General features: G+C 51.9%; 95 protein-coding genes, 1 tRNA gene and 6 pseudogenes (2 of these 102 running past the window's edge). 54 read left to right on the plus strand and 48 right to left on the minus strand.

Translation table 11 applies throughout. The features are described 5' to 3' along the window. From fdoI to A6U95_RS03270, 6 genes are all read left to right on the plus strand, one after another. Positions 1-515: the 3' portion of a formate dehydrogenase cytochrome b556 subunit gene (gene fdoI, locus A6U95_RS03245; protein WP_024527318.1), read on the plus strand. The gene continues 124 nt to the left of window position 1, outside the view; the window shows 515 of its 639 coding nt (coding positions 125-639); its start codon lies off the left edge, out of view; it ends in the stop codon at positions 513-515. After that, positions 512-1,441, plus strand: coding sequence for a formate dehydrogenase accessory protein FdhE (gene fdhE / locus A6U95_RS03250; RefSeq protein WP_024527317.1), 930 nt, complete (start codon positions 512-514; stop codon positions 1,439-1,441). The genes fdoI and fdhE overlap by 4 nt, the downstream gene beginning before the upstream one ends. Before the next feature lie 181 nt (positions 1,442-1,622). Continuing rightward, positions 1,623-2,273: a DcrB-related protein gene (locus tag A6U95_RS03255; protein ID WP_065683444.1), complete on the plus strand. Its 651-nt coding sequence runs from the start codon at positions 1,623-1,625 to the stop codon at positions 2,271-2,273. A gap of 71 nt (positions 2,274-2,344) precedes the next feature. After that, a complete protein-coding gene (gene selA / locus A6U95_RS03260; RefSeq protein ID WP_065683445.1) occupies positions 2,345-3,736 on the plus strand; it encodes an L-seryl-tRNA(Sec) selenium transferase in 1,392 nt (463 codons plus the stop codon). Beyond that, positions 3,733-5,574 carry a selenocysteine-specific translation elongation factor gene (gene selB / locus A6U95_RS03265; RefSeq protein ID WP_065683446.1) on the plus strand — a complete coding sequence of 614 codons (1,842 nt, stop codon included), beginning with the start codon at positions 3,733-3,735 and terminating at the stop codon, positions 5,572-5,574. Before selA ends, selB begins: the two co-directional genes overlap by 4 nt. A 219-nt stretch (positions 5,575-5,793) precedes the next feature. Then, entirely contained in the window at positions 5,794-7,332 is a 1,539-nt protein-coding gene (locus A6U95_RS03270) for an aldehyde dehydrogenase family protein (RefSeq protein ID WP_065683447.1), read from the plus strand. A 45-nt stretch (positions 7,333-7,377) separates the two neighbouring features. Here A6U95_RS03270 and A6U95_RS03275 read toward each other — a convergent pair whose 3' ends face one another. Then, a complete protein-coding gene (locus A6U95_RS03275; protein WP_065683537.1) occupies positions 7,378-8,622 on the minus strand; it encodes an MFS transporter in 1,245 nt (414 codons plus the stop codon). A 230-nt stretch (positions 8,623-8,852) separates the two neighbouring features. Here A6U95_RS03275 and A6U95_RS03280 point away from each other — a divergent pair, with 230 nt between their 5' ends. Beyond that, the gene (locus tag A6U95_RS03280) at positions 8,853-9,845 is read left to right on the plus strand and encodes an acyltransferase (protein ID WP_065683448.1); all 993 of its coding nucleotides are present in this window, start codon (positions 8,853-8,855) and stop codon (positions 9,843-9,845) included. Here A6U95_RS03280 and A6U95_RS03285 read toward each other — a convergent pair. Together A6U95_RS03285 and A6U95_RS03290 are read right to left on the minus strand one after the other, a co-directional pair. Beyond that, on the minus strand, positions 9,842-10,759 hold the full coding sequence (locus tag A6U95_RS03285) for a DJ-1/PfpI family protein (RefSeq protein WP_065683449.1): 918 nt from the start codon (positions 10,757-10,759) through the stop codon (positions 9,842-9,844). The two genes, A6U95_RS03280 and A6U95_RS03285, sit on opposite strands and share 4 nt — an antisense overlap. A gap of 2 nt (positions 10,760-10,761) precedes the next feature. Beyond that, entirely contained in the window at positions 10,762-11,313 is a 552-nt protein-coding gene (locus tag A6U95_RS03290; RefSeq protein WP_065683450.1) for an isochorismatase family protein, read from the minus strand. 245 nt (positions 11,314-11,558) lie between these two features. On the opposite strand from A6U95_RS03290, the gene A6U95_RS03295 reads away from it, so the two are divergent. Continuing rightward, on the plus strand, positions 11,559-12,101 hold the full coding sequence (locus A6U95_RS03295) for a CS1 type fimbrial major subunit (protein WP_065683451.1): 543 nt from the start codon (positions 11,559-11,561) through the stop codon (positions 12,099-12,101). A 99-nt stretch (positions 12,102-12,200) separates the two neighbouring features. Here A6U95_RS03295 and xylB read toward each other — a convergent pair whose 3' ends face one another. Both xylB and xylA read right to left on the minus strand, forming a co-directional pair. Further along, on the minus strand, positions 12,201-13,652 hold the full coding sequence (gene xylB / locus A6U95_RS03300) for a xylulokinase (RefSeq protein WP_065683452.1): 1,452 nt from the start codon (positions 13,650-13,652) through the stop codon (positions 12,201-12,203). 51 nt (positions 13,653-13,703) lie between these two features. Beyond that, entirely contained in the window at positions 13,704-15,023 is a 1,320-nt protein-coding gene (gene xylA, locus A6U95_RS03305; protein WP_065683453.1) for a xylose isomerase, read from the minus strand. A gap of 376 nt (positions 15,024-15,399) precedes the next feature. Between xylA and xylF the strand changes: the two genes are divergently transcribed. The 8 genes from xylF to A6U95_RS03345 all read left to right on the plus strand — a co-directional run bounded on the left by xylF (position 15,400) and on the right by A6U95_RS03345 (position 26,664). Then, positions 15,400-16,395: a D-xylose ABC transporter substrate-binding protein gene (gene xylF / locus A6U95_RS03310; protein ID WP_065683454.1), complete on the plus strand. Its 996-nt coding sequence runs from the start codon at positions 15,400-15,402 to the stop codon at positions 16,393-16,395. 28 nt (positions 16,396-16,423) lie between these two features. After that, positions 16,424-17,965: a xylose ABC transporter ATP-binding protein gene (locus A6U95_RS03315; protein ID WP_065683455.1), complete on the plus strand. Its 1,542-nt coding sequence runs from the start codon at positions 16,424-16,426 to the stop codon at positions 17,963-17,965. Further along, a complete protein-coding gene (xylH, locus tag A6U95_RS03320) occupies positions 17,943-19,127 on the plus strand; it encodes a xylose ABC transporter permease XylH (protein ID WP_065683456.1) in 1,185 nt (394 codons plus the stop codon). Before A6U95_RS03315 ends, xylH begins: the two co-directional genes overlap by 23 nt. 51 nt (positions 19,128-19,178) lie before the next feature. After that, positions 19,179-20,357: a D-xylose utilization transcriptional activator XylR gene (gene xylR, locus A6U95_RS03325; RefSeq protein ID WP_065683457.1), complete on the plus strand. Its 1,179-nt coding sequence runs from the start codon at positions 19,179-19,181 to the stop codon at positions 20,355-20,357. Positions 20,358-20,472: 115 nt separating this feature from the next. Further along, complete coding sequence (locus A6U95_RS03330; protein WP_065683458.1) at positions 20,473-21,819, plus strand: esterase-like activity of phytase family protein; 1,347 nt, start codon at positions 20,473-20,475, stop codon at positions 21,817-21,819. Positions 21,820-22,078: 259 nt separating this feature from the next. Next, the gene (locus tag A6U95_RS03335; protein WP_065683459.1) at positions 22,079-22,768 is read left to right on the plus strand and encodes a helix-turn-helix transcriptional regulator; all 690 of its coding nucleotides are present in this window, start codon (positions 22,079-22,081) and stop codon (positions 22,766-22,768) included. A gap of 219 nt (positions 22,769-22,987) precedes the next feature. After that, positions 22,988-25,231 (plus strand): Orn/Lys/Arg decarboxylase N-terminal domain-containing protein, encoded by a 2,244-nt coding sequence (locus A6U95_RS03340; protein WP_198927286.1) that lies wholly within the window; start codon positions 22,988-22,990, stop codon positions 25,229-25,231. A gap of 80 nt (positions 25,232-25,311) precedes the next feature. Then, positions 25,312-26,664, plus strand: coding sequence for an amino acid permease (locus tag A6U95_RS03345; protein WP_065683461.1), 1,353 nt, complete (start codon positions 25,312-25,314; stop codon positions 26,662-26,664). 366 nt (positions 26,665-27,030) lie between these two features. Here the strand turns inward: A6U95_RS03345 and A6U95_RS03350 are convergent, their stop codons facing one another. The 3 genes from A6U95_RS03350 to A6U95_RS03360 all read right to left on the minus strand — a co-directional run bounded on the left by A6U95_RS03350 (position 27,031) and on the right by A6U95_RS03360 (position 29,240). Next, positions 27,031-27,975, minus strand: coding sequence for an Rpn family recombination-promoting nuclease/putative transposase (locus A6U95_RS03350; RefSeq protein ID WP_024527301.1), 945 nt, complete (start codon positions 27,973-27,975; stop codon positions 27,031-27,033). A 10-nt stretch (positions 27,976-27,985) separates the two neighbouring features. After that, positions 27,986-28,150, minus strand: coding sequence for a ClbS/DfsB family four-helix bundle protein (locus A6U95_RS30515; RefSeq protein ID WP_139102313.1), 165 nt, complete (start codon positions 28,148-28,150; stop codon positions 27,986-27,988). A 505-nt stretch (positions 28,151-28,655) separates the two neighbouring features. Next, positions 28,656-29,240, minus strand: coding sequence for a DJ-1/PfpI family protein (locus A6U95_RS03360; protein ID WP_021181316.1), 585 nt, complete (start codon positions 29,238-29,240; stop codon positions 28,656-28,658). A gap of 174 nt (positions 29,241-29,414) precedes the next feature. On the opposite strand from A6U95_RS03360, the gene A6U95_RS30970 reads away from it, so the two are divergent. The 3 genes from A6U95_RS30970 to A6U95_RS03370 all read left to right on the plus strand — a co-directional run bounded on the left by A6U95_RS30970 (position 29,415) and on the right by A6U95_RS03370 (position 39,717). Then, positions 29,415-29,509: transfer RNA gene (locus tag A6U95_RS30970), tRNA-Sec, on the plus strand. Positions 29,510-30,096: 587 nt separating this feature from the next. Beyond that, positions 30,097-33,384, plus strand: a complete 3,288-nt coding sequence (locus tag A6U95_RS03365; protein WP_065683463.1) for an STY4851/ECs_5259 family protein — start codon at positions 30,097-30,099, stop codon at positions 33,382-33,384. Between the two features lie 12 nt (positions 33,385-33,396). Then, positions 33,397-39,717: a DEAD/DEAH box helicase gene (locus tag A6U95_RS03370; protein WP_065683464.1), complete on the plus strand. Its 6,321-nt coding sequence runs from the start codon at positions 33,397-33,399 to the stop codon at positions 39,715-39,717. Positions 39,718-39,788: 71 nt separating this feature from the next. On the opposite strand, the gene A6U95_RS03375 is transcribed toward A6U95_RS03370, so the two are convergent. The 4 genes and pseudogenes from A6U95_RS03375 to A6U95_RS03390 all read right to left on the minus strand — a co-directional run. Then, a complete protein-coding gene (locus A6U95_RS03375) occupies positions 39,789-41,174 on the minus strand; it encodes a restriction endonuclease subunit S (protein WP_065683465.1) in 1,386 nt (461 codons plus the stop codon). Next, positions 41,171-42,760, minus strand: coding sequence for a type I restriction-modification system methyltransferase (hsdM, locus tag A6U95_RS03380; protein ID WP_065683466.1), 1,590 nt, complete (start codon positions 42,758-42,760; stop codon positions 41,171-41,173). Before hsdM ends, A6U95_RS03375 begins: the two co-directional genes overlap by 4 nt. 77 nt (positions 42,761-42,837) lie before the next feature. Next, the gene (gene hsdR / locus A6U95_RS03385) at positions 42,838-46,350 is read right to left on the minus strand and encodes a type I restriction-modification system endonuclease (RefSeq protein ID WP_065683467.1); all 3,513 of its coding nucleotides are present in this window, start codon (positions 46,348-46,350) and stop codon (positions 42,838-42,840) included. A 118-nt stretch (positions 46,351-46,468) separates the two neighbouring features. Then, positions 46,469-46,759, minus strand: a pseudogene (locus A6U95_RS03390) (DNA-binding protein); the annotation flags it as partial. Between the two features lie 139 nt (positions 46,760-46,898). On the opposite strand from A6U95_RS03390, the pseudogene A6U95_RS29520 reads away from it, so the two are divergent. The 4 genes and pseudogenes from A6U95_RS29520 to A6U95_RS03405 all read left to right on the plus strand — a co-directional run bounded on the left by A6U95_RS29520 (position 46,899) and on the right by A6U95_RS03405 (position 49,719). Next, positions 46,899-47,224 (plus strand): annotated as a pseudogene (locus tag A6U95_RS29520) (TA system toxin CbtA family protein). Between the two features lie 76 nt (positions 47,225-47,300). Then, a complete protein-coding gene (locus A6U95_RS03395; protein WP_065683468.1) occupies positions 47,301-47,660 on the plus strand; it encodes a type IV toxin-antitoxin system YeeU family antitoxin in 360 nt (119 codons plus the stop codon). A 149-nt stretch (positions 47,661-47,809) separates the two neighbouring features. Continuing rightward, positions 47,810-48,600: pseudogene (locus A6U95_RS03400) on the plus strand (DUF4942 domain-containing protein). Between the two features lie 348 nt (positions 48,601-48,948). Continuing rightward, positions 48,949-49,719 (plus strand): hypothetical protein, encoded by a 771-nt coding sequence (locus tag A6U95_RS03405; protein WP_065683469.1) that lies wholly within the window; start codon positions 48,949-48,951, stop codon positions 49,717-49,719. A gap of 191 nt (positions 49,720-49,910) precedes the next feature. On the opposite strand, the gene A6U95_RS03410 is transcribed toward A6U95_RS03405, so the two are convergent. From A6U95_RS03410 to A6U95_RS29525, 3 genes are all read right to left on the minus strand, one after another. Continuing rightward, positions 49,911-51,017 (minus strand): GTPase, encoded by a 1,107-nt coding sequence (locus tag A6U95_RS03410; RefSeq protein ID WP_158006192.1) that lies wholly within the window; start codon positions 51,015-51,017, stop codon positions 49,911-49,913. Positions 51,018-51,153: 136 nt separating this feature from the next. Beyond that, positions 51,154-51,330, minus strand: a complete 177-nt coding sequence (locus tag A6U95_RS30975) for a hypothetical protein (protein ID WP_158006193.1) — start codon at positions 51,328-51,330, stop codon at positions 51,154-51,156. Between the two features lie 188 nt (positions 51,331-51,518). Beyond that, positions 51,519-52,070, minus strand: a complete 552-nt coding sequence (locus tag A6U95_RS29525) for an SH3 domain-containing protein (protein WP_074423315.1) — start codon at positions 52,068-52,070, stop codon at positions 51,519-51,521. Between the two features lie 206 nt (positions 52,071-52,276). Here A6U95_RS29525 and A6U95_RS03415 point away from each other — a divergent pair, with 206 nt between their 5' ends. From A6U95_RS03415 to A6U95_RS03435, 5 genes and pseudogenes are all read left to right on the plus strand, one after another. Beyond that, a complete protein-coding gene (locus A6U95_RS03415) occupies positions 52,277-52,711 on the plus strand; it encodes a DUF1795 domain-containing protein (protein ID WP_065683471.1) in 435 nt (144 codons plus the stop codon). A gap of 37 nt (positions 52,712-52,748) precedes the next feature. Further along, positions 52,749-57,044 carry an RHS repeat-associated core domain-containing protein gene (locus tag A6U95_RS03420; RefSeq protein ID WP_083196304.1) on the plus strand — a complete coding sequence of 1,432 codons (4,296 nt, stop codon included), beginning with the start codon at positions 52,749-52,751 and terminating at the stop codon, positions 57,042-57,044. A gap of 15 nt (positions 57,045-57,059) precedes the next feature. Beyond that, the gene (locus A6U95_RS03425; protein WP_241810612.1) at positions 57,060-57,503 is read left to right on the plus strand and encodes a hypothetical protein; all 444 of its coding nucleotides are present in this window, start codon (positions 57,060-57,062) and stop codon (positions 57,501-57,503) included. A 92-nt stretch (positions 57,504-57,595) separates the two neighbouring features. Next, a pseudogene (locus A6U95_RS30290) lies at positions 57,596-58,150 on the plus strand (DUF4942 domain-containing protein); the annotation flags it as partial. Between the two features lie 475 nt (positions 58,151-58,625). Next, positions 58,626-60,485 carry a TOPRIM nucleotidyl transferase/hydrolase domain-containing protein gene (locus tag A6U95_RS03435; protein WP_065683473.1) on the plus strand — a complete coding sequence of 620 codons (1,860 nt, stop codon included), beginning with the start codon at positions 58,626-58,628 and terminating at the stop codon, positions 60,483-60,485. A 365-nt stretch (positions 60,486-60,850) separates the two neighbouring features. Here the strand turns inward: A6U95_RS03435 and A6U95_RS03440 are convergent, their stop codons facing one another. Both A6U95_RS03440 and A6U95_RS03445 read right to left on the minus strand, forming a co-directional pair. Beyond that, entirely contained in the window at positions 60,851-61,891 is a 1,041-nt protein-coding gene (locus A6U95_RS03440; RefSeq protein ID WP_065683474.1) for a hypothetical protein, read from the minus strand. Between the two features lie 271 nt (positions 61,892-62,162). Further along, positions 62,163-62,426, minus strand: a complete 264-nt coding sequence (locus A6U95_RS03445) for a hypothetical protein (RefSeq protein ID WP_065683475.1) — start codon at positions 62,424-62,426, stop codon at positions 62,163-62,165. 101 nt (positions 62,427-62,527) lie between these two features. Here A6U95_RS03445 and A6U95_RS31660 point away from each other — a divergent pair, with 101 nt between their 5' ends. Then, positions 62,528-62,650, plus strand: a complete 123-nt coding sequence (locus A6U95_RS31660) for a hypothetical protein (RefSeq protein WP_256388580.1) — start codon at positions 62,528-62,530, stop codon at positions 62,648-62,650. A 265-nt stretch (positions 62,651-62,915) separates the two neighbouring features. Here the strand turns inward: A6U95_RS31660 and A6U95_RS03450 are convergent, their stop codons facing one another. Further along, on the minus strand, positions 62,916-63,542 hold the full coding sequence (locus A6U95_RS03450) for a DNA-binding protein (protein WP_065683476.1): 627 nt from the start codon (positions 63,540-63,542) through the stop codon (positions 62,916-62,918). 269 nt (positions 63,543-63,811) lie between these two features. Between A6U95_RS03450 and A6U95_RS03455 the strand changes: the two genes are divergently transcribed. Then, positions 63,812-63,994 (plus strand): hypothetical protein, encoded by a 183-nt coding sequence (locus A6U95_RS03455; RefSeq protein ID WP_065683477.1) that lies wholly within the window; start codon positions 63,812-63,814, stop codon positions 63,992-63,994. A gap of 495 nt (positions 63,995-64,489) precedes the next feature. On the opposite strand, the gene A6U95_RS03460 is transcribed toward A6U95_RS03455, so the two are convergent. From A6U95_RS03460 to A6U95_RS03490, 6 genes are all read right to left on the minus strand, one after another. Further along, positions 64,490-64,879 (minus strand): hypothetical protein, encoded by a 390-nt coding sequence (locus A6U95_RS03460; RefSeq protein ID WP_065683478.1) that lies wholly within the window; start codon positions 64,877-64,879, stop codon positions 64,490-64,492. Between the two features lie 134 nt (positions 64,880-65,013). After that, positions 65,014-65,403, minus strand: a complete 390-nt coding sequence (locus A6U95_RS03465) for a hypothetical protein (RefSeq protein WP_065683479.1) — start codon at positions 65,401-65,403, stop codon at positions 65,014-65,016. A 34-nt stretch (positions 65,404-65,437) separates the two neighbouring features. Then, positions 65,438-66,142 (minus strand): RHS repeat-associated core domain-containing protein, encoded by a 705-nt coding sequence (locus A6U95_RS31740; protein ID WP_083196305.1) that lies wholly within the window; start codon positions 66,140-66,142, stop codon positions 65,438-65,440. Positions 66,143-66,790: 648 nt separating this feature from the next. Continuing rightward, positions 66,791-67,096 carry a hypothetical protein gene (locus tag A6U95_RS30520; RefSeq protein WP_139102314.1) on the minus strand — a complete coding sequence of 102 codons (306 nt, stop codon included), beginning with the start codon at positions 67,094-67,096 and terminating at the stop codon, positions 66,791-66,793. A 218-nt stretch (positions 67,097-67,314) separates the two neighbouring features. Next, entirely contained in the window at positions 67,315-69,426 is a 2,112-nt protein-coding gene (locus A6U95_RS03485) for a DUF6531 domain-containing protein (protein WP_065683483.1), read from the minus strand. Positions 69,427-69,435: 9 nt separating this feature from the next. Next, positions 69,436-69,855: a hypothetical protein gene (locus A6U95_RS03490; RefSeq protein WP_065683484.1), complete on the minus strand. Its 420-nt coding sequence runs from the start codon at positions 69,853-69,855 to the stop codon at positions 69,436-69,438. A gap of 365 nt (positions 69,856-70,220) precedes the next feature. Between A6U95_RS03490 and rhuM the strand changes: the two are divergent. Continuing rightward, positions 70,221-71,257 (plus strand): annotated as a pseudogene (rhuM, locus tag A6U95_RS03495) (RhuM family protein). A gap of 161 nt (positions 71,258-71,418) precedes the next feature. Here rhuM and A6U95_RS03500 read toward each other — a convergent pair. Continuing rightward, the gene (locus tag A6U95_RS03500; RefSeq protein ID WP_065683485.1) at positions 71,419-72,012 is read right to left on the minus strand and encodes a LuxR C-terminal-related transcriptional regulator; all 594 of its coding nucleotides are present in this window, start codon (positions 72,010-72,012) and stop codon (positions 71,419-71,421) included. A gap of 15 nt (positions 72,013-72,027) precedes the next feature. After that, entirely contained in the window at positions 72,028-73,614 is a 1,587-nt protein-coding gene (locus tag A6U95_RS03505) for an O-antigen ligase family protein (RefSeq protein WP_083196306.1), read from the minus strand. 692 nt (positions 73,615-74,306) lie between these two features. Here A6U95_RS03505 and A6U95_RS03510 point away from each other — a divergent pair. The 10 genes and pseudogenes from A6U95_RS03510 to A6U95_RS30525 all read left to right on the plus strand — a co-directional run bounded on the left by A6U95_RS03510 (position 74,307) and on the right by A6U95_RS30525 (position 82,595). Continuing rightward, entirely contained in the window at positions 74,307-74,858 is a 552-nt protein-coding gene (locus tag A6U95_RS03510) for a fimbrial protein (RefSeq protein ID WP_065683486.1), read from the plus strand. A gap of 73 nt (positions 74,859-74,931) precedes the next feature. Then, positions 74,932-75,471 (plus strand): fimbrial protein, encoded by a 540-nt coding sequence (locus A6U95_RS03515; RefSeq protein WP_065683487.1) that lies wholly within the window; start codon positions 74,932-74,934, stop codon positions 75,469-75,471. 107 nt (positions 75,472-75,578) lie between these two features. Continuing rightward, positions 75,579-78,110 carry an outer membrane usher protein gene (locus tag A6U95_RS03520; RefSeq protein ID WP_065683488.1) on the plus strand — a complete coding sequence of 844 codons (2,532 nt, stop codon included), beginning with the start codon at positions 75,579-75,581 and terminating at the stop codon, positions 78,108-78,110. A 270-nt stretch (positions 78,111-78,380) separates the two neighbouring features. Further along, positions 78,381-79,130: a fimbria/pilus periplasmic chaperone gene (locus A6U95_RS03525; RefSeq protein ID WP_065683489.1), complete on the plus strand. Its 750-nt coding sequence runs from the start codon at positions 78,381-78,383 to the stop codon at positions 79,128-79,130. Between the two features lie 121 nt (positions 79,131-79,251). Further along, on the plus strand, positions 79,252-79,803 hold the full coding sequence (locus tag A6U95_RS03530; RefSeq protein WP_139102318.1) for a fimbrial protein: 552 nt from the start codon (positions 79,252-79,254) through the stop codon (positions 79,801-79,803). After that, positions 79,796-80,317, plus strand: coding sequence for a fimbrial protein (locus A6U95_RS03535; protein WP_065683491.1), 522 nt, complete (start codon positions 79,796-79,798; stop codon positions 80,315-80,317). The genes A6U95_RS03530 and A6U95_RS03535 overlap by 8 nt, the downstream gene beginning before the upstream one ends. A 13-nt stretch (positions 80,318-80,330) precedes the next feature. Continuing rightward, complete coding sequence (locus A6U95_RS03540; protein ID WP_065683492.1) at positions 80,331-80,819, plus strand: fimbrial protein; 489 nt, start codon at positions 80,331-80,333, stop codon at positions 80,817-80,819. 14 nt (positions 80,820-80,833) lie between these two features. Then, a complete protein-coding gene (locus tag A6U95_RS03545; RefSeq protein WP_065683539.1) occupies positions 80,834-81,382 on the plus strand; it encodes a fimbrial protein in 549 nt (182 codons plus the stop codon). Next, positions 81,375-81,521, plus strand: a pseudogene (locus A6U95_RS31165) (IS6 family transposase); the annotation flags it as partial. The gene A6U95_RS03545 and the pseudogene A6U95_RS31165, both read left to right, overlap by 8 nt. Before the next feature lie 204 nt (positions 81,522-81,725). Next, positions 81,726-82,595 (plus strand): hypothetical protein, encoded by an 870-nt coding sequence (locus A6U95_RS30525; RefSeq protein ID WP_139102315.1) that lies wholly within the window; start codon positions 81,726-81,728, stop codon positions 82,593-82,595. Positions 82,596-82,923: 328 nt separating this feature from the next. Here the strand turns inward: A6U95_RS30525 and A6U95_RS03555 are convergent, their stop codons facing one another. After that, on the minus strand, positions 82,924-83,319 hold the full coding sequence (locus A6U95_RS03555; RefSeq protein ID WP_158006194.1) for a winged helix-turn-helix domain-containing protein: 396 nt from the start codon (positions 83,317-83,319) through the stop codon (positions 82,924-82,926). A gap of 479 nt (positions 83,320-83,798) precedes the next feature. Between A6U95_RS03555 and A6U95_RS03560 the strand changes: the two genes are divergently transcribed. Continuing rightward, on the plus strand, positions 83,799-84,611 hold the full coding sequence (locus A6U95_RS03560) for a winged helix-turn-helix domain-containing protein (protein ID WP_065683495.1): 813 nt from the start codon (positions 83,799-83,801) through the stop codon (positions 84,609-84,611). Further along, the gene (locus A6U95_RS03565) at positions 84,601-85,044 is read left to right on the plus strand and encodes a hypothetical protein (protein ID WP_065683496.1); all 444 of its coding nucleotides are present in this window, start codon (positions 84,601-84,603) and stop codon (positions 85,042-85,044) included. Before A6U95_RS03560 ends, A6U95_RS03565 begins: the two co-directional genes overlap by 11 nt. A gap of 85 nt (positions 85,045-85,129) precedes the next feature. Here A6U95_RS03565 and A6U95_RS03570 read toward each other — a convergent pair whose 3' ends face one another. The 7 genes from A6U95_RS03570 to A6U95_RS03600 all read right to left on the minus strand — a co-directional run bounded on the left by A6U95_RS03570 (position 85,130) and on the right by A6U95_RS03600 (position 92,191). Continuing rightward, positions 85,130-86,008: an adhesin gene (locus tag A6U95_RS03570; protein WP_241810613.1), complete on the minus strand. Its 879-nt coding sequence runs from the start codon at positions 86,006-86,008 to the stop codon at positions 85,130-85,132. Between the two features lie 224 nt (positions 86,009-86,232). Beyond that, complete coding sequence (locus A6U95_RS03575; protein WP_065683497.1) at positions 86,233-88,824, minus strand: fimbria/pilus outer membrane usher protein; 2,592 nt, start codon at positions 88,822-88,824, stop codon at positions 86,233-86,235. Positions 88,825-88,885: 61 nt separating this feature from the next. Further along, positions 88,886-89,614, minus strand: a complete 729-nt coding sequence (locus tag A6U95_RS03580) for a molecular chaperone (protein ID WP_065683498.1) — start codon at positions 89,612-89,614, stop codon at positions 88,886-88,888. Then, positions 89,611-90,330, minus strand: a complete 720-nt coding sequence (locus A6U95_RS03585) for a molecular chaperone (RefSeq protein WP_065683499.1) — start codon at positions 90,328-90,330, stop codon at positions 89,611-89,613. Before A6U95_RS03585 ends, A6U95_RS03580 begins: the two co-directional genes overlap by 4 nt. A 7-nt stretch (positions 90,331-90,337) precedes the next feature. After that, positions 90,338-90,898, minus strand: coding sequence for a fimbrial protein (locus A6U95_RS03590; RefSeq protein WP_065683500.1), 561 nt, complete (start codon positions 90,896-90,898; stop codon positions 90,338-90,340). Next, positions 90,873-91,598, minus strand: a complete 726-nt coding sequence (locus A6U95_RS03595; protein ID WP_065683501.1) for a molecular chaperone — start codon at positions 91,596-91,598, stop codon at positions 90,873-90,875. The genes A6U95_RS03590 and A6U95_RS03595 overlap by 26 nt, the downstream gene beginning before the upstream one ends. 44 nt (positions 91,599-91,642) lie before the next feature. After that, entirely contained in the window at positions 91,643-92,191 is a 549-nt protein-coding gene (locus tag A6U95_RS03600) for a type 1 fimbrial protein (protein WP_065683502.1), read from the minus strand. Positions 92,192-92,963: 772 nt separating this feature from the next. Between A6U95_RS03600 and A6U95_RS29550 the strand changes: the two genes are divergently transcribed. Then, entirely contained in the window at positions 92,964-93,245 is a 282-nt protein-coding gene (locus A6U95_RS29550; RefSeq protein ID WP_083196308.1) for a FaeA/PapI family transcriptional regulator, read from the plus strand. A 56-nt stretch (positions 93,246-93,301) separates the two neighbouring features. Further along, complete coding sequence (locus tag A6U95_RS03610) at positions 93,302-93,898, plus strand: LuxR C-terminal-related transcriptional regulator (RefSeq protein ID WP_065683504.1); 597 nt, start codon at positions 93,302-93,304, stop codon at positions 93,896-93,898. A gap of 101 nt (positions 93,899-93,999) precedes the next feature. Here A6U95_RS03610 and A6U95_RS03615 read toward each other — a convergent pair whose 3' ends face one another. From A6U95_RS03615 to A6U95_RS03670, 12 genes are all read right to left on the minus strand, one after another. Beyond that, entirely contained in the window at positions 94,000-95,499 is a 1,500-nt protein-coding gene (locus A6U95_RS03615; RefSeq protein WP_065683505.1) for a serine/threonine-protein kinase, read from the minus strand. 30 nt (positions 95,500-95,529) lie between these two features. Then, entirely contained in the window at positions 95,530-97,131 is a 1,602-nt protein-coding gene (locus A6U95_RS03620; RefSeq protein WP_065683506.1) for a PP2C family serine/threonine-protein phosphatase, read from the minus strand. Continuing rightward, complete coding sequence (locus A6U95_RS03625; RefSeq protein WP_065683507.1) at positions 97,131-98,171, minus strand: TerY-C metal binding domain-containing protein; 1,041 nt, start codon at positions 98,169-98,171, stop codon at positions 97,131-97,133. Before A6U95_RS03625 ends, A6U95_RS03620 begins: the two co-directional genes overlap by 1 nt. A gap of 94 nt (positions 98,172-98,265) precedes the next feature. Beyond that, the gene (locus A6U95_RS03630) at positions 98,266-98,904 is read right to left on the minus strand and encodes a VWA domain-containing protein (protein WP_065683508.1); all 639 of its coding nucleotides are present in this window, start codon (positions 98,902-98,904) and stop codon (positions 98,266-98,268) included. Beyond that, complete coding sequence (locus A6U95_RS03635; protein ID WP_065683509.1) at positions 98,901-99,545, minus strand: TerD family protein; 645 nt, start codon at positions 99,543-99,545, stop codon at positions 98,901-98,903. Before A6U95_RS03635 ends, A6U95_RS03630 begins: the two co-directional genes overlap by 4 nt. 20 nt (positions 99,546-99,565) lie before the next feature. Then, entirely contained in the window at positions 99,566-100,204 is a 639-nt protein-coding gene (locus A6U95_RS03640) for a VWA domain-containing protein (RefSeq protein WP_021807361.1), read from the minus strand. A gap of 383 nt (positions 100,205-100,587) precedes the next feature. After that, the gene (locus A6U95_RS03645; protein ID WP_065683510.1) at positions 100,588-101,061 is read right to left on the minus strand and encodes an HTH domain-containing protein; all 474 of its coding nucleotides are present in this window, start codon (positions 101,059-101,061) and stop codon (positions 100,588-100,590) included. Positions 101,062-101,063: 2 nt separating this feature from the next. Beyond that, complete coding sequence (locus tag A6U95_RS03650) at positions 101,064-102,020, minus strand: HpcH/HpaI aldolase/citrate lyase family protein (RefSeq protein WP_065683511.1); 957 nt, start codon at positions 102,018-102,020, stop codon at positions 101,064-101,066. Next, the gene (locus A6U95_RS03655; RefSeq protein ID WP_065683512.1) at positions 102,020-103,099 is read right to left on the minus strand and encodes a cysteine protease StiP family protein; all 1,080 of its coding nucleotides are present in this window, start codon (positions 103,097-103,099) and stop codon (positions 102,020-102,022) included. Before A6U95_RS03655 ends, A6U95_RS03650 begins: the two co-directional genes overlap by 1 nt. Position 103,100: 1 nt before the next feature. Then, positions 103,101-103,874 (minus strand): hypothetical protein, encoded by a 774-nt coding sequence (locus tag A6U95_RS03660; RefSeq protein WP_065683513.1) that lies wholly within the window; start codon positions 103,872-103,874, stop codon positions 103,101-103,103. After that, on the minus strand, positions 103,867-104,997 hold the full coding sequence (locus tag A6U95_RS03665) for a phosphoribosyltransferase domain-containing protein (protein WP_065683514.1): 1,131 nt from the start codon (positions 104,995-104,997) through the stop codon (positions 103,867-103,869). The genes A6U95_RS03660 and A6U95_RS03665 overlap by 8 nt, the downstream gene beginning before the upstream one ends. A 3-nt stretch (positions 104,998-105,000) precedes the next feature. Beyond that, positions 105,001-106,065, minus strand: coding sequence for an ATP-grasp domain-containing protein (locus A6U95_RS03670; RefSeq protein ID WP_065683541.1), 1,065 nt, complete (start codon positions 106,063-106,065; stop codon positions 105,001-105,003). A gap of 324 nt (positions 106,066-106,389) precedes the next feature. Between A6U95_RS03670 and A6U95_RS03675 the strand changes: the two genes are divergently transcribed. From A6U95_RS03675 to A6U95_RS03705, 7 genes are all read left to right on the plus strand, one after another. Continuing rightward, positions 106,390-106,977, plus strand: a complete 588-nt coding sequence (locus A6U95_RS03675; RefSeq protein WP_065683515.1) for a TerD family protein — start codon at positions 106,390-106,392, stop codon at positions 106,975-106,977. Then, on the plus strand, positions 106,977-108,143 hold the full coding sequence (locus tag A6U95_RS03680) for a TerD family protein (protein WP_065683516.1): 1,167 nt from the start codon (positions 106,977-106,979) through the stop codon (positions 108,141-108,143). Before A6U95_RS03675 ends, A6U95_RS03680 begins: the two co-directional genes overlap by 1 nt. Before the next feature lie 23 nt (positions 108,144-108,166). Beyond that, complete coding sequence (locus A6U95_RS03685; protein ID WP_065683517.1) at positions 108,167-108,622, plus strand: tellurite resistance TerB family protein; 456 nt, start codon at positions 108,167-108,169, stop codon at positions 108,620-108,622. A gap of 23 nt (positions 108,623-108,645) precedes the next feature. Next, a complete protein-coding gene (locus A6U95_RS03690; protein WP_021807714.1) occupies positions 108,646-109,689 on the plus strand; it encodes a TerC/Alx family metal homeostasis membrane protein in 1,044 nt (347 codons plus the stop codon). Between the two features lie 57 nt (positions 109,690-109,746). Then, positions 109,747-110,325, plus strand: a complete 579-nt coding sequence (terD, locus tag A6U95_RS03695) for a tellurium resistance membrane protein TerD (RefSeq protein ID WP_021807715.1) — start codon at positions 109,747-109,749, stop codon at positions 110,323-110,325. Positions 110,326-110,397: 72 nt separating this feature from the next. Next, positions 110,398-110,973, plus strand: a complete 576-nt coding sequence (locus A6U95_RS03700; protein ID WP_021807716.1) for a TerD family protein — start codon at positions 110,398-110,400, stop codon at positions 110,971-110,973. A 214-nt stretch (positions 110,974-111,187) separates the two neighbouring features. Continuing rightward, positions 111,188-112,432: a VWA domain-containing protein gene (locus A6U95_RS03705; RefSeq protein ID WP_065683518.1), complete on the plus strand. Its 1,245-nt coding sequence runs from the start codon at positions 111,188-111,190 to the stop codon at positions 112,430-112,432. A gap of 231 nt (positions 112,433-112,663) precedes the next feature. Here the strand turns inward: A6U95_RS03705 and A6U95_RS03710 are convergent, their stop codons facing one another. Beyond that, complete coding sequence (locus A6U95_RS03710; protein ID WP_065683519.1) at positions 112,664-113,356, minus strand: HAD family hydrolase; 693 nt, start codon at positions 113,354-113,356, stop codon at positions 112,664-112,666. Positions 113,357-113,619: 263 nt separating this feature from the next. Here A6U95_RS03710 and A6U95_RS03715 point away from each other — a divergent pair, with 263 nt between their 5' ends. Together A6U95_RS03715 and A6U95_RS03720 are read left to right on the plus strand one after the other, a co-directional pair. Next, positions 113,620-114,654, plus strand: coding sequence for a YeeE/YedE family protein (locus A6U95_RS03715; protein WP_065683520.1), 1,035 nt, complete (start codon positions 113,620-113,622; stop codon positions 114,652-114,654). 5 nt (positions 114,655-114,659) lie between these two features. Then, positions 114,660-114,887, plus strand: coding sequence for a sulfurtransferase TusA family protein (locus tag A6U95_RS03720; protein ID WP_024485057.1), 228 nt, complete (start codon positions 114,660-114,662; stop codon positions 114,885-114,887). Positions 114,888-114,974: 87 nt separating this feature from the next. Here A6U95_RS03720 and A6U95_RS03725 read toward each other — a convergent pair whose 3' ends face one another. Next, positions 114,975-115,343: the end of an O-antigen ligase family protein gene (locus A6U95_RS03725; RefSeq protein ID WP_065683521.1), read on the minus strand. Its footprint extends 1,407 nt past the window's final position; the window shows 369 of its 1,776 coding nt (coding positions 1,408-1,776); its start codon lies off the right edge, out of view; the stop codon is at positions 114,975-114,977.

The following is a 115,343-nucleotide window of genomic DNA, read 5'->3' on the forward strand; positions in this document are numbered from 1 at the left end:
GGCTGATGAATATCTTTGGTACGCCACAGTTGGCACGCATCCTTCACCCCTTCACCGGGGTGTTGATGTTCGTCGCGTTCCTGCTGATGTTCCTGCGCTACTGGAAGCACAACCTGATCAACCGGGAAGATATCGTCTGGGCGAAAAACATCCACAAAATCGCCATGAATGAGGAAGTGGGTGACACTGGGCGTTATAATTTCGGTCAGAAGTGCGTATTCTGGGCGGCGATCATCAGTCTGGTGCTGTTGCTGGCCAGTGGTATCGTTATCTGGCGGCCATACTTTGCCCCATCCTTCTCCATTCCGCTGATCCGCATCGCGTTGGTGGTGCATTCGTTGGCAGCGGTGGGGTTGATCATCGTGATTATGGTGCACATTTACGCCGCGTTGTGGGTAAAAGGCACCATTACCGCGATGGTGGAAGGTTGGGTGCCGGCTGCCTGGGCCAAGAAGCATCATCCGCGCTGGTACCGTGAGGTCCGCGAGAAACAACAGGAAGACAAACCCAGATGAGTATCCGCATCGTTCCTAAAGAGCAGTTAGGGGCACAGCGTGAAAAGTCTTCAACGGCGGAAACTATTCCGCCGTTACTTTTCGCCAACTTGAAGAGCCTTTATACCCGCCGAGCCGAACGTCTGCAGCAACTGGCCGTAGACCATCCGCTGGGTGACTATCTCAATTTTGCTGCCAGCATTGCGCAAGCGCAGAACAACGCCTGCCACGATAATCCGCTGGAGCTGGATCTCGGTGAAACTCTGACTCAGAGCGCCGCTAGCGGTAAGCCGCCTTTGGACATCAGCGTCTATCCACGCAGCGAACACTGGCACAAGCTGCTGGCATCGCTGATCGCAGAACTGCGCCCGCAGGCACCGGAACACGTGCTGGCGGTGTTGGATAACCTGGAGAAATCCTCGTCCCATGAGCTGGAGCTGCTGGCCAGCGCCCTGCTGAAAGGCGAGTTTGCCAAAGTAGGCAGCGACAAAGCCCCGTTCCTTTGGGCGGCGCTGTCGTTGTACTGGGCGCAGATGGCCAGCCAGATCCCTGGCAAGGCACGGGCCGAGTACGGCGAGCATCGCCAATTCTGCCCGGTTTGCGGCAGTATCCCGGTTTCCAGCGTGGTGCATCTTGGTACCGTGAACGGCCTGCGCTATCTGCACTGCAACCTGTGCGAGAGCGAATGGCACGTGGTGCGGGTGAAATGCAGCAACTGCGAGCAAACCGGCGATCTCAACTACTGGTCACTGGAAAGTGAGCAGGCGGCCGTGAAAGCGGAAAGCTGTGGCGATTGCGGCACCTACCTGAAGATCCTCTATCAGGAGAAGGACCCGAAGGTCGAGGCGGTGGCTGACGATCTGGCTTCGCTTATCCTCGATGCCAAGATGGAAGAGGAAGGCTTTGCGCGCAGCAGTATCAACCCGTTCCTGTTCCCTGGCGAGTAATTACAGTTGGGCTTATTCGTTCGCCCCTTGCCACTGTAATTGCTCAACTCAAGTCCATCACTTTTGCAGCTCCCTCTCCCTGTGGGAGGGGGCCGCAACGACTTTCGGATTAGACATCTGGCAAACCGGGAAGCGAGTTGCTACCGTTACGTCAAGACGCGTAACGCGAAAGGAAGACATGATGTTGAAGACCCTTGCCAAAGGCGCGGCGCTGGCCGTGCTGCTTACCGGGCTGGTAGCCTGCGATAACCAGGACAGCAAAAAGCCGGAAGTCCCGGCCCCCGCGCCAAAACCGGTTGTGACACAACCCGTAACGCCAGCCCCAGCGCCACCGGTGGAAGAACCCAAGCCCGCCCCCAGCCTGAACGTCTCGCTGCAAAAAGGCCAAATCACCTTTGAACTGCCGCCGGGTTTCAGCGATCAGACCAAGCTGAGCGGCATCATCAACGACGACAAGTCGACCATTCAGCTGTTCCTCGACAGCAAATCGCGCCAGCGCACCGTCGCTTCGGAAGTGATTCCGCCACCAGACATGAAGATCAATACCAGCGATGCGATGCTCAAAGAGCTGACGCAAAGCATCATTACCGAACTGTCTGACCGCTATCAGAACATCAAGAAAACCAAAGAAGAGAATTTCACCGTCGGTAAGCAGAAGTTCCATCGCCTGGATACTGAACAGACGGTCAACGGCCAAAAACTGGTTTCCACCATCGTGTTGACGGTGTTCAATAAACGGGTCGTGACGTTGCAGCTGTTAACGCCAGCTAAAACACCGGATCTACATCATGCCCTGGTACAGCGAATTATTGATACCATGCAGGTTAAATAACCTGACTGGTTTAGCTCGGCACGCCAATAAGCCAGTTTGCCGATAACCGGACACTGAAAAATCGAGTGACCATGAGCACTGAATCCCAGCACCTATACAGCCAGTTACCTGCCATCGACCGCCTGCTGCGCGACCCTGCGATTGAAACCGCCGTCGCCAAACATGGCCAGACGCTCATCAGTGAACTGCTGCGCCAGATGCAGGCGCAGGCGCGTGAAGCCATCAAGACGCAGCAACAGTTGCCCGCCTGGTGTCAGGACTGGCCGCAGGCGCTACATGCCCGCTTGGAGCAGCAACAGCGCCCGGCGTTGCAACCCGTGTTTAACCTCAGCGGCACCGTTTTGCACACTAATCTGGGGCGAGCGCTATTGGCGCAACCGGCAGTTGATGCGGTGGTCAGTGCCATGAGCAGTGCCGTGACGTTGGAATATGATTTGGATGGCGCAGGCCGTGGGCATCGCGATCGGGCCATCGCGGACTTGCTCTGCCAGCTCACCGGGGCGGAAGATGCCTGTATCGTCAACAATAACGCGGCGGCGGTGCTATTGATGCTGGCGGCGGTAGCGCCGGGCCAGCAGGTGGTGGTATCACGTGGCGAGCTGGTGGAGATTGGCGGCGCGTTCCGCATCCCGGACGTCATGCGCCAGGCGGGCTGCCAACTGGTGGAGGTCGGTACCACCAACCGTACACATCTGAAAGATTATCGTGCCGCCTGCAACGAGCAAACCGGCCTGTTGATGAAGGTACACACCAGTAATTACAGTATTCAAGGGTTTACCGCTGCGGTCGATGAAAGCGAACTGGCGGTGTTGGGCCACGAACACGGCATTCCTGTGGCGACCGATTTGGGCAGTGGCTCGCTGATCGACATGGCGCAATACGGCTTGCCCGCCGAACCGATGCCGCAACGCCTAATTGCCGCAGGTGTCGATCTGGTGACCTTCTCCGGTGATAAACTGCTGGGCGGGCCACAGGCCGGGATTATCGTCGGTAAAAAAGATCTCATCGCCCGTTTGCAACAGCACCCACTCAAGCGCGCCCTGCGCGTCGGCAAAATCACGCTGGCGGCGCTGGAAGCCACGCTGCGGTTGTATCAACAGCCTGAGCTACTGGCAGAACACTTGCCTACCTTGCGTTTACTAACCCGTCCACAGCAACAGATGCAGGAAACAGCCGAACGTTTGCAAGGCCAGTTGGCTCCGCTGTTTTCTGGCCGCTTCGAGCTGCGCAGCGAGCCATGCTGGTCACAGATTGGCAGCGGCTCGTTGCCGGTAGATCGTCTGCCGAGCTACGCGTTGACCTTTGCCCCACTTGATGGACGAGGCGCAACGCTAGAAGGTTTGGCTCAGCAGTGGCGCGGTTTGCCGCAGCCGGTCATTGGCCGTATCAACGACGGCAAGCTGTGGCTCGATCTGCGTTGCCTGGAACAGGAGGGCGCACTGGTTGAGGCGCTGAGCGCATGATTATTGCCACCGCTGGCCATGTCGACCACGGCAAAACCACCCTGCTACAGGCGATCACCGGCATCAATGCCGATCGCCTGCCGGAGGAACAACGCCGTGGCATGACCATCGATCTTGGTTATGCCTATTGGCCGCAGCCAGATGGCCGCGTGCTGGGGTTTATCGACGTTCCCGGCCATGAAAAATTCCTCGCTAATATGCTGGCGGGCATTGGCGGCATCGACCATGCGCTGCTGGTGGTGGCCTGCGACGATGGCGTAATGGCACAAACCCGCGAGCACCTGGCGATCCTGCGCCTGAGCGGTAGAGCGCAGTTGACGGTGGCGTTAACCAAAGCCGACCGTGTGGAGTCTGCACGAATCGCCGAAGTGCAAACCCAGGTGTTGGCTGAATTGGCGCAGCAGGGCTGGCATGATGTGCCAGTATTTGTTACTGCGGCGGCCATGGGGGAAGGTATTGATGAGCTGCGCCAGCATCTGTTGATGTTGCAACCCGGTGAGCACTTACTATCACGCCGTTTTCGCTTGGCGGTGGATCGCGCCTTCAGCGTCAAGGGGGCCGGGCTGGTGGTGACAGGGACGGCGCTGGGCGGCAGCGTCGCGGTAGGCGATACGCTATGGCTGACCGGTGCGGATGTGCCGGTACGGGTGCGCGGCTTGCATGCGCAGAATCAGGCGGCAGAACAGGCGGTTGCCGGGCAACGTATTGCGCTGAATATCAGCGGTGACGTCAGCAAAGATCAGCTAACGCGCGGCGACTGGCTGTTGGCGCAACAACCGCCAGCGGCGGCAGAACGTATTCTGGTGGCGATAGAGGCCGACGCGCCGATCCAGCACTGGCAGTCGCTGCATATTCACCATGCTGCCAGCCATATCACCGGGCGCATTGCGTTGCTGGCCGACAACCTGGCGGAGCTGATCCTCGATCGCCCGCTGTGGCTGGTGGAAAACGACCGGCTGGTGCTGCGTGATATCAGCGCACGCCAAACGTTGGGGGCTGCCCGCGTGCTGGGGCTCTCCTCGCCGAAACGGGGCAAGCGTCAGCCGGAGTATCTGGCCTGGCTGGCCGCGCTGTCTCAGGCATCCAGCGATGGGCAGGTGCTGGATTTGCGTTTGCCGGGTGGCGCACTGGATTTGGCCGCGTTTGCCTGGGCGCGACAGCTGACGGATGAGGGCCTACAGGAACTGCTGGCGGGTTATGCCCTGATGATCTCTGGCGAGATGGCGTTGGCCCCGGCCAATGTGCAGGCGCATGAGCAGCGCCTGTTACAGGTGTTGGCCGAATACCATCAGCAACATGCCGATCAGCTAGGCCTGGGGCGCGCTCGTCTGCGCCGTATGGCGTTACCGGCGCTGCATGAGCCGCTGGTATTTATGATGTTCGATCGGCTGCTGGCGGCGGGTTTGCTGCGTAATACGCGCGGCTGGCTGCATCTGCCAGACCACGGTTTGGCATTCAGCAGCGAGCAACAGGCGCTGTGGAGTCACATTGAGCCGCTGTTTGGTGAAGAGCCCTGGTGGGTGCGCGATCTGGCCGCCTCGTTGGGCGAAGAGGAAAACAGCGTTCGCGCCGCGTTGCGCAAAGCGGCACAGCTTGGCTACGTCACCGCCGTGGTGGTCGATCGCTACTACCTCAGCCAGCGTATCGAACAGTTTGCCGCGATGATCCGCGAGTTGGACGCCACGCAAGGCAGCACCAATGCCGGTGATTTCCGCGATCGGCTGGGGGTTGGTCGCAAGCTGGCGATCCAGGTGCTGGAATTTTTCGATCGCAGCGGCTTTACCCGGCGTAAGGGGAACCAGCATCTGCTGCGGGATCGCGGGCTGTTTGGCGGTTGAAATTATGGGTGCATATTGTTGCACCCAGTTTAAAAGATTGTGACACCCCTCATGCGTTTGAGCATTGTTTCGCCATTTCTCCTCATAAACCCCTATCATTCCGGCTAGAGATAGTTCACCGCTTCTTAAGTTTGATCACTGGATCTGCGGCCATGGTGCCGTGAACCTGCTTACCGTCTGCGGGCGGTAAGGTTGCAGCCTCGTTAAAAGGAGATACAAATGGCGAATACCACTACGGCAAGTCACCTCACGCCTGAAAACACCGGGTTTCCTCTCAAACTGAAAAAACGTTACGACAACTTTATCGGTGGTGCCTGGGTGGCGCCGGTACAGGGCGAGTATTACACCAACCTGACGCCGATCACCGGCCAGACGCTGTGCGAAGTAGCCAGCTCCTCCTTCCAGGATATCGAGTTGGCGCTGGATGCGGCCCACGATGCCAAAGGGGCATGGGGGAAAATGTCGGTGCAGGCGCGCGCCAACCTGCTTAACCGGGTCGCCGATCGCATGGAGCAGAATATCGATCTGCTGGCGGCGGCAGAAACCTGGGATAACGGCAAACCGATCCGCGAAACCGTCAATGCCGACGTTCCGTTAGCTATCGACCATTTCCGCTACTTTGCTGCCTGCGTACGAGCGCAAGAGGGCGGCATTAGCGAGATCGACTCCGAAACCGTCGCCTATCACTTCCACGAACCGCTGGGCGTGGTGGCACAAATCATTCCGTGGAACTTCCCGCTGCTGATGGCCTGCTGGAAGATGGCTCCGGCGCTGGCGGCGGGTAACTGCATCGTGTTGAAACCGGCCAAGCTGACGCCACTATCGGTGCTGGTGCTGATGGAACTGATCCAGGACATCCTGCCGCCAGGGGTGATCAACGTGGTCAACGGCGCAGGCGGTGAAATCGGGGAATATCTGGCGACCTCCAAGCGTATCGCCAAAGTGGCCTTTACCGGTTCGACCGAGGTGGGGCGCCAAATCATGGGCTACGCCACCCAGAACATCATTCCGGTGACGCTGGAGCTGGGCGGCAAGTCACCCAACATCTTCTTTGCCGACGTGATGGACAAAGAGGATTCGTTCTTCGACAAGGCGCTGGAAGGCTTTGCGCTGTTTGCCTTTAACCAGGGGGAAGTCTGTACCTGCCCGAGCCGGGCGCTGGTGCAGGAATCGATCTACGAGCGCTTTATGGAGCGGGCGATCAAACGGGTGGAGAGCATCCGTAGCGGCAACCCGCTGGACGCCAGCACCCAAATGGGGGCGCAGGTCTCCGAAGGGCAGATGAAGACCATCCTTAACTACATCGAGATCGGCAAGCAGGAAGGGGCCAAGGTGCTGACCGGTGGCCGACGCAAGGCGCTGGATGGCGGGTTGGCGCAAGGGTACTACATGGAGCCCACCATTCTGTTCGGCAAGAACAGCATGCGGGTATTCCAGGAAGAGATTTTCGGCCCGGTGCTGGCGGTGACCACCTTCAAAGACATGGATGAAGCGCTGGCGCTGGCTAATGATACCGATTTTGGCCTCGGAGCCGGGGTGTGGAGCCGCAACGGTAACATTGCTTACCAGATGGGGCGCAACATTCAGGCGGGCCGCGTCTGGACCAACTGCTACCATGCCTACCCGGCACATGCGGCGTTCGGCGGCTACAAACAGTCGGGGATCGGGCGGGAAACCCATAAGATGATGTTGGAGCACTATCAGCAGACCAAGTGCCTGCTGGTGAGCTACTCTGAGAAACCGATGGGGCTGTTCTAAACCTTCACGCCAGCCCTCATCCAAAGGGAGAGGGCTGGTTAACCATTACACTGTGGCACTCGGTGCGGGAGTGGCGCCACCACGGTGTTTGCTGAGGAACAGCGCCGTCAGCATCAGCCAGCACAGGCCGCTGATCAGATTGAACAGGCTAAACAACCCGTTACCGCCCCAGACATAGGCCACCTTGGCCAGCTCGATCCCGATGGTGAACACCGACATACTCAGCATCCCCATCACGGCCGAAACGGCACCTTTGCTCACGTTGCTGGAAAACAGCGTCAGGCGATACAGACCGGCGTTCGCCAAACCAATGCCGTAGGCATAAAGGCTCAGCCCGGCGGTCATCCACAGATAGGCGTGGGCGGAAAATACCGTGGCCAGCGCGGCGAGCAGCAGGCCCAGTAGCATCGGCCATGCGCCCAGCTTGATCGGGCGTTCAATACTGAGTTTGCCAGTCACGCGGGCCAGCGTCAGGTTGCCCAGGATCAGCGCGCCAAACACCGGGATCTGCAACAGGCCATAGTCCAGCGCCGAGAGCGACTCACCCTTAATCAGGATCACCGGAGACTGGGCAATCCAGGCCAACAGCGGCAGGCTGGCAAAGCCGATAGCCAATGAACCACAGATAAAGCGCCGATTGACCAGCACCTGGCGATAGTCCCGCCACAGGTTGGCCGCCGAGAAGGCTTCCCCTTGCAGCGTGGCGGTTTCAGGCATGGCTTTCCACAGACCAACAAAGGCAATGGCGGCCAGCGCGGCAAACAGCACAAACATGCTCTGCCAGGAGGCAACGTGAACCCAGGCGGCCCCGGCTAGCGGCCCCAGCAGCGGGGCGATCAACGCCACGTTAGCCATCAGCGCGGTGATTTTTATACATGTCGCCTCTTCAAACGACTCCTGAATGGTGGCATAGCCCACCGCGCCGATAAAGCACAGGCCGATCCCTTGCAGGAAGCGCATCACGATAAACTGCTCGATATTGGTGACCAGCAGAATGGCCAGGCAGGTGACGATAAAGAACAGCACCCCGGCCAGCATCACCGGGCGGCGGCCACGGCGATCTGACAGCGGGCCAAGCAGCCACTGCAGGAAAATGCCGCCAGCCAGATAGGCGGTCATTGAGGTGGGCACCCACTCCACGCCGGCGTTGAAGTCGGCCACGACCGCCAGCATACCGGGCTGGATCATATCGTTGGCGATATAGGTCGCAAATTCGAACAGCACCAGACAAAGTGGGAATAAAAGCGCCTGTCGGCCTAAAAGTGCCGCAGGGGGTAATGATGTTTTCATTTTTATATTACTGATAGCAAAGAAGAAATAAGGAACTGTCAGGGCGGGGATGCGCAAACTGAGCGAGTTGTGGCGGCTATTTTGCCGCCAATTGTTCACCTTGGCAATCATAAGGTGATTTTCAGGCTCATTCTTAATAGTGCGTTTAAGCGTTGTGCTGTGCCCCCCTGAGCTATAACCTCTTATTAACATTTCTCTATGACAGAATTATAGGCAACCGACGGGCAGCAATGAGCAATAAAATTGGTTGGATAGATAACTTGCGTGCGCTGGCGTGCATGATGGTGGTGATGATCCACGCGACCACCTACTACGTCGCTAACGGTGTGGCAGTGGGTGAACATAACTGGGATATGGCTAACGTATTGAACTCGATTTCACGGGCTTCGGTGCCGCTATTCTTTATGATTTCCGGCTTTCTATTTTTTGGTGAGCGCAGTGCCAACCAAAAACACTTTATCCGCATTACCTGCTGCATTTTGTTCTACAGCGCCATTGCCCTGATTTATATTGCCTGTTTTACTCGCATCGGCTTTTGGCCCTCGCTGCGTGCCATCTTGCAAAAGCCGGTGTTTTATCACCTGTGGTTCTTTTACGCCATTGCGGTGGTCTACCTGCTTTCGCCGCTGATCAGCGTCAAACCGATCTCTGGCCGCTATCTAGCCGGGGTGATTGTCATTCTGGCGATTATCGCCAACCCTAATACCAGCAAGCTGACCCTGGATAATGTCCAGCTACTGCCGGTGAACCTGTATATCTATGGCGATACCTTCTATTACCTGCTGTATGCCTTGGCAGGGCGAGCGATCGGCATGATGGCTACCCAACGGCGCGGTATGAGCCTGTTGGCAGTGCTGTGCTTTGTCGCTAGCGTGGTACTGATTATCCGTGGCACCAAAAGCCAGATGTTTATCAACGGCAGCTTCGCCGATACGTTTTACATGTATACCGGCCCCTTGGTATTTGTGGCGGCGGTCTCGCTGCTGGTGTGGTGCAAAAACTGCCTGCCGAACCCAATCGGCTGGCTAGGCGTGATCTCCCGCCACTCGCTGGCGATCTACGGTTTTCACGCCCTGATCGTTAACGTGATGCGTAACCGCCACTGGGAGTTTCCGGCCTACCCGCTGCTGGATATCTTCTGGGTGTTTGGCATGGCGCTTGGCGTGAGCCTGCTGCTGTCGATGGGGTTACAGAAAGTGGATACCCGGCGGCTGGTGTCTTAAGCCTGCCAGCGCTGCTGTGCCCGCCGCAGTTGGCGGCCAGAGGAGAAGCCTGCGGTTAGCGCGGCTTTTTCCAGACCGTAGCCCTGTTGCAGCCGTTGCTGTGCGACCGCCAGCCGCAGCTGTTCATGATATTCCCGTACGCTGAGGCCGATATGCAGGCGGAACAGCCGGGCCAGATGGCGGCTGCTGACGTGGGCTTTCTCCGCCACCTGGGGGACCGACCACTCGGCCTCCGGCTCGGCGGCCATGACATCCTGCGCCCGGTGCACGGCAGGATGCAGATGATTGCGGTAGCGTAGCCACGGGGAAAGCTGCGGATCGTCGCCGGAGCGGCGGAAATAAACCACCATCTCACGGGCAATCTCCAACGCGCGGTCAGCCCCACAGTGTTGATTAACCAGGTGCAGGGCCAGATCGATACCGGCGGTGATACCCGCGCTGGTAAACACCCCACGATCCTCAACGAAAATACGGTTTTCCTTCACCTGCGCGGCCGGTGCCTGCTGGCGCAGACGGTCGAGCACGGCGTGGTGAGTGGTGCAGTGATAGCCGTCGAGCAAGCCTGCCTGGGCAGCCAATAGCGCACCGGAACAGACGCAAACCAGATCAATCTGCCGCTGGGCCAAAGCCGGGCGCAAGGCCCGGAGCCAATTGCGTGCCAGAGCCGCTTCTTCGCTAGCAAAGTAATGCGTTGAGTCCGCCACCCCCGGTATCACCAGAATATCCCCTTCGTTCCACTGTTGCGGTAAGGGGGCCAACTGGCCGATCGTCATGCCGATGGAACAGGTAATCTGCGGCACCGGGCTGACATAGTGCAGCCGGAACCGCCCGGTAAGTCGCAATACCTCTGCCGGGCCGCTGACATCCAGTAACAGCACGTTGGGGAGCATCAGAAAGTAAACGGCCTTGAGCATGATTATTCCTGTGAAAGTTGTGTCAATGCTTCATCGACGCTGGCAATGGTGGCAAAGCGGTCGACCAGCACGGTTTCAGTATGCCGCTTTAGCTGCTCAGGGGTAAAGAGGCTGCCGTCCGGGTGATGCATCGGGAAAGTGAGCGTAGCTTCGGTCACAAACGTCACTTTATAGCCCAGATCCGAGGCGACGCGGGTGGTGGTTTCACAGCATTGCTCGGTGCGAATGCCGCTGATAATCAGATGGTCGATCTGGCGTTCACGTAGCCAGGCATCCAGGCCAGATTCGGTCAGCGCATTGTGTACTCGCTTTTGCACCGTAACGTCAGCCTGATGGCTCAGAAACGGCAGGCGTTTCACGTGGCCAGACGCCAAAGAGAACGGCCCCTCAGGCGAGACATGGAACACGTCGACCAGCGGCACCCCTTGCTGCTGGCAACCCGCGATCAGGCGTGTCAGCGCCTGTTGAAACGCAGGCAGATCGTCTTCCTGCCAGAACGGGCGGTGTTGAAAGGATTGTTGAACATCGATGATCAATAGTGCGCTATGTGACATTTTCGGCCCTCCTGAATGTGGTGTAAGACCATATTGCGCTTGCAACAAGACAGAAAGAAGGTCAAAAACGGCCATCATGATGGCAACAACGGACGGGATGAAGTTTGCGGGCGGTTACCGATAATAATCCCGGTGAACGCGGTATTGATTACTATAATTGATTGGCCGTCCTTTGGCTGGAACGAGGAGGGTAATAAGGCAAGGCCAAGACCCCACCGTTAACTTATCTGAATGGGCAATCAAACATGAAAAAACGCCAGTTGGCAGTAATTATCGCGGGTGGACTGCTGTTTTTTTCAGGGATGAGTCAGGCACAAGAACATAACGCATCGGTCACTAAAACCATCACCATCACCGCCACTCTCGGAGACAGTATTTTTGTTTCTCGCCCGCAGGGTGGGGATTGGTATCAGTCGGTGGATTTAGCGGCCACCGATGGTACACAGCAATCGTTCGCCAGCAGTATACCTGTGCAGGTTTGGAGCACGACGCCGCAGTTCAACGTGTCGCTGGTTCATCCACTTGAGATCGCCCGCACCGATTCGGCTTATAAAATGGATGGGGTTAAGGTTAAGTTTGCCGGTGAGGGCAGCAATGGCAAAGATCTTGGTGCTAGTGGCGCCACGCAAACCTTCAATCAGAAAGTGAAGGTGGGCAATGGCTATCAAAGCGTTTATCAGTTGAAGGTGAACGCTAATGCGCCTAAGAGCAATGGCAATGCCGACACTCAAGGTTTGTATACCGGGGAAATGGTGATGCTGTTTGAGATCGCGGCCAGCTCGATTTAGCCCTCAATACTGAGCCATTTAAAGCCCAATGCTAACGGCAACAGCCAAGTACATACATAGATGTTGGATATGTATGTACCTGGCAGAGGCGTTGGTGAATTACATCAGCGGCTGCAGGCAGCGGTAAAGCTCGCGGAAGGTGTTGCGTTGGGCGGTGTAATATTGATGCCGTTTGGCATCCGGCTCATGCACCTGCTCTAACGGCAATTCGGGCAGTAGGGTGCTCAATGACACGCCAGGGTTCAGCGCAATCTGTGCCAGACGCGCGGCACCTAATGCCGGGCCAACGTCACCACCGGTGCGGTATTCCAGCCGCTGGCCGCTGATATCCGCCAGCATCTGGCGCCAGAACGGGCTACGTGCGCCGCCGCCAATCAAGGTGATAGCCGTGGGTTGCAGGCCGCTGGCATGCAGCACGTCCATGCCATCTGCCAGTGCATAACCCACCCCTTCCAGCACCGCTCGTGCGAGATCGTTCGGCCCATGTTGATGAGTGAAGCCCCAGAAGGCCCCTTTGGCATTCGGGTTGTTGTGCGGCGTACGTTCGCCGGAAAGATAGGGCAAGAACCACAGCGGCGTTTCAGCAGGAGCAGCCTGCTCAACGTTACGCAGCAGGGTGGCAACGCTGTCGACATTGGTTAACTGGCAGGCCCAGTCCAGGCAGGACGCAGCGCTGAGCATCACCGACATCAGGTGCCAGGTCTGCGGCAGCGCATGGCAGAAGCTGTGTACCGCGCTGGCCGGGTTACTGAGGAAGCCGTCGCTGACGGCGAAGTAGACGCCAGAGGTTCCCAGCGACAGCATCGCCTGCCCGGCCTGATACAGCCCGACGCCGATCGCTCCGGCGGCATTGTCACCCCCGCCAGCCACCACCGGCACCGGTGCCATCCCCCAGCGTTGGGCCAGCTCGCTATGCACTTGCCCGGTGATCTGGTTGCCCTCAAACAGCGCAGGCATTTGCTCACGCGTCAGCTCGCAGGCATCAAGCATGGCATCGCTCCAGTCACGTTTGGCGACGTTCAGCCACATTGTCCCTGCGGCATCGGACATATCGCTGGCAAACTCGCCGGTGATGCACCAGCGCAGGTAATCCTTCGGCAATAACACCTTATCGATCTGCTGGAAAATCTGTGGTTCGTGCTCCTTGACCCACAATAGCTTGGGGGCGGTGAAGCCGGGCATCATCAGGTTACCGGTGATTTCCCGTGAGCTAGGTACGGTTTGTTCCAGTGCCTGGCATTGCGCAAAGCTGCGGCCATCGTTCCACAGGATGGCGGGGCGCAATACCCGTTGCTGTTTATCCAGTAACGTTGCGCCATGCATTTGCCCGGTCAGGCCAATGGCTTTGACCTGTTGCAGGCTATGCTGTTTAGCTAATGCCAACATGGCGCGGTCGGTGGCTTGCCACCAATCTTGCGGGTCTTGTTCAGACCATAGGGGATGGGGGCGCGAGATGGGCAGCGGTTCGCTCTGGCTGGCCAGCAGTTGGCCTTGCTCGCCTAGCAGAATGACTTTCACGCCGGAAGTACCGAGATCGATTCCAATATACATGAGCACGGATCCTTTGAGGCGCGGTGAGCGGGCCCACCGCGCCGTAGAGAGTTAGCCGAACAGGTAGCGGTTGACCAGGTTCTCCAGCTTTTCCTGATGCCCACTGGCATGTTGTGGTGCCAGCACCTGTTGCTCGGCGTGCTGTGCCAGCGCTTCGAGCGACAGTTTCCCTTGCAGGATCTGTTGGCCCAGCTCACCGTTCCAACCGGCATAGCGTTTGGCAACCTGCTGATGTAGCTGGCCATCTTCGATCATGCGGGCGGCCACTTTCAGCGCCAGCGCCATGGTGTCCATCGCGCCGATATGGCCGTAGAACAGATCATATTTGTCGGTACTTTGGCGGCGCACCTTCGAGTCAAAGTTCAGCCCGCCGGTAGTGAAGCCGCCGGCCTTGAGGATTTCGAACATCACCAGCGCGTTTTCTTCCACGCTGTTCGGGAACTGATCGGTATCCCAACCTAGCTGTGGATCGCCCCGGTTGGCATCGACCGAGCCGAAAATTCCCAGCGCGATGGCGGTGGCGATCTCATGGTGGAACGAATGCCCGGCCAGCGTGGCGTGGTTGGCCTCGATGTTCACCTTGATCTCTTTTTCCAGGCCGAACTGTTTAAGGAAACCGTAAACGGTGGCGACGTCGTAATCGTACTGATGCTTGGTCGGCTCCTGGGGTTTGGGCTCGATCAGCAGCGTACCCTGGAAGCCGATCTTATGTTTGTGCTCAACCACCATCTGCATAAAGCGGCCAATCTGTTCACGCTCCTGACGCAGATCGGTATTGAGCAGGGTTTCATAGCCTTCACGCCCGCCCCACAGCACATAGTTTTCACCGCCCAGCTTGTGGGTGGCATTCATGGCCGTGAACACCTGAGTTGCTGCCCAACTGAAGACTTCCGGATCCGGGTTGGTCGCCGCCCCGGCACCGTAACGCGGATGGGTGAAGCAGTTGGCGGTACCCCACAGCAGCTTCACGCCGCTGCTTTGCTGTTTTTCTGCCAGCACGTCGGTCATGACCGCGAAGTTGTTCAGATACTCTTTTAGCGTGGCCCCTTCCGGCGATACGTCGATATCGTGGAAGCAGTAGTAGGGCACGTTCAGCTTATGGAAAAACTCAAACGCCACATCGGCCTTGCGTTTGGCCAGCGCCAGCGCTTCGCCCGGCTGTTGCCAGGGACGATCGAAAGCCCCGATACCGAACATGTCAGCCCCGTTCCAGCAGAAGGTGTGCCAGTAGCAGGCGGCGAAGCGCAGGTGGTCGGCCATACGCTTGCCGAGGATGATTTCATCGGGGTTGTAGTGGCGGAAAGCCAACGGGTTATTGCTGCTGGTACCTTCGTAACGAACCTGTTCTAGCTGATCAAAATAGGATTGCATGAGTGACTCCTTGGTAGCGGTGCCCGGCGTAAGGGATGCGGGATGCGCTCATCTTCGGAGTAAGTGGTGGAATGCTCAATTACGTTATTTCACTCTTAAATTCACAGAATTATTAAATGTGCGCGGGATCTCATAATTCAACGAAGGGGCGGTTTTACTGGCCGCGGGTTATTTCACAGGTTTAAAACATGACCGCCATCATAAAATCAACATTAAACCAAAAACCGTAATTCACTGGTGAAAATCTGTAATTGCTGAACATCGCATAAGCGACAACAATCCACGGGAAGTTTCGTGCTTTATCTCGTCACCTTTCAATTTTGCCGTTTGAAAGCGTATGGATAACTATTTCCCTACACAACTCAAGGGTTATAAAATGAAATTCAAACCACTCTTGCTTTCTGCTTGCGCACTGCTGCTACTGGCCAGCCAACCGGGCTACAGCCAACAGATTAAAATCGGTATGGCCATCGACGACCTGCGTCTGGAGCGTTGGCAAAAAGACCGCGATATCTTTGTCAAGAAAGCCAACGCCCTGGGGGCCGATGTGTTCGTTCAGTCGGCCAACGGCAATGAAGAAACCCAAATGGCGCAGATCGAGAATATGATCAACCGCGGCGTCGATGTCCTGGTGATCATCCCCTATAACGGCCAAGTGCTGAGCAACGTGATCAGCGAGGCGAAGCGCGAAGGCATCAAGGTCCTGGCTTATGACCGCATGATCAACAATGCCGATATCGATTTCTACATCTCGTTTGATAATGAAAAAGTGGGCGAGATGCAGGCGGAAAGCCTGGTGCAGCGCGTGCCGCAGGGCAACTATTTCCTGATGGGCGGCTCGCCGGTGGATAATAACGCCAAGCTGTTCCGCAAGGGGCAGATGACCGTGCTGCAACCGCTGATCGACAGCGGCAAGATCAAGATAGTGGGCGATCAGTGGGCCGACGGGTGGCTGCCGGAAAACGCGCTGAAGATTATGGAAAACGCCCTGACGGCCAACAATAACCAGATCGATGCGGTAGTGGCCTCCAACGATGCCACAGCGGGTGGAGCCATTCAGGCACTGGCTGCGCAAGGGTTGGCGGGGAAGGTGGCGATCTCTGGCCAGGACGCCGATCTGGCGGCGGTAAAACGTATCGTGGCGGGCACCCAGACCATGACGGTCTATAAACCGATCAGCAAACTGGCCGACGAAGCGGCGGATATCGCCGTGCAACTGGGCAAAGGGGAACAACCCAAGTCCAACGCCAAATTAAATAATGGCAGTAAAGAGGTTTCGGCCTGGCTATTAACCCCGGTACAGGTGGATAAAACGAATATCGAGAGTACGATTATTGCCGATGGTTTCCATAAGCAATCGGACCTTAATTAATGGCAATGCCATCTGGGGGGAGTGAATAATGCCCTGCCTGTTAGAAATGCGAAATATCACTAAACAATTCGGCGCAGTGAAAGCCGTGGATAATGTCAGCCTGCACTTGGAGGCGGGGCAGGTATTATCCTTGTGCGGTGAAAATGGCTCAGGAAAATCCACCTTGATGAAAGTGCTGTGCGGAATATATCCGCACGGCAGTTATCAGGGCGATATTTATTTTTCGGGCGAGATCGTTACGGCGAAAACCATTCGTGATACCGAGCAGAAAGGTATCGCCATCATTCACCAGGAATTGGCCCTGGTGAAGCAGATGACGGTGCTGGAGAACCTGTTTCTCGGCAACGAGTGGGGCCGCTATGGGGTGATGGATTACGACAACATGTACCTGCGCTGCCAGCGCATGCTGGCACAGGTCAAGCTGGAGGTTGACCCCAATACCCGCGTGGGTGAACTGGGGTTGGGCCAACAGCAACTGGTGGAGATCGCCAAGGCCTTGAACAAACAGGTGCGCCTGTTGGTACTTGATGAGCCCACCGCCTCATTGACCGAAAGTGAAACCGCCACGTTGCTGGCGATCATTGCGGATCTGCGCGATCACGGGATCGCCTGTATATACATTTCGCACAAGCTCAACGAGGTGAAAGCGATCTCGGACTTTATCTGCGTGATCCGCGATGGCAAGCACATTGGCACCCGGCCTGCGGCGGAGATGAGCGAGGACGATATCATCGCCATGATGGTTGGTCGTGAGCTGACCGAGCTGTATCCGCAGGAACCCCATACCATCGGCGAGGTGGTCCTGCAGGTGGAAAACCTCACTGCCTGGCATCCGGTCAACCGGCATATCCGCCGGGCCGATAATGTGTCTTTTACCCTGCGGCGTGGGGAGATCCTCGGCGTGGCCGGGCTGGTTGGCTCCGGGCGTACCGAAACCATGCAGTGCCTGTTTGGCGCCTATGCGGGGCGTTGGCAGGGCAATATCACCATTGCAGGGCAGGCGGCCACCATCACCAACTGCCGCGAGGCAATGCGATATGGCATCGCCATGGTGCCAGAAGACCGCAAGCGCGATGGCATTGTGCCGGTGATGGGCGTGGGGGCCAATATGACGTTGGCGGCGCTGGGGGATTTCAGTGGCGCATTGACGGTGCTGGATGATGCGCAGGAGCAGGCAACTATCCAACAATCGCTGGCACGGTTGCGGGTAAAAACGTCTTCTGCGGAGCTGGCTATCGCGCGTCTCAGCGGGGGTAACCAGCAGAAAGCCATCCTGGCGAAGTGCCTGTTGCTGAACCCGCAAATCCTCATTCTGGATGAGCCAACGCGCGGCATTGATATCGGGGCCAAGCAAGAGATTTACAAACTGATCAATCAATTGGCACAACGGGGGCTCGCGGTGATTGTGGTGTCCTCCGAATTGCCGGAGGTGCTGGGGTTAAGCGATCGGGTATTGGTGATGCACCAGGGGCAGATCAAAGCCGATTTGGTGAACCGCGATCTGACCCAGGAACAGGTAATGGAAGCGGCCTTGAGGAGTGAAACACATGTTGAAAAGCACGCAATCTGAAGCCAGCCTGCCGCCGGTGGGGGCAAAAAAGCCGCCGTTCGGGCTGAAAACCGTCAACCTGCAGGTGTTCGTGATGCTGGCGGCGATCGCCGTCATCATGCTGTTCTTTACCTTTACCACCGAAGGGGCCTATCTCAGCGCCCGTAACATCTCCAACCTGCTGCGCCAGACGGCGATCACCGGCATTCTGGCGGTGGGCATGGTGTTCGTGATTATTTCGGCGGAGATCGACCTTTCCGTTGGCTCAATGATGGGGCTGTTGGGGGGCGCGGCGGCGATCTTTGACGTCTGGTTCGGCTGGCCGCTGCCGTTGACCATTGTGGTCACGCTGTTGGCGGGGCTGTTGCTGGGGGCGTGGAATGGCTGGTGGGTAGCCTATCGTAAAGTCCCTTCGTTTATCGTCACTCTGGCGGGGATGTTGGCGTTTCGCGGTATTCTGATCGGCATTACCAATGGCACCACCGTGTCACCCACCAGCAATGCCATGTCACAGATTGGCCAGAGCTACCTGCCCAACGGAGTGGGTTTTGGCATTGGCGCGGTCGGCCTGATGCTGTTTGTGGCCTGGCAGTGGCGGCGGCGTAGTAGACGTACGCAACTGGGCTTGCCGGTAGCGGCAGCGAGCGGCGATGTCACCCGGCAGAGCATCATGGCAATCCTGGTATTAGGGGCGATTTACCTGCTGAACGACTATCGCGGGGTGCCAACGCCGGTGCTGATCCTGACCGCATTGATGCTGGCTGGGATCTTTATGGCGTCGCGTACCGCCTTTGGCCGCCGTATTTATGCCATCGGCGGTAATATTGATGCCGCGCGGCTTTCCGGGGTTAACGTTGAGCGTACCAAGCTGGCGGTGTTTGCCATCAACGGCCTGATGGTGGCGATTGCCGGGCTGATCCTCAGTTCGCGCCTGGGGGCCGGTTCGCCTTCAGCCGGTAACATTGCCGAGCTGGATGCTATCGCCGCCTGCGTGATCGGTGGCACCAGCCTGGCAGGGGGGATCGGTAGCGTGGCGGGAGCGGTGATGGGGGCGTTTATCATGGCCTCATTGGATAACGGCATGAGCATGTTGGACGTGCCGACGTTCTGGCAATATATCGTCAAAGGCGCGATCCTGCTGCTGGCGGTGTGGATGGATTCCGCGACCAAACGCCGGGTCTAGGCGCGGCTTTACACTTGTAGCTGTGACCGTATTTATTGCTGGGGAGCCCCCATGTTTAAGAAGCGCTACCGTATTACGCTGCTGTTCAACGCCAATAAAGTGTATGACCGCCAGGTGGTGGAGGGCGTTGGGGAGTATTTACAGGCGTCGCAAAGCGATTGGGATATCTTTATCGAAGAGGATTTTCGCTGCCGCATCGATAATATCAAGGACTGGTTGGGGGACGGCGTGATCGCCGATTTCGACGACCGGAATATTGAGCAACTGTTGCGTAATGTCCAGGTGCCGCTGGTTGGCGTCGGGGGCTCTTATCATCGGGAGGCGGATTACCCGCCGGTGCATTACATCGCGACCGATAACCATGCGCTGGTGGAAGCGGCGTTTATGCACCTGAAAGAAAAAGGGCTGAACCGCTTTGCGTTCTATGGCCTGCCGGCCGAGGGGGGGAAGCGTTGGGCGCAGGAACGTGAACAGGCTTTCCGCCAGTTGGTAGCGGCGGAACAGTATCAAGGGGTGGTGTATCAGGGGATGGAAACCGCGCCGGAGAACTGGCAATACGCCCAGAATCGCCTGGCGGACTGGGTGCAGACTTTGCCCCAGCAGACCGGGATTATAGCCGTTACCGATGCGCGGGCGCGCCACCTGTTACAGGTGTGCGAGCACCTGGATATTCCCGTGCCGGAAAAACTCTGTGTGATTGGCATCGATAACGAAGAGCTGACGCGCTATCTCTCACGCGTGGCGTTGTCGTCGGTGGTGCAGGGGACACGCCAGATGGGCTATCGTGCCGCCAAGCTGTTACATCAACTGCTTGATCAGCGCGAACTGCCGCTACAGCGTATTCTGGTGCCGCCGGTGAAGGTGATTGAACGGCGGTCTACCGATTTCCGTTCACTGCGGGACCCGGCGGTGATCCAGGCCATGCACTATATCCGTTACCATGCCTGCAAGGGGATCAAGGTGGAGCAGGTACTGGATGCGGTGGGCATGTCCCGTTCCAATCTGGAAAAGCGCTTCAAGGATGAAACCGGCCAGACGATCCATAACGCCATCCACCAAGAAAAGCTCGATCGCGCCCGCAATTTACTCACCGCGACCTCATTACCCATCAATGAAATTTCCCAGATGTGTGGCTACCCATCGTTGCAGTACTTCTATTCGGTGTTCAAGAAAGGCTATGACATGACGCCCAAAGAGTGCCGCGATCGTTTTGGTGAGGCCGGCTATTGAAACCGCAGTACCGGCACTGTTGGTCACGCGGCACATAATATTTCTGTCATTACGGCTCCCTATAGTGGCGTTGCTTTTTACCTTTGGGCAAAACCATTATCAGGGAGTACATAATATGCATAATTTACCATCCCGCCTGGCACTGCTGGCCAGTTGCCTGGCATTCAGCACCACGCTATGGGCGCAGGCTCAGGAAGTCCCCGCCGTGCTGGCCGGACACGCCGTATTACCGGTGAAGTCCAGCGTCACGGCCCCCCAGGATGCACCAACCGATCTGCAACAGAGCGGTAAATACACCAGTGGCAAACGCATCACCGAACTGGGTAGCGTAGCGGGGAAATCGGCCGATCGGCTGACCGGCATCGGGCTACCCATCAATGGCCAGCCGTTGCAGGGGCATTCCGGTATCAAACACATGCCGGATGGCACCTACTGGGTGCTGACCGACAACGGCTTTGGCAGCAAGGCCAACTCGCCGGACGCCATGCTGTATCTCAACCATTACCGTATCGATTTCAAGGAAGGCACGGTAACGCCGCTAAAAACGCTGTTCCTGCACGATCCCGATAAAAAAGTCCCGTTCCATATCGTCAATGAAAGCACCGACAAACGTTACCTGACCGGCAGCGATTTCGACCCGGAAAGCTTCCAGTTTGCCGACGATGCCCTATGGATCGGCGATGAATTCGGCCCTTACCTGATTAAAGCGGATCTGAACGGCAAAGTGCTGGCGGTGTTTGATACCCAGGTTGACGGCAAGGTAGTGAAATCGCCGGATAACCCGACGCTGACGCTGCCAGGTGCGCCGGATGGCAAGCAGAACTTCCAGGTGGCGCGCTCCAAGGGCTTTGAAGGAATGGCGGTATCACCAGACGGTAGTAAGCTGTATCCCCTGCTGGAAGGGGCGCTGTGGGACGGCGAACAGTTTGAGAACGTGGCGGGTAAACGCTACCTGCGGGTACTGGAGTTTGACGTCAAACAGCAGGCATGGACTGGCCGCAGCTGGCAGTACGTGTTGGAAGACAATCAGAACGCCATCGGTGATTTCAATATGATCGACGCCAATCATGGCCTGGTGATCGAACGTGATAATGGTGAAGGCACAGCCGATAAAGCCTGTGCGGCAGGCGCGCCAACGGATAACTGCTTCAGCCAGATCGCAAAATTCAAACGGGTCTACAAAATAGCGTTTTCCGACGCCAACGTCGGCAAACCGGTAGAAAAACTGGCGTATATCGATTTGCTGAACATTCAGGACCCGCAGAAGCTGGCACGCAAGCCGCTGAATAACGGCGTGCTGACCTTCCCGTTCTTCACGATCGAGAATGTCGACGTGGTGGATGGCAGCCATATCATCGTGGGGAACGACAATAACTTCCCGTTCTCTTCCAGCCGCGAACCCAACGTGGCGGATGATAACGAATTTATTTTGCTGGATGTGAAAGCCCTGCTACAACCGTAAAATTTCCTTTATCGCCAAGCCTTCTCCTGATGGGGTGAAGGCTTTTTTATTCCGGTGATAAAGGAATACGTTAAGTAACTCCGTTTGGGTGGGAGCATAGTAGATATAGGACGCAGTCATTTTCAGGTAAGTATATTAATAAAACGTTACTTTCAATCTTGCCGCTTCAGGTTGGCTTTCTGGTAGTCTGCTCTGGGCGTTTTACACTATGTCGCCATTTGTATTGTGAATAATGGCACCAAGGATTGAAGGTGGGAAAATGTCTCGTGTCAGTACCGAAAGTATTATTGCGAAATTAAATTCGTTAGCTATTGCTATTCCTTTGGAGATCTTGATTGCGTGGGAGTCTAGTGATGAGGCTTGGTGTTTAAAGGACGTGCATAAAAAGCCGGTGTATGCCAATGCCAGATATGGCCTGTTACTGAAACCGGAAGGAAATGGGAGACCTTCTGCACTGGCCCCTTTTAAGCCCTTTATCTCAATCCATGACCAACGCGTTATTGATGAGGTGAGGAAGATTGAGGCAGTAGGGATCCTCCCTATTGATAGCAAACGCATATTCAGCGTGTTTTATTGTGAACGCATGCCCTACTACGACAAACAGGCTCATTGCTCCGGTATTATCAGCCATATCAAGCCACTGCACTCCATCACACCGCGTTTTTTTGTCTCTGGTGATGGCATCGGTAAATTAACCGTTGCTTGTCCCTCCGAGATTTTATCCGCTAAGGAATGGGTCGTGGCTTTTCTGCTGTTACAAGGCATGGCGGAGAAGGAGATTGCCAGTATTCTCAACAGAACGCTGAGAACGGTAAAGTTCCATAAAAGTAACATTCTGGCGAAAGTCCATTGTGAAACCACACGGGAGTTTATATTTTTTGCCAGAAAGCAGCAATGGCAATTCTATATCCCACCGTTATTTTCTAAACCCTGTTATATCATCCGCTAATCACCTCACTACAAAACTGTACCTTTGGTACAGTTTATTGTTTGTACTTCAAGAGTATGCTCGCTTTCATCATCTGGCATCCCAGTTGATATCTCAATGACATGGATGAGAAGAGGTCATACAATGAGTTATGCAAGCAATCTTGATTTTCCAATATTAATTGTTTCTGTACGCGATAATAAAATACAGGTCGATGATAGCTATCATGCGATAAAGGAGGTGCTGGCATTAAATAACTACCATTTTATCCACGCGGAAACCAATGAAACGGCCCTGGCGATGGCCAGAAAAGAAGCGGGTATCGGTTGTATCATTATTAATGAGTGTGATGGGGCTAACCTGGGTGAGGGGTCTCCCATTATCAAGGAGATAATTCGCGTGATCCGCGCTAAAAACAGCCGGGTGCCCATCTTCTTTTCGTCAAGTGTGCCTTTGTTAGGGCGTTTATCGACGGAGGTGATTCAAGAGATCCATGAGTACATCAACATCAGCGAAGATACGCCCAAGTTTATTGCTGGCCGCATTCATCTGGCTATACGCCAGTATGTTGAGAACCTGTTGCCGCCTTACTTCGCCGCGCTAAAAAGTTACGCGTTAGACAGCCCTTACTATTGGGATTGCCCGGGGCATCAAGGGGGCGTTGCCTACCTTAAGCACCCGGTAGGCCGTGAGTTTATCAATTACTTTGGCGAAAACCTGATGCGGGCAGACATCGGCATCTCTACGCCGGAAATGGGGGACTGGCTTGAGCATAAGGGAGCGCCGGGCGAATCGGAAACGCGAGCCGCCAAACTGTTTGGCGCGGACAAAACTTTCTATGTGACAGGGGGCTCATCCCAGTCTAACCAGATAGTGGGTCACTCAATTGATTTAAAAGATAAAATCATCCTGGTTGACCGCAATTGCCACAAGTCCGTTAACCATGAGCTGACCATCACCCAGGCTAAACCCGTCTATTTCCAGCCTGCGCGTAATGGGCTCGGCATTATTGGCTTGATCTCTCCCGATCAATTTGAAGCCAGAGCGATCCAGCAAAAAATTGATGACAGCGTGCTGGCTTATCAGGCAGAAGACCGCTGCCCCGCCTATGCCATCATCACTAACTGCACTTACGACGGTCTGATTTATGACGTCACCGCCGTCACCCAAAAACTGGCCAAGTCGGTACCCCGGATCAAATTTGATGAAGCCTGGTATGCCTATGCGAAATTCCACCCCCTCTATCAGGGGAGGTTCGCCATGGATGTCCCCGAAGATAAAGACAACGGCCCAACGCTGTATGCCGTGCAATCGACACACAAGATGCTGGCGGCCTTTTCTTCAGCCTCGATGATACATATCCGCAATTCCAAGCGTGCGCCGGTGGATTACGACATTTTCAACCAGGCTTTTATGATGCACGGCACCACGTCACCGTTCTATCCGATTATTGCCTCGATGGATGTGGCGACCGCCATGATGGAGGGGCAAGCCGGTAAGACATTGGTCGATGAAGCTATTCACGATGCTATCAGCTTCCGCAAGACGCTGGTGACCGTCGCAGACAAGCTCAAAGCGGAAAAAAGTGACAAGGGATGGTTCTTCGATGTCTGGCAGCCGAGCACGTTGCTGCAGGAGGGCAAAAAGGTTCCCTTCACCCAGGTTGCCGACGAGGTGCTAGCCAACGATCCCACCTGCTGGCAGCTGCGAGCGGGAGAGGCATGGCACGGCTTCGGCGATTTGCCGGAAGGTTATGCGATGTTGGATCCCATCAAGGTCACCATTACCTGCCCTGGGTTGAACGCGCAAGGAAAGATGAATGTTTTCGGCATCCCCGCGCCGGTAGTGGCAAAATTCCTGGATACCCAGCGTATTATCCCGGCCCGCAACGGCGACTACACCATTCTGGTGTTATTTGCATTGGGTTCTACCCAGGGCAAATGGAATACCCTGATCGACATGCTGATGATATTTAAACATCACTATGACGAGAATACCCCGCTGGCCTCGGTGCTTCCGCAGGTTGCGGCCAGCTCCCCCGCCTATCGCAACATGGGCATCGGTGATTTATGCCGGTCGATCCATCAGGCCAATATCGAGCTGAAAATTGCCGAGCTTTTGGAGCTTGCCTGTTCTGCAGAGGCCATCCCCGTTCTTACCCCCTCCCAGGCCTATCAATGCCTGATCTCCGACCAAACCGAGCAGGTCAAGGCTGCCGACATAAACAACCGCACGCTGGGCGTGATGATAACCCCTTACCCACCGGGTATTCCGCTCATCATGCCGGGTGAAAAGGTGACGTCAGAATCACGGGCCATCGTCGATTACCTGGTGGCCTTGCAGACCTTCGGCCAGCGCTTCCCCGGCTTTGAACATGAACTGCAGGGGGTGGAAGTGGATGAGAACGGCACTTATTGGGTGCGGTGCATAAAAGAAACGCCTGCCAGCGCTGCCGACAAGGTTCCTGTTTCCACCATGCGTTAATCGGCCTGCGCATTATCCCCATGGGTGCGATCCGCACCCTCTTCAAGATGTGTATCAACGCAATAATGATGGGAAATATCATGGCTTCTGTTAATACTGCCTCCGTAAAAAAAATGGGGTTGGTCGCCCTAACGTTGGTGACCGCCTCTAACATGATGGGATCCGGGGTCTTTATGCTGCCAACCAATCTGGCGGGCATCGGGTCTATCTCTTTATTTGGCTGGGTGATTACCATTGTCGGCGTGATTGCCTTGGCGCTGGTGTTTGCCAAGAACAGCATGGTGACACCGCGTGATGGCGGCATTATTGCCTATGCCAGCGACGCGTTTGGGCCATTTATTGGCTTTCAGACCACCATCTGTTACTGGATCAGCGCCTGGGTGGGTAACGTGGCGCTGCTGGTGGCGGGTGTGGGTTACCTGAGTTATTTCTTCCCCATTCTCAAAGATCCGCTTGTCAGTTCTATCACCGCCATTGTTATCCTCTGGGGGTTTATCGCACTGGCTTCTTTGGGGGCAAGGGTGGCCGGGCGCTCCCAATCATTCACCGCCTGCTGCATGCTGGTGGTGGTATTGGGCATCGGTTTTATTGGCTGGTTCTGGTTCAAACCCGCGTTGTTCACCGAAGTTTATAATGGCACCAAGGGTAGCGACGCTTCGGCAATCCTCTCCGCCGCATCTTTGGCTTTGTGGGGCTTCCTGGGTGTGGAATCCGCAGTGGTGTCCAGCGGACAGGTGGAAAACCCCGAATCCACCGTGCCCAAGGCGACGGTATTGGGGTTGCTGATTGCCGCCGTGTGTTATGTCACCAGCTGTTCGGTGATTATGGGATTGGTACCGCATAGTGAATTGGTGAATTCCGCCGCCCCCTTTGCCGACGCCGCTCGTTATATGTTTGGTGAATTCGCCGGGGAAGTGGTTTCCGCACTGAGCATTATCGCCTGTTTCGGCTCGATCTCTGGCTGGCTGATCTTGCAGTCTGAAGCCCCAAAAGCTGGTGCGAAGCAGGGGCTATTCCCGAAATTCTTTGCCGTGGTGAACAAAAACGATGTACCGATGAAGGGGCTGATTTTCACTGGCGTACTGATGACCGTGGTATTACTGACCACGGCTTCGCCTAATCTGGCAAAACAGTTTCAGGTGATTGTGCTGATGTCGGTGTTCGCCTCTTTACTGCCCTATATCTATGCGCTGGTCGCGCTACCGATCATCATGGTGGCCAAATCCTTGAATAAGGGCGGGGGCTTCATTTTCTACTGCACGTTGGTGGTGATTGGCATTCTCTACAGTCTGTTTGCCCTGTTCGGATCGGGAGGCAATGCCATGTTCTGGGGGGTATTGATGATGATGCTCACCATCCCGTTATATGCACTGGTTGCGGCAAAACGCAGTAAAAGCGGGATCAAAACGTTGTACCTGGATAGCGAGGAGTAGCAGTAAAAAACAGAAAGCGCGGTAACAATGAAGGCGTTACTGCAACAGTGAATGGCTCTTTTATCTCAAAGCCTTCTCCTTGGGGGGTGGCTTTTTATAAAGGTGACAAATAAAATACAGCGAATCGCCCCTTTTCGGGGGGATATAAGACCCTGTCATTATTAGTTGTTCATTTTAATTAAACGCGTTACTTTCAATTTTGCGTAATATCCTAGCGGTGAGGCTACGCGGCAATTCTACATTTCGCCGTTATTTGCCAAACCTTGCTATATCATCAGGTAATAGTCCCACTAAAAATAGTCCCTTTGCGACTATTCAGATATTGGCAAGGTCCGACAATAAGGCTAGAGCATTGTTCTAATAAGATTAGTGGCGGATCTGTGCCAGCTCGTCTTCGGTCAGACCGGTCATTTTCATGACGGTGTTGCGATCGAGACCGTTCTGCAGCATGGTGCGGGCAATTTTCAGCGTAGCATCGCGCTCGCCTTCTGAATGCCCTTCCTGCCGACCAAGCTGAATGCCCTTCTCGATACCCTTCTCAATGCCCTTCTGTTCAAGCTGTTGTGCGATGGTCATCAGTGTGTCCCCATGTTGCGGCACTCGCTGTGCCAGTTGGCGTACAAAGGCTTCGGCGTCTGACGTTTCGCCCGCCTGTACAATATAGTGTACCAGCGATACTACCTGTGATGAAGAGAGATATCCGGCTAGTAAGATGGGAGCGAGCCTATCCACCAGTTCTGCCAGATCCCGATGATGAATGTGCTTCTGCAGTAGTGTCAGAGCCGCCATGCTGCGATGGCCTGCGATTTCATCATCAGGGATGACGGTGACATCGACAAGCGGAAAAGCAGCGCTGTAAAGTTTACCGGCCAGCTCTGGGTTAGCAAACTCATCCAGCCACCGGGTGGAATAGGGGTATGGGCTGCGCTTACCGGTATAGAATAGCATCGGTATTACCAGAGGCAGCTTTTTGTGGCCCGCCTCCAGATGGCGCTGCATGGCCGCTACAGCGTACCTGATGAGCCTGAAAGCCATGTGTTGATCCGGGGTGGACTGGTGTTCGATGAGCACGTGGACATAACCGTCATCCCCAGCAGTGGTTTTCAGGCTGTAGAGCACGTCGCTGAAGTACTGGCGGAGGTTATCTTCCACAAAGGAGCCTGATTCCAGTTTCAGGGTATTAAGGTCGCAGATGGCACGCAGCTCTGCCGGGAGGTGTAGTTCCATGAAATCACGGGCAACCTCTGGCTGGGTCAGGAACTGTCTGAATGTGGCATCGTGGGGTGTTGGCGTGTTGTTTTTCTTTTTCATCATAATTATTTCACTCCGATACTGATTTTAAGCTGACGTTATTATTTTTCGCATGTCTCTCCATTGATTTATCTGAGGCAAGCTCTGGCGAACTTGTATTCAGGTCATTTATTAATTCACCGAAGTTTTTATTAAGATATAAAATTAATTCAGATTTTGCTTGTGGCATTCTCATAAAGAATTCCCTCTCTTTTTTAGCATAGATCCCGTGAAGGCATTGCATGGTGTAATTATGGACTACCGACTATTACAGGGGAAGAGGTATTGGCGACGTCACGTTTCCTTCAACCAAATACACACCTGCGGTCAAATATATTTGCACGAAAAAATTCAGGAACATAGCCATGTTGTCATCAATCTGAATAGTTTCTGCCAAAGATGCAGCCAATTCTCACATTTCTTTTTCGTGGTTAAAAATGATGGGCCGGTTAGGGAGGATTTTTACCAGCGTACTGATGACCGTGGTATTACTGACCACGGCTTCGCCCTAATCTGGCAAAACAGTTACAGGTAAATGTTATGCGTTGGTTGTCGCTAAACGCAGTAAAAGCGGGATCAAAACGTTGTATCTAGATAGCGAGGAATAGCCGTAAAAAACAGAAAGCGCGGTAACAATTTTCGTTCCCGGTCAACAACCGGAAAACGCAAACTGTGCCGCGCCTAGTTAGCAGCAGTAGCGATTAATGCACTGCCTGTGGGGCTTGCCAGTTTTCGTGATAGATATGTACGGCTTGCTCTTGCGTGGTAGTGCGATCGCCGGTCAGGCGGTAGGCCACGGTGAAGGCAAAATCAAACGCGGCCCCCAACCCTTGGCCACTGATCAGATTGCCATCTTCCACAACCCTTTCAGCCACGTAGGTACCATCTTCGATCTCCTGATGCAGATCGCCAGAACAGACATAACGGCGGCCTTGCAGCAGTTTGTTGGCAGCCAGCACGCGAGCGGCGGCAGAACACAGCGGGCAGATCAGCTTGGCAGCACGATCGTGGCGGCGGATAAACTCCACGACCAGCTCGTTTTCCGCCATTGCGGCGGTAGCCTGCGGCCCACCGGGGATCACCACGGCATCGTACAGTTGGTCCATGCGGCGTTCCAACAGAGCATCGGCAAACATACGTATCTGGTGATAGCTGCGCAGCTCCAGCCTATCCTGGCAGGACAGCAGCTCTACCTCTATCTCCATACGACGTAACACGTCGATCACGATAACCGCCTCGGCCTCTTCAAATCCTTCGCTCAGCAGGACGGCAACTTTCTTGGTCATAGCATCTCCAGCAATGTACGGGTTAATAACCCGGGCTCGGCTAGGGTAGCAGATAAAAGGCGGGAGTTTTGTGCGGGAGAGCAAGTGTAAGAAGGGGATCGCGGAAACTTGAATTCCCTCTTAGCAGCTAGGGGGATTCGCGCTATAATCTGCGACTTGCTTCCTGTATCCAGAGGAAGATCCTCGTCCCCGGTGGGGCGGCTGGACTTCAAATCCAGTTGGGGCCGCCAGCGGTCCTGGGCAGGTTCGACTCCTGTGATCTTCCGCCATTCGATGTATTCTGAACTCCACTAAAGTCAATAAATCCCTTATAATAGCAGCATCCGTAGTGCCTACAATCGCGCGAACTATCTGGATGAACGATGGCTGATGCTGCAGTGGTCTTGGATGAAAACAGAGAGAGGCCGGTAAGTTCATTCGATTTTGCGAAACTACACGCCTTGAAATAACTCCATTTGGTCATAGCCCCCTCATTCTAAGTAATAATACGCAAAAAGACATCTAGCCACAAAGATGGCTGGATGTCTTTTTTTATGGCTCGCATGGAACTATATTGATTGCACAGGATACAATGGTAAAAACTCGCTAGACTTGAGCACCTGTTAGCGGATTTCTCCGTACATTCTGATTTAATAGCCTTTGTTACTTAAGTGAAATTTTCTTTCGATAGATAGCTATAAATCACAGCGATGAATAGCATGCGATCAATTAATATTTTATATTATTTAAATAGAAATTATTTGCAATTTTTACCTAAAAATTAGTGATTGCGGTCCAACTGGCATGGGCGTATCCTGATCTGTTTTTTCATGGATAATCTTGGGGTTTTGTTTCGCTTGTCTGTAAGGAGTTTGCTTTGAGTCAATCAGAATGCACTTCTTGGTTAAAATGTACTTCCTGGCTAAGTAATTTTCTTAATCGTAGAGGATTGAGGCAACCGGATGGTCGACCTCTATATGAATATCATGCGACCAACGATGAATACAATAATCTAACTCAGCTGCTTCGTGCGATTGCCCAATCGCAGAGTAATGTTGATGATAAAGGTTATGCTGCCTGTTTTGTCCTTTTTTGCTCTGAATGGTATCGCAGAGATTATGAACACCATTGTGGGTGGACATGGGACCCTATTTATAAAACATTGGGGGTATCATTAACAGCTGCTGAGTTAAGGAATGTTATCCCTAAAGGGATGGAAGGCTACTGGATCCGCCCAATTCGATTTTATGAATCGGAGCGACGTAATTTTCTCGGAACATTGTTCAGTGAAGGAGGGTTACCATTTCGCTTACTGAAGGAATCGGATAGTCATTTTCAGGCTGTATTCTCCCGGATCCTCAATCAATATGAGCAGGCACAACTGGCAGGGTTTTCCGTACTTTCGCTGGTAAGAACCGTCGTAGAAAAGTCAGCATTGCCAACTGTTTTTAGTGAAGACACTTCTGTTGAACTCATCAGCCATATAGCGGAAAAGCTTAGCTCGTTGGTTCTGTTGTACAATCTGAGTAATCATACCGAACCAGTGAAGCAGCTTGATAATGTTCATCCTAAATGGCGGGATGAGTTCCCCATGCCACTGGATGATGAAACAGGCACCCACTTTCTCAATGGGTTATTATGCACAGCTTCTGTAGAAACTAAATCCCGCTTACAAAAAAATAAGGGTACCGGTTGTCAATTCTATTGGTCGGAAAACCATCCGGATCAAATACGAGCGATAGTTTCGCTGCCTGATAAACTCTCTTTCCCGATCATCAGCGAACCCTCAACAACTCGATTCGAACTTGCTATTTATGAAGATGGTGACGAAGTTGCCAGCCTTGGCCCTGTCTATGCCACCCTAGAAAATGCTCATGCCATAGTTCGCCTACGCAAAAGTCAATCGATATTTGCCAGACATGAACCATCTGCGAGTTTATCGTTGGTTGCGCGGGCTGGTGGGATGATTGTTGGTGCAATAAAACTGGATGATAGCGAAATCCCTATTGGCGAGGTACCACTTACTTTTGTTGCTGATGAGGGCCGCTGGTTATTGCAAGGGCAAGCTTCTTGTAGTGTACGTAACAGCGATGTCCTTATTGTTTTACCTCGAGAAAAGACCACTCTTTCGGGATACGAAGCTTCCCTGAGTACAGTGCCAATATTAGGGTTAAAAACACTCATCGTAAAAGGGTGTCAGGAAGTCACTATTTCCGGAGATGAAATATACCGGATACGTACCGGCAGAGAGCAATCTAATCTAGGGGGATTTGATTTTTATGGTAAACGGGTGACCTGGAATTGCCATCCTGATGAAACATTCCTTGGCGTACCTAAAGTTACGGCGAAAAACCTGGATATTGAAGATATACAGCTCAAACGTTACCTGAATGGCATATCGTTAGATGAATGTCAGGTACAAGAGATGATGGGAACGCAATATGTTTCTGTCAGAAATACTAACAATGAAACACTACTACGTCGAAAAATTGGGATATTGCCAGCAGATTTTACTGTTGAAATAAATGGGAGAGAGGAAGCCAATGAAGGCTCTATTGTTATCTCAACACAACATCCCTGTATGTCCGTCTTAAAAAATAAAACACTGGAGGTTGCGCGTAAACGCACGGCGGGACGTACCGAAATATTACTCAAAGCAGAAGGAATGCCTCCTGCGTTTGTCTCTCTGCAAATTTATCCAAATTTAGGAGCAGACCCTATAGAGATGATTCTACCTTTCCCGGCGAAAGGCTGCCTGGTCTTTGATGCAGATGGGAATCCTTTGGATAAAAATATCACTCTGCATGATTTACTTGGCTCCAGAGCCTATTTGTTTGGTAAAAATGGTGAACCGACACGCTTTTCACTGGAATTGCATTTGCGCTCTATAAGTGGGCTACAGGCATGGCATGAATGGCGTTATACGGCGGGAGAACATCCGGTCGAACTTAATTTATATAGCCTGAGAGAGCATGTCGAAAATTTGCTGTCTCTTGAGACGGGAATTGACCAGGTTGTAGAGATGCGGATCAAAGGTGCTGGCGCTGCGATAAGCTGGCAGATCCGCCGCTACAAATACAGTTTGCGTTATGATTACGAAAGAGAACTTCTCATCAGCCAGTCAGCTAATTATCGTGCCAGGCAAATACCTTCTCCTGTCATCATGCTATTGAGCGAGCCGGAGAGGAAAGCTACCCCTTTATCATCAAGAATGAGCGAAGGTGTGTCCGTCGGTGAATATGAGTTGAGTACTATCGTAAACAAAAATGGGCCATGGTTAGTTGTTCCTAAAATGGGTGAGGAAATGTCGTTCCGTCCTTGCTTTATTCGTGGTGAGCCTTCGTTACCTGCAGAGGGAAGTAGCATCCGTTCATTGCAGAAAGCCACCCAACTTTTTAATCCTCAGGCGGAAGTGAATACCATCACGCTAGTGCTCGATCAGATGGCTAACGATCCGGCTCATTCAGGCTGGCAGTTTATGCGTAGCCTGTACGAGCAATTTGGCTATCTACCGCTGGCAACTTTTGAAGTATGGCGTGCACTGGTAAAGCACCCGCCGGCGCTGGCGATGTCGCTCTTCAAATTTGAAATGTTAGCCGATTATCTGAACCGCATAGAGAATGAGTTTCCCATTTTATGGGAGTTCTTTCCCATCTTTGAAATCAAAGCCGCAGCCGAGCGTTTTCAATTGTTTTTGAGTCAAAAAGGTGCGCCGGAAGAAACCCAAACTGCACTAGTGAAGAGTATGTATCAGCGGTTGGGGATCGTATTCCCAACGTATGCCGACGAAATTGAGAAATGGTTAAGCGACAGACAATTACCCCCACCTATTCCAGAGTTCTTAGTTCACGAGTGGTATCTGGAGCTTAGACGTGAGCATAGTGAGGATCACTGGCCAGAGTACGGCTGCAATCGTCTGCATAGCTGGATGATGTCACAAAAAGATCCGGTGATCGACATTTATCCTGAAGCGAATTATCACTGTTCCGTAGCTTGGTTACCCGTCTTTGCGGCGGCTGTTGCAAGCGGTAAAACCTCTTTTGAGACGGTATTTGATCATAAACCTGGTGCCGTGTTTTTCCTAAGGCAGGTCAGGGATTTCGACTCACGCTGGTTTAAGGCCATTTTCCAGTGCAGCCTTCTGCGTTATGTTTCTGAAAAATAAAAAGGAATAAGGATGACTACAGGCTATTTTTCGTCACTGATTGAACAATCGTTGTCTCGTTCAACTGAAGCAACGCTGAGTATCATGGGGGTCACCAACCCACAGTTGCGTGAGCATCTCGCGCAGCAAATGGGCGCCGATTGTGGGCAATCCGGCTCATTCCTTGCTTCCCCAGTATTTCAGCAAATGTTTGGTTGGAAAGAGTCAAACCACACGATGCGTAGCCTGACGGAAGGCAAAGCATTGCTGAGTAAAGCAGTGGTTGATTCATTGGACGATCAGAACAATGGACGCTATCGTTTTGGTGCTGACTGGAAACCCTTTACTCACCAGTTAGCCAGTTGGAAGGCTTTGCTGGAACAGAAACATTCGGTGGTGGTAACCAGTGGTACGGGTTCAGGCAAAACAGAATGTTTTATGGTTCCTGTGCTGGAAGATCTCTACCGGGAGTTGCATGAAAACGGCAACAATCCGCTGGTCGGTGTCAGGGCTCTTTTTCTCTACCCGCTTAACGCCCTGATTAATTCACAGCGTGAGCGTCTGGATGCCTGGACACATGGCTTTGGTAGCGGGATTCGATACTGCCTCTATAACGGCAACACCGAAAATCTACACGCTTCTGTAAAGAGCGAGCAGGCTAAAAGGCCGAATGAAGTCCTGTCACGCGAAAAGATGCGCGAGGTGCCTGCCCCTATTCTGGTGACCAATGGCACGATGCTGGAATATATGATGGTCCGCCAGATCGACGCCCCGATTATCCAGCAATCCAAAGCACAAAAATCACTACGTTGGATCGTATTGGATGAAGCGCATACCTATGTCGGCTCGCAGGCCGCTGAATTGGCACTCCAGTTACGTCGCGTGATGACGGCCTTTGGCGTGACGCCAGATGATGTGCGCTTTGTGGCAACCTCTGCGACCATTGCCGGAAGCGACGCCGAAAAGCAACTGAAAAAATTCCTCTCTGACTTATCCGGCATACCGCAGGAGCGTATTGACGTGCTGGACGGAAGCCGGGTGATCCCGGAACTGGAACCGTGCAAACATGTTTATCACCCGCTGGAAGAAATTGAGCAAATCACCGATACAGAAATTAAAGGCGTAAGTCCGGAACGTTTTTGTTCACTGACACATTCACCTGAAGCGCGTTATTTACGTGAGATGCTGGTCAGCCAACCAAATCCAATGAAGCTGGATGAGATGACGCAGCGGTTGAACTCGCTGACAAAAAAGCATTATAGCCAGCAGGATGTGTTGCGATGGATCGACATTTGCTCTGGTACTCAACCAAATGCAAAGGATCCGGCATTTCTTAAGGTCAGGGCGCATATCTTCCAGCGCAATACCCAGGGAGTATGGGCCTGTGTCGATAAAGAGTGCAGGCTAAAACATAGTACACCGCTGGAAAAAGGTTGGCCTTTTGGCTACGTGTATGTGAACCAAAGACAAAATTGCGACTGTGGAAGCCCGGTTTACGAACTGGCTTTCTGTAATGAATGTAACGAGCCACATCTTCTGGCACGGGACAAAAAAGGCAAACTTGTCCAATGGGAAAATAAAGGCGGCGATGAATTCTCTTTGCAGGATGATGTGCCTGTTGAACATGACGCCACAGACGAAAAAGTTGAGAAAGAGAGTACTTTCCGGTCTCCGCTTATTATTGCCGCAGAAAATACCAGCGTGGTGGGTTATACCCTACAGCGAATGGATCGCCAGACGCGTCGCATTGGGGTTATTAACAATGACAGCATCCCGCTGGTTATTAACGATATTGAACAGGTTTGTAGCGCCAGTGGTTGTGGTTACAGAGGCATGAGCGGGAAACAACCGTTCCGCCGCGCGTTATTGGGCGGGCCATTTTATGTCACCAACATTGTGCCAACCGTTCTGGAGTATTGTCAGGACTTTGTCAGTGGAGAAGGAAAAGAGGGCGTTGGTCCTGATTCGTTACCAGGGCGAGGTCGTCGACTCATCACCTTTACCGATAGTCGACAGGGAACAGCAAGAATGGCGGTGCGCATGCAGCAAGAAGCAGAGCGCAGTCGTTTACGCGGTAGCGTGGTAGAAATCCTGAGCTGGCATCAACGAACACAGACTTCCACAACACCGAATGCCAATGCAGATCTGGAAAAGTTAGCGGCCAGGGCAAAACAGTACCGCGAGCAGGCTGAGGAATATCGAAGCTGGGGAATGCCGGAACAAGCGAAATTGGCAGAAACGCAAGCTGAACAACTTGAACAGGCCATTCAGGCCGCAACCGGTGGTAAAGTTGCGACTATTCTGGTTTCTCGAACCTGGGCGGAAATGGTCAATGAGCTTAAAGATAAAGCCGATATTCGCGGCCCCATTCTGCAATATAACCATTATCTGAAGCCTGAAGTTTTCAATGAAAACGGCGGGCCGCTGAAGCTTTCTGACATGTTGCTTTTCCGGGAATTCATGCGCCGCCCCAAACGGACTAACAGTTTGGAAACGCAAGGATTAGTTCAGGTTGGTTACCAAGGGTTGGAGAAGATACATAAGATCCCGGTGCACTGGCAGGAAAAAGGGCTGACGCTGGATGATTGGCACGATTTTCTCAAGGTTACGCTGGATCTGTACGTTCGTGAAAACAACTTCACACAACTGGACGACGAGTTGAAAAACTGGATTGGTAGCCGTTTTTCATCGAAATTCGTTCGTAACCCGGAATCGAAAGATCCTGTAGATAATCAGAACAAACGCTGGCCACAAATTCGTAACGGCAACCTATCCCATCGTTTAGCGAAGTTGCTCATGTTGGGGGCTGGCTTCAAAACAGCAAATACTGCGACTATTGATATTATCAATACGTGGCTTAAAGAAGCATGGAATCAACTTACAGGGCCACTGGCAGTACTGAAGTCTGATGGCAACCGTTTTTATTTACCGAAAGAACACCTGACATTTTCTTTAATCACGGATGCCTGGATTTGTCCGGTCACCAATAAAATTCTGGATACGGCCTTTAAAGGCTTAACCCCTTATCTGCCAACCCACATTTCGTTTGAACATCTCACCCAGGCGCAATATGACGCTTTTATCGCGCAGAAAGTAACCATGCCGGAAATCTGGAGGCTGGATCGTTCGCAGGAAGACTACGCCCCAGGTCTGGCGAAAGTGCGTGACTGGGTAAGCAAGGAACCGCTGATCATGCAATTACGTTCGGAAAACGTCTGGACGGATATAAACGATCGTGTAGTGGAAGGCGGCTTTTATTACCGCACTGCCGAGCACTCTGCCCAGCAATCGTCAGAACGTCTACAAAGCTACGAAAAGATGTTCAAGAACGGGCAGCTTAATGTTCTCAACTGTTCCACCACCATGGAAATGGGGGTCGATATTGGTGGCATTACCGCAGTGGTGATGAACAACGTACCACCACACCCGGCCAACTATTTACAGCGTGCCGGGCGAGCTGGACGTAGCCAAGAATCGCGCGCGATCTCCTACACGCTATGTAAAGGGAACCCGCACGACCAGCAGGTTTTTGCCAACCCACTCTGGCCGTTTGAGACCATGATCCCGGCACCGATGGTTGCGATGAATTCTGCCCGGTTGGTGCAACGCCATATCAACGCGTTATTGCTGTCTGACTTTTTATGTAACGTCATTGGCGAAACGGATAAAGAGAAAACCAGTCTCGACAGCATCTGGTTTTTCGGTGAAGACGACGGACATTCAAAATGTGAACGCTTTAAAGTCTGGCTTGAACGTCCAGAGCTTGATATCGACCCTGCGCTGGAGCAACTGGTCAAAGGCACTGCGTTACATGGTGCCCGACCCGACCTGCTGCGGGATAAAACATTCAGCGCGATCGATTTCCTGCAACGGCGATGGCTTTCCGTCTATCGTGATCTTGTAGCTCAGGAGTGCGAGTCACAGCCGCAAACGCCTTATCGCAAGCGCATAGAACTTGAGAAAAAACGGCACTGCGGCGAGTATTTGCTACGCGATCTTGCGGCCAGAACTTTCCTGCCAGGATACGGCTTCCCGACAGATGTGGTGACTTTTGATAACTTCACTATGGAAGACTATATCCGTGAAAAATCGTGGAAAAGCCGAGATAAAAAAGATCGCGAAGATAACGTGTCACGCTATAAAGGGCTGCCCTCCCGTAACCTGGGTGTCGCCATCCGTGAATATGCGCCGGGTGCAGAGATTATTCTTGATGGCCGGGTCTTCCGCTCTGCCGGTGTCTCACTGCATTGGCACAATATTAATGCCGACACCAATGAAGCCCAGCGTCTGGATTGTGCTTGGCGCTGTCACAAATGCGGGACCATCGGCTATGAAGAGGGGATGAGCAGTTCCGGGACACTCTATTGTACCAATAGCGCCTGTGGCGAAAAAATCATCATGGATAATCGCCGTCAGGTGCTACAACCTGCCGGGTTTGTGACCGATGCGCATGCGCCAGTGACGAACAATATTGAAAGTATGAAATTCATCCCTGTTGTCCCTGCCTGGGTATTTGTTAAAGCAGAGCCCGTGCCGCTGCCTAATCCGATAATGGGGTATATGGTATCAGGGGCTGATGGGCATGTATTCCAGCAAAGTCTTGGGGAAGGCGGGCATGGTTACGCATTGTGCCTGAGCTGTGGCCGTGCAGAGTCGATGCTGAATGCGAACGATGCACCGAAAAGTATGGAAGCTCACTACCCACCGCGTCCGGGAAAAGCGGATCGCGATAGCCAGAACCACCGTCTGATTTGCCCCGGTTCGACGGCGCTTATGAAGAACGTTACGATGGGAGCATTGGCGCGAACGGACGTCTTTGAAATGGTTCTGCGCAGGCCGCAAAACGGTGAGTATCTCCCGGATAACACGGAAGAGGGGCGAATTGTCGCCATGACCCTGGCGGTTGCACTACGTCAGGCGCTGGCAGGTGTTCTGGGTATCTCCGCCGCAGAACTGGGTTACGCCGTGCGTCCGGTCAGACGGGAAGACGGGCAATCGGTATTAGCCGTTCAGCTTTACGATATGATCAGCGGTGGTGCAGGTTTTGCCTCCAGTGCGCCGTTGCACATCGAGGCTATGTTGCAAGGAATGGTCAAACAATTGGGCTGCCGCCATTGCGATACCTCATGCAGTGAATGCCTGCTCGACTCCCAGACACGCCACGATCACGATTTACTGGATCATAAAGCGGCGCTGGCCTGGCTTGGGGATGACTTCACGTACTACATTGGTTTACCGGCTGAGGAGACATTCTCGCTACCGGATGCCCGTTACTGCCCGGGAGCCATTGGCGATACCATTCGTCGTGCGATTAACGAAGGGGCTGAAAAACTCACGCTGTGGATGAACGGTTCGCTCAATGAGTGGGATCTCTATGCCCGCCAGTTCCGGGCGGCCATTCAGAGCTACCGGGTAAAAGACAACGTCGCTGTCGACCTTGTCATCCCTGCTGGCGTGGATGACCCGGAACTGTTGCATGAACTTTCGCAGTTTACTGCTCTGGGTGTGCGGTTGTGTCATACCGAACAAGAACTGAATTTGCCGATTGTTGCACAAATCGACTTTGCCGATCGCGTGATGACGCTGGCTTCACGCAGCCAGCAAGCAACGATTCCGGGGCCGGGCTGGCATCTGAATGACGAGCTGGTGGTTCGCAGCTTCGGTTATCAACCGGTAGCGCTGAACGAGTTTGTTCTACCAGGCAAAGCCGCGAACTATGTTGAGCGGGTAAAAGACATTCAGATTCACAAACAATTGAATGGCCCGCTTTCGCAGTTCGGACAACGCTTCTGGGACATGCTGTTTAACGGCCATGAAGAAGCGCAGTCTCTGATGAAAAACAAACGAGTAACCCGCGTTCACTATACCGATCGTTATCTGCAAAATCCGGTGGCGTTGGCGCTGCTAGGAACATTACTGAAACCGCTTAAGCCATTACTGACTGATGACGCAGAACTGACGCTTGATACGCTGTTTAAGCCCAAAGCTCGCCTCGGTAACCGACCATCCCATGACTGGATGAGCGAAGCGGATTTTCAGGATTTCGCCGACCAGTGGCTTGCGGCAGCGATGGGAAGAGCAATAGAACTGACGGTGTTCGACTCTTCACGTAATATTCCGCATCATCGTAAGCTGACTGTAACCTTTGAGGATGGTCAGACGTTGAAGATCCGCTTCGATCAAGGAATGGGATACTGGCGTATCGGCTTCCCTTATGTATGGCGTAATTTTGACTTTTCTGATGACGTGACCTTTCAGCTCGGCAAAATGGCGCAAGCCTGCCAGGAGGGGAAGGTGCTTAATAGTGAGGAAAGCTGGGCAACGGATGTACTGGTAGAGGTGATGAAATCTTAATCGATTAGCGCTCCCAACAGTATATTGGGAGCGTTAAAAATGCACGGATCAACGACGTGCAAAAATAACCATTACGCTTTTTTACGTGCGTTTTTTTTACTGCCACTGGCGGCGCGTTCGGCCTTGATTTTTTCTAACAAGGCAGTCGCGCTGTTTTCACCGCTGATGAGATCCGGATTTTCAGCACGCCACTGGGCGGTGAGTTCACCACGGAATGCCTTTGCCAGGATTGACTGAGTCAGGTTGTTGACGCGGGCTAAGGCGTTGTTAACCTGCTTTTCAATGGTGTCGGCGTAGGCGAAGAGCTGTTCGACGCGACGGACGATTTCGGCTTGTTCTGGGAGCGGAGGAAGTAAAAAACTAAGTCCTTTGATTGATGTTTGGTTAATAGTATTTTGTCCTGCACTGGTTGACAAACTATTGCGTAGATAAAATCTACCCTCGCCTTCATTTGCGATATAGGTTAAAAATCTAGATATAATTTTATTCGAATCTAGGCGTAACCGTATAAAATGATCGCAGAACCCTTCAATATCGCCGATTGATTTATATTCAATAAATCTGCCCGCTAGATCTGCACTTCCATTCACTCTTATAACCAAAATATCATTATCGTCTAATGAATATTTACTTTCTTCCTTGGAGTCTAATTTTATTTTTCTTTCATTACCTTTTATTCGCTGAGCATCCTTAAAATCGGCCAATCTCAAGATCGTAATTTCATTACCATCCAAACCTTGCCTCTTAGCTAACCCATTACAGGAGTCGACGATTAAAGCACCCAGATTTGTATTATGCCAGTCAATGAGGCTATGGCTATTTCTAAATGATCTTGTCAGTTTCCCACTCACTGCTGCAGCCAATACCGCCTGACGAAAACGTTTCAGGATTTGTGGAATTTTCTCAAGGCGTGCTTTGGTGCTGCCTACCTGCGCCAGCAGAGTGTCGAGTTTTTCAGCGATGATTTTTTGTTCATTAATAGGAGCACAAGGAAAATCGCAGTCTCTAATTCTAAATAAAGCAAGCTTTGGTTGGCCGCTTGATGTCGTTTTGTCATTAAATTGTTCTATTGTTTTATTAGACGACAAAACAAATTTTAAATATTTTTTGTCAGTACCTAAAATTGAGGATAGCTTTGCTGCGTTTTCTGTTAGGTTAGCATTATCAAGTTGTGAAGGGATCTCGCCGACGAGTCCAATTGTGCCAGCAATGCTAATATATAGGTCATTTTTACTTATGGTATAATTGCTGATAGCAGAAAAAGTTTCTGAATCTAAATACTTAATATTGGATAGGTTTACACTTCCATTTTCGAAGTCAGTAACTCTGATATATGGATATTCTGTCTTTGAATTAAGTAAAGCTTTCCCTTTTGGAAGCCTTTTTCCGCCTTTTACTTCACATATTACGCCGATAGTAGTGTTTACCCACCCCTCCGGCAATTTCCCCGCACTCATTCCTTCACCTCACCAAATTCAGCATTCAGCAACTGGCGCTGCGCATCCGCCTCATCGCCCGCCCCCAGTTCACGCATCAGTGCATCCAGCTCGCCCAACGCCTGCACCAGCTCGCCCATTGCTTCTGCTGCCAGTACGTCCGGTTCAGGCAGGCTGTCGGCGTCGATGCTGTCTTTATCTTTCAGCCAGGAGATATCCAGCGAATCGGATTTGGCGGTACGGATCCACTCGCGACTAAATTTGCGCCAGCGGCTGGTGGCAAGGTGTTGATCGGTGTTTTGGTTCTCTTCGCTGTCGGCAACTTCGCTCTCTTCGGCGTTAAAGCTCCACTCGCCTTCGGTGCGCGGGCTTAAGCCGTGTGGATCCTCGCCATAGACTGTTTCAAACGGCTGCAAGTGCTGTTCGGTAAACGGCGTGCGCTTGCCAAAGCTCGGCATATTGGTACGCAGGTCGTACACCCACACATCGTCGGTGCAGTTCTTATCCTTATTGGGATTCGCCACTGTGCCTTTGGTAAAGAACAGCACGTTGGTCTTCACTCCCTGGGCATAAAAAATACCGGTCGGCAGACGCAGGATGGTGTGCAGATGACACTTATCCATCAGGTCACGACGAATGTCGGTGCCTTTGCCTCCATCAAACAGCACGTTATCCGGCACCACCACCGCCGCGCGGCCGCCGGGGTGCAGGGTTTCGATAATATGCTGCATAAAGCACAGCTGTTTGTTACTGGTCGGGTGCACGAAGGTGCGGGTAATGTTGGTGCCCGCGGCGCTGCCAAACGGTGGGTTGGTGGCGACAATATGCGCCTGCGGCAGGTTTTCGCCGTCGCTACCCAGGGTGTTACCCAGACGGATCGCACCACCGTGGTCGAGGTTACCTTCAATATCGTGCAGCAGGCAGTTCATCAGCGCCAGACGGCGGGTGCCGGGAACCAGTTCTAGACCGATGAATGCACGATGGATCTGGAAATCCTGGGTGTCGCCATCAAGGTCATCGAGATCGTTGGTCTGCGATTTAACGTAGCGGTCGGCTTCAATCAAAAAGCCCGCTGTACCCGCTGCTGGGTCCTGTACCACTTCGCGCGGCTGCGGCTTCAACAGATGGATAATGGTTTTGATCAGCGGACGCGGGGTGAAGTACTGGCCCGCGCCGGATTTTGTTTCGTTAGCGTTTTTCTGCAGCAGTCCTTCGTACATATCACCGAAGTCGTCGCGGGATTTACCGTGGCTGCCGTTGTACCAGTCCAGTGAATCCATATTGCTCACCAACTCGGTCAACTGCTTTGGCTGAGTGATGGTGGTGTTGACGTTCTGGAATACCGCCTGCACCAGCTTTTTCTCGTCTGCGCCCAGATGCACCAGCAGGTTACGGTAGAATTGCAACTGCTCCTGGCCGATGCGGGATTTCAGGTCATCCCAGCGGTAACCCTCTGGCAGGTATTCCGCTTCCTGGCCAGTCTCTTTGCACATTTTCAAAAACAGCAGCGAGGCGAGTTCATTCACGTAGTTTTGATAGGAGACACCGCCATCGCGCAGGTTGTCGCACAGCTTCCACAGCTTGGCGACCAGATCGTTATTGTTCATTGTGGGTTCCGTGAATTAAGCAGCGGCCCCCATTTATCGGGGCCACAGAAGAAGGAATTGTCGGGGATGATACCTTGTCAGGCCAGTTCATCCCATATGTAATCGCTGAATTTATCGAGCAGGGTATCGAGATTATCGTCAAAGGTCCTTTGCAGCATCGCCTTCCCGCCGCGACGGTGGAAGTTGCCGGTTTTGAACACATCGTCGTCAAGCACCACTTTCTCTTTCAGCGCGGTGGCTAAACGGTCGAGCCAGCTAAGCTGTTCGCTGTTCCAGTCGTTTTCGTTATTAATACGCTCCAGCGCGTGATCGACGCGTTGCTCAAACGGCTTCAGCGCATCACCTACCGCCGCACGGCGAATATGTCCAATCAGACGGGCGGCGATATCTTCATTGCGCGTCTCTTTCCACGCTTTGCGCAGGGAAGACTCTTCAAAATGCTGGCGATCAAACCACTCCTGTAACTCGACCAGCCCTTTGCGGGTGAGATCGTGAGGGCGATTGATCACAGCCTGCAATGCAGGCTGTGCGTTGGGGGAACGTTGCACCAGCGAATCAAAGGCTTCGAGGAAATCCTGCGGCGTATCGTAATCACCGTACAGCGATTTAACACACACTACCTCATCGTCGATATCGAGGAAGATCGGCGCATCGTTCAGATTGTTGATGTCTATCTTCAGCTTTTCCAGACGGGCAATAAAGCCAGGCAGTTTGTTAAAGACTTCAGCACTCCAGTGCGGCCCTTTTTCCCGTAGGCGTGAGGCGAAGCTGCTAAAGTTAACGCCCGCCGCGTCCTGGCATAGCTCATCCAGACGACGCACCTGTTTATCTATCGTTTCGCTGCGGTCACGGTTAAACGTTGCCAGGCCGATAATGCGCTGGAGCTTCGCCACCAGTTGTTCATGGCTGTGCTCGGCAAAACTGCGGCCGTCCGCTTCGGTGATTTTATAGGTTTCAGAGTCGGTGATTTCATTCACCAGCGTTTGCAGTTCCACTTTCGGGCGCACCACCACCGGACGCATGGTATCGACACTCTCCAGCGTGCTGTAGATATCGACGCAGTCGAAAATCTTAAAGCTGGTTTTCGCCACCGCCGGACATAGACGCGTAGCACGGCCTTTCATCTGCTCGTACAGAATGCGGCTGCGTACCTTGCGCAGGAAGACAATGTTACAGATCGACGGAATATCAACGCCGGTGGTCAGCAGGTCGACGGTAACCACGATATTGGGCAGCCGCTCTTTGTTAAAGCGGGTGATCATGGTTTGCACTTTCCGCGCGTCTTTATCGGCATCACCGGTGATCTTGATGATCGCGTCGTGCTCCAGTTGCGGATACTTTTTCTTAAACGCGGTACGCAGTTCTTCCACCACCATATCGGCATGGGCATTGGTGACGCAGAACACCAGCGTTTTTTGCTGTCCGGTGGGGTTAAGGTAGTTGGTGAGTTCGTTACAGACGGCGCGGTTAAACGCCGGTATCACCAGGCCACGGTTAAAGTCGGCTACCTCAAAATCCTGATCGTCTTCCAGAGTATCGTTAATCACTTCACCTTGCGGGCTGATGCGCTCAACCTGCTCGCCTTTGGAGAGATAAACGCCATCTTGCGCGTTGCGGGTGGTGATCTGAATCGGCGGATCCTGGTCGTTCAGATAACCGTCGATTACCGCAGTACGGTAGGTGTAGCGGTAAACCGGTTCACCGAAAATCCCCACCGTATGCAGCGCTGGCGTAGCGGTCAGGGCAATTTTTACCGCATCGAAGTGGTCAAGAATACGGCGGTAAGCAGAGACGTAATCAAGTTGGCTGCGGAATTGCAATTCGCCCTCGGTCTGCTCTTTATCGAGAATATAGCCGCGGTGCGCTTCGTCGACGACGATACAGTCGTAACGGGCAACTGGCATCGGTTCATCCGATTGCAAAGTGCGTTTGACCAGCGACTGAACCGTGGCGACGTGAATTTTAGTGCTATCTTCCGGGAATTTATCTGTCAGCCCTTTGATGTCAAAAATGCTGTTGAAGGTGTCCCCGTTAATACGCGTATCTTCAAACGCCCCCAGCGCCTGCTCGCCGAGCGAGCGACGGTCAACCAGGAACAGGATGCGTTTGAAACGCTGGGACTGGATCAGGCGGAACATCAGGCCAATTGCGGTGCGGGTTTTACCCGTACCGGTGGCCATAGCCAGCAGGATCTCTTGCTGGCCATTGACGATAGCCTTTTCCACCGCGCGAACGGCATCTTCCTGATAATAGCGCAGGCCCAGCTCGCTCATCCCGGGGTTATCGGCAAACCACTGATTTTGTTTCTGCGGGTCGCTGCCTAGCATCTCCAGCAGCTCTTCCGGGCGATGCCATTCCGGCAGCGCTTTCGACATGTTACTTGCGTGGCGGACGTCTCGATACCAGATGCCGCTTTTCGTCTTCATCGCCGCACGGTATTCACGCCCGTTGGTGGAGTAGCAGAAGGGGATTTTAAAGCGCTGTTTGCCGCTGGTGTCCTGCCAGCTGATTTCATACACCGGTGCAGCTTCGTGTACTTCGTCTGGGGCGTAGTGCTCCAGCAGTGTGTCGCGTAAGAACACGTTATCGAAGTATTTACTGTAGCGATACGACTCATTGAGTTTGCCGGGAACGTCGATATTTTTACGTTTCGCTTCAACCACCGCGATGGGCTTGAGGCCGACGAACAGAACGTAATCCGCAAAGCCCTGCTTACCGGTTTCATCTTTGCCGGTTGGCCACTCAGCAATTGCTTTATTAACACCCGGCTCCGGGCGTGCACCTTTGGCGAAGCGCAGCGCTTTACTGTCCGCCTGCCAGCCCGCTTTACGCAACTGCGCGTCAATCAGGAAGCGGCTCTCTTCTTCGCTAAGGTTGATCGCACGCTTGATGGCCTGATCGGTGATCTCTTTATGGTATGCCTTACGTTCCTGTTCGGTCTGTTTCGCTAGCTCGGCGTCTTTTGCCGCGAGCTGGGCCTCCAGCGCGGCAACGCGAGCTTTAGTTTGCGCGTCGGTTTCCTGCTGCTTACCTTCGAGAATAGCAATGTAGCCGTTGAGTGCGACTAACCTCTGCTGCTGTGCTTCCAGTTCGGCTTGGCTGTGGGCTTTCTCTTGCGTCTTTTGTTCCAGTTGCTGTTTGAGCGACAGGACTTCGGTGTGATAGCGATCCTCGCCGGGTTCAGGTAAAACAAAAACCGGAACCGGGAAGTCGTAATCTTTGGTCACCAGACGGTAGTACCATATCCCCAAACGGAAACCGAGCCGCAGGCACATCTGGGCGTCGTCAAGATCGTTATGGTACTCGTGTACCGCCTGGTTCCCAATTCGGCGCAATTTGTGGAATACAGAAAGGATGTTGTCATCAACGAAGGCAATTTTGCCCAGTTCACGCAGAAGATCGTGTTGATTCTCACAGAGGGGGATATCTAGCAGCAAGCCAAGATGTTTAGCCGTCGATTCGCCAAACATACGCATTTTAACCAGCGTGGTGTTGGGATCATCCGGGTAGTTATTTTCCGCCGCACAGGCGATGGCATAGGTGAAGTCGTTGACGCCCTTCAGGAACTCAAAATTGGATTTAGTCATCATTAAGTATTGATCCATCGCTGTGCAGGCCTATCCGTACATTTACGCCCGTAACATTTTATCTTAGCTTTCCGCATCTTCCCGGGCAATGACCAACGTCACAGCAACTGGCTAATTCTTAAACGCAAACAAATCGCCTGCCGTTAAACACTGCGCTTTCTTGACTGAATGGCAATTCATCACGCAGATCGGTAATCAGTTGCGAAGCTCGCACCAACAGCAAACGAAAAGGCAGTTCAAAATTTGTGGCGTAATCCACATTCAGCAACGCGATACGCAGACGCTCGGCACCTCCGGCTTTTATCAGACGACATTCTTCGATGACTTCAGCCCACTGCTGAGTAATTCTTGGCATTTCATTAACTTCCGCGAAGCTATATTTTTCGATCTGGTAATCAATACCTTCGACTATGCTGGTTACCCGTCGGTCATTTTATCAATGGCCTACGATAACCGGAAGCCAATTTGATGTTGGTCTTGAGGTGGCGCACTGCGCCAGAGCCACCACTGCAAGCTACCGGTCTCACCACTTTATTACGGTAATTCGTTCAATGAAGGCCATCGACAAAATACCCTGCACTACACCTAACGCTAATAAGGCGTTAGAAGAATACCAGCAACTGCTTACCTGGTTGCTGAACCACTAGAACTCAACGATACGCCGTACCACGATCCGCAAGCTATCACCCAACAGATTGAATACGGAATGACAGTACGGGAAACCATCAACGAGCTGGTGGAGAAATTCGACCTGGTACGCATGGACCGCCCCGGCTTCAGTCTGCTGGCTCAGGACCCGACGCTGAGTGGTGGGGATATGCTACGCGCCCGCAGTGCGCTAGGGCTGCGAAACCCTATAAATCGCCGACTCGCCTGATACTCCTACTCACCTCAATGATCTACCGACGCGCCAGCCTCATTGCTGGCGTTGTGCTATTTAAGGAAAACTCGCAATGAAAAATCTCGAACCTGACACCCCACCCACGGCTCCGATCTGGGGTCTGCAATGTGCTATTACGCCACGTCTGGGAGCCCGATTGGTCCAACAGGGGCGCCGCCTGCATTTTCTCGCTGACCGCGCCGGTTTGATCGGCACGTTCACACCCGAAGCCCTCAAGGCTCTCGATGTGGCTTTTCCGGTGCTGATTGAAAAACTGGAGAACTATCTGTGCTCCGGTGAGCTCGATCCACGTCGCCAACATTGTGTCACTGTTCAGCATGCAGGTTTTACCTGTGAAGCGGATACGCTGGGCAGTTTTGGCTATGTGTATATCGCGGTCTACCAAGCGGCACTGTCGCCCCTTGCAGAGTGATAACCCAGACAGGCACAGAACATCCTATCCCAACCTTTCCCCCAGCCCGCTCAGATGCGGGCATTTTGTTTTTGAGGATCCCGGTTATGTCTCATGCATTAAATATGGTTACTGAGACCCTTGAAGTTATTACTGCTCACACTTAGCCTATTTGCTCGACCGACATTGAACGCTTGGTCACAGGCAGTGAGGTTACTCTGAAACAGATTGAAGCGCTGATGGTTCAACTGCAGGAGATTGGCAATCTGATAATGAGTATCGGTGGCGGTAAGCTGGAAGATTGGGTAGTACAACCTGGTCACCGTTACGGATGCCATCTCACTTTGGAACAAGATAAAGGCCTTGCTGCTATCACTCGCCAGATCGCAAGCTCTGGCAAGACCTGATGAATCGTTCTGGAATGCTTTCGCTGATGGATGCGCAAGCCCGCGACCAGTGGTACAAGAGCCTGGAGAGTAAAGACCTGCCCGCCATCAGTGAAGAAAGCATCTACAGCACGTTTGAGCAGTTGCACCATGATAAAGGGGAGGTGTTCGAGCGTGGGGTGATCAATGTTTTTAAAGCGCTTTCATGGGATTACAAAACCAATAATCCTTGTTGCTTCGGCAAGAAAATCATCGTCAGCAATTTGGTCAACTACAACCAATGGGGATTTACGCTGAACCACGGTTACCGACGTGACCAACTGGCGGATCTGGAGCGGGTGTTACATTTGTTGGATGGCAAACCACTACCTGATAACCGCGGGGATATCACTAGCCGGCTATATGAGCATATCTTTGCCAATAGGCTGGTGGCTAAGAAATATCAAGATGACTACCTGAGCATCCGGTACTTTATGAAAGGACCGGCGCATATCGTATTCAGTAAACCGAAGTTGATTGATAGGATGAACGGGATTATTGCGAAGCATTATCCAGGGATGCTAGCTGAAAAATAGTTTGAGTGTCGTTACGGGTGAAAGCATAACTAAAGGAGAAATGGCAGGACATACACGCCTGTATTCAGCCGAAGCTGAAACGATCAAGACGTCATGCTTTCACCTGTAATGGTCTCAAAATTTTTGTTGTTTACTATCAGTCTGATAGAGCGCTGTGCTAATGATTGTTTAGCACGGGCAACGGTTGTAGTGCAAATTAGGCCTGATAGTTTGCTCAGTACCATAAGCGGACATGGCTAATTCATCACTGCATCAATCATAGGGGCAGATTAGTGGGTACTATAAGTTGTCAATCGACATCACTGTGTATAGCTTATGCACTATAAATTAAGTGATAGGCGTTATGACATGGACATTAATGAATTTCCACCTGGGGTAATCGAACATCTTGGCTGGTATGTATACCGTCTGATTGACCCAAGGGACGGCAGTACGTTCTACGTAGGAAAGGGGAAAGATAATCGTGTATTTGCTCATATGCGCGGTGAGGTCGCAGCAGTTGATGATGAGTTACTTAGTAACAAGCTCAAGCAACTTCGAGAGATCAGATTAGCAGGTCTTGAGGTTATTCATGTTATCCATCGACACGGTATGGCTGACGAAAAGACCGCTTACGAGGTTGAAGCAGCACTCATAGACGCTTACCCCGGTTTGACTAACATCATGAACGGTGCTGGCAGTAATGAATTCGGTGCTGCACACATCAAAGAGTTAATCGCTACGTATCAGCCTGAAACAATTGTTTTCCAACATAAGTCCCTGATGATATCCGTTAACAGGAGTTCAAAGGATATTGATCTCTATGATGCTGTGCGTTTTAGCTGGCGTATCAGCGTTGAACGCGCCCGTAAAGCTGAGGTTATATTGGCTACAGTAAGGGGAATCGTGAGGGGAGTATATGTTGCTGATGAGTGGCTCAAGTCAACCCGTGAGAATTTCCCAGAGATGCCTTCATGGGACGCAGACGATGAGTTTGAAGCTACTCAACGTTCCCGTTTCGGATTCCGAGGTAGGGTGGCATCTCCTAAGATCACTCAGCTTTATCTCGGCAAGAAGATTCCTAATGATCTCAGAAAGAAAGGCGCTATGTCTCCTGTAAGATATTCACCAGGATTTTGATTTCTGAATGAAGCAGGATTTCAGGTCATAGCTCTTTCTCGCTCATGATGCCCCTTGGGTGGCGTCATGATTGGCACCTCAGTGCCATAACCTGACATTGAATATTAAAGTACTATTCTTAGGAAAGAAGAAAATTAATTTAATTTTCATTTTTTAAAAAATACGGCGTAAAAATAAACGCCGTTTCAAAATTAGAATGATACTTTCGATTTTAGCAATTTAGCAGCCAGTTCAAAATCTATTTCTCCTGTTTCTGACTCAGTTGCAAGTGTGTAAAGAACTAAAGTATATGTATCCCCTAGCATCTTAGTGATTGCACTCGCAGTTGTTGCAGATATTGCGCCTCCTACAACACTACCAACACCGGGAATCATCTTAAGTAAACCAGTAACAATAGCCCGTCCAACAAAAACTGCACCGCCAGCACCAACTAATGACGTAACCATTGTAGTAAGAGCGGCTCTGGATACATCCATCCCGAACGTGTAACTAATCTTAGCTATCATCCCCACTTGTATGGGCACTAATGTAAATGCGTCTGAGAATGGTACAGGTATTGCAGCTGCGGTTGCAGCTAGAGCTGTGGCCGCTAATACCTCTTTACTAGCTTGCTCTTTTTTTATATCCAATGCCTTTTTATTTTTAATTGACAAAGCATTGGAGAACGCCTTTTTTTGAGCTTCGGGGATAACCTCGTAAGATACTTGAATCAACTCATCAATGCCTTTAACCTTTCTGATTCCTATTATCTCGTCCGTGTCATCGTCATCATAAATAACTTCTTCTATGGCTCGTGTAGAACAGACTGCATGACTGTAGTTTTTAAATGCTTTTCTAACTTCGTCAGTGAATTCGTTATTTTTAAATGCATTGGTTTTTGTCAGAACGACAATTACTGGTATACCTTTGCTAACAAGATATTTAGCTATATCTATTTCAGCCTCTTCGTATCTTTTTCCTGTGTCATTTATACATAACCATGCAAGGTGAACATAGTTTTCTGATAGTTCACTGCTGTTATTTTCATTAATATATGACTCTATATTAAATCTTGTTTTTTCATAATCAGCGACCTCAAGCCCTTGGGTGTCAATAATTTGCAAAGGAACGCCAGCTTTCTTAATAACTTTAATGTTGTCTGTAACTGGTTTGCCAACACCTGTTTTAGCAAAATTCCCTCTAAACACACCATTTATAAGAGAACTTTTACCAACGCCTGTTTTACCTATCACTATAATGTTAGCTACTGGCATATCTTTGACTGCATCATTCAAGATGGTATTTATATCTATATTCACGATTGTCATCCTTCATCCAAAACTTTCTCAATCTTATCGTGCAACCACCAGATTGTGAAAAGATAAATAGTATTAAGGCGAAAAAATGTACTGCTATGTTAGCGTGATCTGGTAGTGATCAATCATTGTTTAGCTTTTATGTCCGCTCTTCGCTCATAGCCTCCAGTAGGTTGCTGTTGGCAACTCCTGTACCACCTGCAAAACCTTCAGTTATGCCAAGGGATTTTTTATTGAGCTCCATCAAAATGAATTCCACTTTTTCAGTTGCTTTCTTCCTGAGTTCTTCCACATCAATTTTTTCTTTAGTAGCCATAAGTAACCTCTGTAAAATCTGTTGCTAGTGGGATAGGTAAGCTAGCAACTAGCATATTAAATTTAAACACTTTACGATGTATGAATAACCAGTAAATTTTTATGTTTTGTAACCTTTTGAATTTACGCTCATTGAAAATCCCCTCAAAATGTCATGCCTCCTTTTAATTTGGTGCATCAAGTTACACTTCAAACACCATAGCGCTTATTTCCTCCAGATGTAATACAGTAACGTCCGCCTCTGGGGCCTATACATACGTTGCCTGATGAGCAAGAACAGGAAGAGCTATAATTCTGTGGCTGCTGATGCCGAGGCGTTCTTGGCTGTTCAATTCGTTGTTGCTTTGGAATAGGCGTAGGTTGGGATGGGGCCCTTTTTATGTAACATTCTGAGGTTTCACATAAATAGCTAGCAGATACCCAGCGTTCTTCCTCTTGATCTTTGCTTATCCTACTCCATGAAGAAATCTGTTCATACACTCTTACCTGGGCACCTCGCTTTAGAGATTGAATCGTATTTCCGTTAGGAGCATTACGCACTTTCAATGTGTCGGCATTAATATAATATGCTTTCGATTTCTCATCAGTAAGTATATTTGATGTTGAATTGTGGCTGGTAAGAGTTGACGGCGGATTAGGTTTTGAGAGTGGTGTGGCATTGCTTGTTTGTGTTTTATCATTTTTCGCAAAAAGCCAAAATAGAAAAAGAATAACCATGAATCCTACAGTTTTATTTTTCATTCCACACCTATCCCTCGTATGTGAAAAAACAATATACCGCAAACAGGTGTGCTAAAAATGTGTCGTTTGTCATACATTTTGTACATCGGACATCAAGTGAAACCTAAAGGTTTTCTTACGTTTTTTCCTCGTTTGACTATCACTTACCACTAGCATTGTGATAAATGTATGAGTCATTAATCAGGATTTAGCCATGGAGTACAAGGATGACCCAGGTTTCAGAACCCCGCTGTGTTTTCACTGAAGGCAGCGTTACTTTGCCTGCCGGATACCGTGAGCAGACCGTCAATATTCTGATCGCCCCCTCTGGGCCATCCCTTAACATCTCCCGTGACCAATTGCGCCCCGACGAAGACTTTGCCGCTTACCTGGCCCGCCAGCGTGAGGTGTTGCAAAAAGGCTTGCGCAAGTACCAGGCTCTCGACGAACAGCCCGCCGTATTGGGCGATGGCCTGTTCCACGGCATTACGCTGCTTTCCCGCTATCATCCGCAAAAGGGCCAGACGCTGCACCAACGTCAGGCTGTATTCCCTGTCACGGCTTCTAACGTGTTGATTTTCACGCTGGCGAGCTCCCAGGCCTTGACTGAGCAGGATGAAGCTTTCTTCTCAGCCTGCATGAGCAGTTACCAACACCCGTAACCCCCCCACATATCGTACAAGGACAGGAGCGAATACCATGCTGGAAGCTGCACGGGTCGGTGATGCCATCGGCCATTCGGGTGCTCTCGCCGGGTTGATTGGCGGAACGATCCTAGGTGGTCTCATTAACGTTGCCGGGGGTATTCTGGGCGGCTTGTTGATTGGAGCCGGTTGTGCCGCTGCCTGTCTTGGCGTGGGTTTTTTGCTGATTGGGGCGGGAATTGCGGTTGGTATGGCAGCTAATGCTTTGGGTGAAAAGGCGCGGGATGCATGTGTCGAGGCTGGGGTCAGTTCGATGAGCCCCAGCGGGGACATCCGAACCGGGTCGGGCAATGTCTTTATAAATGACAAGCCCGCCGCCGTCGCTACCTTGAGCACCGTAGCCTGTGACAAGGACAAAGTGCAGCAGGTGGCGCAGGGCTCTTCCTCAGTGTTTATCAACGGCCTGCCTGCCGCCCGCAAGGGCGATAAAACCACCTGTGATGCGACCATCATGGCCGGTTCCTCCAACGTGTTTATCGGCGGTGGCACAACGACCACGGAAAATATCAGCCCGGAAATCCCTGAGTGGGCCTACACCGTTTCCGACCTGACGATGTTTATAGCAGGTCTGGTCAGCGCGAAGGGCGCGGTGGGCCGTGGGCCAGGTGCCGTTCAACGGTTGTTGAGCAAGATACCGGGGGCTGACAAGGTGGCTAGAGTGCTCTGTTGGTTAGGGCCGCTGGCGATAGCCGTTCCAGTGATCGGTATTCTGGCCAACCCGGTAGATGTGACTAGCGGGCAAAAATTCCTCAATGATGACGATGACCTAGACTTCACCCTCGATGGTGAATTGCCGTTGTTCTGGCAACGTAGTTATCTCAGCAGCCATGCAGCGGAGAGCGTACTGGGGCTGGGCTGGAGCCTGTTCTGGGAAAGCGAACTGCGGCAGGTGGAAGAGGGCATCTTGTGGCGTAACACCTACGGGGATTTTATCCCGTTCCCTGAGGTACCCGTTGGTCATCGTACCTTCTGCCCCGATCAGCAGTGCTGGCTTACGCATAAGGAAGATGGCACGTGGTGTATCAGCGATGCCGGTGAACTGCGTTATCACTATCCGGCCTTCGACGCCGAGGGCCGAGCTCCCCTGAGTGCCATCAGCGACAACGTTGGCAACCAGCAGTCATTCCACTACAACGAACAACGGCAGATGGATATCATCACCCGTACCGGTGGCCAGGCCCTGCGTTGTGAATATCACCCCGAACTCAACCGTTTGATAGCCGTGTGGCAGCAAACTCTGGCGGGTGAGGTGCAGCGCGTTCGTTACCAGTATAACGACGCAGGCCAACTGGTCGCGGTGCAACACCGAGGTGAAGCAGTGATGCGTCGCTTTGGCTGGGATGAACAGAACGGTTTGCTGCTATGGCATGAGAATGCCACCGGGTTTCGCTGCGACTACCAGTGGCAGGAGATGGAGGGTATCTGGTGCGTCACCGAACACCATACCAGCGAGGGTGATGGCTATCAGCTGGCCTATGATGAAGAACGCAATCTACGCACCGCCACCTACCAGGATGGCAGTCAGGCGGTGTGGGAACTGGACGAACACCGTCGCGTCAGCCGTTACACCGACCGTACCGGCAACCCGCATCAGATGCTGTGGGATGAAGCCGGTCTCCCCGCCGGTTACCGCTCGCCGCTGGGCCATCTGCGCCAATGCCAGTGGGATGAACTGGGCAGGCTGGTGTCCGTCACCGATGCCAACGGAGCCACCACGCGTTGGCAGTACCAACGCAACAGCGATCGGCAGACCTTTGTATTTTGGCCAGATGGTATTGCAGAACGTACCGTCTGGGATGAACAAGGTCGGGTGGTGCAGGAAACCGACCGGTTGCTGCAATCGACGCACTATCATTATCCACACACCCATACGCTGCTGCCAGATCGCGTCACCGATGCGCGGGGTGGCGAGAGCCAGCTAAGCTGGAATAGCCAGGGGCAACTCACAGGCTACATCGACTGTTCCGGACAACCCACTACTTGGCGCTATGATACGCTGGGGCAGATGGTCTCCCGCAGCGATGCATTGCAGCAGGAAACTCGCTACCAGTATAACGACGTAGGCCAACTGGCCACACTGACCCTGCCGGATGGTTCAACGGAGCAGTTTGACTGGTCTGATGCGGGGCTGCTGCTCAGCCATCAGCAGGGGCAAAATCTGCCGCGCCACTGGCATTACAACGCACGCGGGCAAACCCTGAGTGCTACCGACCGCCTGAACCGAACTCTGCGTTACGAGTATGACGTGGAAGGCCGCCTGCTCAGCCTGGATAACGCCAACGGCGGTATCTATCGCTTTACCCGCGATGCGGAAGGTCGCTTGCAGGAAGAGCAGCGCCCGGACGATACTCGCTACGGTTACCGTTTTAATTCCGATGGGCAGGTTGCCGAAGTCGTACAGCGTGGTACCGCAGACACGGAAGGACATCGCCCGGAGAAAGTCAGTCAACTGACCTACGATGCGACGGGCCAGGTTATTGCACGTCAGACGCAGACCGAGCAGGTTATCTATCAATGGAACCTGATGGGTGGTTTGCTCAGCGCCAGCCGTACACCTACGGAGCAGGGGCAGAGGCTAGGTATCCAGCCCAATACCGTGAGCTTTGAACGGGATGCGTTGGGTCGGGTGATTCGAGAGCATAACGGCGTAGAAGCACTGAGCTATCAGTATGATGCGCTGGGTAACCTGACTACACTCGGCCTGCCGAACGATGACCAGTTCCAGTGGCTGCATTATGGCTCTGGGCACGTCACTGCCATCCGTTTCAATGACCAGATAATCAGCGAGTTTGAGCGCGATGCTCTGCACCGTGAGACCAGCCGTACTCAGGGAGCTTTGACGCAACACCGGCGATATGACCGCCTGGGTCGTCGCCAGTGGCAGAGCAGTATCAGCAATCGCCTCACCGATGCACTCACCTCCCCGGAGCAAGGGATTCTTTGGCGAGCTTATCATTATGACGATATGCATGAACTGGCCGCCGTAGAGGACAGCAATCGGGGTATGCTGAGCTATGGCTATGATGTTGAAGGTCGGCTACGTAGCGTCTATTCGGCACAAAGCGATCATACCTCTGTGCATTATGATCAGGCTGATAACGCCTTGCTACTGCCATTACTGACACCGGAAAGTTCACCGTATGTCCGTGGCAGCCAGCCTTATAGCGATAACCGGTTGACCCGCTGGGAAGAATGGCAGTATCAGTATGATGCCTTCGGCAATATGTCGGTCAGGCAGAAAGGTCCTGGCAGCCAGCACTATCGCTATGATGCAGATAACCGTCTGGTGGGGGCGAAAGGTGACGGGCCGAAGGGACTGTTTGAAGCGCAGTACCACTATGATGCTCTGGGACGCCGGTCCAGTAAGGTGGTCACTCTCCGTCAGGAACGGCGTGAGACCCATTTCTTGTGGCAAGGATTGCGGTTGCTGCAAAGCCGTACTGACGATCACCAACAAACCTACTGCTATGACCCGAACGAAGCCTATACACCGCTGGCCTGCATTGAACGGCACTACAGTGGGGATAAACTGTACTGGTATCACACCGACCTGAATGGTTCACCACAGGAAGTGACTAACGCGCAGGGTGAGATGGTGTGGTCGGGGCAGTATGGGGTGTTTGGCCAGGTAACACGACAGACCGATGCGATGTGGCGTAATTTCAGCCAGCCACTGGGAAGGTTCCGCCAACCACTGCGTTATGCCGGGCAATATCTGGATGAGGAGACGGGGCTGCACTACAATACTCATCGGTACTATGCACCGGAAGTCGGCAGGTTTACGTCACCAGACCCGATAGGGCTGGCGGGAGGGTTGAACCTTTACCGATACGGGCCTAATCCACTTGTATGGATAGACCCATTGGGTCTTAGCAGTTTTGATCCATTTATGCATGGTGAAATAACTGATTTCCCTAAAGATCTGCATTTTGGGCAAGATCGAATAGCGCCAAACTTTAGTAACATTGGTAGCCAGGCTCCATCTTCAATAGCTGGGAGATCGATTGCTGATGTGGCAAGTGATATTAGAGTAGGAAAAATCAATCCTGATGTTTTGGTTATTTCTTACACGATCGATCCTGTCAGTGGCAAAGCTGTAACCTTGAACAACCGTGGTTTGGCTGCTTTGGTTGAATCTGGAAAACTTCCGCAAAATGCTATTTATGTACCTTATGAGCATGTCCCTAACCATTTGGTTATGGATATAAAAAATAGAGCGCCATCCAGATCGATAAACGTTACTAGAAATAAAGATGGCTCAGGTGTTATCAGAAGGATAGGTCGTTGTTAACTAAATAGGGGTGTGATGATGGCAATGCAATTAGTTCCTGAGAAAGTTGAGTTTAGAATATCGACCACTGATCTTGAGGCTGTCTATACAGAGTCAAGTGGCGTAAAGCTAAGACTTGATGCGCAAAGAATTGATGATGTGAAAAGTGAAGTGTATAGGGAAGTTGAGTTAACATTTTTTGTTGTAGCAGAACTGAGATGCATTACTTTGAATTTTTTTGATAATCATTACGATAGCGTTGAAATCAAAGGTTACATTGACAACGAAATGGCTTTTTGGGAAGAAAATGGTTATCACCCGAATCCTCAATTTTATCAGGTGGTAAATTCTGATATCCTTGGAAACAAAAATAAGCTATTTGATCCTAATGATCGTCTGGATTTGAAGCATTATCTGATTATAGGCAATGACAGCTACCTAGAGATTATTGCTTCTACGTATGAAGTTAGATATTTATAGCTGGGTTTTTTTGGAGAGGTTTTTATTCGATTAGAAAGCGAATAAATATCGTTCTACTTCATTTATATACGAAGTAGAAGTGCTATTATTAATTAGATCGCAAACTCTGGCAAAACCTGATGCATCGCTCTGGAATGTTGTTGCTGATTGATTTGCAAGCACGCGACAAGTGGTACAAGAGCTTGGAGAGTAAAGATCTGCCCGCTACCAGTGAAGAAAGCATCTACAGCACGTTTGAGTAGTTGCACCATAATAAGGGGGGAGGTTTTCGAGCGTGGGGTGATCAATGTTTTTAAAGCGCTTTCATGGGATTACAAGACCAACAATCCCTGTTGCTTTGGCAAGAAAATTATCATCAGTAATCTGGTTAGCCACAACAAATGGGGGTTTATACTGAACCACAGTTACCGGCGTGACCAACTGGCGGATCTGGAAAGGGTGTTACACTTGTTGGATGGCATATCGCTGTCTGACAGCCGAGGGGATATTACTACTCGTTTATATGAGCACATTTTCGCCAATAGGCAGATGGTATACGTTACTACATGAAAGGATCGGCCCATATTGTATTCAGAAAACCCGAATTGATTGACTGTATGAATGAAATTATCGCTAAAAATTATCCAGAGATGCAAGCCACAAGATAGTTTGAGTGTCGTATGTTTGCTACGGTAAATATCGGAATTTACAGTGTGAATGCAATGCTGATACATTGTTAATTTAATGTGATTGATTGTAATAAGGATGACTATAATAGCCAGCATAATGGCATCTATTTATTGTAAGCATGGCGAGCTATAGAGGTTATTCAATGTATAAGCATCGAATTGTATTCCATGAATGCTTTGCGTTAACTAAACTGTTCAATAAAAAGATGAGCCAGAATGTACTGAATTTTTTACAGTACCACCAATACCGACATACACTACGGAATAAATCTTGTTCTTAACATACACTAAAACCGATATTGTGCTATAAGTCACTGATTTTTTAATTCACCACGATAACATAATAAAATCCTACCGTCATATATAAATCGGTAGTTTAGGTTTGACTTGCGGTACCTAGCCGTAAATCTTGCGTTTTACGCCAATCTGGATTAGGCAAAAATGGAAATTAAATATGATTGAGAAAATTGTTGATATAACTATTCCACTACTATGGGGCGAGCAACGTTTTACTAAAAAACAATGGGGCTCCATAAATTATATTGTTGGTCCTAACGGGACTGGAAAGACTCTTTTTGGTGAGCAGTTAAAAAATAAATTTAGTGATGGTGGGTTTACTGCAAGATACTTAAGTGCAGAGCGGCTTATCGGCCTTGAGAAAAAATATGAAGGAAGATTTGGTGGTGCTACGCTAGCTCAGGGGTTTGATATATCACATTTTGATGACTATAAAAAAAGGGCTGAAGAGCGCGGCTTCTCGTCATCGGGAATTATATTGCTAAAAGAAAGGCTTGATATTCGCATAAAGATCGAGGCATTACTGTCAGATGTATTTGGGAAGACAATACGATTATCAGAACAAGGTGGTTTCCTAAAGCTGATGATGCAAAATAAAGTGTTAGGGGATGAGTATGGTTTAAGTGAAAGTGAATGTCATGGCCTAAAGGAGTTGATTACCTTACTTACTTTTTTGTATGATCCGACAAACAATTGCATTATTTTTGATGAGCCTGAGCTTCATTTACATCCTCAATATCAGTCGTTCTTTCTTGAAGAAATACGCAAGGTTGCTGGGGATCCTCTGAAAGACTCAAGTAAGAAAATTGTTTTCATAATAACGCACTCCCCTTACTTCATAGATGTAAAATCACTTGACGACTTAAAGAGCCTACTGATCTGTGGGCCAGGAAAATCTCCAACATACATTTCTGATTTAGATGATAATGATAAATATATTTTAAATCGATTTCTACCTAGATTTAATACTCATCATAAGCAATTCTTTTTTTCGCCTAACCCAGTTTTCGTAGAGGGTTATACAGACCAGCAGATAATATCTCTTCTTTTTGAAAAAATTGGAATAAACATTGGTGCTTCAGGCTCGTGCGTAATTGATGTTGGAGGTAAAGATGAACTTGGTGTATTTTACAGACTGTGTCAAGCGCTTAAAATTGATTGTAGAATCATTGCTGATTTAGATGCTCTCTTCAGAGGAAGGTTGCGAAGTGTAGTCTGTGAAGATTCTAGGCCTAATCTATATATTCAGAACAATGGAGTTGGTGAAAGTCTCTCTACAGAGATTGGTGATCTAGAAAGTAAGCTCTCCTTGCTTGCTGAGCATATAATTAATAACGATTTTGAGAACGAGAAAGTGATGTCATTGAAAGCTAGGCTCAAAGGCTTTACTGATGATGAGAACCACAAAAAAAGAGTAACAATGCTTCTTGGGATAATTAATATTAAAGATGTTCTGACAAATGTCTTCTCTGGTGATTCTATTGCTAACTTTAATTTTGTATCAGGGCGATTGGAGAAATTACTGGATGCATTCAAATCAGTGAATACATTTGTGTTTCCTAAGGGAGAGATTGAGCATTATTACACTCAATCTGAAGTTGACTATCTAAATATTAACAATAAAGATGCTTGGTTTCATACTGAAAGAGATCACCTTCTCGCAGTACAAGATGCTACGCAACTTCGTCAAGAATATAAAGGGTTATTGGAAATAATGAATCAAGCTGTGCCTATCGTAAACTTAGAGGTGCGAAAGCATGTTAAGTTTGAAGTATTTGAGTGGATACATCAAGTTCAGACAGGAATATCTAAATTAGAAATAAAAAACGAGGGGGATTTAAAAAGAAGTGTTAAAGTAAATTACACTCTTTATCAGCAGATATTAAATCTCGAAAGTTTAAGAATCAATGAAGACCAGACATTTGAGTGTAGTATATCCATTAATAACTCGTTTGTTAATGAAAAAAAACTAATCACTTTTAATCAAGAAACAAACGCCCATTCGTTTGATATATAAAAACATAAAAAATTGAAACACTCGGACGCAGCAATGCTGCGTCGGTGTTTGAGGCATTATGCACCAGAAGATGTTAACGTCCGGCTTCAACGGACTTTAGAATGGTGGTAATATGATACTAAGTGAATTGGGCCTTGCGCATAGCGAGCTCCACAAAGGGACATTAAGTTGATGCTATTATTCTGCGCTTAGACAAATAGGCATAAAAATCAATCTTAACTGACACATTTTGAAATTATTTTTTGTCTACAATAGAGCTGTTTAGCCACCGTTCCTTCAAAACTCCATGACGGTGGATGAAAATTAAAGATGGAAAATTCTTTCTGATGTTTAAATAATTTAAACTTTATCTATAATGACCTGCGTCAGTATAAATTTAATCCAAGCTTCTTAATTTCTTTTCTACGCATGGCAAAAATAATATCAGCATTTTTAGAAATGAAAGAAGCAATTCGCTGATCATAGTCATCTACACCTTCCCAGAAGAATGGAACGTTATTATTTAGAAGGCTCTCTGCAAAGGTTATGTGTGTTAAAGCTAGAAAAATTCTAACAAAGTTAGATGGTTCATTGAAGTCCTTATTTAACAAATGTAGTGTCAAATGCCTATTGAAGCTACCTTCATTAATGCCACCTGTTGGTTTATATATAACATTTTTAAAAAAAGATCTGGTTGAGTTAATAACATCACATTGAGGATTTAAATGTGTGAAGAAATCTATTTCAGTTTCAATATCATAACATTTACCTGGATACCAGTCAAAGTTTTCGATCTGACGTTTTCCCCATGTAAGGATAAGATTTTTTATCTCCTTTTCAAATTTGTCGGCACTGGTATTTGTGCTGTCGCCATCTGCAAATTTTACAAACAAGTTTCTTAGTCCACCTTCAAATACAGGGAAAAGTGACATAATAGCTATGTGGTTATAACCTAAATAGAATGCCTCTATAGCTTCGAAAATAATTGTTTTATATTTTTTGAATGACTCACTTTGGATGAAGTATTTATTAAAATATGTAATTGCGATTTCTAATGAAAAGTTTTCAAACAACCATTTATTTGCGCTTTCAAGTGGTGATTTACAGTTTTCCATTTTATGGATTGCAGAAGAAAAGGTACCTTCTCCAATGTATAGGGGTAATGCAATACCAAACGAATTTGCATGTGTTTGGATGTTCGAGCATCGTCCCCTATATCTGTTCAGATATGATATGGGCCTTTCCGTAAGTAGAAAATTAAAATTATCAACTTTAACTGTAAAAGAACCATGACAGAGTTCATTCCTGGAAATTACTGGTTCATTACTATGATGCCTATTGAATTTATTTAAAATATCATCTTCGGTAAGTTTATCTTGTTTTGATAGCCGTTTCAAAGTTGGCAAGTATTCTTCAAAGTCTGACATATTAACCTCATAAATGTTTCGAGATAATAAAATATATCACCTAACTAGTAGGTTAGAAAGATTCCTCAGTCTTGAAATGTTCCATACGAAGGTAATCCGCCAGAAACTGAAATATTGCATTAATATTCAATTGGTTAGGATGGATGGCTGGCGTGTTTTTAGTAATAAACAATCCTTGAAATTCATTAAATTTTAATTAGTTGCAAAGTAAAAGATATTTACTAATTCTATATTCAGTAGTGCAAGGCCAGGACCTTGTTAAACTTGCCTCTTAACTAATCCGGCGCTGCTGATAGTAGATTCTTGTACCTTCATATTCGAAAACAGCTACATGCTCTGGATCATCCTCGGTAGCACGATTTGCCTCACCACGGAGTTCGATATAACGGGCGGCAACAGCATGTGGGATGCCGTATGCTATCAATGTTTTGTGCCAGCTCAATTCTTTAGTAAGGGGGTGTACGGGGTCTTTGTTCGCGTTTATAACTACAGTCACCCAGCGCTTGTCGCGATCAGGTTTGTCTGAAAATACCATAGTGGCTCTCCCTTTTTGCTTGCCTAGTGCTGGAGGCAGCGCGCAAAACTAAGCTTTTTGCTATGCAGCTCTGCGTTGTCCTCCAGTGTTACGGCGTAGAAATGAACTTCCAGCGTTTCGGGATGGGTAGCCATTTCGCCTATGTCGAACAGCTTATGCAGGTCAGCATGCAGCAGCAAGCCATTTTTGAAGCTAGCATCGCCTTTATGCGCATAGGGAACTAGGTGCGCGGCTTCGTAGCGAGATTGGAAAGAAGTCGAGATAAAAGGATATTGCCGGTTTACTACAGTGGAAAACCACCACCAACAAGTATCCTTACATTCCCCCGCTCCCCACAAGCAAAATCATTTGGGGGCACAATAGGGGGCACCAACCAAAATCCAACACGATAAAACTAAGTAAATTCAATAGCACTAGCTATCAAATGCGACTCCTGTGATCGCCGAAAAAGCACATTAGGAAAAGATAACAACAATGACAATGAGCGCATCAGGCGCCGCGGTATACCGGTATGGGACGGAGGGTAGTGGTGAGACCGTCCCATGCCTGAACCTCTGAGGTCGCAATACGCATCCCCTTTTTTCTGAGTACCGCCACGTCGGCTGCGATTCGCTGCATACCGAACCAAAACAGACCATCCAGTGCCGTTACCGCGAGTCCATTCTCAAGCGCCTTTTTAAGCCGCTCGCGCGGCATTTTTATTTCCCTGGCAATTTCCCGGTAAGGTTCTGCGGTTTCGCCTGACGATACTTCCCTGCGAATGCGGGTTGATAGACGGTATTGAAATTCATCCGGTACTTTACTCAAGTCAGACTTCACGCTGTAAACACAGCCAAAACGCTTGCCATTAAACACGGCACTTTTCTGACTGAGTTGCAGTTCATCACGCAGCTCGGCAATCAGTTGTGGGGCACGCACCAACAGCAAACGAAAAGGTAGTTCAAAGCTGGTGACATAATCCACATTCAGCAATGCGATGCGCAGACGCTCGATACTTCCAGCCCGTACCTGACGGCACTCTTTGAGGACATCTGCCCATTGCAGCGCAATGCGCGGCGTTTCATTTACTTCCGCGAAGCTATATTTTTCAATCTGGTAATCAATACGTTCGACCATGTTAGTTTCCCTTCGCCTACCCGTCGGTCACTTTATCAACGGTCTACGATAATCGGAAGCCAATTTGTTGTTGGTATTGAGGTGGCGCACAGCGCCTGACACATTTCCGGGTTCCAGCCGAAACTAGCAGGAAGCAAAGTCGGCATGTTCGGATTCAGTATCAGGCCCAGCTGCAAATCGCTGCGGTGGATAGTCCTGTCCAGGCCGACCTTTTTCACCAGACGGCAGCAGCGGGTGTCATATTGCCAGGTCTTCTGTAAACTGTCCTGATGGACCACGGTGACAGCTCCGGGTTGCTCATCTCACAGAAAACGCTGGCCAAGGTTCGGCAGGTTGCTCCAGTGGCACACCGTGCAGGCCTGTTTGCCTTCCTCCTGCCATTCCAAGCAAAACTCAACCCCACCGGCCAACTGCCGCAGGCTGAACCCATGGTCGTCGCGATACTGGAATAGTCACTAAAATACCTCTCCCCATAAGAGCAACTCTTCAATGGAGTAAATCAAATTATTTTATTAAAAGACCAGAGGATTCTTGTAGGAACCTCTAATTAAAACGTCTATATACTCATCAGGTACCGTACAAACTACTCCAGTTAATCCTTTTTCTTTACTTCCTACGCAGACTAAACAATTTTTCGGTATCTTGTATATCATTGATAAAATCATCTAAATAATTACTTGCTATAGGTTGCCATTTTCCGCATAGATGGAGATTATCTGGTTGTGGGTCAAGAATCTTACCGACGGGTTCTTTGTTCCAAAAAACTGTAAGTTCACACATTCTTTTGTTCTCATTCTATTAATTATCTCAAATCCTGATTTTCTCTTACCTTTAGCTATAATACATAACCACTTGATTTTAATGTTTTTATGTTTTAATTATCGAGTCGTTTTGCCCCGCTCCATGTGAGTTAGTCATCTTCAAACGGAAGGATATCACTCCTTCTATCAATTTCGATTCACCATGGCCATTATCTCGTCTATTTCTTCTTGTGATTTGACTCTTATCTTTAACCCCATAATACTTATCAAAGTCATAGATTCTTCTTGGAAGAGAAAATGCACCATATAAGAGTTTTCTCTATAAGCGCATATAAGTATGTTCTTATCATTTATTCTCTCAAGATGATCTATCGTTTCAGAAAAACCAAACTTTTCAGCACCTCCCTTAGTTGTATACATGTCATGTATTTTTAGATTAAAAACATGCCTTTCTCTTTCGTAATGCATCATTTTGAAATTAAAATCATTGCAGTCAATAACGCTTTCAACTTTATCTACTAAATGTTTATTACTATAGTTGTTCACTTTCTCCATAATTAATTCTGATGTAATCATGGTTTGAATACCTCCATATTGTTTTGTGGGCCTTGCCGCGCCACTCTACCGGCAGGTTGCCAAAGCGATCGTACTCGAAGTGTCTGTCACCAAAAAATGTCCCCGACCTCAATGTGAAGGTCGGGGGTAATGTATTAAGTCGGATAATCACAACGCCAAGGTGGAACAAACAGTTCTGGGTTTATTCCTTCCTTCTTGAAAATTGAAACTAACTCGTCTTCAGTATCTGCTGTAAAATACTTTAGATTAACTGCATCACCAACATCAAAACCATCATTGAATTCAATGATTCTAATTGGAATCTCAAAATCTACAACGCAGTACATGAAGTCTTTTGATTTTTTTATGAAATCATAAGAATGGACACTGTTTTTCATCTCCTCCGTCATTTTTTGCAAAGCATACAAAGCGATCCAACGTTTTGTATCATCAGATTTTGACTGGACTTCTTGTGCAATTTCAATGTAAGAACCAAACTCAATGCCGTTCCATACTTTTAGCGGAATTCCTAGTTTCTCATTCATTATTTATTGCCTACAATATTTGGTCAGTATATTCTCATTGCTCTTCCGCGAGTAGGATGTAATTGTAAGTGCGGTAAGGTTCCGTGTGCATCGTTAATGTCATGATTTGCCATAAATATTTTTTACTCTGAATGTCTGACATAGGAGTATCATCCAAATGATAATAAGGCTCTTTAGTGGTAAGGTTAACTTTAAAGTAATCCTTCGCTGTTACCGAGTTGAAGCTTTCAGCATTTCTATAACCTTCTCCTACATTTTTACCACGAAAAATCTCTTCCGCTTCACTTCTATTTCTTACTAAAACTGCTAAAGCACCACGGTCAAGTTCATCAGACGCCCTTTTAACCGAAGCACTAGACCACGGAATTTCACGAAGCTGTGGAGTTCCTGTATTAACTGAACTTCTCTCTGCGCCTGTAGCATCGCGTTTAAACAACCCCAGCGGATCTACCCAACCAACCGGATTCCCATCAACATGCTGATAAGAGTTCAACCCACCATCGAGTTTTACCGGATCCGCCGTCAAATACCGCCCAATCCCCGGATCATAATACCGGTTCAGGTTGTAATACAGCCCGCTTTCCGTATCTTCGTACTGCCCCTGAAAACGCAGTGGGTTGTTCACCTTCGGTTGTGGGTGTTCGTCCCGTGCATCTGGCGGTGTCCATTCCTCCGTCAGTTGCCCGTAGGCGCTGTACTGCCCTCGACAGACGGTATTGTTGAGAAAGACTTTCCAAATTCACACCGTGTTTTTTACTTCCTCAGTCGAGAAAATAGTGAGGAAGCACCCCCGACATCAATGTAGCGGTCGGGGTTTATAAGTTAAATTGGATAATCACAACGCCAAGGCGGAACAAATAATGCTGGATTTATTCCTTCCTGTTTAAAAATTAAGCTTAATTCTTCTTCGGTATTCGCTGTTAAACATTTCAGATTGACTGCATTATCAGAATCTAGTCCATCATTAAAATCGATCTATTTCTTTGGTATTTCAAAATCAACCACGCAATACTTGAAGTCCTTTGACTCCGTTATGAATTCATATGTATCTACGCTATTTTTAATTTCATCAGAAATGTTAAATAAAGCATATAAAGCAATCCATCGCCTCATATCAGTTGAATTGGACAAGACTTCTTGGGCTTTTTTTTGAGTAATTACTAAATTCAATTCCATTCCAAACCTTTGACGGCATTCCTAATTTAATATTAATTTATTGTTCTCCATCTTATTAGGTCAGTATATTCTGTTTGCCCAGGCTTTAGCTACTTAATAATATCGTCTTTGGTCATTTTCAACCATCCATTGTTCTATGAATATAGCTTGTTTTATGATTCTGCAGTGAGAAAATAATAAAGAGAGAGTCGGGGGCTGCTCTTTATTTATTCTAATAATGAAGGTTGTTATAAAACTCTTTGGTATCTTCTACAGTATTTATATCTTTGTAAGCGCCTCGGCATCGGATGCTAATTTGGCTATCAGGTACATCGCCTACATTACCTATTACTCCTTGACTATCATCTCCGACACAGACATATACATTGTCATCATCCTGCTCAATTTCTTCAATAAAGCTATCGAGAATGTTGCTTTGTATCGGCAACCACTCACCATATAAATCAAAGTTATCCCTTCTTCCATTCAGGAGGAATCCAATAATTTGTTTTTTCCAATAAATTTTATCTTTACGCATGGTTATTCCGTTTTTTATTTACATCTATCATCTCGAGTTCTGACTTAATTATGTTTTTTTTGAATTTATATCTATTCATCTTTTAATACCCTTTGCCGATTTTCTCTAGGTAGTCCAACTGTTGGTCGTCCGAAGTTACACCCCACCCTTATAACCAAGGGCGGGGGCGTATTTAAACATCGAAAAAAGGCATTGTACTGAGGAGTGCTCTTTACCAGTCAGTCCAGTACATCCAACTGGTAGGTGGTGACCAGCGGCTCCGCATCTGGCTGATTGCCGTACTCTTGCTTTTCAATCAGCCTGTCGTTCAGATCGTATGCATACGCGGTTTTAACCCCGTCAAAGCCGATCTCTTCACTCAGCAGGCCCGTCGCGGTGTAAGCCAGGCGGTAACTTTCCCCTTTCGGATTGAGGATCTCACTGACCTGCAGGTGCGTGTTGTCGTAACGGTACTCCAGCGCACTGCCATCTGGCAGGATTTTGCGCGTCAGCAGATGCAGGGGAGCTGCGTACTCGTAGCGGGTAACCAAACCGGCCGGATCGCGCGATTCGATCACCTTGCCATAGGCATTGTAACGGTATTGCTGGGTGCGGCCGTCCGGCGTGGTCTGCTCCAGCAACCGTTCCAACGCATCCCAGACAAAATGGGTGGTATTACCTGCTTCATCGGTGACGGCGATCGGCTGGGTGCCAAGGGGGGTATAACGGTAACGGCGCACGCTACCGCCACTGGTGGTACTCTCCAGTAAACGCCCTACGTTATCCCAACGATACGTTTGTGTCACCCCGTCAGGATGGGTAACGGCGCGCATCTGCCCGTTCGGGAAATAGTCGTACTCGGTCACCTGTTCCCCTGGTGAGCGCGCCGCGTAGATATCCCCATGTTCATTAATGCTATTGAGCCACACTTGCTCCAGGCGACCACTGCCCTTGGCCACCCGCTTGAGCTGACCGTCCAGATAGGTGTAGCGTGTCATGCTCCCATCCGGGCTCAGTTCGAGCACCAGGTTACCCGCGTCGTCATAAAAATAACGGGTCTGCTGGCCCAACGCATCGGTGGTGCTGACGCGTAACCCCTCTTCGTTGTACGTATGGCGGGTTTCTGCACCGTTCGCTGCCCGCCGGAAAATCAGCCGGGCCTGGCCGTCGTATTGATAGATCTCCTGGCTGCCGTCGCAGCGCCTTAGCGTCACCTGCCGCTGGTTATCGTCCCACAGGTAACGGGTATCTAACTGGGCGAAATTGCCATACTGACGGATACAGCGTGATGCTGGCCCCACGCCTTCCCAGGCCCAGTTAAAACAGGCGCCGCCCGCCAACTGGCGCTGTGTGATGACATGGGCCTCGTTGTACTGGTAGTGCTCTTGCTCCCCACAGGCGTTCAGGGCGCTGGCCAGTTGCCCGTCCGCGTTGTAGGTGTAATGTGCCAGCACTTGCTGCGTCACCCAGACCGCATCACGATAGGCCTCTTCACGGATCAGTGCCTGCAAATGGACCTGCGCGATGTGCGCCGAGTCATCATCCGTGTACTGGAACAACAACCGGCCCTGCGCATGCTGTAGGTGGATCAGGCGCTGCTGGCGATCGTATTCCAGTTGCAGACGGTTGTGATATTTGTCGCTGAGGGCGGTCAACCGCCCCCATTCTCCCTCACGCACAAAGGTATACACCCCTGTGCCACCGCCAAAGGTGAGGAAGTATTCGTTCTCGTGGCTACCGAGGGCCAGCACCGCGCCCCCGAGCACATTGGTCAGGGTAGGGTGTTCGGCATTCGGATAGGGGAAGGGGGTCCGCTGGTTTTCATCGTTATGCCAGACAATGGTGTCGTCGGTAAAATGCAGGCGGTGGGAAAGGCTATGGCTCCAGCCGTACCCCAACCCCAGATCCAACTCACAGGCGCTGGTGCGGTAAAAACGCTGCCAGGTGAAGGGCAACAACCCTGGCAGGCTGCCTTCGCTAATCGTCAACAGTTCTTCGCCGGTGCACAATGATATCGGATCGCCATCCAGATCAGCGTTCTCGCTTCTTGGCGTCGCCTTACCCTGCGGATTCTGACCGCTGCTGTTGGCCTGGGTGATCGGCGATTCAATCTTGATTTCATTAAGATTATTAGAGCGTGCGACCACACTGCTCTGATTTTCCAGCCCCTTGCCCAAGCCAGCGGAGTCGATATTCGCGGTTTTTTTAATATTTAACGGTACTGCTCCTGCCCGGGTAGGGTTCATGGCCACATAGTGGGGGATGTGCTCATTGATCAGGGTAATGATTTCTCTAATCCCCCCCATGATCTCTTTCCCTGCGGTGGCATTGGCACGAAACAACGGTTTCATTGGCTCTCCTTAATTAGTCGCCGGTTTAATACCGGCTAAGCTATCCAACCCGTCCAGGGCTATTTTTGCTACGGAACCGGGTAGCACGATGTAGAGCAACAGCATCATGACCAGCTCACCTGCCGCTCCCCCGGAAAAATTGGCGATCTGTTGCGGTGTCAGCAGGCAAAAGTAGCTGTATAAGGCGTGGGCACAGATAAACATCAGTACCTCATCGGAGAGGATCACTAACGTATCGGCAATCTCTTTTTTGCCGCTTTCATACAGCTCTTTCATTTTATCCACCCCCTTCTGGCCGATATAAGCCAGCATGGCATCCACGTTTTCACTGGTGACCCATTGCACGATCTTTTTGGCGGTCTGGTACAATTCGAGGATTTTGTCACGTAACCCGGCAAAAAAGGCCTTGAACGCCTGGGTAAAGTCCACCTGAGAGCCCTGGGCTGCAAAAGCCTGCCAAGCTGCCCGCTGCTGTGTGCCCCACTGGGTTTCCAGCAGGTTGGTACACTTGACGATCAGCTCGCTGTAGGATTCATCCAGCCGCTGGAGGTTACTTTCACTGCTGGCCTGGGCGTTGACGACAACGTGATAGGTGTAGGTAAAGGGGATCTTTTAGCATCAATCTGGGGGCATTGATAAAGTGTTCATTGCATTGCCTTAACCAGGACGAGGTCGGCGGTTGTGTCTGCGTAACTGCACGCAAAATAAACGCCATTCGTGTAATGAGCTCCAACAGGTATCTCTGGCATACTAATCAGATACAGCATGGTAAGTCGGATTAAAGCGGAGGCGGCATGGCAGATAAACACTTAACTCAATCCCCGGCGGGCGAATTTGTGATGTTTGCCAGTGATGACGGCGAGGTGCGCGTTGAATGCCGCTTTGAGCACGAAACACTGTGGTTGCCTCAAGCGACCATTGCGAACCTTTACCTGGTCACTCCGCAAGCCATTACGCAACACATCAAAGCGATCTACGAAGAAGGTGAACTTGTACAAAACGCAACCTGTAAGTCTTACTTACAAGTTCAACAGGAAGGGAGCCGTAGGGTAAGCCGCAATATGCTTCACTATAGCCTGCCCGTGATCCTTGCGGTCGGTTATCGTGTTCGTTCTTCTCGAGGCACCCAATTCCGTCAGTGGGCCACCCAAACCCTCCAGGAATACCTGATCAAAGGCTTCGTGATGGATGACGAGCGGCTGGAAATCCACCCGTTGGAACATCGGCTGTACCTGACTATTTCGACGAGATGCTGGAACGCATCCGCGATATCCGCGCCAGCGAGCGCCGGGTTTATTTGCGGGTTCGGGAGATCTTTGCGTTAGCCGCCGACTACCAGCCCTCACTCAAAGAGACCACGCTGTTTTTTCAAACCATCCAGAACAAACTGCATTGTGCCTGTACCGGTCATACCGCTGTCGAACTCATCCATCTGCGTGCCGATGCCAGCCAGCCCTATATGGGGTTGAGCAGCTATAAAGGCGAAGAGGTGCGTAAAAGCGATGTGACGGTGGCGAAAAACTACCTCAATCAGGATGAAGTTGGCGAGCTCAACCGCGTGGTCAACATGTGGTTGGATTTTGCTGAAGATCAGGCCCGGCGTCGCCAGCAGGTATTCCTGCGGGACTGGCAGGAAAAACTCGATCAGTTCCTGCAATTTAACGACCGTGATGTATTACAGGGCGCAGGTAGTGTCAGCAAGAAAGAGGCAGATGAAAAAGCACAGGCCGAATACGTCCAGTTTGCCGAGCAGCAGCGCCGCTTAAAAGAGGCCAAAGGGGAAAAGGATATTGCCGGCTTACTACAGTGGAAAATCGACACTAAAAAGTAGCCTTGAACGTCACTGATTTCCATTTTGCCCGCTGAACTGCTTGGGCTGCACCGAACGCAGGGTTTCCCGCTATTTTTGGCTGTGTCCGAGCTGCCTCAAGCTCTGCTTGGTAGGAACCTGTGCCTGTTGTTCGGGAGGCAGTCCATTTACGATGGGGGCAGTCACGCGGTGTAACGTGAGATAGGGTTGTGCAGCAGCCAGTTGTGTAAATCAGAGGTCCGTTTAAGCTGCAATTTGCCCATCGCGGCTCGCTTATGGCCGCTTACCGTTTTTTCATGCAGCTGCATGTTGTTGGCTATCTTGCTGGCCCGCATTCCTTTGGCAACGTAATACATCACTTCTTTCTGGCGCGGTGTCAGTAAGGCCATTGGGTTTTCAATAGCAGCCAGCTCTTCATGGCTATAGGAGGCCTTTTTACTGATGGCCTCATCAACCAGTGCTAGCAAGGCGGCACAAGATTGGTGCCGATTAAACCTACGTTGAATCAGGCGATTGAAAAGGAAGTTTTTCTCCCCGGATGTGACGATGATTAAGCGGGAGGAAAGATATCGTTCAGTCAGCAGGTTGCTAGGTAGGCGATAATGAGTATTGCTTGACGTCCAGAAGATCAAATCGGCCATCGGGTACGACAGTGGGTTATTGGTAAAACGTAACGTAATGCCTTTGGTGAGAAAATGTTCCGTTAAGAGCTTTTCTAGCCCGGCAGAAAAAAATTGATCCAGGTCGTTGATCAGGACTTGCAGTATCGGTGTCATAAAAACAGCTTCCGGTTATTGAGGAATAAAAGGGGTAATAAAACGCGTATCGTCAGGAAACAGGCTATGAGCCTGTTGGCGTAACCTGCTGTGGGTTATCGCATCCTGCTGGTATTGCGCGATGGCCAGCCAGGAAGCGTAAACATTGTTGTCGACTCGTCGGGAAAGGTAGTTTTGTGCCCAGCGTAAATAGCCGTTGAGCAGGGCAGGATCGCGGGTTTGGTTAAAGGCCAGCAGAGCGTGAGTCTGTTGGTCGTAGCGCCAGCGTTCGCTATTCACCCACAGATCATATTTCATCGCCGCGCGGGCCGGTTCAATGTCTGCCAGGTGGTTACGTTCAACGGAAGTTAAAGCCAGGTTGGCATTCAATCCGCTCCCCGCCAGCAGCAGGGTCACTGCGGAAAGTGCCGGGATCATGCCGCTAAGCAAGGCGCTGGTGGGCGCTGAAAGTGAACGGCGTTCTGTTACTCCGCTGGTCAGCCGATCCAACTGTGCCAACAGCAGTAAAAAAATCGCCCAATGTGCGGTGGAAAGGGTAAACGGATATTCGGTTTGGGTGTGCAGCAATATTGGCAGCAGTACGCAGATCAGCGCCCGTGCCAGGGTAACTCGCTGTGGGTTTGCGTGCCTTGCTGGCCGACATACTCGCCACACCAGTTTTGCCCCGGCATAAATCAGTACCAGCATCCCTATTAATGCGAAGACACCGCCTTCTGCCCACCACAACAGCAGCTCATTGTGAGGATGGGTCACGACACCCAGGCCCTGAGTGGAGAATCCCTGTGCCAACCGATAATGCTGGAAGCTATATTCGAAGCCGCCGTATCCCCAGCCCAGCCAGGGTTTCTCGCTAATCATGTCCAGGGTTGTGCTTAGCATTGTCAGCCGGGCGTGGTTTGAGCCTGCATGTACTACATCTGCAATGTTGCCGCTTAGCTGGAAAGCAATGGCCAAAGCGACGCTCAGCATGATGATGCCTACGGCGACGAGAGTCCTTGCCCGGGCAGTTTCCCAGCCCAGTAGCAGTAGCAATACGCTGGAGATTCCGCCGCCAAGCCAGCCGATCCTCGATTGCAGCCAGACCAATAGCGCTGGAAATACCAATAGCAGGAGCCCTAAGGCATATTGCCGGAGGCGCTCAGCTTTTTTGCAGGGTAAAGCAAAGCCCGGCAGCAAAAATAGCAATAACGCCAGTGCCAGGCCGGTAGCGATAAAGCTGGCCAGCACATTTACTTGCTGGAATACGCCATAAGGCCGTCCGATGAGCTGTGGGTACGCAAACCATCCAAGTACGGCATCCGGCGCCACCAATTGCAGTAACGCAATAACGGTCTGGAAAACAGTGGCGGTCAGGATGGCGTACAGTAGCCAAGGTTGCCAGCGGTACAGCGGCGAGCACTGTTGCAAAGAGAGATAAAATACCGCGCCACCGGCCAGCGCAAACCAGCGTGAAAAAGCAATGTCCCGCCATTGGGGGGAGGTATAGAGCAAAGGCACGGCCAAAATGACGATGGCCAGCAGCAGCCAGCGGGTGGTTGCAGTAAGAGAAATGTTTTTCTTAGCCGGCAGCGTTAGCCAAATTGTGGTGACGGCGGCGGCCATCACGCCCCAGGTAATAATATTTTGCGGCAGCTTTAAACCACTCCCCCCATATTAGGTAGATATAGCGGCATGATAAGCAGTAACCACAATAAGGTTATGCCTATTGGCAGTAGCTGTTGGGACTGATGTTTTGCTAATGGCATAAGATACTGCATGCTAATTGATGAACCTCATTAGAACGCTATTCTGCTGCGCTATTCAGCACGGGCAGTTATTGAATAACGCTCTGTTTTTACTTGAATAAATGACCATTTCCGAGAACAATGTCGGCACAACGGGTGGGGTGGCGTTTTTTGTGTATTATCCAACGATTATGTCGCAAATCAACATAAATCAGATCGAAATATCAGTAATGAATTATATAACAGTGTTATGCTCTGTTTTGTGGTGTTTTTTTAGATGCTTTATTTTTGCGCGTGACTTTATTTAAACCACCTTGGGCTTTTATGGCGAAATTGACCTGGATCTATTTTTGCGCTTTTCATCAGACTATTCTGTTTGTAATAATAGGTTCCGACACAAGGGGCTTCTGCATTATCAAACGCGAATGCCAAGTCGACATTTTGTTTTAACTGTTATTGTTCTCTCAATAATAGCGTTAAGCAATAAATAAACGTTGAGAGCTGTGTGACTATATATTCAATATATTCGCATTGGATGCTCTCATCATTAAGCATTTAAAGGAATATAGAATGAAACTGAACAAGATTGTTCTGGGCGTCTCATTGGCCTTCGGGATCGCTTCTTTCGCTCATGCAGCTACTGATCCAGCTTATAAAGACCAGGGGCATGGTACTGTCACCTTCACCGGTTCTATTATTGATGCACCATGCTCTATCGATCCGGACACTATCGACCAAACCGTTAATCTGGGTCAGGTGTCGAACGTGGCACTGGAGGACGATGGCAACACAGGTACTTCTACGCCTAAGTTCTTCGAAATTCGCCTGGAAAAATGCAACATCGGTGCTGCAGGTAAATCAGTTACCGCTAAATTCACCGGCGCCAAAGGCGTTCCAGATGGTTCGCTGGGTATTGCTGGTAGTGCCAAAGGTGCCAGCATCATCATGACAGACGGCGATGGCCAACTGATTAAACTGGGTGATGCGACCGCAGCGCAAACGCTGCAAAATGGCAACAATACCTTATTGTTCTCCGCCTACCTGCAAGGTGACGGTGCTTCTGCAACCATCGTCCCGGGTGACTTCAAGAGCGTAGCTAACTTTACCTTGGCTTATCAGTGATATAGCAATAGGTTGTGCATGTGGGGGCTACCCACATGCATGCCTTCCCGGCAGCCATTTGCGAGTACTGTTTATGTCAAGAAAAGCAGTTGGTTACACTCTATTTTTACTGTTGAGTCTGTGTAGCGCGGGCCAGGGATGGGCCAAGGACCCACAGGGCTGGGGAAGAGTGAATATGGTGGGGGCGATTATTGAAACCGCCTGCGCGATAGACATCAGCAGCCGCGATCAAACCATCAATATGGGCGTGGTGCCAATCGGCCAAATTGCCCGTGATGGTCAGGGAGTCATACGGCCCTTTTCTATTCGCTTGGTGAACTGCATCCTGACGCGTAACGATAAAACATTACCGGACTGGCGCCGCTTTCAAATCACCTTTGATGGGCGTGATGACGCAGGGTTATTTAGCGTATCCGGTGCGGCCAAAGGCGTAGCGTTGCAAATTGCAGACGGTCAGGGAAATATCGCCACGCCGGGCGCACCATTGCCCTTTGGCGAGATTAAGCCCAGTGAAATGTTATTAAATTATTCTTTACGCTTGGTGAGTAATCGCCAGGTATTACGTGCCGGCGAGTACAACTCGACGGTGAAATTTAAAATGGATTATTACTGATCCACCGCCACCGGTTCTCCACTGATGATGGGTAAATTTATTGCGTAGTCATTATTTAAAATAATGGAAATAGCGCTTAATGGAATAATATAAAAGGTCTGAAAATAATGGCGTTATCTTATTTTAAGGCATTGCCTTCGCGTCCGCGTACCCTGGGATTAATCATCAGCACTATCATTGGTGGCGCTACGGTCTCTGCGCAAGCTAATGAATTCAGTTTTAACACCGACGTATTAGACGTTAACGATCGCAGTAATATCGATTTAGACCAGTTTTCCCGTAGTGGTTACATCATGCCGGGCGACTACGTGATGGCCGTGCAGATTAATAAGCAAGAGTTGCTGGAGCAACCCGTGACTTTTTATGCACCGGATAACGATCCGAAAGGCAGTGAAGCCTGCGTTACGCCGGAACTGGTTGAGCAATTGGGTTTAAAGCCAGAGATGAAGAACAAGCTGGCCTGGTGGCATCAGGAGCAATGTCTGGTACCCGAAAGCCTGCCAGGGATGAGTGCCAAAGGGGATTTGGGGGCGGCCAAGCTGTATGTGAGCGTTCCACAGGTCTACCTGGAATACACCGCCGATAACTGGGATCCTCCGTCGCGCTGGGATGAGGGCATCCCCGGGTTGCTGCTGGACTATAACGTCAATGCTCAGACCCAGCGGCAACAGCAGAGCGGCACGCAGAGCTATAACCTCAGCGGCAACGGTACGACGGGCGCCAACCTCGGTGCCTGGCGGTTACGTGCAGACTGGCAGGCTCGCTTCAATCATCAGACCGGTTCCGGGCAAACGTCACAGAATAGCTGGAACTGGAGCCGCTTTTACGCCTACCGGGCGATCCCACGGTTGGGTGCCCAGTTGACGATAGGGGAGAACTACCTTAACTCCGACATTTTTGACAGTTTCCGGTTTAGCGGCGTCAGTTTGACCACCGACGACAACATGCTGCCGCCGAACCTGCGCGGCTATGCGCCGGAAGTTACCGGTATCGCGAAAACCAACGCCAAAGTGGTGATCAGCCAGCAGGGGCGGGTATTGCAAGAGACCCAGGTGGCCGCGGGCCCGTTCCGTATTCAGGACATCAATGGCGCGGTCTCCGGCCAGTTGGATATCCGGGTAGAGGAACAGGATGGCAGCGTGCAGGCGTTCACGATGGATACCGCCAATGTGCCCTATCTGACGCGCCCGGGCACCGTGCGCTACAAGCTCGCCACCGGGCGGCCGAACGACTGGCGTCACCATGTCAATGGCCCGCTGTTTGCTACCGGCGAGTTTTCCTGGGGGGTCAGCAACGGCTGGTCGCTTTACGGCGGCGGGGTAGCTGGGGGTGACTATAACGCTTTGGCGCTGGGGATTGGCCGTGACCTGCTGATGTTTGGTGCGCTGTCGTTTGATGCCACTCAGTCCCGCGCCCGTTTGCCGTTTAGCGATGAAACGCTGAGCGGTGGTTCTTACCGCGTGAGCTATTCCAAACGCTTTGATGATTACGATAGCCAGGTCACCTTCGCCGGTTATCGCTTCTCAGAGCAGAACTACATGAGCATGAGTGAATATCTGGATGCTCGTACCTACGGCACACGCTCGCAGAACAGCAAGGAGATGTACACCATCACCTTTAACCAGCAGTTCCGCAGTTTAGGGCTGAGCGCCTATCTGGACTATCAACACCAGACCTACTGGGATCGGCCGGATAACGATCGCTACAACCTGGCGCTGGAGCGTAATTTCGATATCGGCCGATTCAGGAACCTGAGCGTTTCAGTCAACGCCTACCGTAATAAGTACAACGGGGTGAATGACGATGGCATGTATTTGCGGCTCTCAGTGCCTTGGGGTAATCGTGGCTCCCTTAACTACAACAGCAGTTGGAACCGCAACGACAACAGCCAACAGGTGGGGTACTTCGAACCGGTAAACGATCACGACAGCTATCAACTGAGTGCGGGCACCTCACGCGGCGGGGCGACGGCGAGTGGCTATTACAACCACCAGGGCGATATCGCTCAGATGAGTGCCAATGCCAGCTATCAGGCCGGGCGTTACTCCTCGTTGGGGCTGTCGTTCCAGGGCGGCGCTACCGCGACTGCGAAAGGTGCTGCGTTGCACCGAGCCGGCAGACTGGGCGGTACCCGAATGCTGCTGGACACCGACGGTGTAGCCGGAATTCCGATCCAAGGCTATGGGGCCAGCACTCTGTCCAACCGTTTTGGCAAGGTGGTGGTCTCCGACGTGGGCAGCTATTACCGCAATCGGGTGAGCATCGATTTGAACAACCTGCCGGATACCGCAGAAGCCACCCATTCGGTGGTACAGGCGACCTTAACTGAAGGTGCGATCGGCTACCGGCACTTCGAGGTGATCTCCGGTGAAAAAGCCATGGCGGTGATCCGCTTGGCGGACGGTTCTACCCCACCGTTTGGTGCCACGGTGTTGAACCATAAACAGCAGGAAGTGGGCATCGTCAACGACGGCGGCAGCATTTACCTGAGCGGCATCAACGCCGGAGAGGTGATGACCGTGCACTGGGGCGGGCGGGCGCAGTGTGAGCTGACGCTGCCGGGCACAATCCCCAGCAGCGGCCTGACCGACCTACTGCTGCCATGCCGCCTGCTGGATGTGAGTGAGGATGGAGCCTGACGGAAACTGCCAACGCGTCCTGGCTGAATAGCAGTGATAAACGGCTCTGACAGCGAGCGCCGAGCGTTCCCCCTCCTGGATGTGAGTGAGGATAAAGCCTGACGGTAAATGCTAACACGCTCTTGCCGAATTGAAGTGATAAACGGCTCTGACAGCGAGCTCTGAGCGATCCCCTCTCCCTGTGGGAGAGGGTTAGGGTGAGGGGAAAAACGCCGCTGCTGCATCACGCGAACAATCGAAATTGACCATTTTTTGCATGAGAACCACCAAATGAAACTGACCATAACAGCACCACTGATTACCGGCGTACTGCTTAGCGCCCTGACAGCCCAGTTCGCCCAGGCGGCCATCGCTTTGGACCGTACCCGGGTGATTTATGACGGCAGTCAAAAATCCCTGAGCCTGAATATCAGCAACGAGAATAAGCAGCTGCCATACCTGGCGCAGGGCTGGATTGAAGATGCGCAGGGTAACAAGATCACCACTCCGTTAACCGTTCTGCCGCCGGTGCAACGTGTGGAACCGGGTGCCAATAGCCAGGTAAAAGTGCAGGGGCTGCCAGCTGCCAACCTGTTGGCGCAGGACCGGGAATCACTGTTCTATTTCAACCTGCGTGAGATACCGCCGCGTACCGACAAACCCAATACGCTGCAGATCGCATTGCAAACGCGCATCAAACTGTTCTACCGGCCCAAAGCGTTAATGACCGCTTCTGGCGATACGCCGTGGCAGGAAAAAATCACCCTGAGCAAACAGGGGGATAGCTACGTGGTGCATAACCCGACGCCGTACTTCGTCACCCTGGTGGACGGCAGCAGCAAGGTGAAGGGCGAGTCACTTAAAGACTTTGAACCGTTGATGGTGGAACCAAAGGGCAAAGGCACCCTTAAGGCTAGCGCCAGCGCATTGGGCAATAGCCCGGTGCTGACCTACATCAATGATTACGGCGGTCGCCCGCAGTTGCAGTTCACTTGCAGCGGCGGCAACTGTACCGCCAAGCCGGTAAAAGATAGCCACTGACGGCGTAACACAATGACGTGGGAAGGAGTGAGAGATGCAGCATCAAACAGGGAAAAGCTTTCGCCACCGGCTGTCACGCCATAAACGCCAGTATCTGTTAGCTCGGGTGGTCGTAGTGCTGATGGTGTCGCTGGTGATTGGGGTGGAAGCGCGGGCGGTGGACCACTGGCAGGTGGAGGGGGCCAATGGCGTATTGCGTGTGCACGGAGCCTTAACGGAAAGCGCTTGCCGGTTGGATATGACCTCTGCCTGGCAGGAAATTGAGCTGGGCGATACTGGCACCGGGCGGTTGCGCAACATTGGCGACCACGGTGCCCCAGTGGTGGTGCGGCTCCGCTTACAGGACTGTCTGCCGGGCCCGGCTCGCACTTTGGATGCTCGCACTGGCAACCGGCTGTGGAGCGCCGACCAGCCTGCGGTTACCGTCAGCTTTAGCGCTGTGGCGGATGCAGACAACCCCCAGTTGGTGAAGGTGCAGGGCGCTGGTGGGCTGGGGTTGCGGTTGACCGATGTGTGGGGACGTGATGTGCGTCTGGGCAGCCGTGGCGCACCGCTATTGCTGACGCCGGGGCAGAACGAACTTATCTACAACATTACTCCCGAGCGCACCCGGGCGTCATTACAGGCCGGTGCTTACTGGGCGCAGATGAATTTTGGGCTGAGCTATGACTAGTACTTTGAGTGGTATTGCCCAACGGAGGGGCCTCGCACGGCTGTGCCTGAGTTGTGCTCTGCTGCTACCCGGCACGTTGGCACAGGCGATCACTACGGTAACGGTCACCGTCACGGTAGTGGCGCCGCCGCCCTGCGTAATCAATGGCGGGGGAACCCTTGAAGTAGAGTTTGGCAATGATGTGCTGACCACTCGGGTGGACGGTAACAACTATCGGCGGCCAGTCCCTTACAGCGTGCAGTGCAGCGGCAATACCAACAATGCCATGACCTTGGAACTGCAGGGTTCGGGGGCGGCGTTTGGCGGCTCTAACGTGCTGCGAACTGACAAGGCTGATTTGGGTATCGCGCTGTTTATTACTGATGCCAATGTACCGCTGCCGCTAAATACCAGGATCAGGTTTACTTATCCGGCGATACCGACGTTGAGCGCGGTGCCGACCAAACGCGCTGGCGGCACGCTAACAGCAGGCGCTTTTTCGGCAGGGGCCACCATAAAAGTGGATTACCAATAATAGGAGCACTGCGATGACGTGTGACTTACCCGTAAGGGCATTGTTGCTGCTGGGGGCCTTGTTCGGTTCACCGCTGTGGGCTGCGGATAACCTGTTATTCAGCGGTACTCTGATTGAACCACCGCCCTGCAAGATTAACGACGGCGAGACGGTCGATGTCAATTTTGGTGAGCGGGTCGGGGTGAAAAAGGTCGACGGGGTTAACTACCTTCAGGCCATGGGTTATCGCATCAGCTGTGAGCCGGGGGCCAGCGGGCTGGATATGACCTTGACCCTGAGCGGGCAGCCGACCGGCTATGACACAGCGGCGGTGCGAACCAATCTGGCGGATCTGGGCATTCGGGTGTTGCAAAACGGCAAACCGTTCACCCTGAACCAGCCGATCGGCATTGATCCGAATAGCCCGCCGCTGCTTGAGGCTGTGCCGGTAAAAACACCGGGGGCCACGCTAAAAGAAGGGGCGTTTGTCGCTACGGCAACGTTACAGGCGAATTATCAATGAGGGGGGCGGAACGGATGCAAGGGAATAACGGCCGCCGTCGGTATTGGCTAAATACCGCTTTGGCTGGGGTAGCGCTGCTGCTCAGCCCGCTGGCAATGGGGGAGGACAACGTGCGTTTTCATGGCGCATTAGTGGCTGAGCCCTGCGTGATCCCGCCGGGGGAAGAGAATATTCAGCTGGATTTCGGCACGGTGATCGACAAATACCTGTACCTGAACCAGCGTACCCACGGGCAGCAGTTTACGCTGCATTTGGCGGAGTGCGATCTCAGCCTGGGCACGACGGTACGGGTACGTTTCAGCGGTAATGAGAACCCGAACTTACCCGGGCTGTTGGCACTGGCTGGCGGTAGCCAGGCTTCCGGCATTGCCATCGGTATGGAAACCCCCGAAGGCGAGCCGTTGCCGCTGAACCAGAGCGGGCAGAAATACCCGTTAGCCAAGGACGACAACCTGCTCATCTTCAAAGCCTATGTGCAGGGTGAACCTGAGGCGATAGCCAATGAAACCATTGAGCGCGGGCCGTTCAGTGCGGTAGCGACTTTTAGTTTGGAATATGAATAGGCGGCAGCACTATCCCGTCGATATCATCGCACAATGTGTTCGCTGGTATCTGGCTTATGCTCTCAGCCTAAGCAATCTCAAAGAGATGATGGTGGAGTGCGGCGTTATCGTTGGCCATTGCATCCTGTATTGCTGGATAAGGCTTTTCACCGGCACAAATACGCCACGGGCTTGTGGACAGTATCAGCATCCTGAAGGGATAAATTATCTCAGGGAGAACAATTTTATTTTTTGCCGCCTAAAAAACCTGTAGTTAAGTATCTACTGACTTACCGCCGTTAATGCAATAGAGCCATATAATGAGCGTCTTGTAAAGTGTTATTTTATTGTTTGTGGAGGTAATATGAATGATTCTTTATTATGCAAAATAAAAAATAGAAAATTATTTTTTTTGAGAAAAAGCCTGTTGATGATTATTGCTATTAGTACATGGAGTGCAAATGCGACGTTGGTTTTAACAAATATAGAAGCTAGAGGGGGAAGTGGCACTACAGCGTACTATAGGGATTATAAGGTTACATGGACTAGGGTGGCTGGGCCTTTAGATAATATACAAATTCCTAGGACTGTTAAGTTCTTTGGTCCAATGGAGTTTCATGATCATACCAATTATTGGTGCACGAGCCCTGGTAATGGTTACTATCCTAGTGTTCAGGGAACAACTTGTGTTGCTGCGCAACCTAATGATACATGGAAAACGTTAGAGGAGAGGTGGATTAACAGATATGGAGCAACTGGCCCTGGTATTGTTGGCCATCAAAGTAACAATCCTAATGTATCAGAGTGTGTCATTGTTGCAGGAACCCCAGTAATGGGGGGGGCGATACATAGTCAGTTGATAAATAACGGTGAGTTAGTTTGTACATATGCACCTCCTGTGCCAGATCCTAGGTGTTATATCGCAGGAGATATTCTCCTTGATTTTGGAACTGTAAATAAAGGAAAGCTGATTGAGAATAAAGTGATTAATAATATTGACTTGGTCTGTGATCTGGATGCAAATGTTTCTTTAAATGATGCGACAGGAAAAAAGGGGATTCTTGATTTCAAATGGGGGAAAGCAACAACGAGAGTTAATGGAGGGGGACTCCCGAAACAAGTAAGAGCTACAAAAGGAGTAACAAAACTCTCTATTGAAGCTGAGATAATAGGGGTTCCAAACGTGGCTGGAGTTTTTAGTGATTCGTATCCGTTAATTGTTGGTTATTATTAAGTAATCATGAAATTAACACATGCTATAGAAATAGGGCTTTGAACCAGGTTGGTTTTTACTCTTAGTTTGTTAAGCCTTTTTTACAATCTATCCAAGAATACACATGACTGGGACTGTACGGAAAAATAAAGGGCAGAATCGTCTAGAGTGGCAGGGGGCAATCACCTAGACGATCATTTTCTAGAAGAGAGGTAGGGGCTATTTTCCTGAGGTTTTAATTAAATTTGAGTGACTTCCTGTTTTTAGCTTGTATTGCAATGTGGTGCAAATGTTGTGGTTTTACCGAAGTAAAATGAGATGGTCTTTATTCGATAGGTATTGTAGATCTCTACGTGTTAAAGAACGGGATAATTATTAACTCACTTGCGGATGTTACGCATGGTAATGGCTCTGAATTTGTTAAGTTATTATTGATGCATAATCCATAGTTCTTGATGGTAACAATAGTATCTTCATGAAAGCCGTTTTGTACCAAGATAGTCCGGGTCCGTCGCACCAGTTGACGGTAGTTACTCTCGTTTGCATCGTTTTTATCAATGCCCCAGATATAATTGATGATGGTCTGCTTTTCCTGAATCTCATTGATCAGGCATAATAGCAGTTTCGTCTGGTTCTTACTCAGTTTTACAGCCTTTTGGCTATTGTTTAATTTTAATGTTCTACCCTCAATAATCAGGCTGTAATTTTTAAGTTTACTTCTGTCTTTGATTAACGTTTCCATCATGGCTTTCCTTGGGTGTGCAAAATCCCGCATGAAAATAAAGGGCTTTCATGGCAATAGGCGTAAGGCTTATTTTTTTTCAGGTTATTAGCCTGGTTGTTAAGGCGTGATTTACACCTGCAAAAATAAAGGTTATTGACGCCGTTAGGCTTGTGTTTCGTCAGTCTGCTTGCTCGGCTTTCGATAGGATAAATCTTAACATTCGGTAAATGGCCCTTTCTATATATACTTAATTTGATGGTTTATATAAAATTTTATGCTGAATTTTTTATTTAATTAAGTTTTTATTCCGTTAATGGCGGTGGTGGATTCGTTGGTTTACGCTGAAGGAGGGCTTCACACAGTATGTTGCTGAGATTTTTCCTGTAAGATTGCGCGCTGTTTTTCAAGCCGATGGGGGAGTGAAGAAAGAAGTGAGGAGGGATGAGCCCGTACAGGGGCGGTTGTCACGTAGATAAGTTCAGTTTTTTTGGGGAGAGGATATGGAGTGCATCATTAACGGAATTGTAAAATACAATTCTGATGATGGGACCTTGCTGAGTCCAGATAATGCGATTGATATGATCAAGCTCACCCGGGTAGTCAATGAGCTGTTGCTGTTGTTAATTAACAATAATCATAGCTTGTTAAGCCGGGAGACGTTGCTCAGAGAGTTATGGGAAAAAAGAGGCTTGAACGCTTCCGGTAATAACCTGAGTAACTATGTCTCTATACTCAGGAAGACGTTGGCGAAATGTGGTTGCCCGGGCTTGATCACCACCGTCCCCAAGCACGGTTTTTTGTTTGAGGCCGATATTACCCTGTTGGCGAAAACTGAAGAGCAACGGCCAGCGCCTGCGTTAGCAGAACCACAACCACCTTTGGTGTTACCCGCTCCGGGCGTGGTGGCAGAGCAGCCGCCCGTTGCCCGCTCTTGGCTAAAAGGAAAAATGGCACTGTCGGCGGGCGGGATAATGCTGGTGGCATTTTTGATCCTGCCGAGTGTTTATGACCAATGGAGAATGAAATCATCACGCACGGAGGTGTTTACCCTAGAGCATTGCAAGTTTTATCTCACCGATGATGTCACCCGTGGGTTAGATAAAGCCCGTATCATTGCGAACCTTAAAATGATTGTGAGTAATGAAAAGCTAAACTGCTTACAAAAAGCCAATGTCTATTATTTTGCCGAGAAAAAGGGGGATGCGTCTGGGAGAGTGATGATGAACGACCTGTTAACCTATTGCCCGTACGATGGTAAGGCACCCTGCGATAATTACTATATGTCCAAATATGAAAACGAAAATGAAAACTAAGCTCTTGGTATTGGCCATGGTAATGATGGTGGCTTGGGTCGTATATGCCGTTTGGCAACGCACCCTGCAGGACCGTGTTTTTGAATGTCGGGCTCAGTTGCACACCAAAATCGCTGGCTATAGCTGCGACAGAAACAGCGTTTTTGATGTGTTTATCTCTATGCACGGTAATGGAGAGGGGTATTTGTTGATATCCGGCACCTATGCCTGCCCAAATGCATCGCCAAAGTTGGCGGACGGTATCGTGGATTTTCGCTACAAAAAAGAGGCGGGTTATTACGCTATCCATATGGGAGAACGGGATCCTGAACTTATCAATATTTTCAAGGTGTTAAAATACGATGACATCAAATTGAAAATCAGCAGAGTGAATACTTGGGACTATATCCTTTCTTTGCCCAATCAAACGCTGATGATCTGCACAGAGGATTGAGCGGTGGTGCAGGGTAGGTGGACGTCAACACCAATACGCTGGACGGCTGGAAAACTACCCAACCGTCTGCAGCGCCAAATGCGGCTCAGTTAAACGTTACCAGCATTTCCGTAGAGGCCGTGACCGCACCGATTGGCACGCTGCTGCCTCCCGAACACAGTCGCCAGGTGAGCTGATTGGTCAAGGTTTTGCTGCTTTCCGCATTGGTGATACTGCCCAGTTTTATGAGCGAGTTATCAAAGCGTAGGCCGGTTGTTGCCTTACAGTCGCCACTGCCGGTCACCCCGTTATCAATTTCTCCGGTGATATAGCCTCCCCCCTGATTTAATGCCAGCCGTGAAGCGGTAGTGTTGTACAGACCACTGATGGCGCGGAACTGCAGATTGATATTGGCATTTATCTGGTCAGTAGGCTGCCCGCAGGTGGCAACCAGTTGCACGGGCTTTACCGCCAGTTCTGCATTAACCTGGGTATTGCGAATGGCCGATCCAAAGTTAATGGCTGTCGGGGTATTCACGCTACATTCCAGCGTGGAGATGCGCAGGGAAATATTGGTGGGCAATATAGAGGTAGTTCTATCCCCCGAGCCATTGGTGGAAAAGCTGCCAAAATACATGGGTGGAACCGACCCCTCTCCAGCTTTTTGGCTGCCGTCTGCCACCAGAACCCAAGTGCCTGAGAGCGTTGCCGTACGAGGACCCGAACCCGAGTAAAATGCCGTATTTATCGACATGGCAGGGGGCAGGCACCATGTATAGTTTGGTGGCGAGATAATATTATCTTGTGACGTCGAGGAGCCTCTGGTTTCCGGCTGGCCAATGGTGCCAGTCAACCTCCCCTGTGAATTGTTATTTAGGGTATAAGTGGCGCTACCCGAGGCCCGAGGCATCAATCCGACTCCAGGTACCCCGGTCAGTGGGAAGGCCAAATAGCCACCAATGTTCTTCAATTCATTTGAAGCCATACACCGGGTCGATGATCTAGAGACTGACAAGAGTCCGTATATGGGATTCAGTTGTGGATGATCGAGAGGGCCAGTTAATGTCGCGTTAAACGGCATGCCCTCCCATAGGATCCCCGTACCCTTGCCGATGGTGATGGTTTCCGCCAGAACGGGGGCAGCAAGGGGCATCATTAAGGCGATGCTGGCGATACCGCATGATGCTGTCTTTTTTAAACGCTGTTTCATCACTGTCCTTCCTCACATTGCGCATTCAGCATGCGCACCGGATTGTTTGCTGATACTGCCGCCTTGCTCAGGTTGAAGTGGGCCAGGCACTGCTGTGCAGCCCCACGGCCCCACACCGCGCGCAATTTTCCCTGTTCCGGCAACCCGCTCAGGTACACCTGGCCTGCATCACCCACGATGCCGCTGTTGATCTCCGCTCCTTCGCCGGCCAGTGTCACCAGCGTGCCGAAGGGGACTGTCACGCCAGACTGGGTCAGGGTTATCAGCGCCTGATAGCCGGTGCGTGGCGTAAACGTGGCCGCTACCACCGCCCCTTTGGTGGGGTAGACATTGGTACTGCTCTGCGGCAGGTCGACATCTTCCGGCAGCGTCGACGGGTTCAGGCTCACCGTGTTGTTTTGGTAAGGCGACAGGTACGGCACCACCGCATACCCGCGGCTGTCGGTACGGATCCCGCCGTTCATTACGCTCACCCCGGCAGCGCCCGGTGCGCGAACCACTGCCACCGAGGTGCCCAGTTGCTGGCTCAGCGTCACCCCGTTGGGGTGGACCACCAGACCCCCGTTACCACTCACATTCAGTGAGTTATAGCGGCTGCTGTGGCTGTACCCGGCGCTGACCATGCCCTGGCTCCCCTGCCAACCCAGATTCAGGTTGCTGGTGCTCCCCCCGTTGCCACTCTGGTTGTTGTTACTCCACCCCTGCATCAGGCTGTAGGACAGGCGGTCTTCCGCCGCCGAGCCGCTCACCCCCACCTGTTGCCGCACACGGCCTTCACTGTCGTGCGTCATCTGGTAACTGGCGTAGCTGCGGTTGAGGGCGGGCTGCGCGCTGAACAGGCTGAACGGTACCTGCATATTGAACGCCAACTGGCGATTCTGCGGCCAATCCCCGTCGGATTTTATCCGGTCAACGCTGTAGGCCAGGCCATAGCTTACGCCGTGCCAACTGCCGGTGTAACCCGCCGACAGGGTGTTGTTCACCTGCTCATCGCCCCAGTAATCACTGCGCGCACCCGACAGGTACAGCGATCCAAAATCCCCCAGTTGCTGGGTTACCCGCACCTGGAAATCCGAACGCTGTCGGGCCAGTGCCCAGGGCACCTGGCCTTCACTGAGCTGATAACCGCTGTTGTTGAAGTCGGCAAAGTTGTAATAGTGCCGGGTGGAGTAACGATAAGCCGTCAGATCCACCGAGGTGCCCGTGCTGAGCAGGCTTTTGGCATAACGTACCCGGTATGACTGGCCGCTCTGTCTTTCGTCATACATGCGGGCCGATGAGAGGGTCACGTCCGCCGACATGGCGCCGAAATCCCCCAGCGAAATCCCGCTGCCCGCCACCGCCGAGGCGTATTTCTCCGCTATCAGCCCGCCGCCGTACAGCGTGATGTCATGAGGCAGCCCGTAAATCAGGGTGCCCAACGCAAAATGGGCCTCTCTGGAGCCGGTGGTGATGCCGCCGTTGTAGCGCCCAGCGGTCAGTTCGTACTTCAACCCACCCGGGCGTTGCATCACCGGCAGCGCCGAGAAGGCCTGGGTCCAGGTACGTACGCTGCCATCCGCTTCGGTCACCGTGACCGTCAGGTCTCCCCCTTGTCCGGTCTGGTACAGGTCATTAATCCGAAACGGCCCCGGGGCGACATACGCCTGGTACACCACGTTACCGTTCTGGCTGACGGTAACCCGTGCGTTGCTCTGTGCAATGCCGCTGATCACCGGGGCAAATCCCCGCAGGCTGAGCGGCAGCATGTCTTCGCTGGAGCTCAATTTCACCCCGCGAAACGGAATGCTGTCGAAAACGTCATTGCCGGTGTTGTTTTCCCCAACCAGCACATCCGAACGCCAGGCCTGGATATCGCGTTGCAGATAGGTATTTGAGAAACGGGTTTGCTGGTTGCGTTGCGTGTCTCCATAGCCGCTGCGGCTGTTATTGTGGGTGTAGGTCATGTCACTGCGCAGGCGCCAGGCCTGCCAGTTCAATCCGCTGTGCAGCCCAAGGAACAGGTTGGTCTGTTCGCTGGTGGATTGGCCCCACTGTCCGTCCTGGCGGCTGCGTCCGCCGTTGAGGGTATAGTTGAGTAAAAACGCGGTCATGCCCTGGTCCCATAGCGCAGGGTTAACCACGCTGCTGGCGTCCGGCTTCATCGCCACCTGGGGAATGCTGAGTTCCAGGCGCTGCTGCTGAAAATCAAAGTGCACTCGGGCATCAGGGATCAGGGTGGCCAGATCACTGACGGGCTTGTCGACCGGCAACCCGCCAAAAGCGGGCAATGCGGGGGTATTGACCCCCATCTCCGCCAGGAAGGCTGGGGTCAATTCCGGGCTGACCTGGCCCTTGTCACCCGGGGTGAACACGACGCGGTATTGGCCACGCTCGCTGCGGTTGACCAGCACCGTCACCAGATAGGTGCCCGGCGGGGTCTGTCCGGCGCTTTCAAACGCACTCAGGTCGGTGACGGCTTCCAGGCCACCACCCAGCGACAACAGCGCCGGGTCAAAGTAGTCGCGGCCCCAGGCTGGAGACGTGCCTGCAATCAATGCGCTGCCCACCAGGAGTGGGGAAAGAGCAAGGGCAAGAGGGTGAATTTTCATTGTTATCCTATCCGTCTGAAAGAACGTGGCTCTCCGTAACGAGCCAGGAAGGGCGAAATCGTCAATCCAGTTGGGCAACCGGGGTATCCCAGCCATCTTCATCAATCAGCTGCCAGCTGACTTTCCCGCTCGCGGTGGCGGGCAGGGTGTAAGACTGCTTGCCGAAAGGCGGTACCATCAGGCGCAGAGCCGGTTTGTCCAACGCCACATTCCCCACCGCCAGGCGGGAGAAGGTGAGCCAGTAGGGGGTCGGGTTGGTTGCTGTCAGTTGGTCGCCTGCCCGGCTGAAGGTCAGCTTCGGGGCCATGTCTGCCACGGCGCGTTTCACCAATCCCGCCGGGCGGTAAAACAGTTTGATATTACTCACGACCGTCATCACCATCTGCTCACCGTCGGGCTGCTGGGTGGGCAGCGCCTTCATGGAGATAAAAAACACCGACTCGCGGTCGTTAGGCAGCGGCATATCGTTGCGGCGGATACGCAACGCCAGTTCACCGTTCGCTTCCAGGCGAGCCAGCGGCGGCGTGACAATAAATGGCATCACCGGGGTGCCATGCCAGCTCAGATCGACATCCCCGGTGGCTGGATCGACCGGGCGGATCCATGACTGCATCAGATACGGTGCCGGGCTTTTGTTGTAGGCGGTCAGCGTTACGCCCTGTTTTTCGCCCTCCGGATAAATCACCCGCAGCACGTAAAAGGATATCCCCGGCGAGACGTTGTCCTGTGCCAGGCCCATTTTGTTGACCAACAGGCATAGGCCCATCAGAAGATAAATCGGGTATTTCATGGTGTGGTCTCCGTGGAGGCTGAGCCTGTCTGCTGGCAGGACTGGGAGAGCCCGCCAAAGTCGGTGAGCGTCTGCCAGGCCACCTTATTCACCGGCCCGTTAACGGCCAGGGTGATACTGCTGTGCGGAGGCACCATCGCCGGTTGTTGGTCTAGCGCCACGGTATGCCCGTCAACGGCCAGCATCCCCAGGGTCTGAAAATAGCCGGTGGGATTGATGACCCGCACGCCGTGCGCTTCACGCTTGAACGTCAGCAGGCAAGGGGTGTTGTCCGCGGGTAACGCCAACCCTTGCGGGCGATAAAACAGCTTGATCACGAAACGTATCCCTACCGACAGCCGATCGGCCGCCGTTACGGGTTCAGCCTGTGCAGGAATGGCCGAGATAGAGAGATAAAACAGCGACTCCTGGTCGGTGGGCAGCGTGGCACCCTGCGGCAATAGCCGTAGCAGTTGGCGGCTATTGCCTTGCAGCGAGAACAGCGGTGGCGTAACGATAAACGGCGCAGGGGTCGTATCGTCCAGGCCGTTTTGTACTCGGGCCTGGACCAGATAAGCCTGTTGCCCGCTATTGCTGACGGTGAGGGTTTGCGCTTTATCCGCGGCAGAAAAAATAACGCGTGTCTGTCCCAGGCTGATGCCGCCGCTCCCGGCCTGTGCAGACAGGCTGAAAGTGAGCAGCAGGCTTGATAGCACCTGATGAAATCGCTGTGTCATCGGGCCCTCACTGATAGAGAAACGTAAACATCAGCGTGGCCGTCACGTCACCGGTCGCGACTGCGGCACACCCGGTGCTGCCGCCACAACTGGCACCGGCATAAAAGGTGAACGTCTGGTTGATCGGTATCTGTCCGGGGTTCGCCAGTGAAATCACGCTGTTGTTTTTGACTTCGGGCTGGCTGTAATTTGGCACGGAGGCACTCTGGATCACCAAGATCCCGGTATTCGCCGCCGATCCGGCATTGCGAAACAGCCATTTACTGTCTTGGGTGGTACCGGTGCCCGCGATAGTCACGACAGGCTTGAGGCTGCCGCCCGCAGTACCGGTGCAGTCCTGCACGGACAGGGTAAAGGGCTGTGGAGCAACCAGCTGGTTTGGACGCAACTGGGATTTAGCGATGACACCCAAAGGCAGCGTGCTTTTATCCAGGCTGAGCGTGCAGGTGCCATTGGTCAGCACGGCGGAGAAATCCAGCGTCACGGCCTGCACCGGGGCGGATACCGCTCCACCGCCTGCCAGCACGACAGCCAGCACGGTCTTAAGGTAACGTTGCGCTGAACGCATCGGTGCCTCCGGTATCATTAATGGTCTGCCACTGCACTCGCTTGCCGGTTGCCAACGGCGTTTTAACCGGCCAGATATGGTTGCCGAAAGGGGGGATCATGAGTGCAGCCGGCGTGTCCAAGGCCAGTTGTTGCCCATCTACCTTCAAGTCGGCCAGGCTGACAAAATAGGGAGAGGGATTGGTCACCTTCAGCCCCCCAGCCACGCGGGAGAACTGCAACTCTTTTTGGGCGGCGGCAGAGGAGCCGCCCAGGCTCGCAGGCCGATAGAACAGCTTGATAATGTTGCCCACACCGAAACGCAGTTGGGCTTGCACGTCATTACGCTGCTGAGCCGGATCCCTTTGCGTACTGGCCGGGATCGCGGTGGCATGCAAATAAAACACCGACTCCCGATCGCCGGGTAGCGGCTGGCCGGTAAAGGCGATACGTAACTGATTGGTGCTTTGAGGTTCCAGGCGGAACAGCGGCGGCGTCACGGTGAACGGGGCAGCGGTCTGTGCATCCTGCTTACTGCTGATCGCGGCTTGCACCAGATAAGGCTTATCGCTGAGGGTATTACGGACGGTTACGTTGATACTGCCGGCCCCTTCCGGGTAAATCAGGCGGGTGGCATTAATGCCAAACCCGGCGGACCAGCCAGCCAACGGCGCACCCAGCAGGGCCACTAGCAGCGAAAACAGGGAGATCAAGCGTGTCATATTGCGGCTCCTGAAAAGGCGGGCCATCGGCCCGCTGGAACACATCAGTTGTAGGCAAAGCTGAACAGGATTGGGGCGCTAACCATACCGATATCTGGCGTGAGAGACGTAGAGGCCAAACCAGCCTGCAGGCTCAAGGATTTCGCGTTGAAATCGCCTGCTTCCGGGGTCTCACCTGCTTTGGCTACCAATAATTTTTGGCCGGCGGTAATGTAGGTGGTTGGTGAGGTCACTTCACTTAACATGACGCCGGTATTGGTGCCGGTGCTGTTAAAGATGTTCGGGTTACCCCCCAGCGTCTGGCCGCTTACAATCAGGCTTGCCTGATCGCCTGCTGCTGCAGGGGTTTCACAGTTGTTCAGACCCACGGTGAAGGTTTTCACACTGCTGGCAACCGGGGTTGCCACAGCGGTGAAGGCAGACTTGGAATAGTTACCCAGGTCCAGGCTAGCGTTGGAGAGAGAAACGTCGCAGGTCGCTGCCACAACGTTGGCGGTAATGGTCATCTGGGCGTTAGATGCGGCCTGAGCCACGCCAGATCCTGCCAACAGAGCTGCAACAACCGGGGCCAGAGTAAAAATAGACTTACGCATAATGAATTCCTTATTTACGTATTAAAAAAGTGAATAAAATCATTTCGTAGCGGATTATTAGCCACGAGCCATCATTTATCTGAACAGTCCGAGCAGACAAAGCACCTTCAATAAGATCATCACTACTGATGCCGTCAGTTTTTTTAAGACGTGAGCAAAGCATCCTGATGCTATTTCCATGCGTTTTTTAAGCCAAGACTATGCCCTAATGGATTGAGAGAGGTTGGCTATCCATCAAGCATGAAAGACTTGTTGTGCTGCTGTCTTTCTATCACGGGATACACAGTTTGGCTGAGCTGGAAATGGAGGGTTTTCCGCACTCTATAATTATCTAAATCGAAAACAAAATCTTTCATTTTGATTTTTTATTCAGATTAATCTCTCGGTGGTAATGATATATGTTTAGGATACTTCCCGGCTGATCATTGAGGCCGGGATTATTACGGCCAACCTTATTTTTTTAAAGTTTTTTTTGATGAATAAAGAGATTTTGCAATAATTGCCTTGTCAGGTGGTTTTTATGGCTAAATTGCGAGTTATTATCGTATGTATCATTATGTTTCCGGCATATTATATCGCAAATTTAATTTAACCAGATTTAAAACTCGTTATTGCGCCGTTTATGAATGCTTTCATCCGATGTGGTATTAAATACACTCAGAAAGCCAAGCAAAGGGGACCTGCATGCCGTTTGCCGCTTTGATCAGTGGGCTTTGGCCTGTAACACGGGCTTATTCATCATGAAAGCTCGTAAGAGAAAAGGTTTAACCTAATGAAATATAAGAAACATAATGCAGCCTTCGACAAGGTTCTGACGGCGTTGCAGGTGTTGAGCCGTGTTGATTGCTGCCCTCCCGATACATTGCCACCTAGAGATAAATGGCCCAAGACCCGGGATATTGCCGATTACTGTGATACCAACATTTATGTATCCCGCTACTACCTGATGAAACTGGTAAAGAAAAAGAAGGCGCATGTCTCATCGGTTCCAGACCAAAAGAGCTTACGCTGGTGTATTGCAACACCGACCAGGGGTGGGGATTTATCCCAATGATGTATCACATAATCAACGGTGTCATTTAAAAAGAATCAGGCTGTTAAGGTGTCAATATGAACTCACGCATCGCTATTGCTCTGTGGGGCAAAAATTTCTATTTCTTACAAGGTATTCGCCACCTTTTTGAACGGTACTTTTATCTCCGGGGAGTATCCCCTCTATTTGTCCATGCAGATTGCAATGATATTATTCATCTGAAAGTTGCGGGTCTGATTGTCAGGAGCAACGCCAGCTGGAGGGGAGATGGATATCAACGGTACCAAATCCTCATACGGAAAAAAAATACAGAAGGGGTTACCTATCAACAGGGAGAAATCGGCCTGAATGATAAACCCGAGGCGGTGATGCAACTGCTGGATAGGCTGTTCGACGTGCAGCTCAATAATAATGCCCCCTGCGTACCCGACTACGAAAAGATCACTCGGCGAGAGCGAGAGGTCTTGCAGGCGATAGCGGCAGGCTTATCGCCCACACAGATAGCCAGAAAGTTGCAGATCAGCACCAAGACCGTCAGCGCCCATAAGCAGGCATCCATGCGAAAATTGGGATTCCAGCGCAGTCACGATCTGTACCACTGGTTGTGGCAAGGTAGCCCGGATATCTCGAGGGATACTGTGGGAGAGGATGCTACGCCAAGGGCGAAAGGTTGAATGAAAGCACTCATGGTTGTTTTTTAAGGGGTACAGATGTGGGCCTTCCTTTCCTCCCATAACCCAGTGCGAGGTGGGCCACACCCCGCACACACCAAAGCTTAGTTCTCCACCAACTGCACCACCACGAGCCTGCCGCCTTCCTCGGTGGAGAGCACAAACTGAACCCCATCGTTCAGCGCCAGCTTGTCACCGATCGCCACCGGAGTTTTATCCGGCAAGGAGAGCAACCCGCTGATGCCTTCATTCACCAGCCACCACTGATCGTTATGGAATACGAAATAGCCCACGCGTTTTTTCTGCGCGTCCGGCGTGCGTTCGTTGGGGGCGATCAGGCGGTTAACGTGCCAGGCATAAATCGATTGGCCGCTCCATACCATCAGGCGATGATCGTCGGGGCGGAAGCTCCCGGCTTTACGCGAGGAGTAAAGGTTCAGGATCGGCAGCTTACCCTTGAACGGCGTACCACAATACGGGCAGGCTGGGCGGTTTTTACCGGAAAACACGTACCATTTCTGTTCGCAGGCAGCGTTTTGACACGGTTGGATCAGATCGACCGTTTTTACCAAAGCCGTTTCCCACTCATCCGCCGTTGGCCGCCTGGTGGGTTCGTGCAGACCCTCGATAAACGCCCTTTCAAACAACGGCGTCAGGTAGGGTCCCATAATGGTGTAGGGCACTTTCTGCGGATCGGCCCAAGGTAGCGAAGAAGGGCTGACCTGGTTGAGTTTGACCGCGTTGCTGTGGTCCGTCGGGTGTTCAATAAACAGCGCCTTTTCACCCATGGCCAGCGATTCATCGCGCATCTCATCGTCCATGTCATGGATCTTGCCGCCGCGCAGCGGGTGACGGAAGAACAGGTACATGTAGATAAGGACGGATAATGCATGCCTGTCGGTGGCAATGCTTGGCAGAATGCGCTGCGGATCTTCCTTCGGCAGGTGGCTGGTTTTCACCACTTCCGGGGCAATAAAGTCCGGCGTGCCGACCACGTCTGGGGGATATTTGCCTGGCACCACTAGCCCATCGACGTCAATGATACAGGCGTGGCCCTGTTCGGGGTCGATCAGCACGTTTTTATAGCTCAGATCGCTATGGCACAGGCCAGCGGCGTGCATACGCCGGACGGCCCGGGTCAGCAGCAGGCACACCTTCAGGTAATTCAGGGTGTTGCCGCGTTCACGCGGATCCAGGAACTTGTTCTGGTTATTGGCGCTGGCAAACCATTTGCCTTCCTTCTCGCGGCCTTTAATCCCCAGGAAGTCGTTATTCTTGGAGCCGTACTTAAAAAAGAAGTGGCTCTGGTAGGTGGGCACCACGATGCCGATTTTGCCGTCGTGTTCCACTATGCTGGTGGGCCAACAAAACAGCCCTTGCCAGTAATCCCCACCGGCTTGTTCAAAGATGTTCTGCCGGTAGCGGCCAGTGATCATCTCGATGCGCTCTTTCGCCTGCTCGTTCTGCGGCTTTTTATAGAACGCCACCACGTATGACTTATCCGGCGAAAAGTAGACGTCTTTCATCGAGCCGGAGCCGATGATCTCATCGACGTACTGGATGGTTTCGCCATCCTTGGTGGTACAGGTAACAATATTTGCCATTTCACTCACCCGCTATGTAGTCCAATCCATTCACCACGCCACGATTAGGGTCCGATCGTCGTGATTGCCCGGGGAGAAGAAGTTCAGCCATTCGGCCAGCCGCTCTGCGGGCTGCGCAGGGTCGCTCAGGCAGGGTGTCAGCTCCGCGATCAGATCGTCCCACTTCTGGCTATTTTGCAGGCCATTATCCGTTTCAAACCGGGGATCGGAGACTCCGTCCGTCATCAGTACCAGATGAGAGACCTCGGTCCATTTACCGATGCTGATGCGCTTACTGAAGTTCGTATCGTTCACGGCATCTGCATCCAGGAAGCGCGTTTGGCCCGCATACTCACCGCTGTCTGGCGTGCCCAGTACGCGCACTTTGCCCACCGGCCCGTAGGCCGCAATGGCACCGTCACCCAACCAGAAAGAGGCGGCGAACAGCTCGGCCCCGGTACGCAAGGAAACGGTGACCAGCAGCGTGGTCGAATAGGATTTGGCGCTCTCTTCGGCCCGGATGGATTCATTACTGATATTGTTGACGGCCATGATCGCGGCCTGGCGGAATAGGCGATTAAACGCCTCCCAGACTATACGCTGATCGTCAGTTCCCCAGTTTTCAACGCAGGCTTTGAGTTCCAGCCCTTTGTCGCTATTCAACAGGGTAGTCAGGTAGTCGCCCACGGTTTGAGTCGCGATACGCGAACCCTCGCGCGAGTTTTTAGCGCTACCGGCTCCGTCGGCCACCAGCATGACGTTCCAGCCGGTATCGCTATTGCTGGCGATGTAGAAGTCATCATCCCGGAAGGTGCCCGCATGCTCGTGTGAACGCCCTCTGCGGCTGGCCGCCACGATGTTCACACCAGGCCTTTGGATCTGCTGATGGGCGACATGCGGTTTGAAATAGCGCGAATCGGCAGGCGGCTCGAGGATTTTCCACAGGCTGCGCGGGTCGGGGTTAACGATAAAGGGCACTTGGGTGGTGCATTGCGGCGCAGCAGGGCAAGACCAGGTAACCGTGATGTCAAAGTCGCCGCTTTCGGTGGCGGTTCCTGCCAGTGAATAGGTCGCCTGATCAAAGGTGATGCCGATATCTTTGGAGAACGTGACGGCCAGCACTTCGGCAGTCGTTCCATCATCCAGCACGATATCGATTTCAGAGTGGAAGGGGACGCCGGTACGAGCATTAGCCACGTTGATTTTTGCCTGCGGCTGATTGTTCTGCGGCGTGCTAATCGGGGTAGCGGTGCCGGACGGGATCTGGCCTGGCTTCAGGTTTTCTTTGGCGGTTTCTTCAGGCAATGTGGTATCTCCTTGCACTTCCAGCGGCTCAAACGGTGCTTTCTGCCCGTCGTCTGGTGTTGGCAGAACTGCGGTTTCTGGGGCGACAACAGGGATGTCATCGCTCTTGGTGAGGACCACTTTAGGCTCGTCGGCCAAGGTATCGTCATTGGCAACCAACGGCGAAGCTTCTGTTGTCTCAACCGCTACGGGGGTCTTGGCCGTCACTTTCGTGATGAGGTTGGTCAGCAAGGTGCCGATCTCATCATCGGCTTGCAGGCTGGCAAGCTGGGCGTCATCCGTTGTTGCGCCCGTTTCTGCCAGGATCAGCATGAGTACGTTCTGGCGCAGTTTCTCCACGTCTTGCATCAGCCTTTCCCTCGCGTCACGTCGAAATCAGAGTCGCCGCCGTTTTCCCTGAACGTCAGCCCCTTATCGCACCATGGGCAAATAACGTCATCGGGTCCGTTGACGCACAACAGCTTGCCGCAGGTACACATCGCAAAGGCGCTGGCATTGCCGCAGTACGGGCAACCCGGTACGCCGTGCAGTTCGCTGGTATTGACCTGAATGGCAGACGCCGATTCATCGCTCCAGGCAAAATAATCCTCATCGATCGGGAAGCAGCCGTTGAGGTTGAAGCCGTTGATATTGAGCTTGAAATCCAGCGAGGAGAGGTTGATGGCCGGGCGTTCGTATTTCATCAGATAAGGGCGGCGTGACTTGCTGCAACGGCCCGTCAGGGTGACGCAGTTTTCGTCGTAGGCTCTGGCAATATCGTCTTTGGCCAGCCGCACAATGTGATCGGTGTGGGTGAGCAACGGAGGTGCATCTTCCCCCACACTGCGGCTGTGCGCAGAGACAGAAGCGGTGATCCACTTAATGAACTGGGCGAAATCCCCTTCCTGGCTGTCGGTGAACAGCAAGACGTTGTCGGTCAACTGCCGCAGGATGTTCATATCTGCAGACGGGCCAAGGCCAATGGCGATCAGGTTGACCTTATTGGCGTAGTTTTCTTTCCAGCGCTTGATTTCGGGGGCGGTATCATCCGTTGGGCGGCCATCGGTGAGCAGGTACACCACTGGTTTCCAGTCGCCTTTGCGTTCCTGGGTGGTTTTTCTGACCTGTTGATCCAACTGACGGGTCAGTTCCCGCAATGCCGCGCCCAGGTTGGTGCCACCGCCGATCGGCAGGCGAGGGGGATAAAACGACACCACCTCCACCAGCGGTACGATGGTTTTTGCCACCCCAGCGAAAGCAATCACCGATATCCAGGCGGTCTCAAGCGCGTGGGGGTCTTTTTTCAGGTCGCTGACGATCCTTTGCAGGCCATCATTCATTTTCTTCAGGCTTTCCCCGATCATGGACTCTGAGCAGTCCAAGACCAGGAAGATGGGCAGTCTTCTCATGGTTAAAACCTCGTCAGGCGGATGCTTCTTGCAATGCGCGTCATGGGGCAATGAAAAAACAGGCAAAGCTCCGGGTAGAGGCTTTGCCTGTTGGCTACAGAACCAGCTGTATTTCCGGTGGTGGTGGCGGGAGGTTATCCTGCCCGGCGTTAACACCCGCACTGGAACTGCCTGACGCGACGCTGGCCGACACCCATTTGAAGAAGCCGGAAAAGGCCGTTGAATCCAGAGTTTCGAGGGCCACAACCTGAGAGGTCAGTTGCTTGAGGTGTTCATGCTTGGCCTTCGGCCCGACCGCACAGGCGATAATGGAGCCGAAGGAACGTTTTTTGACTTCTTTGATCGCCTCGCCATAGGTATAACTGTCTGACGGGGTGCCATCGGTCATCAGGAATACCAGTGGCCGCCAATCGCCTTTCTGATCGCCATCGGAGCGGTGGATATCCCGATCCACGCACTGGATCAGGCACTCAAGCGCGGCCCCGGTGAAGGTGCCACCTGCGCTGGGGACAACAATATCGGTGAACTGGAACTCTTCCAATGAGGTTAACGGGATAAACTCCCGGGCTTCGTTATCAAAGGTAATGATGGAGATGTGCACGCTTTCCAGCGCATACGGATCCTGGCGCAGCGCGCTCATCATTGATTGAATGCCCACGTTAACGGCGTGGATAGATTCCCCGCGCATCGACCCGGAGGTATCAATCAGCAGGTAAACGGGTAATCTTCTCATTGCAGGTAGTTCTTCAAGTGGGACACGAAGGAGTCGGACTCGGAAGGTTCGCCAATGGCGTTCAACTTCCAGCCGGTGCTTTCACGCACCAGCTCGGCAAACAGCATGGAACGCTGGCCATCAAAGGCGGCCCCGCCCGAAAGATCGAAACGCGCCATTTCCACGTTTTTGGCATCCACCGCACGGATAAAGGCGTTTTGTACCTTGCCGAAGTGCTGCTTCAGCTCCTGGCCGTTATAAATCTGCACGATGAAAACGATTTTTTCGTACTTGGGATCGAGGGAGTTCAACTGGGCGATAATCTGCTCGTCATCACCATCGCCCGCACCGGTGCGGTTATCGCCGGTCAGCCAGATGTGGCCAGACTTATGGCGCAGGCTGTTGAAGAAAATGATGTCCCCGTTAACCAGCGAAGGCCGGCCGTTTTCCACATCGCCCAGATCGGCGACTTTGCCTTGGGTATTACACAGGAAGGCGATGACGTCGAGATCATACTCCGGCTCTTTCTTGCCAAACAGACCACCCAGCAGGCCTTTCTTCTCTTCATTGATATCCCAGCCGAGCCCAATGGTGACTGAGGAAAGGTCGTGTTCGTTTTTACGCAGGCTGACGCTTTGTCCTTTACGCAAACTGACTGACATAAAATCTCCTTGAATATGTTTTATAGAACAACGTTAACTTCGGGTGGTGGTGGCGGTAAATCGTCCAGGCCAATGACTTCCTTTTTACCTGACTCGACTTTCTGGCTGCCGACGGAAATGCTGGCCGACACCCATTTAAAGAAGGCTTTGATCGAGGTGGAGTCCGCCGTATCCAGCTGGAGCACGATCTCGGTGATTTCCTGGAGTACTTTGGTTTCGGCGCTGTGGCCAGCGGCACAGGCAACGACCACGCCGGTTCTGGCGGCTTTAAAGTCGCTGACGCCTTTACGCCAATCATCCGTTGGTGAGCCATCGGTCATGATGAACACCAGCGGGCGCCAATCGCCTTTGGTCTCGGCGGTGGTTTTCTGCACTTCGTTGCTGATGCTGGTGGCGACCAAGGAGAGGGCCTCACCCAGTGCGGTGGTGCCGCTGGCCACCAGTTCTGGCAGCTTGAAGCTCAGCAGGTCGGTGAGGGGCACCGCTTGGCGTGCGGAAGAATCAAAGGTAATGACGGAAACATAGGCGGTTTCAAGGGCGTAGGGATCTTGTCGCAGGGTGGAGAGCAGCGTTTGCACTCCATTTTTGACCGCTTCAATGGGTTCGCCCGTCATGGAGCCCGAAGTATCAAGTAACAGATAGACCGGAAGTCTTCTCATCGTATTCCCTTATTGAGTGCCGAGTTTTACATAATAAGTGTTCTGGTCGTTATCTCAACAGAAATACCCACGTTTACAGGAGTGGATTTGTTTATTTTGCGATCGCTTTCTCCCCTCACCCCGACCCTCTCCCAAAGGGAGAGGGAGCCAGCGTGGCGTTATGGTCGGGTACTGGAATTGATCTGTAACAGAGCTGATGTAGAGGATGTCGTTGAGTTGTAGCACAGACAGTCCCCTTCATTTTGTATAGGAAGAGGGAGCTGCTAGCCCCTGCTCTTTTGGAAGTAAAGAGGAAACTCGATCGTCCCCTTATCCAAGGTGCGTTTCCGAGTTTTCAGACTTGCTCGATCGGTACCCTCTCCCTGTGGGAGAGGGTGAGGGTATTACGGCTTCTGCTTGCTGGCCTGAATGCTGCGCACCAGGTCGTCGATACAGCGCTCGACAACCATATCCACCGCTTCGCTGCGGGTCGTTTCCGTCACTCTGGATAAGCGATCGATTTTGCGTAGCACCGACATTTTTAATGACAGTGAAACGGCTTTCTTCTTCTCTTTATCCAGATAGACCCTGCTGACGGTCTCGCTGGTTTTCAGCTCCGAGTTAGCCGCCAGCGCATCTTGCATACGGCGAAACGTCTTCTTGTCTAAAAGCCCAGATACAGTCAGCTGATAGGAGTGAGTGGCCTTGCGGTACTTGATCTCCGCCTCGTAGGATTCTCTCAGTTCCTTAAGCACGCGTGTCAGGGTTGGCCCCGAGCAGTCTAACTCAGTGATGATCTTGTCTGCGGATACGGGTTTACCCGCACTGAGTAAAATGGCCAGCTTATAGATCCGTGCCTGTCGCGTATTGAGTTGCATGATTAATGACTGCCTGCGTTGATGCTAAACCGGTGGCTTTCCTGAGATGACTCGTTGGCAATTCCATATACCTGAGCACGCGCCAGGATTTCTGACGCCCAGCGGCGATGGGTTGCAGGTTCGCACATGGTTCCCTGCGATTTAAACACCGCCTGTGAGGAGTTGAGGATCCGCAGCGCATCGGTATGATCGTTTGCCTGCACCATCAACGCCTTTTCGATCTTGCCGATCTGATTCGGGTGGATCGCTGTCTTGCCGACCAGGCCATGGGCGATATCAAGTGCCAATTCCCTATCCATAATCTGATGATCGTCAATATGCTCGCAAACCGGTGCCGTCAGAGCGAAATCGCGTGGGGAAAATACGGCAACCAGCATTTTGATCACATAGCCCATTGGGCCGTCATACAGCGTCAGGTTGCGCGGCCTTCTGAGTGCCACCACGTTCATCAGATCGTTGCCACCGATACGCAGGGCGATGATGCGCCGATAGCACGGATGGTGATGCAGGGTATTGGCTAACTCACGCATTTGCACCACATCAAACACTTCTTCTGTCTCAAGCGTGGGCATCATGCACAGGTGCGAGTCCTGCATCATGTTCCACCAGTAAGGCAGCGAAGCCAGCGTGAATTTAGGCAGCACAAAGCCGTCCACTGCGCTGAAATCCATGCTCGCCAGCAGCTGTTTCCCCATTTCTTTATGACGAGGCCGTACGAATACCAGCGGCCAGTGATCATTGCCCTCTGCGGCCTTGGCTTTGGCCAAGGTTTGGGTCAGTTCGCGCAGGTTTTCCAGCGCCTGGGGAATATCTTCATCGCTGACCGCATCTTCCAGGCAGACGATCAGCGAGCGTAAACCGGCGATCTTGCTATTGAGGATCGTATCGGCGATATCCGTTCTGGTGGCGGGCATATAGAGTGAAGCACCCAGCCGCCAAGGGGAAAGTCGTTGGTTCATTAGAGCACCTTCTTGATAATTGTTACCGCACGGTACTGCCCGATCTCATCACCGACTTCGGTAATGGTCAGCCCCTTTTCGCGTGCCAGATAAACCAGCAGCGCGACGTCGGGATCGTCTACCGCACGGACCAAGACGTGATCCGGTACTCTGCGTAGCACAGCGCGCGTAGCCTCTGCGATCCCTGGTTTAATTCGGTTAATACTGGAAACCTGATATTTTTTGGCGAGGTGGTTAACCACCTTCTCACTTTGTTGTTTCAGGTAAGCCTTTCTCTCCGCATCCTGCGTGCAGGGCTCAAGCGTCTCAGTGTCCAGCGTCGCGCGATACTGTGCAACGGTATCCACCAGCACACGGCTGCATTCAAACTGGGCGAGATGATCGCATTGTACGCAGCCGTGCAGGCCTTCGCTTGACCAGATGGAGCGTGAGATCATGCCGGAAACCGGCGCGCCCATAATGCCAAACGGGATCAGCCAGTCGTCGTCGCTGGCGGCCAGCCACGAACACCCACACGGGTCAGCAAGCACCACCAGGCGGGGCTGGGCAGGATAGCCAGGCCGGTTGTTGAGGGAGCGGATCAGTTCGCCGGTAATGGCTCCCTTACCCGTCCAGCCATCGACAAAGACTATCCCTTCGGTGCCGTGACGCGCCTCGATCCAGTCGAGTGCCACCGAGTCGATGCCCCGGTCGCGGATGATGCTGATGCCGTAGTGATACGATTCTTTGCCCATGGCCCGCAGCGTTTGCTGGAGCATCACCCCCAGCGGAACACCGGCACGCACCAGGCTGGCCAGAACTATCGGCGTATCGCCGAACCGTTCAATCAGCGCAAGGGCCAGCATCGAGACTTCTTTTGCCAGGCGTCCTGCTCCCTGGTCGAGTGCGCGGGCAAACAGGTCGAGGTGTGAAGGGGTCGGCTCCGGTTCCTGGCTCAACATCTCCGAGTAGTGACGGGCACCGGACTGGATAAGCTGTTCTTTCTGATCGACCGGCGTCATTTCCATTTCTACCGGTTGCAGCAGAAAATGAACGTCCTCGGGCAGGTATGAGCCGGAAAAGGGCACAAAATCAGACATATTACTGCTCTCCGAAAATATGGCGGGAGATCGCTTCGGCAAACTGGCTCTGGCGCGGCAGGCCAAACCAGGTACAAAGCTTCATAAAACGATGATCGCTGAGGCTGTCGCCCAACCCGATAACCGGGAACACGCCGCGTTCAAGCCGCAGTTTTTCCAGCAGGAAAGTCACTGCCAGCCCTTTCTCTACCACGGTCGGCAACCAGGCAACGTTGTTGCTGTTACGGTGGACGTAATAGCCGCTGGTAGGGAACAACTGCTCAATTTCATCGGCGATGGCGTAAAGCTCGTCCAGGCGGGTGCTATCGCGGTGCTTCATCACCAGATAGACCGGCGTGTCACCGTATTCATAGTTGATACGCGCCCAACCATTGATGTTGCGTTCGGCCATCAGCTCGGTGATCTTGCGTTGCATTCCCAGCAGGTTAGCAGCATAAGGTTGCAGTTTTTCCAGCATCAGCGCCTGCCATGCCTGATCCGGCTGCCCCTGTGGGTTGAGGATCACTGCACCGTGCGTGGTAACCGCCCATGACTTGAACGGGATACTCACCCGGGCAATCTCTTCGGTGCCACGTGCGGTCACAGGGATAAGCTCCGCATGCTCCAGCATCCAGTCCACCAGCATCGACTGTTCTTCGGTCATAAAGCTGCGTGGTTCCAGGCTACGATCCAGGGCGCCGGTGCGATACGGGGCCAGGTCGAGCTCATCGACCATCTTGCGGCGTGTCTGGAACAGGGTGTCGTCCAGATCGGAGAAAATGACCGGCTTATTCATAGCTTACGACCTCAACGGTTGGGGCGACCTGTTTTAACGCCTCAATTAACGCGGGATCAACGCTTGCCGCAGGGGTTTCGATACACAACAGGATCCGGTCAAACTGCTGGTGGGCCACGTTGTAGACAAAGTTGGGGATGCCCAGCCCATAGTTATCGCCAAAGGCGATGGCGGACTGGATGGCGAACCCGGTGGCTATCGGCGAACGGGTGGTGGAGCTGAATTTAACCTCGGCCCCCTGTTTTTCCAGGCGTTCAGCCAGCAGGAAGGGCTCCCAGACAAATTCGCTGCTGCCCAGCACCAGTAATTTCTCCCCTGGATGCGCCTGAATATCGCGCCCCAGATCCGCACTTGGCGATGAAATGCCCAAGCGGCCCCAGCTTTGTTTACCGGTGATCGGTACGCTGCCGGTGGCGGTTACGTTGACTGCGGGCATCACCGGCACCGGAGCATCGGGATTTTTTTCCCAATGCCAGTCACCTTGAACCAATGACACATACTGAATAGGGATTGGGCTGCGTTGGGCTAGGGCGTCGCCGCTCCAGTCGGTCAGCGTAACGGTGATGGCGCGGGCAATGTTGTGTAACCCGGCATCCTGCTGTAAAGCCTGGAGCAGGTTGATGAAGGTGTTGCCGGTGGTGGCCTCATCGTCGATCAGCACGACGGTTTTGGCTTCCAGTACGCGGCGGCGCAGTTCGGCATCCTGTGGCAGATAAAGCAGGTGGTCGGTGGCGTGACTGTGATTTTCTTTGAATTCGCACAGCAGCTCACCCCCCTCTACCGGGTGACGGGTGGACGTTAGGTACACCGGGTCGCTAACGCTGCCCCGGACTTCGTCAAACACACCTGCACCGAATCCGACGGCGGTTTCCGCCATGCCGATAAACAGCACCGGGCCTTGCTCACAGGCCGGGAACAGCGCGGCCAATTGCTGATAGACGGCGCGCATGACGCTCGGCTTCACCGGAATATGGCGGCCCAGCACCTTGCTGACGAACAGAAACGCGCGTTTCGGGTTGCGCCTTTCGGCTACGTCAAACAGCTCATCCAGCGCGATCGTGCCGCCCGTTGGGGTTACTTTCAGCGTGCCGCAAGACAGCGTGCGGGAATAGGTATTTAGCATGGGTTAGTCCTTCACCAGCAGATTGTCGAGCACGGGGTGATATCTGACGACATCGGTAATAGAGCGGACGATCGCTGGCGAGAATGCGGCTTTGGCCTCATCAATCACTTCCTGCTGGCTCATTACGCCAAGCTTATACAGGGCAAACAGGCCCGGCAGATTGACGCCGCTGAAACGGGTATAACCGATACCGCCAGACGGGCGCAGGTTGATTTCCAGCAGCACCGGACGCCCGCTGGTGTCGTTGCGGGTTTGCACGTTGACCAGGCCGTCTGCCTGCATTGCGGTGGCACAGGCTTTAGCGAGTTCAAACGCCTCGCCGTGGTTTTCCAGATATTGCAGCGCCCCTTCTTTTCTACGTGCCACGGCAGCCAGAACCGTGCCCCGATCAACCAACATGTCGACGGAGTATTCAGGGCCAGGCAGGTAAGGCATCAGTACCAGCGGCTCAAACTCGCCAGCGTCCGCCAAAGCACTGAGGTAACGCTGTGGATTCACTTTGCGGTTTTCCGGATGGGTAAAGGTGGCCATCGGGCCCACGCTTTCATCAAAACGCCAAAATCCCATGCCATAAATACCCTTCACCGGTTTGACGCACAGCTGCGCGCCAGAGAAAGGGGAACGGCTAATCAGATCGCGCAGCTCGGCCACTGACTCAATGCGCAGAGAGGGGACGACCGGCAACCCCTGCCGCTCCATGGCCTGGGCAAATGCCACTTTGTCATCGGCCAGCTCAAACATCGCCTGGCTGGTGGCACCGGTAGTCAGTGTGACACCGGCAGCCTCGATCTGTTGGCGATGGGCCTCGAACCACTGCGTGTTGCGGCCCGTGTGGATGGCTTGGATGCCGCACTGTTTCACCGTAGACAGAATGAAGGGTAGCCGCTGTTCGTCCTCTTTCGGTTCGAACAAGGCGACGTCTGCCTGGGAGAGGATCTCGTTACGTTCATTACGGTGTGAGGCAACCACCGTCACGGCAGTTTGCTTGGCTTTCACCAATGAAACGATGCCCTGAATAATATCCCGCTGGGAAGATAAACCTTCCATAAGCCACATTTTGAGTGTCATTTTTTGATTTTTACCGTTCAAGGCTTGATGGTTAAAAGGATCGCTGTGGGTTGAGGCCACCCAATGGCGATGTCAATCATAACATGATGTCAGTCGAGAAGTGAAAATATACGTTGAAAAGTGGCATAAAATGAATGTTATAGCCAATAAGTTACCAAATGTGAAAAAAATAAATTCTTTTAAAATATATGGTTAACTTGAATTGAGTGGGTGGTCAGCAAAAATGGGGTTGTGCGTGAACACCATCATGATATGATTTTCTACTCATGGAATTTGGTGTAAAAAATTCACTGTTTTCAATACCAACTTGAAGGAACTTAAACCATGGTGTCATTAACCAAGAACCAGACCGTTTCGCTCAGCAAGCAGTCATCTGCCATCAACCAGCTGCACTTTGGCCTGGGGTGGGATCCGATTAAGAAGAAAGGCGGTCTGCTGAGCAAAATGTTCGGCGGCGGCAATGATGCCATCGATCTCGATGCTGGCTGCGTATTGCTGGACAAAGATGGCAATACCATCGACACCATCTGGTTCCGCCAGCTTAAGTCTCGCTGCGGCGCAGTGGTGCACAGCGGCGACAACCTGACCGGTGAAGGCGATGGCGATGACGAAGTCATCCTGGTCGAGCTGGCAAAACTGCCTGCTCAGGTGGAATACCTGGCCTTTACCGTCAACAGCTTCCGTGGGCAGTCGTTCAACGATGTGGAAAACGCGTTTTGCCGCGTGGTCGATCAGGCCAAAAAGGAACTGGCACGTTATGAGCTGAAAGAGCAGGGTGCTCATACCGGCATCGTGATTGCTTCACTTCGTCGTAACAATGGCCAGTGGGATTTTACCGCGCATGGCAAAGCCTGCAGCGGCAGAACCATTGATGACATGCATGCTGACATCGTCGCTACCGTGGTGCGCTAATGAATATGACTCCGGGGGCCAATGCCCCAGTTCCATCTAAATTACTGAAGGTGCGCGTGCTGTCCGGCGCACCGGTTGATGCCTCCGCTTTCCGCCTGTATGCCGATGGCAAAGTGAAGGGCGACGCGGACATGATCTTTTATGGTCAGCCCAAGAGCGATGACGCCACGGTTGCCCTGACCCAAGAAGGTCATAACTCCAACTTCGCGGTAGACGTCAGCCGCTTGCACCCAGACGTGCAGAAAGTCGCCTTTACGGTGACCTGTGAAGGGGCTCAAACCGTCGCAGGCCTGCAACGGTTGCTGATCCAGATTGAAGCGGATAACGAAGTGCTGCTGGTGGGCACCGTTGAGCTGAATGGCCGCCAGGAAGCCGCATTGATCCTGGGTGAGCTTTACCGTCGTAACAGCGAATGGAAGTTCCGCTTTATCGCTCAAGGCTTCAACGGCGGGCTGAAACCGCTGGCTGAACATTTTGGTGTGGATGTGGCGGATGCTCCTGCCCCGGCAGCGGCTCCTGCGCCAACGCCTGCACCGGCCCCAACGCCGGAGCCAGCCAAAATCAGCCTGAGCAAAGTGTCGTTAACCAAAGAAAAACCGGCTATCAGCCTGACCAAGCGGGATAACTTTGGGGAAATCCGTATCAACCTGAACTGGCATCGCGGCAGCGGCCCGACGGGTTTACGGGCGATGTTCAGTTCGAACAAGGGCGTCGATCTCGATCTCGGGGCGTTTGTTGAAATGGCCAACGGGGAAAAAACGGTGATCCAGGCGCTCGGTAAGCGTTTTGGTGACTACAACCGCGAGCCGTTTGTCCAACTGCAAGGCGATGACCGCACCGGTGATATCTCGGACGGCGAATGGCTGCATATCAACGGGCGCGAATGGAAACATATCCGCGAAGTACTGGTGTTTGCCTTCATCTACGAAGGGGTCGCGAGCTGGGATAAAACGGACGGCGTTGTGACGTTGCACGTGCCAGACCAGCCACCGATTGAAACCCGCATGTCGGAAGGCCAGAACAATCGCAACATGTGTGCCATTGCGCGCCTGGTTAACGAGAACGGTAGCATCAAGGTTGAGCGTGTTAACCGCTTCTTTAACGGTCACAGTGACATGGATCAGGCTTTCGGCTGGGGTTTCAGCTGGAGAGCAGGGTCAAAGTAATCAATTTCACAGAGGATTTTACCATGAGTTTTTTCAACAAGGTTAAAGGGGCATTCAATGCCAGCCGCGACGAGCTGACCAAGCAGGTCGGTCGTTTCAAGAATAAAAAGTTCATGCAGGGTACCGTGGCCGTGTGCGCGCGTATCTCCGTGGCCAGCGGCGGTGTCAGCTCTGAAGAAAAACAGAAGATGATTGGGTTCCTCCAGGCATCTGATGAGCTGAAAGTGTTCGAGACCACTGAAGTCATCGAATTCTTTAACAAACTGATCGCCAGCTTTGAGTTCGATGTCGAAATCGGCAAAGGCGAAACCATGAAGTATATCCTGGCGCTGAAAGATCAGCCGGAAGCGGCCCAACTGGCCATCCGTGTGGGTATCGCCGTAGCCAAAAGCGATGGTGACTTCGACCAGGATGAGCAAAAAGCGGTACGCGAAATCGTGGCTGCTTTGGGCTTTGATGCGGCCGAATTCGGCCTTTAATGTAATATCTTCAGAAGGTTAATATGGTATCCACGCACATCGGCTTCCCGACCGAGACCGTCATTGTTTTCATTGTATTGGCTGTCGGGGCCATTTTTATCGACTTGTTTATGCACCGCGATGACAAGCCTATTTCGCTGAAGAGCGCAGCCCTATGGTCTGTGTTCTGGGTTGCCATAGCGATGGCCTTTGCCGGTTTCCTGTATATCCACCACGGCGCCGAAGTGGCCAGCCTGTTTGTCACCGGTTACGCACTAGAGAAAGTGCTGTCGGTTGATAACCTGTTTGTCATGATGGCGATCTTCTCGTGGTTCGCCGTGCCGGATCGTTTCCGTCACCGCGTGCTCTACTGGGGCATTATCGGGGCTATCGTGTTCCGTGGCATCTTCGTTGCCATCGGTACCGGCTTGCTCAGCCTCGGGCCATACGTTGAAATTGTCTTTGCGCTGATCGTGGCCTGGACGGCGGTGATGATGTTGCGCAGCGGCGATGACGGTGATGAGATCGAAGACTACTCGCAGCACTTGGCGTATCGCATGGTTAAACGGTTCTTCCCGATTTGGCCGAAGCTCAGAGGCCACGCTTTCCTGTTAAGCCAGAAAGAAGTCGATGAGGAATTGGCCAAGCCGGAAAACAAGGATGTGACCATTGGCCGTGGTGCCAAAGCCTGGCGCTATGCGACACCGCTGATGCTGTGTGTGGCCGTGGTTGAGCTTTCCGACGTGATGTTTGCGTTTGACTCGGTACCGGCCATCATCGCCGTGAGCCGTGAGCCGCTGATTGTCTACAGCGCCATGATGTTCGCCATCCTCGGCCTGCGTACGTTGTATTTTGTGCTGGAAGCCCTGAAGCAGTACCTGACGCATCTGGAAAAAGCCGTTATTGTGTTGCTGTTCTTCATTGCGGTGAAACTGGGTCTTAATGCCACCGACCACATCTGGCATCATGGGTACAGCATTTCAGCAACGGCGAGCCTGTTTGTCGTGCTGGGCGTTCTTGCGGTGGGTATTATCGCGAGCGTCATGTTCCCAGGCAAACCCGACGCCGAGGAGAAAAAGGAGAGCTGATCTCCTATTCAGCTGAAATCAATTCGCATGAGTTTAATTTTTTGAGAGGTTAGAACAATGAGTGTTTCTTTATCTAAAGGCGGTAATGTTTCCCTGAGTAAAGCAGCCCCAACCATGAAGAATGTGTTGATTGGTCTGGGTTGGGACGCACGCTCCACCGATGGTCAAGACTTTGACCTGGATGCCTCTGCATTCCTGCTGGCCGCAAACGGGAAAGTGCGCGGTGATGCTGACTTCATTTTTTATAACAACCTGACTTCTTCAGACGGTTCCGTCACCCACACCGGTGACAACCGTACTGGTGAAGGCGACGGCGATGACGAATCTCTGAAAATCAAACTGGATATGATCCCAGCGGATGTCGACAAAATCGTGTTTGTGGTCACTATCCACGATGCGCAAGCTCGTCGTCAGAGCTTTGGCCAGGTATCCGGTGCCTTTATCCGTTTGGTGAACGATGACAACCAGACCGAAGTGGCCCGTTACGACCTGACAGAAGATGCGTCCACCGAAACCGCCATGCTGTTTGGTGAGCTGTATCGCAACAACGCCGAGTGGAAATTCCGCGCGGTAGGTCAGGGTTATGCCGGTGGCTTGGCTTCCGTGTGTGCTCAGTACGGCATCAACGCCTCCTGATCGACAAACTCGTTAATATTTCGGGCAGTACACCACTGCCCGTATCATCCCCTACAAAGCAGGAGCTTTAAAATGGCAGTTTCTCTCGTAAAAGGCGGTAACGTATCCCTGACCAAAGAAGCACCAACCATGAACATTGCCATGGCTGGCTTAGGTTGGGATGCGCGTGTCACCGATGGCCAAGGGTTTGACCTGGACGCCTCCGTATTTATGGTTGGTGATGACGGTAAGGTGCTGGGCGACAGCAGCTTTATCTTCTTCAACAACAAGAAGAGTGCTTGTGGCTCCGTTGAGCACCAGGGCGACAACCGCACCGGTGAAGGCGATGGCGATGATGAGCAGGTCAAAATTGAGCTGAGCAAAGTGCCTGCTGAAGTCAAGAAACTGGTTTTCGCCGTCACCATCTATGATGCAGAAGCGCGTAAACAGAATTTCGGTATGGTCAGCAACAGCTACATGCGTATCTTCAACAACGATAACGGCACCGAAATCGCCCGTTTCGACCTGTCCGAAGATGCTTCTACCGAAACTGCGATGGTATTCGGCGAGCTGTATCGCAACGGTGCCGAGTGGAAATTCAAGGCAGTGGGCCAAGGCTTTGCAGGTGGCCTGTCCGCGCTGGCTTCACAGCATGGCGTGAATATCTAAGACACTGAATTAGCCCCTCTCTTCGCGCTCACTTTGGATGAGGGGGCGCTCAAGTTTTGCTGAGATGATCTTCTTTCTTCCCGCAGAGCAGGGGCTTTCAGCTCCCTCTCCCAGTGGGAGAGGGTTGGGGTGAGGGGAACATTTCGCCCCTTGCCCAACTCCACCCGCCAATATTGCCGTTATGGAAAAGCTATTTTAACAGGAGGTTATCCTGATGATGTTACAGTCCGGCCAGAATCTGGTGGTCAATGGAACCCGGCTCGATTTGACTCTGCAGTACCCCGCCAACCCTGGTTTTAAAAGTGAGCCTGATACCGCAGTATTCCTGCTCAATACCGAGGGCAAAGTCCGTGGCGATGCCGATTTTATTTTCTTCAATCAAACCGCTACCCCCAACCGCAGCGTCGTTCTGCAAACCACCCACCAGAGCAGCTCTCTCTCCATCGATCTCAGCAAGATTGACGACAATATCAGCAAGATTGCAATCACTTTGGTAATCGATGGCCCCGATGCCGTTGCCGGGTTGCAGTCTTTGAAGCTGGATGCGCCCAACGTGGCCCAATACAGCGTGGAAACCTCGGGCCGCCAGGAGAAGGCGCTGATCGTGGCCGAAATTTATCGCCATGCCGGTAACTGGAAGCTACGTGCGCTTGGGCAAGGGGTTAACGGTGGTTTGGAGCCGCTGGCGTTAAACTATGGCGTTGATGTGGCTCAGCCAACTGCGCCTGCTACTCCGCCGCCGACCGTCAGCCTGGAGAAAAAGCTGCAGGATAAAGCCCCGCATTTGGTGAGCCTGGCGAAGAACGTCACCGTCAGCCTGGCTAAATTCAATCTGCAGTCGGTAAAGGCCAAGGTCGCGTTCGTGCTGGATGCTTCAGGATCGATGACCGGGCAGTTCAAAAAGGGCAATGTGCAGGCGGTACTGGATCGCATCGCCGTGCTGGCCGTGCAGTTTGATGATGACGGCTCGATGGACGTCTGGGGCTTTGCCGAAAAACACGCAAAATATCCCGATGTGACGCTGGATAATCTTGATGGTTATATCAAGGCGATCCAGGGCAGCGGCAAGCGCTCAATGTGGGAGATCCTGCCAAAGCTGGGTGGTACCAATAATGAACCGCCGGTGATGGAGGAGCTGATCGATACGTTTAAACACAGCGACATGCCGGTGTACGTGGTGTTTATTACCGACGGTGGCATCAGCAAAACGCGCCAGATCAAAGAAGCGATCAAGCGCTCGGCCAACTATCCGATTTTCTGGAAGTTTGTCGGCCTGGGTGGCTCGAACTACGGCGTACTGGAAAAGCTGGATACCTTCACCGATCGCCGGGTGGATAACACCAACTTCTTCGCGATTGATGACTTTGCCACGATGAAAGAAGACCGTTTGTACGATCTGCTGCTGGAGGAGTTTAAAGAGTGGTATGACGCCGCCAAGGCGGACCGTATTATTTTTTAACTATTAATATCAGATAGTTAAATAAATACATAACGTACCGCGATGGCCCCTCACCCTAACCCTCTCCCACAGGGAGAGGGGACCGATCGAGTGTGCGATTGGTTGCAGCAATCTACCTGACCCCCGAAATGAATCAACTGATCACTGAACTCGACCACGACGCCGGACAGCTCCCTCTCCTTGTGGGAGAGGGTTGGGGTGAGGGGAAATATTGAGTGCCGAAGGGAGCGATTAGTGGTCAGTCTTGCTGATCACATTAGGCTCCGCCACGCGCTGCCTTTTAACCGGCGAACGGCGTTTTGACCAGGCCGGGTGGAAATGCCGCCAGTGCGCATCCTGGGCCGCCGCCAACAGCTCGTAGTCCCCGCGGGTATCACCCCAGGCTCTGAGATGATAGTTCCCCAGTGGGCCATAGATACTTTCCAGGCGTTCAACCTTCTGCCCACAGCGGCAATTATGGCCGGTGATGTGCCCGGTGAGCTTCCCGTCGATCACTTCCAACTGAGTACCAATCAGCTTGATGCCCAAACGATCGGCAAACGGCTGTAGCACCAGGGCCGGTGAAGCGGAACAAATCGTGACTTCAGCACCGGAGCTGACCTCCATGGCAACCGCAATCAGCCCAGAAGGGCGCATCAGCTTGGTCCAATAGGCCGAACAAAAGGCTTCCGCCTGCTGACGGAACCAGTGCTCATCTACCCCGGTCAGGAAAACCTTAATCAGGGTTTCTTTTAGCTCGTCGCGGGTGAGTTTTTTGCGCATATGCTTAAACGCAGGCTGCGCCAGTTGCAATAAGCGCCGGGCAAATACGCGCCGCCCAAAAGCGAAACGCAGAAATGGGATAAAACTGTCGTGGTGAGTCAGCGTTCCGTCAAAATCAAAAACTGACAAAACTTGCGTTGTACGACTTGCCTCTGTATCCATCTTTAAACCATACCTCTACTGTGCAATACCGGGCGTTCTCCCAATCTGGTGGATGATAGCAGAACTCCCCCGCAGGTTGAATTTTTGCCAACCTGGCCCGCAAACCCAGCTCTAAGACCAATTTATAAAACACGATCACGCCCTCAATATCCCTACTAATTATGTGATTTCTCCGCCGCTAGCGAGTAAAATGCCTGCGCCCTACCCAGGGCACGCTGTTTACAATCTGGCTATGGCATCGCCATAAAAAGGAGTCTTCCCTTATGACAGGTCTGTTTCTGGGGTTCCTTCTTGGATTTATCATGCAACGCGGGCGCTTTTGTATGGCCGGCGGTCTGAGAGACCTCTATCTGTTTCGCGACGGGCGCATGACCCTCGCTATCCTCATTATCATCACTCTGCAAAGCATCGGTCTGTTCGCCTTCGTCGCTCTCGGTTGGGCTAAACTGCCCGGCGGGGATTTCCGCTGGCTGGCGACGCTGATCGGCGGCGTTACCTTCGGTCTCGGCATGGGGCTGGCAGGCTCCTGTTCTACCGGTGCTTACTATCGCGCCGCTGAGGGGCTGGCCGGAAGTATGATTGCCGTGGTCGGTTTTATCGTCGCCAGCTGGTATATCCGCCAACCGGGTGGCAAACAACTGTTCGCTCCCATCAACGCCCCCGCCTTACCGGACGCTTCGCTGATGCAGACGTTCGGCATGTCTCCCTGGCCTGCTGTAGCGGTGCTAACCGTGCTGACCGGTGTGCTGGTCTGGCGCCACCTGAAACGTAAATCCTTCCCCGTTCCGCAACCTAAACCGCGCAAGCAGGGTATTGCCCACTGGCTGTTCGAAGCACGCTGGCATCCCTTCGTCAGTGCCGTACTGATCGGCGTTATTGCGCTGCTGGCATGGCCTTCCAGTCTGGAGTCGGGCCGGGTTGGCGGTCTGGGGATTAGTGGCCCCAGCGCACAGCTGTTTTCGTTAATCACCGAGGGTAAAACTGGCTTCTTCGGCTGGGCTGGCTATCTGCTGATCGGGATTTTCGGCGGTGCGTTGGTGGCTGCCTGGGGAAGTCAGGAATTGCGGCTGCGCTCGCCCGGCCTCCCGACATTGGCCAAAAGCCTGTTTGGGGGCGGATTGATGGGGATCGGCAGCGGGTTGGCCGGGGGTTGTATGCTGGGTAATACCATTGTTAATACCGCCTGGTTCTCCTGGCAGGGCTGGCTATTTATTCCGTGCATCCTGTTGGGCAGTTGGGTGGTCAGTTATTTCACTATTATTCTTCCGAATCAATCGATTAAAACAAAAGAGGCTTGAGGGCTATGAAAACGATCACTCTGGATACCACCGGTAAACTTTGCCCGTTCCCGCTGATGGAAGCCAAAAAGCACATTGAGCAATTGGGTTCTGGCGACCTGCTGGTGATTGAATATGACTGCGCCCAGGCCACGGAAAACCTGCCGCGCTGGGCGGTTGAGGCAGGGCACAGCGTGACGGATTTCCAGCAGACCGGCGATGCCCGCTGGCAGATTAGTATTCAGAAGGGGTAGGTTAGCGCCTTGCCTGAGGTAGTAAGCGCCGATATCGGGTGTAGACGGTGGGTATTTTTAATTTGTGAGCCATAATACAGCCTCCTGTTATCGGCTAATGATGTTGGTCATGAAGCGCGTGTCATCTGGAAAGAGGGCCTGGGCCTCTTGCTGTAAACGTTGGTGTGCTATTGCATCCTGCTGGTATTGCGCGATAGCAATCAAGGAAGCATAAACATTTTTATCAATCCTTCGGGATAGGTAGCTGTTTGCCCAACGGGCGTAATCATCGAGCAGGTGTGGCTCACGGGTTTGGTTAAATACCAGCAGTGCATGAGTTTGCCGATCGTAAAGCCAGCGTTCAGTATTAACCCAGGGATCAAATGCCATAACACGGTGCGCGGGTTCAATATCCAACAAATGGTTACGTTCAATGGACGTTAAAGACAGGTTTGCATATAGCCCAATACTTGCCAG

The sequence above is a fragment of the Serratia sp. 14-2641 genome, assembly GCF_001692375.1.
In the GTDB taxonomy this organism is placed as follows: Bacteria; Pseudomonadota; Gammaproteobacteria; order Enterobacterales; family Enterobacteriaceae; genus Chania; species Chania fonticola_C.

Bases quoted from the DNA above. Each gene is read 5' to 3' on its own strand.
- fdhE (WP_024527317.1), top strand. From the start codon at position 512: ATGAGTATCCGCATCGTTCCTAAAGAGCAGTTAGGGGCACAGCGTGAA.
- A6U95_RS03255 (WP_065683444.1), top strand. From the start codon at position 1,623: ATGTTGAAGACCCTTGCCAAAGGCGCGGCGCTGGCCGTGCTGCTTACC.
- selA (WP_065683445.1), top strand. From the start codon at position 2,345: ATGAGCACTGAATCCCAGCACCTATACAGCCAGTTACCTGCCATCGAC.
- selB (WP_065683446.1), top strand. From the start codon at position 3,733: ATGATTATTGCCACCGCTGGCCATGTCGACCACGGCAAAACCACCCTG.
- A6U95_RS03270 (WP_065683447.1), top strand. From the start codon at position 5,794: ATGGCGAATACCACTACGGCAAGTCACCTCACGCCTGAAAACACCGGG.
- A6U95_RS03275 (WP_065683537.1), bottom strand. From the start codon at position 8,622: ATGAAAACATCATTACCCCCTGCGGCACTTTTAGGCCGACAGGCGCTT.
- A6U95_RS03280 (WP_065683448.1), top strand. From the start codon at position 8,853: ATGAGCAATAAAATTGGTTGGATAGATAACTTGCGTGCGCTGGCGTGC.
- A6U95_RS03285 (WP_065683449.1), bottom strand. From the start codon at position 10,759: ATGCTCAAGGCCGTTTACTTTCTGATGCTCCCCAACGTGCTGTTACTG.
- A6U95_RS03290 (WP_065683450.1), bottom strand. From the start codon at position 11,313: ATGTCACATAGCGCACTATTGATCATCGATGTTCAACAATCCTTTCAA.
- A6U95_RS03295 (WP_065683451.1), top strand. From the start codon at position 11,559: ATGAAAAAACGCCAGTTGGCAGTAATTATCGCGGGTGGACTGCTGTTT.
- xylB (WP_065683452.1), bottom strand. From the start codon at position 13,652: ATGTATATTGGAATCGATCTCGGTACTTCCGGCGTGAAAGTCATTCTG.
- xylA (WP_065683453.1), bottom strand. From the start codon at position 15,023: ATGCAATCCTATTTTGATCAGCTAGAACAGGTTCGTTACGAAGGTACC.
- xylF (WP_065683454.1), top strand. From the start codon at position 15,400: ATGAAATTCAAACCACTCTTGCTTTCTGCTTGCGCACTGCTGCTACTG.
- A6U95_RS03315 (WP_065683455.1), top strand. From the start codon at position 16,424: ATGCCCTGCCTGTTAGAAATGCGAAATATCACTAAACAATTCGGCGCA.
- xylH (WP_065683456.1), top strand. From the start codon at position 17,943: ATGTTGAAAAGCACGCAATCTGAAGCCAGCCTGCCGCCGGTGGGGGCA.
- xylR (WP_065683457.1), top strand. From the start codon at position 19,179: ATGTTTAAGAAGCGCTACCGTATTACGCTGCTGTTCAACGCCAATAAA.
- A6U95_RS03330 (WP_065683458.1), top strand. From the start codon at position 20,473: ATGCATAATTTACCATCCCGCCTGGCACTGCTGGCCAGTTGCCTGGCA.
- A6U95_RS03335 (WP_065683459.1), top strand. From the start codon at position 22,079: ATGTCTCGTGTCAGTACCGAAAGTATTATTGCGAAATTAAATTCGTTA.
- A6U95_RS03345 (WP_065683461.1), top strand. From the start codon at position 25,312: ATGGCTTCTGTTAATACTGCCTCCGTAAAAAAAATGGGGTTGGTCGCC.
- A6U95_RS03350 (WP_024527301.1), bottom strand. From the start codon at position 27,975: ATGAAAAAGAAAAACAACACGCCAACACCCCACGATGCCACATTCAGA.
- A6U95_RS30515 (WP_139102313.1), bottom strand. From the start codon at position 28,150: ATGAGAATGCCACAAGCAAAATCTGAATTAATTTTATATCTTAATAAA.
- A6U95_RS03360 (WP_021181316.1), bottom strand. From the start codon at position 29,240: ATGACCAAGAAAGTTGCCGTCCTGCTGAGCGAAGGATTTGAAGAGGCC.
- A6U95_RS03370 (WP_065683464.1), top strand. From the start codon at position 33,397: ATGACTACAGGCTATTTTTCGTCACTGATTGAACAATCGTTGTCTCGT.
- A6U95_RS03375 (WP_065683465.1), bottom strand. From the start codon at position 41,174: ATGAGTGCGGGGAAATTGCCGGAGGGGTGGGTAAACACTACTATCGGC.
- hsdM (WP_065683466.1), bottom strand. From the start codon at position 42,760: ATGAACAATAACGATCTGGTCGCCAAGCTGTGGAAGCTGTGCGACAAC.
- hsdR (WP_065683467.1), bottom strand. From the start codon at position 46,350: ATGATGACTAAATCCAATTTTGAGTTCCTGAAGGGCGTCAACGACTTC.
- A6U95_RS03395 (WP_065683468.1), top strand. From the start codon at position 47,301: ATGAAAAATCTCGAACCTGACACCCCACCCACGGCTCCGATCTGGGGT.
- A6U95_RS03405 (WP_065683469.1), top strand. From the start codon at position 48,949: ATGGACATTAATGAATTTCCACCTGGGGTAATCGAACATCTTGGCTGG.
- A6U95_RS30975 (WP_158006193.1), bottom strand. From the start codon at position 51,330: ATGGCTACTAAAGAAAAAATTGATGTGGAAGAACTCAGGAAGAAAGCA.
- A6U95_RS29525 (WP_074423315.1), bottom strand. From the start codon at position 52,070: ATGAAAAATAAAACTGTAGGATTCATGGTTATTCTTTTTCTATTTTGG.
- A6U95_RS03415 (WP_065683471.1), top strand. From the start codon at position 52,277: ATGACCCAGGTTTCAGAACCCCGCTGTGTTTTCACTGAAGGCAGCGTT.
- A6U95_RS03420 (WP_083196304.1), top strand. From the start codon at position 52,749: ATGCTGGAAGCTGCACGGGTCGGTGATGCCATCGGCCATTCGGGTGCT.
- A6U95_RS03425 (WP_241810612.1), top strand. From the start codon at position 57,060: ATGATGGCAATGCAATTAGTTCCTGAGAAAGTTGAGTTTAGAATATCG.
- A6U95_RS03435 (WP_065683473.1), top strand. From the start codon at position 58,626: ATGATTGAGAAAATTGTTGATATAACTATTCCACTACTATGGGGCGAG.
- A6U95_RS03440 (WP_065683474.1), bottom strand. From the start codon at position 61,891: ATGTCAGACTTTGAAGAATACTTGCCAACTTTGAAACGGCTATCAAAA.
- A6U95_RS03445 (WP_065683475.1), bottom strand. From the start codon at position 62,426: ATGGTATTTTCAGACAAACCTGATCGCGACAAGCGCTGGGTGACTGTA.
- A6U95_RS31660 (WP_256388580.1), top strand. From the start codon at position 62,528: ATGAACTTCCAGCGTTTCGGGATGGGTAGCCATTTCGCCTATGTCGAA.
- A6U95_RS03450 (WP_065683476.1), bottom strand. From the start codon at position 63,542: ATGGTCGAACGTATTGATTACCAGATTGAAAAATATAGCTTCGCGGAA.
- A6U95_RS03455 (WP_065683477.1), top strand. From the start codon at position 63,812: ATGGACCACGGTGACAGCTCCGGGTTGCTCATCTCACAGAAAACGCTG.
- A6U95_RS03460 (WP_065683478.1), bottom strand. From the start codon at position 64,879: ATGATTACATCAGAATTAATTATGGAGAAAGTGAACAACTATAGTAAT.
- A6U95_RS03465 (WP_065683479.1), bottom strand. From the start codon at position 65,403: ATGAATGAGAAACTAGGAATTCCGCTAAAAGTATGGAACGGCATTGAG.
- A6U95_RS30520 (WP_139102314.1), bottom strand. From the start codon at position 67,096: ATGCGTAAAGATAAAATTTATTGGAAAAAACAAATTATTGGATTCCTC.
- A6U95_RS03485 (WP_065683483.1), bottom strand. From the start codon at position 69,426: ATGAAACCGTTGTTTCGTGCCAATGCCACCGCAGGGAAAGAGATCATG.
- A6U95_RS03500 (WP_065683485.1), bottom strand. From the start codon at position 72,012: ATGACACCGATACTGCAAGTCCTGATCAACGACCTGGATCAATTTTTT.
- A6U95_RS03505 (WP_083196306.1), bottom strand. From the start codon at position 73,614: ATGGCCGCCGCCGTCACCACAATTTGGCTAACGCTGCCGGCTAAGAAA.
- A6U95_RS03510 (WP_065683486.1), top strand. From the start codon at position 74,307: ATGAAACTGAACAAGATTGTTCTGGGCGTCTCATTGGCCTTCGGGATC.
- A6U95_RS03515 (WP_065683487.1), top strand. From the start codon at position 74,932: ATGTCAAGAAAAGCAGTTGGTTACACTCTATTTTTACTGTTGAGTCTG.
- A6U95_RS03520 (WP_065683488.1), top strand. From the start codon at position 75,579: ATGGCGTTATCTTATTTTAAGGCATTGCCTTCGCGTCCGCGTACCCTG.
- A6U95_RS03525 (WP_065683489.1), top strand. From the start codon at position 78,381: ATGAAACTGACCATAACAGCACCACTGATTACCGGCGTACTGCTTAGC.
- A6U95_RS03530 (WP_139102318.1), top strand. From the start codon at position 79,252: ATGGTGTCGCTGGTGATTGGGGTGGAAGCGCGGGCGGTGGACCACTGG.
- A6U95_RS03535 (WP_065683491.1), top strand. From the start codon at position 79,796: ATGACTAGTACTTTGAGTGGTATTGCCCAACGGAGGGGCCTCGCACGG.
- A6U95_RS03540 (WP_065683492.1), top strand. From the start codon at position 80,331: ATGACGTGTGACTTACCCGTAAGGGCATTGTTGCTGCTGGGGGCCTTG.
- A6U95_RS03545 (WP_065683539.1), top strand. From the start codon at position 80,834: ATGCAAGGGAATAACGGCCGCCGTCGGTATTGGCTAAATACCGCTTTG.
- A6U95_RS30525 (WP_139102315.1), top strand. From the start codon at position 81,726: ATGAATGATTCTTTATTATGCAAAATAAAAAATAGAAAATTATTTTTT.
- A6U95_RS03555 (WP_158006194.1), bottom strand. From the start codon at position 83,319: ATGATGGAAACGTTAATCAAAGACAGAAGTAAACTTAAAAATTACAGC.
- A6U95_RS03560 (WP_065683495.1), top strand. From the start codon at position 83,799: ATGGAGTGCATCATTAACGGAATTGTAAAATACAATTCTGATGATGGG.
- A6U95_RS03565 (WP_065683496.1), top strand. From the start codon at position 84,601: ATGAAAACTAAGCTCTTGGTATTGGCCATGGTAATGATGGTGGCTTGG.
- A6U95_RS03570 (WP_241810613.1), bottom strand. From the start codon at position 86,008: ATGGCTTCAAATGAATTGAAGAACATTGGTGGCTATTTGGCCTTCCCA.
- A6U95_RS03575 (WP_065683497.1), bottom strand. From the start codon at position 88,824: ATGAAAATTCACCCTCTTGCCCTTGCTCTTTCCCCACTCCTGGTGGGC.
- A6U95_RS03580 (WP_065683498.1), bottom strand. From the start codon at position 89,614: ATGAAATACCCGATTTATCTTCTGATGGGCCTATGCCTGTTGGTCAAC.
- A6U95_RS03585 (WP_065683499.1), bottom strand. From the start codon at position 90,330: ATGACACAGCGATTTCATCAGGTGCTATCAAGCCTGCTGCTCACTTTC.
- A6U95_RS03590 (WP_065683500.1), bottom strand. From the start codon at position 90,898: ATGCGTTCAGCGCAACGTTACCTTAAGACCGTGCTGGCTGTCGTGCTG.
- A6U95_RS03595 (WP_065683501.1), bottom strand. From the start codon at position 91,598: ATGACACGCTTGATCTCCCTGTTTTCGCTGCTAGTGGCCCTGCTGGGT.
- A6U95_RS03600 (WP_065683502.1), bottom strand. From the start codon at position 92,191: ATGCGTAAGTCTATTTTTACTCTGGCCCCGGTTGTTGCAGCTCTGTTG.
- A6U95_RS29550 (WP_083196308.1), top strand. From the start codon at position 92,964: ATGAAATATAAGAAACATAATGCAGCCTTCGACAAGGTTCTGACGGCG.
- A6U95_RS03610 (WP_065683504.1), top strand. From the start codon at position 93,302: ATGAACTCACGCATCGCTATTGCTCTGTGGGGCAAAAATTTCTATTTC.
- A6U95_RS03615 (WP_065683505.1), bottom strand. From the start codon at position 95,499: ATGGCAAATATTGTTACCTGTACCACCAAGGATGGCGAAACCATCCAG.
- A6U95_RS03620 (WP_065683506.1), bottom strand. From the start codon at position 97,131: ATGCAAGACGTGGAGAAACTGCGCCAGAACGTACTCATGCTGATCCTG.
- A6U95_RS03625 (WP_065683507.1), bottom strand. From the start codon at position 98,171: ATGAGAAGACTGCCCATCTTCCTGGTCTTGGACTGCTCAGAGTCCATG.
- A6U95_RS03630 (WP_065683508.1), bottom strand. From the start codon at position 98,904: ATGAGAAGATTACCCGTTTACCTGCTGATTGATACCTCCGGGTCGATG.
- A6U95_RS03635 (WP_065683509.1), bottom strand. From the start codon at position 99,545: ATGTCAGTCAGTTTGCGTAAAGGACAAAGCGTCAGCCTGCGTAAAAAC.
- A6U95_RS03640 (WP_021807361.1), bottom strand. From the start codon at position 100,204: ATGAGAAGACTTCCGGTCTATCTGTTACTTGATACTTCGGGCTCCATG.
- A6U95_RS03645 (WP_065683510.1), bottom strand. From the start codon at position 101,061: ATGCAACTCAATACGCGACAGGCACGGATCTATAAGCTGGCCATTTTA.
- A6U95_RS03650 (WP_065683511.1), bottom strand. From the start codon at position 102,020: ATGAACCAACGACTTTCCCCTTGGCGGCTGGGTGCTTCACTCTATATG.
- A6U95_RS03655 (WP_065683512.1), bottom strand. From the start codon at position 103,099: ATGTCTGATTTTGTGCCCTTTTCCGGCTCATACCTGCCCGAGGACGTT.
- A6U95_RS03660 (WP_065683513.1), bottom strand. From the start codon at position 103,874: ATGAATAAGCCGGTCATTTTCTCCGATCTGGACGACACCCTGTTCCAG.
- A6U95_RS03665 (WP_065683514.1), bottom strand. From the start codon at position 104,997: ATGCTAAATACCTATTCCCGCACGCTGTCTTGCGGCACGCTGAAAGTA.
- A6U95_RS03670 (WP_065683541.1), bottom strand. From the start codon at position 106,065: ATGACACTCAAAATGTGGCTTATGGAAGGTTTATCTTCCCAGCGGGAT.
- A6U95_RS03675 (WP_065683515.1), top strand. From the start codon at position 106,390: ATGGTGTCATTAACCAAGAACCAGACCGTTTCGCTCAGCAAGCAGTCA.
- A6U95_RS03680 (WP_065683516.1), top strand. From the start codon at position 106,977: ATGAATATGACTCCGGGGGCCAATGCCCCAGTTCCATCTAAATTACTG.
- A6U95_RS03685 (WP_065683517.1), top strand. From the start codon at position 108,167: ATGAGTTTTTTCAACAAGGTTAAAGGGGCATTCAATGCCAGCCGCGAC.
- A6U95_RS03690 (WP_021807714.1), top strand. From the start codon at position 108,646: ATGGTATCCACGCACATCGGCTTCCCGACCGAGACCGTCATTGTTTTC.
- terD (WP_021807715.1), top strand. From the start codon at position 109,747: ATGAGTGTTTCTTTATCTAAAGGCGGTAATGTTTCCCTGAGTAAAGCA.
- A6U95_RS03700 (WP_021807716.1), top strand. From the start codon at position 110,398: ATGGCAGTTTCTCTCGTAAAAGGCGGTAACGTATCCCTGACCAAAGAA.
- A6U95_RS03705 (WP_065683518.1), top strand. From the start codon at position 111,188: ATGATGTTACAGTCCGGCCAGAATCTGGTGGTCAATGGAACCCGGCTC.
- A6U95_RS03710 (WP_065683519.1), bottom strand. From the start codon at position 113,356: ATGGATACAGAGGCAAGTCGTACAACGCAAGTTTTGTCAGTTTTTGAT.
- A6U95_RS03715 (WP_065683520.1), top strand. From the start codon at position 113,620: ATGACAGGTCTGTTTCTGGGGTTCCTTCTTGGATTTATCATGCAACGC.
- A6U95_RS03720 (WP_024485057.1), top strand. From the start codon at position 114,660: ATGAAAACGATCACTCTGGATACCACCGGTAAACTTTGCCCGTTCCCG.